Annotated in this window: 81 protein-coding genes, 18 tRNA genes and 1 other RNA gene; 45 read left to right on the forward strand and 55 right to left on the reverse strand. The window is 45.3% G+C overall.

Annotation, left to right across the window (positions count from 1 at the left end; all coding sequences use genetic code 11):
• Positions 1–68 precede the first annotated feature (68 nt).
• The 11 genes from KJB35_RS10010 to pncC all read right to left on the reverse strand — a co-directional run bounded on the left by KJB35_RS10010 (position 69) and on the right by pncC (position 7,754).
• A tRNA-Arg gene (locus KJB35_RS10010) sits at positions 69–145 on the reverse strand.
• A gap of 55 nt (positions 146–200) precedes the next feature.
• Positions 201–277, reverse strand: a tRNA-Arg gene (locus KJB35_RS10015).
• A gap of 85 nt (positions 278–362) precedes the next feature.
• Positions 363–454 (reverse strand) — tRNA-Ser (locus KJB35_RS10020).
• Positions 455–483: 29 nt separating this feature from the next.
• Positions 484–560: transfer RNA gene (locus KJB35_RS10025), tRNA-Arg, on the reverse strand.
• A gap of 31 nt (positions 561–591) precedes the next feature.
• Positions 592–683: transfer RNA gene (locus tag KJB35_RS10030), tRNA-Ser, on the reverse strand.
• Positions 684–1,017: 334 nt separating this feature from the next.
• Positions 1,018–1,215, reverse strand: coding sequence for a carbon storage regulator CsrA (csrA, locus tag KJB35_RS10035; RefSeq protein ID WP_004415691.1), 198 nt, complete (start codon positions 1,213–1,215; stop codon positions 1,018–1,020).
• 92 nt (positions 1,216–1,307) lie between these two features.
• Positions 1,308–2,495: an aspartate kinase gene (locus tag KJB35_RS10040; protein WP_005383803.1), complete on the reverse strand. Its 1,188-nt coding sequence runs from the start codon at positions 2,493–2,495 to the stop codon at positions 1,308–1,310.
• Positions 2,496–2,707: 212 nt separating this feature from the next.
• Entirely contained in the window at positions 2,708–5,290 is a 2,583-nt protein-coding gene (gene alaS, locus KJB35_RS10045; protein ID WP_005380872.1) for an alanine--tRNA ligase, read from the reverse strand.
• Between the two features lie 142 nt (positions 5,291–5,432).
• The gene (gene recX, locus KJB35_RS10050; protein WP_017633543.1) at positions 5,433–5,900 is read right to left on the reverse strand and encodes a recombination regulator RecX; all 468 of its coding nucleotides are present in this window, start codon (positions 5,898–5,900) and stop codon (positions 5,433–5,435) included.
• 127 nt (positions 5,901–6,027) lie between these two features.
• Positions 6,028–7,071: a recombinase RecA gene (gene recA / locus KJB35_RS10055; RefSeq protein ID WP_005380874.1), complete on the reverse strand. Its 1,044-nt coding sequence runs from the start codon at positions 7,069–7,071 to the stop codon at positions 6,028–6,030.
• Positions 7,072–7,271: 200 nt separating this feature from the next.
• Positions 7,272–7,754, reverse strand: coding sequence for a nicotinamide-nucleotide amidase (gene pncC, locus KJB35_RS10060; protein WP_065274846.1), 483 nt, complete (start codon positions 7,752–7,754; stop codon positions 7,272–7,274).
• A gap of 84 nt (positions 7,755–7,838) precedes the next feature.
• Here pncC and mutS point away from each other — a divergent pair, with 84 nt between their 5' ends.
• On the forward strand, positions 7,839–10,400 hold the full coding sequence (mutS, locus tag KJB35_RS10065; RefSeq protein ID WP_065274847.1) for a DNA mismatch repair protein MutS: 2,562 nt from the start codon (positions 7,839–7,841) through the stop codon (positions 10,398–10,400).
• Positions 10,401–10,482: 82 nt separating this feature from the next.
• Here mutS and rpoS read toward each other — a convergent pair whose 3' ends face one another.
• The 13 genes from rpoS to rlmD all read right to left on the reverse strand — a co-directional run bounded on the left by rpoS (position 10,483) and on the right by rlmD (position 25,049).
• Positions 10,483–11,469 carry an RNA polymerase sigma factor RpoS gene (gene rpoS, locus KJB35_RS10070; protein ID WP_005380887.1) on the reverse strand — a complete coding sequence of 329 codons (987 nt, stop codon included), beginning with the start codon at positions 11,467–11,469 and terminating at the stop codon, positions 10,483–10,485.
• A gap of 80 nt (positions 11,470–11,549) precedes the next feature.
• The gene (locus KJB35_RS10075) at positions 11,550–12,473 is read right to left on the reverse strand and encodes a peptidoglycan DD-metalloendopeptidase family protein (protein ID WP_017633546.1); all 924 of its coding nucleotides are present in this window, start codon (positions 12,471–12,473) and stop codon (positions 11,550–11,552) included.
• 13 nt (positions 12,474–12,486) lie between these two features.
• Positions 12,487–13,113 carry a protein-L-isoaspartate(D-aspartate) O-methyltransferase gene (locus KJB35_RS10080; RefSeq protein ID WP_005380892.1) on the reverse strand — a complete coding sequence of 209 codons (627 nt, stop codon included), beginning with the start codon at positions 13,111–13,113 and terminating at the stop codon, positions 12,487–12,489.
• Entirely contained in the window at positions 13,113–13,889 is a 777-nt protein-coding gene (surE, locus tag KJB35_RS10085; protein ID WP_005380894.1) for a 5'/3'-nucleotidase SurE, read from the reverse strand. Before surE ends, KJB35_RS10080 begins: the two co-directional genes overlap by 1 nt.
• Positions 13,889–14,932, reverse strand: a complete 1,044-nt coding sequence (gene truD / locus KJB35_RS10090) for a tRNA pseudouridine(13) synthase TruD (protein ID WP_213908002.1) — start codon at positions 14,930–14,932, stop codon at positions 13,889–13,891. The genes surE and truD overlap by 1 nt, the downstream gene beginning before the upstream one ends.
• A 45-nt stretch (positions 14,933–14,977) precedes the next feature.
• Positions 14,978–15,454, reverse strand: coding sequence for a 2-C-methyl-D-erythritol 2,4-cyclodiphosphate synthase (gene ispF / locus KJB35_RS10095; protein ID WP_005380896.1), 477 nt, complete (start codon positions 15,452–15,454; stop codon positions 14,978–14,980).
• A gap of 14 nt (positions 15,455–15,468) precedes the next feature.
• Positions 15,469–16,176 carry a 2-C-methyl-D-erythritol 4-phosphate cytidylyltransferase gene (gene ispD / locus KJB35_RS10100; protein ID WP_213908003.1) on the reverse strand — a complete coding sequence of 236 codons (708 nt, stop codon included), beginning with the start codon at positions 16,174–16,176 and terminating at the stop codon, positions 15,469–15,471.
• Position 16,177: 1 nt separating this feature from the next.
• Positions 16,178–16,459, reverse strand: coding sequence for a cell division protein FtsB (gene ftsB, locus KJB35_RS10105; RefSeq protein WP_005380907.1), 282 nt, complete (start codon positions 16,457–16,459; stop codon positions 16,178–16,180).
• A gap of 548 nt (positions 16,460–17,007) precedes the next feature.
• On the reverse strand, positions 17,008–18,309 hold the full coding sequence (eno, locus tag KJB35_RS10110) for a phosphopyruvate hydratase (RefSeq protein WP_005383785.1): 1,302 nt from the start codon (positions 18,307–18,309) through the stop codon (positions 17,008–17,010).
• A 78-nt stretch (positions 18,310–18,387) separates the two neighbouring features.
• A complete protein-coding gene (locus KJB35_RS10115) occupies positions 18,388–20,028 on the reverse strand; it encodes a CTP synthase (protein ID WP_021034029.1) in 1,641 nt (546 codons plus the stop codon).
• A gap of 205 nt (positions 20,029–20,233) precedes the next feature.
• Positions 20,234–21,037: a nucleoside triphosphate pyrophosphohydrolase gene (gene mazG, locus KJB35_RS10120; RefSeq protein ID WP_005383780.1), complete on the reverse strand. Its 804-nt coding sequence runs from the start codon at positions 21,035–21,037 to the stop codon at positions 20,234–20,236.
• Between the two features lie 349 nt (positions 21,038–21,386).
• Positions 21,387–23,606: a GTP diphosphokinase gene (gene relA, locus KJB35_RS10125; RefSeq protein WP_005380915.1), complete on the reverse strand. Its 2,220-nt coding sequence runs from the start codon at positions 23,604–23,606 to the stop codon at positions 21,387–21,389.
• A gap of 123 nt (positions 23,607–23,729) precedes the next feature.
• A complete protein-coding gene (rlmD, locus tag KJB35_RS10130) occupies positions 23,730–25,049 on the reverse strand; it encodes a 23S rRNA (uracil(1939)-C(5))-methyltransferase RlmD (RefSeq protein WP_053306774.1) in 1,320 nt (439 codons plus the stop codon).
• A 192-nt stretch (positions 25,050–25,241) separates the two neighbouring features.
• Here rlmD and barA point away from each other — a divergent pair, with 192 nt between their 5' ends.
• Positions 25,242–28,040 (forward strand): two-component sensor histidine kinase BarA, encoded by a 2,799-nt coding sequence (barA, locus tag KJB35_RS10135; RefSeq protein WP_033907441.1) that lies wholly within the window; start codon positions 25,242–25,244, stop codon positions 28,038–28,040.
• Between the two features lie 69 nt (positions 28,041–28,109).
• On the opposite strand, the gene acpS is transcribed toward barA, so the two are convergent.
• The 11 genes from acpS to rpoE form a co-directional block, all read right to left on the reverse strand.
• Positions 28,110–28,490, reverse strand: coding sequence for a holo-ACP synthase (gene acpS, locus KJB35_RS10140; protein WP_053306776.1), 381 nt, complete (start codon positions 28,488–28,490; stop codon positions 28,110–28,112).
• A 10-nt stretch (positions 28,491–28,500) separates the two neighbouring features.
• Positions 28,501–29,235 carry a pyridoxine 5'-phosphate synthase gene (pdxJ, locus tag KJB35_RS10145; protein ID WP_053306777.1) on the reverse strand — a complete coding sequence of 245 codons (735 nt, stop codon included), beginning with the start codon at positions 29,233–29,235 and terminating at the stop codon, positions 28,501–28,503.
• The gene (recO, locus tag KJB35_RS10150) at positions 29,232–29,963 is read right to left on the reverse strand and encodes a DNA repair protein RecO (RefSeq protein WP_005384578.1); all 732 of its coding nucleotides are present in this window, start codon (positions 29,961–29,963) and stop codon (positions 29,232–29,234) included. Before recO ends, pdxJ begins: the two co-directional genes overlap by 4 nt.
• A 115-nt stretch (positions 29,964–30,078) precedes the next feature.
• On the reverse strand, positions 30,079–31,041 hold the full coding sequence (gene era, locus KJB35_RS10155; protein ID WP_005380931.1) for a GTPase Era: 963 nt from the start codon (positions 31,039–31,041) through the stop codon (positions 30,079–30,081).
• A complete protein-coding gene (gene rnc / locus KJB35_RS10160) occupies positions 31,034–31,711 on the reverse strand; it encodes a ribonuclease III (protein WP_005380932.1) in 678 nt (225 codons plus the stop codon). Before rnc ends, era begins: the two co-directional genes overlap by 8 nt.
• A gap of 21 nt (positions 31,712–31,732) precedes the next feature.
• Positions 31,733–32,632, reverse strand: a complete 900-nt coding sequence (lepB, locus tag KJB35_RS10165) for a signal peptidase I (RefSeq protein ID WP_005380933.1) — start codon at positions 32,630–32,632, stop codon at positions 31,733–31,735.
• Between the two features lie 104 nt (positions 32,633–32,736).
• The gene (gene lepA, locus KJB35_RS10170; protein WP_005380934.1) at positions 32,737–34,530 is read right to left on the reverse strand and encodes a translation elongation factor 4; all 1,794 of its coding nucleotides are present in this window, start codon (positions 34,528–34,530) and stop codon (positions 32,737–32,739) included.
• Positions 34,531–34,688: 158 nt separating this feature from the next.
• Entirely contained in the window at positions 34,689–35,159 is a 471-nt protein-coding gene (locus KJB35_RS10175; protein WP_005384575.1) for a SoxR reducing system RseC family protein, read from the reverse strand.
• A gap of 2 nt (positions 35,160–35,161) precedes the next feature.
• The gene (rseB, locus tag KJB35_RS10180; protein ID WP_005380941.1) at positions 35,162–36,121 is read right to left on the reverse strand and encodes a sigma-E factor regulatory protein RseB; all 960 of its coding nucleotides are present in this window, start codon (positions 36,119–36,121) and stop codon (positions 35,162–35,164) included.
• Entirely contained in the window at positions 36,118–36,744 is a 627-nt protein-coding gene (locus KJB35_RS10185; RefSeq protein ID WP_285358615.1) for a sigma-E factor negative regulatory protein, read from the reverse strand. Before KJB35_RS10185 ends, rseB begins: the two co-directional genes overlap by 4 nt.
• A gap of 26 nt (positions 36,745–36,770) precedes the next feature.
• Complete coding sequence (gene rpoE / locus KJB35_RS10190; RefSeq protein ID WP_005380946.1) at positions 36,771–37,349, reverse strand: RNA polymerase sigma factor RpoE; 579 nt, start codon at positions 37,347–37,349, stop codon at positions 36,771–36,773.
• A gap of 554 nt (positions 37,350–37,903) precedes the next feature.
• On the opposite strand from rpoE, the gene nadB reads away from it, so the two are divergent.
• Positions 37,904–39,517: an L-aspartate oxidase gene (gene nadB, locus KJB35_RS10195; protein ID WP_130544997.1), complete on the forward strand. Its 1,614-nt coding sequence runs from the start codon at positions 37,904–37,906 to the stop codon at positions 39,515–39,517.
• Positions 39,518–39,539: 22 nt separating this feature from the next.
• On the opposite strand, the gene KJB35_RS10200 is transcribed toward nadB, so the two are convergent.
• Positions 39,540–40,001 carry a protein YgfX gene (locus KJB35_RS10200; protein ID WP_224721353.1) on the reverse strand — a complete coding sequence of 154 codons (462 nt, stop codon included), beginning with the start codon at positions 39,999–40,001 and terminating at the stop codon, positions 39,540–39,542.
• Complete coding sequence (locus KJB35_RS10205) at positions 39,970–40,230, reverse strand: succinate dehydrogenase assembly factor 2 (protein WP_005380951.1); 261 nt, start codon at positions 40,228–40,230, stop codon at positions 39,970–39,972. The genes KJB35_RS10200 and KJB35_RS10205 overlap by 32 nt, the downstream gene beginning before the upstream one ends.
• Before the next feature lie 189 nt (positions 40,231–40,419).
• Here KJB35_RS10205 and ygfZ point away from each other — a divergent pair, with 189 nt between their 5' ends.
• From ygfZ to KJB35_RS10220, 3 genes are all read left to right on the forward strand, one after another.
• Positions 40,420–41,388: a tRNA-modifying protein YgfZ gene (gene ygfZ, locus KJB35_RS10210; protein ID WP_065274852.1), complete on the forward strand. Its 969-nt coding sequence runs from the start codon at positions 40,420–40,422 to the stop codon at positions 41,386–41,388.
• Entirely contained in the window at positions 41,381–41,854 is a 474-nt protein-coding gene (locus tag KJB35_RS10215) for an aminoacyl-tRNA deacylase (RefSeq protein ID WP_005384562.1), read from the forward strand. Before ygfZ ends, KJB35_RS10215 begins: the two co-directional genes overlap by 8 nt.
• A 639-nt stretch (positions 41,855–42,493) precedes the next feature.
• Positions 42,494–42,700: a DUF1107 domain-containing protein gene (locus KJB35_RS10220; protein WP_005380970.1), complete on the forward strand. Its 207-nt coding sequence runs from the start codon at positions 42,494–42,496 to the stop codon at positions 42,698–42,700.
• A 65-nt stretch (positions 42,701–42,765) separates the two neighbouring features.
• Here KJB35_RS10220 and KJB35_RS10225 read toward each other — a convergent pair whose 3' ends face one another.
• From KJB35_RS10225 to KJB35_RS10235, 3 genes are read right to left on the reverse strand one after another with little or no spacing between them, the layout of a single operon-like run.
• Positions 42,766–43,974: an FAD-dependent 2-octaprenylphenol hydroxylase gene (locus KJB35_RS10225; protein ID WP_033907445.1), complete on the reverse strand. Its 1,209-nt coding sequence runs from the start codon at positions 43,972–43,974 to the stop codon at positions 42,766–42,768.
• 31 nt (positions 43,975–44,005) lie between these two features.
• Positions 44,006–45,184, reverse strand: a complete 1,179-nt coding sequence (gene ubiH, locus KJB35_RS10230; protein WP_172563493.1) for a 2-octaprenyl-6-methoxyphenyl hydroxylase — start codon at positions 45,182–45,184, stop codon at positions 44,006–44,008.
• A 23-nt stretch (positions 45,185–45,207) separates the two neighbouring features.
• A complete protein-coding gene (locus tag KJB35_RS10235) occupies positions 45,208–45,786 on the reverse strand; it encodes a YecA family protein (protein ID WP_005380976.1) in 579 nt (192 codons plus the stop codon).
• 249 nt (positions 45,787–46,035) lie between these two features.
• Between KJB35_RS10235 and KJB35_RS10240 the strand changes: the two genes are divergently transcribed.
• The 5 genes from KJB35_RS10240 (at position 46,036) to serA (ending at position 49,359) form a co-directional block, all read left to right on the forward strand.
• On the forward strand, positions 46,036–46,344 hold the full coding sequence (locus tag KJB35_RS10240; RefSeq protein ID WP_005384553.1) for a cell division protein ZapA: 309 nt from the start codon (positions 46,036–46,038) through the stop codon (positions 46,342–46,344).
• Positions 46,345–46,352: 8 nt separating this feature from the next.
• Positions 46,353–46,537: non-coding RNA, 6S RNA (gene ssrS, locus KJB35_RS10245), on the forward strand.
• 5 nt (positions 46,538–46,542) lie between these two features.
• On the forward strand, positions 46,543–47,142 hold the full coding sequence (locus tag KJB35_RS10250) for a 5-formyltetrahydrofolate cyclo-ligase (RefSeq protein WP_025768838.1): 600 nt from the start codon (positions 46,543–46,545) through the stop codon (positions 47,140–47,142).
• 53 nt (positions 47,143–47,195) lie between these two features.
• Positions 47,196–47,852 carry a ribose-5-phosphate isomerase RpiA gene (gene rpiA / locus KJB35_RS10255; protein WP_005380982.1) on the forward strand — a complete coding sequence of 219 codons (657 nt, stop codon included), beginning with the start codon at positions 47,196–47,198 and terminating at the stop codon, positions 47,850–47,852.
• 274 nt (positions 47,853–48,126) lie between these two features.
• The gene (gene serA / locus KJB35_RS10260) at positions 48,127–49,359 is read left to right on the forward strand and encodes a phosphoglycerate dehydrogenase (protein ID WP_213872880.1); all 1,233 of its coding nucleotides are present in this window, start codon (positions 48,127–48,129) and stop codon (positions 49,357–49,359) included.
• Between the two features lie 71 nt (positions 49,360–49,430).
• Here the strand turns inward: serA and KJB35_RS10265 are convergent, their stop codons facing one another.
• Positions 49,431–50,123 carry an oxidative stress defense protein gene (locus KJB35_RS10265; RefSeq protein ID WP_064368771.1) on the reverse strand — a complete coding sequence of 231 codons (693 nt, stop codon included), beginning with the start codon at positions 50,121–50,123 and terminating at the stop codon, positions 49,431–49,433.
• A gap of 208 nt (positions 50,124–50,331) precedes the next feature.
• A complete protein-coding gene (locus tag KJB35_RS10270) occupies positions 50,332–51,228 on the reverse strand; it encodes a LysR family transcriptional regulator ArgP (RefSeq protein ID WP_132936935.1) in 897 nt (298 codons plus the stop codon).
• Positions 51,229–51,375: 147 nt separating this feature from the next.
• On the opposite strand from KJB35_RS10270, the gene KJB35_RS10275 reads away from it, so the two are divergent.
• Complete coding sequence (locus tag KJB35_RS10275; RefSeq protein WP_213907433.1) at positions 51,376–52,005, forward strand: LysE/ArgO family amino acid transporter; 630 nt, start codon at positions 51,376–51,378, stop codon at positions 52,003–52,005.
• 26 nt (positions 52,006–52,031) lie between these two features.
• Positions 52,032–52,514 (forward strand): YbaK/EbsC family protein, encoded by a 483-nt coding sequence (locus KJB35_RS10280; RefSeq protein WP_005380994.1) that lies wholly within the window; start codon positions 52,032–52,034, stop codon positions 52,512–52,514.
• A 47-nt stretch (positions 52,515–52,561) separates the two neighbouring features.
• On the opposite strand, the gene mscS is transcribed toward KJB35_RS10280, so the two are convergent.
• From mscS to KJB35_RS10305, 5 genes are all read right to left on the reverse strand, one after another.
• Positions 52,562–53,428, reverse strand: a complete 867-nt coding sequence (mscS, locus tag KJB35_RS10285) for a small-conductance mechanosensitive channel MscS (RefSeq protein WP_005380995.1) — start codon at positions 53,426–53,428, stop codon at positions 52,562–52,564.
• A 424-nt stretch (positions 53,429–53,852) separates the two neighbouring features.
• Positions 53,853–54,929: a class II fructose-bisphosphate aldolase gene (fbaA, locus tag KJB35_RS10290; protein ID WP_005380996.1), complete on the reverse strand. Its 1,077-nt coding sequence runs from the start codon at positions 54,927–54,929 to the stop codon at positions 53,853–53,855.
• Between the two features lie 154 nt (positions 54,930–55,083).
• Positions 55,084–56,244, reverse strand: a complete 1,161-nt coding sequence (locus tag KJB35_RS10295; RefSeq protein WP_005384547.1) for a phosphoglycerate kinase — start codon at positions 56,242–56,244, stop codon at positions 55,084–55,086.
• 151 nt (positions 56,245–56,395) lie between these two features.
• The gene (epd, locus tag KJB35_RS10300) at positions 56,396–57,433 is read right to left on the reverse strand and encodes an erythrose-4-phosphate dehydrogenase (protein ID WP_005384545.1); all 1,038 of its coding nucleotides are present in this window, start codon (positions 57,431–57,433) and stop codon (positions 56,396–56,398) included.
• 135 nt (positions 57,434–57,568) lie between these two features.
• Entirely contained in the window at positions 57,569–59,527 is a 1,959-nt protein-coding gene (locus KJB35_RS10305; protein ID WP_054575406.1) for a ligand-gated channel protein, read from the reverse strand.
• A 140-nt stretch (positions 59,528–59,667) separates the two neighbouring features.
• Between KJB35_RS10305 and KJB35_RS10310 the strand changes: the two genes are divergently transcribed.
• A complete protein-coding gene (locus tag KJB35_RS10310) occupies positions 59,668–60,561 on the forward strand; it encodes a LysR family transcriptional regulator (RefSeq protein WP_053306784.1) in 894 nt (297 codons plus the stop codon).
• Positions 60,562–60,651: 90 nt separating this feature from the next.
• Here the strand turns inward: KJB35_RS10310 and tkt are convergent, their stop codons facing one another.
• Entirely contained in the window at positions 60,652–62,646 is a 1,995-nt protein-coding gene (gene tkt / locus KJB35_RS10315; protein WP_213880645.1) for a transketolase, read from the reverse strand.
• A 315-nt stretch (positions 62,647–62,961) separates the two neighbouring features.
• Between tkt and metK the strand changes: the two genes are divergently transcribed.
• The 8 genes from metK to ruvX all read left to right on the forward strand — a co-directional run bounded on the left by metK (position 62,962) and on the right by ruvX (position 69,689).
• Positions 62,962–64,116 carry a methionine adenosyltransferase gene (metK, locus tag KJB35_RS10320; protein ID WP_005381027.1) on the forward strand — a complete coding sequence of 385 codons (1,155 nt, stop codon included), beginning with the start codon at positions 62,962–62,964 and terminating at the stop codon, positions 64,114–64,116.
• 402 nt (positions 64,117–64,518) lie between these two features.
• Positions 64,519–65,316 carry a DUF2189 domain-containing protein gene (locus KJB35_RS10325; protein ID WP_005381026.1) on the forward strand — a complete coding sequence of 266 codons (798 nt, stop codon included), beginning with the start codon at positions 64,519–64,521 and terminating at the stop codon, positions 65,314–65,316.
• Between the two features lie 68 nt (positions 65,317–65,384).
• Positions 65,385–65,882, forward strand: a complete 498-nt coding sequence (locus KJB35_RS10330) for a SprT family zinc-dependent metalloprotease (RefSeq protein WP_005381025.1) — start codon at positions 65,385–65,387, stop codon at positions 65,880–65,882.
• 150 nt (positions 65,883–66,032) lie between these two features.
• The gene (gene endA / locus KJB35_RS10335; protein ID WP_053306786.1) at positions 66,033–66,728 is read left to right on the forward strand and encodes a deoxyribonuclease I; all 696 of its coding nucleotides are present in this window, start codon (positions 66,033–66,035) and stop codon (positions 66,726–66,728) included.
• A gap of 113 nt (positions 66,729–66,841) precedes the next feature.
• Positions 66,842–67,573 carry a 16S rRNA (uracil(1498)-N(3))-methyltransferase gene (gene rsmE, locus KJB35_RS10340; protein ID WP_025768830.1) on the forward strand — a complete coding sequence of 244 codons (732 nt, stop codon included), beginning with the start codon at positions 66,842–66,844 and terminating at the stop codon, positions 67,571–67,573.
• Between the two features lie 13 nt (positions 67,574–67,586).
• Positions 67,587–68,537, forward strand: coding sequence for a glutathione synthase (gshB, locus tag KJB35_RS10345; protein WP_005381021.1), 951 nt, complete (start codon positions 67,587–67,589; stop codon positions 68,535–68,537).
• A gap of 127 nt (positions 68,538–68,664) precedes the next feature.
• A complete protein-coding gene (locus KJB35_RS10350; RefSeq protein WP_005381020.1) occupies positions 68,665–69,228 on the forward strand; it encodes a YqgE/AlgH family protein in 564 nt (187 codons plus the stop codon).
• A gap of 35 nt (positions 69,229–69,263) precedes the next feature.
• On the forward strand, positions 69,264–69,689 hold the full coding sequence (ruvX, locus tag KJB35_RS10355; RefSeq protein ID WP_005381017.1) for a Holliday junction resolvase RuvX: 426 nt from the start codon (positions 69,264–69,266) through the stop codon (positions 69,687–69,689).
• A gap of 61 nt (positions 69,690–69,750) precedes the next feature.
• Here ruvX and KJB35_RS10360 read toward each other — a convergent pair whose 3' ends face one another.
• Together KJB35_RS10360 and KJB35_RS10365 are read right to left on the reverse strand one after the other, a co-directional pair.
• Positions 69,751–70,857 carry a PilT/PilU family type 4a pilus ATPase gene (locus tag KJB35_RS10360; RefSeq protein WP_005381016.1) on the reverse strand — a complete coding sequence of 369 codons (1,107 nt, stop codon included), beginning with the start codon at positions 70,855–70,857 and terminating at the stop codon, positions 69,751–69,753.
• Positions 70,858–70,887: 30 nt separating this feature from the next.
• Entirely contained in the window at positions 70,888–71,928 is a 1,041-nt protein-coding gene (locus KJB35_RS10365) for a type IV pilus twitching motility protein PilT (protein ID WP_005381015.1), read from the reverse strand.
• A 28-nt stretch (positions 71,929–71,956) separates the two neighbouring features.
• Here KJB35_RS10365 and KJB35_RS10370 point away from each other — a divergent pair, with 28 nt between their 5' ends.
• The 7 genes from KJB35_RS10370 (at position 71,957) to hemW (ending at position 77,014) form a co-directional block, all read left to right on the forward strand.
• Complete coding sequence (locus tag KJB35_RS10370) at positions 71,957–72,658, forward strand: YggS family pyridoxal phosphate-dependent enzyme (RefSeq protein ID WP_042521292.1); 702 nt, start codon at positions 71,957–71,959, stop codon at positions 72,656–72,658.
• Positions 72,659–72,817: 159 nt separating this feature from the next.
• The gene (gene proC / locus KJB35_RS10375; RefSeq protein ID WP_042521294.1) at positions 72,818–73,636 is read left to right on the forward strand and encodes a pyrroline-5-carboxylate reductase; all 819 of its coding nucleotides are present in this window, start codon (positions 72,818–72,820) and stop codon (positions 73,634–73,636) included.
• A gap of 52 nt (positions 73,637–73,688) precedes the next feature.
• Positions 73,689–74,246 (forward strand): YggT family protein, encoded by a 558-nt coding sequence (locus tag KJB35_RS10380; protein WP_005381012.1) that lies wholly within the window; start codon positions 73,689–73,691, stop codon positions 74,244–74,246.
• A complete protein-coding gene (yggU, locus tag KJB35_RS10385) occupies positions 74,246–74,536 on the forward strand; it encodes a DUF167 family protein YggU (RefSeq protein WP_005381011.1) in 291 nt (96 codons plus the stop codon). Before KJB35_RS10380 ends, yggU begins: the two co-directional genes overlap by 1 nt.
• A gap of 128 nt (positions 74,537–74,664) precedes the next feature.
• A complete protein-coding gene (locus tag KJB35_RS10390) occupies positions 74,665–75,096 on the forward strand; it encodes a DUF4426 domain-containing protein (RefSeq protein WP_285357943.1) in 432 nt (143 codons plus the stop codon).
• A gap of 118 nt (positions 75,097–75,214) precedes the next feature.
• Positions 75,215–75,817 (forward strand): XTP/dITP diphosphatase, encoded by a 603-nt coding sequence (locus tag KJB35_RS10395; RefSeq protein WP_042521298.1) that lies wholly within the window; start codon positions 75,215–75,217, stop codon positions 75,815–75,817.
• A gap of 18 nt (positions 75,818–75,835) precedes the next feature.
• A complete protein-coding gene (gene hemW / locus KJB35_RS10400) occupies positions 75,836–77,014 on the forward strand; it encodes a radical SAM family heme chaperone HemW (protein WP_132936937.1) in 1,179 nt (392 codons plus the stop codon).
• A 90-nt stretch (positions 77,015–77,104) separates the two neighbouring features.
• Here the strand turns inward: hemW and glsB are convergent, their stop codons facing one another.
• The 3 genes from glsB to trmB form a co-directional block, all read right to left on the reverse strand.
• Entirely contained in the window at positions 77,105–78,025 is a 921-nt protein-coding gene (glsB, locus tag KJB35_RS10405) for a glutaminase B (protein WP_005381007.1), read from the reverse strand.
• A 98-nt stretch (positions 78,026–78,123) separates the two neighbouring features.
• The gene (locus KJB35_RS10410; protein ID WP_065274864.1) at positions 78,124–79,152 is read right to left on the reverse strand and encodes a TRM11 family methyltransferase; all 1,029 of its coding nucleotides are present in this window, start codon (positions 79,150–79,152) and stop codon (positions 78,124–78,126) included.
• Between the two features lie 17 nt (positions 79,153–79,169).
• On the reverse strand, positions 79,170–79,889 hold the full coding sequence (gene trmB / locus KJB35_RS10415) for a tRNA (guanosine(46)-N7)-methyltransferase TrmB (protein ID WP_005384506.1): 720 nt from the start codon (positions 79,887–79,889) through the stop codon (positions 79,170–79,172).
• A gap of 203 nt (positions 79,890–80,092) precedes the next feature.
• Between trmB and mutY the strand changes: the two genes are divergently transcribed.
• The 16 genes from mutY to KJB35_RS10495 all read left to right on the forward strand — a co-directional run bounded on the left by mutY (position 80,093) and on the right by KJB35_RS10495 (position 86,193).
• Positions 80,093–81,169 (forward strand): A/G-specific adenine glycosylase, encoded by a 1,077-nt coding sequence (gene mutY, locus KJB35_RS10420; protein WP_017635575.1) that lies wholly within the window; start codon positions 80,093–80,095, stop codon positions 81,167–81,169.
• Between the two features lie 19 nt (positions 81,170–81,188).
• The gene (locus KJB35_RS10425) at positions 81,189–81,461 is read left to right on the forward strand and encodes an oxidative damage protection protein (RefSeq protein ID WP_005381002.1); all 273 of its coding nucleotides are present in this window, start codon (positions 81,189–81,191) and stop codon (positions 81,459–81,461) included.
• A gap of 77 nt (positions 81,462–81,538) precedes the next feature.
• Positions 81,539–82,678 carry a membrane-bound lytic murein transglycosylase MltC gene (mltC, locus tag KJB35_RS10430; RefSeq protein WP_005381001.1) on the forward strand — a complete coding sequence of 380 codons (1,140 nt, stop codon included), beginning with the start codon at positions 81,539–81,541 and terminating at the stop codon, positions 82,676–82,678.
• A gap of 100 nt (positions 82,679–82,778) precedes the next feature.
• A tRNA-Phe gene (locus KJB35_RS10435) sits at positions 82,779–82,854 on the forward strand.
• 66 nt (positions 82,855–82,920) lie between these two features.
• Positions 82,921–82,996, forward strand: a tRNA-Thr gene (locus KJB35_RS10440).
• Between the two features lie 7 nt (positions 82,997–83,003).
• Positions 83,004–83,079, forward strand: a tRNA-Phe gene (locus KJB35_RS10445).
• A 45-nt stretch (positions 83,080–83,124) separates the two neighbouring features.
• Positions 83,125–83,200: transfer RNA gene (locus KJB35_RS10450), tRNA-Asn, on the forward strand.
• A gap of 71 nt (positions 83,201–83,271) precedes the next feature.
• Positions 83,272–83,347, forward strand: a tRNA-Thr gene (locus KJB35_RS10455).
• Positions 83,348–83,354: 7 nt separating this feature from the next.
• Positions 83,355–83,430, forward strand: a tRNA-Phe gene (locus KJB35_RS10460).
• Between the two features lie 45 nt (positions 83,431–83,475).
• Positions 83,476–83,551, forward strand: a tRNA-Asn gene (locus tag KJB35_RS10465).
• A gap of 275 nt (positions 83,552–83,826) precedes the next feature.
• The gene (locus KJB35_RS10470) at positions 83,827–85,452 is read left to right on the forward strand and encodes a methyl-accepting chemotaxis protein (protein ID WP_213908006.1); all 1,626 of its coding nucleotides are present in this window, start codon (positions 83,827–83,829) and stop codon (positions 85,450–85,452) included.
• A gap of 233 nt (positions 85,453–85,685) precedes the next feature.
• A tRNA-Phe gene (locus KJB35_RS10475) sits at positions 85,686–85,761 on the forward strand.
• A 52-nt stretch (positions 85,762–85,813) separates the two neighbouring features.
• Positions 85,814–85,889 (forward strand) — tRNA-Thr (locus KJB35_RS10480).
• 22 nt (positions 85,890–85,911) lie between these two features.
• Positions 85,912–85,987 (forward strand) — tRNA-Asn (locus KJB35_RS10485).
• A 39-nt stretch (positions 85,988–86,026) separates the two neighbouring features.
• A tRNA-Thr gene (locus KJB35_RS10490) sits at positions 86,027–86,102 on the forward strand.
• 15 nt (positions 86,103–86,117) lie between these two features.
• Positions 86,118–86,193: transfer RNA gene (locus tag KJB35_RS10495), tRNA-Asn, on the forward strand.
• Between the two features lie 246 nt (positions 86,194–86,439).
• Here KJB35_RS10495 and KJB35_RS10500 read toward each other — a convergent pair.
• Positions 86,440–87,876, reverse strand: coding sequence for an NAD-dependent succinate-semialdehyde dehydrogenase (locus KJB35_RS10500; protein WP_081007970.1), 1,437 nt, complete (start codon positions 87,874–87,876; stop codon positions 86,440–86,442).
• 497 nt (positions 87,877–88,373) lie between these two features.
• A tRNA-Asp gene (locus tag KJB35_RS10505) sits at positions 88,374–88,450 on the reverse strand.
• Between the last annotated feature and the right edge of the window lie 92 nt (positions 88,451–88,542).

The following is an 88,542-nucleotide window of genomic DNA, read 5'->3' on the forward strand; positions in this document are numbered from 1 at the left end:
GCTGAGCTAAGGACGCGCAGTTTTCGATATCGAATTTCATCAACATCAGGGCATTACCCTTTAATAAGTGGCGCGTCCTGGAGGATTCGAACCTCCGACCGCCTGGTTCGTAGCCAGGTACTCTATCCAGCTGAGCTAAGGACGCGCAATAATCTTATTTTACTTTGTATAACCCGTTTATCAAACGAATTATTAAATAGTGGCGCGTCCTGGAGGATTCGAACCTCCGACCGCCTGGTTCGTAGCCAGGTACTCTATCCAGCTGAGCTAAGGACGCGCAGATCTTCTTGCTAAGAAGTTGTGAAGTAAATCACATTCATTTCTTACGAAACAAAAAAAAGGCCATCGGGCCAGTCAATGAATGGCGGTGAAGGAGGGATTCGAACCCTCGATACGGGATAAACCGTATACTCCCTTAGCAGGGGAGCGCCTTCAGCCTCTCGGCCACCTCACCGTTTTCATTGTTATATCTCAGAAGAGATATGGCGCGTCCTGGAGGATTCGAACCTCCGACCGCCTGGTTCGTAGCCAGGTACTCTATCCAGCTGAGCTAAGGACGCACTTTTTGTTGATAAATCAACGTTGCAAGAATGGCGGTGAAGGAGGGATTCGAACCCTCGATACGGGATAAACCGTATACTCCCTTAGCAGGGGAGCGCCTTCAGCCTCTCGGCCACCTCACCGTCTTGCGGAGGCACATATTACGTTTTACCGAAAATATGTCAAACACTTTCTTTGAAAAAATCTACGAAACTGGCTTAACCGTTGCTGATTTAATCAAAGTGACTATTAAACGAACTTTATCACTCTATTATGATGAAAAAAAGAGAGTCTTCTCTGAAAAAAAGACATTTATTTTCAAATAACTTTCTGAAGTTCGAATCAACATTATTGATGAATTCACAGCCATACTCAACACGATAGTTTCTGCAAATTTTCAAAAACAGTAAAAACTAAAAAGGCCAACCCTTCGGTTAGCCTTTTTCATTCAAACTAAGCTCTGTAAACAGGAGCGACTTAGTAGTTACCTGAAGCAACGTTGCCATTGCCTTTTTCAGCTTGAATGCGCATGTAGATTTCTTCACGGTGAACTGAAACCTCTTTCGGAGCGTTAACGCCGATACGCACTTGGTTACCTTTAACACCTAGTACAGTTACAGTCACTTCATCACCAATCATCAGTGTTTCGCCTACGCGGCGAGTCAAAATTAGCATTCTTTGCTCCTTGAGTAATCTCTAAATTTTCTTGCTACAAAGCTATTATCCAACAAAAGTTATATTTTCGTAAACTACCTTGTTAGCGAAAATCAGCCTAAAAAGGCATGTTTTTGTTGAATGTTTAATGCTTCACTAGACGTAATGTAAGCATCATGCAGAATGTTTGCTGCTGTATCCACACATTCGGGTGCTAAAACTAGCATCATAGTGAGTGCATTCGTTGCGCTGAAATTGATCTCAATATCTCGCTTTGCCAACAAATCGCATGCGTGCTCTACCATTCCATTGGCCTCAAGCCCCACTGCGGTCAACAGGCTTACCACTTCACTATTACGGATTTTGTCGCTGAACACCAGATCGAACTTGGCACATGCATCTTGTTTTATCATGATACCTGCCCGTTCTGTTTCCTCGATCACATTCCAAATGTCGATACCCAACATCTGACATTGTTTTGTAGCACTAGATAAATGTTCTTTATCGACTTCGATTATGGCAAGGTCACGTTGAATGGCTATACCAGAGACGGCTTGATTGCCTAACTCCCCCTTTACCAGACTGCCTTCATTAACATCAAATGTCGAAAGCACGCGCAGTGGCACATTATTCTTCCATGCAAATTGCACTGAAGGTAAATGTAATACTTTCGCGCCTCGGCTTGCCATCGCTTCCATGGAAGGAAAATCGATAACCGCCAATTTTCGCGCGTTTTTCACTACACGTGGGTCACAAGTATAAATACCATCAACGTCGGTAAAGATTTGACACTCATCAGCGCGCAATGCGCCTGCCAGTGCCACTGCGCTCGTATCTGAGCCACCTCGACCTAATGTGGTGATATCCCCGTTCTCATTCACACCTTGAAAGCCAGCAACAATCACGATTTGGTCTTGCTCAAGCAATCCCAGAATTGTCTTAGTATCAATGTGTTTAATCGTTGCGTCATTGTGTTGATTATCCGTCACAATATTCGCCTGTGCTCCGGTAAGCGAGCGTGCAGCATGACCCAATTTATTGAGTGTCATTGCTAACAGTGCCATTGACACTTGCTCACCAGCAGAGAGCAAAACATCAAGTTCTCGAGCTGTAGGCACGCTATCTATCTGTTTAGCGAGGTCCATCAGTCTGTTTGTTTCGCCTGACATTGCAGACACGACAACAACAACTTGATTGCCATCATTTTTCGCCTTAATGATGTGTTCAGCAACTTGGTGGATTCTTTCAATTGAACCCACGGAGGTTCCGCCAAACTTTTGCACGATAAGGGGCTTTTTCACCAGTCTTCACCTTCCCAAGACCGAAGTCTCTTTAGAACTGCTTACATCGTCAGTATTTCCTTTTAGAAAAATTATATAAGCAGTAGTTACAACAAAAACCAAATAGCCTAAATGACTCGGTTAACTTTTGGTCAATTAAACCACTTGGCTGCTAAAAAAAATTACGCTCAATCAAAGAAACTTGATTGAGCGTAATTTTAGTAGTTAAAAGCTTATAAGCGCTCTTCTAACCAAGGCTGAACTGTTTTAATTGCCTCTGGTAGTGCGGCTACATCAGTACCACCAGCTTGAGCCATGTCAGGACGACCACCGCCTTTACCACCGACTTGCTCAGCAATCATCTTAACTAGATCACCAGCTTTTACTTTACCAGTTAGATCTTTAGTCACACCAGCAATCAGGCCAACCTTGTCACCTGTTACGTTGGCAAGCAGTACGACACCAGACCCCATTTGGTTCTTGATGTCATCAACCATAGTACGTAGGTTCTTGCTGTCAGCGCCTTCAAGAGCTGCGACTAGAACTTTTGTACCATTGACTTCAACCGCTTTGCCCATGATGTTAGCGCTTTCTGCTGCCGCCATCTTATCTTTTAGCTTCTGCACTTCTTTCTCTAGCGCTTTTGCTTTCTGTGCAGATTCTGCCAGTTTCTCTTCGTACTTCGCGTTTTGAGCTTCAATAGCGTCTAATGCAGCCTCGCCTGTTACCGCCTCAATACGTCGAATACCTGCAGCAATGCCGCTTTCTGAAGTGATTTTGAATAGGCCAATATCACCTGTGCTTGATGCGTGAATACCACCGCAAAGCTCTGTCGAGAAGTCCCCCATAGACAGTACGCGTACTTCGTCGTCGTACTTCTCGCCGAATAGAGCCATTGCGCCTTTCTTCTTAGCTGACTCAATGTCCATCACGTTGGTTTCAATCGTGTGGTTGCGACGAATTTGCGCGTTAACTAGGCGCTCAACTTCTTTCAACTCTGCTGCGGTTACGGCTTCTAGATGCGAGAAGTCGAAACGTAGGTTGTCTGCCTTCACCAATGAGCCTTTCTGCGTTACGTGCTCACCTAAAACTTGGCGTAGTGCTGCGTGTAGCAAGTGCGTTGCTGAGTGGTTTAGAGAGATAGCTGCGCGACGCTCTGCGTCAACGATAGTTGCTACTTCATCACCTTTCGCTAGAACGCCTTCTGCCATTACACCGTGGTGCGCGATTGCGTTACCTAGTTTTTGAGTGTCCTCAACGCGGAATACACCAGACTCAGTACGGATTTCACCAGCGTCACCACACTGACCGCCTGACTCTGCGTAGAATGGTGTTTCACCAAGTACGATGATTGCTTTGTCGCCCGCAGATAGCGAATCTACTTCGTTGCCTTCAACGAACATCGCTGCTACAGAACTAGAGCCTTTAGTACCTGTGTAACCACAGAATTCTGTTTGCGTATCAACTTTGATTGCTGCGTTGTAGTCAGTACCAAAGTTACCCGCTTCACGCGCACGTTGACGCTGCTCTTCCATCGCTTTCTCAAAACCTTCTTCGTCGATTGCGAACTCACGCTCACGTGCAACGTCGTTAGTTAAGTCAGCTGGGAAGCCGTAAGTGTCGTAAAGTTTAAATACGGTTTCGCCGTCCAGTACTTTACCGTCTAGGTTATCTAATGCTTCGTTTAGAATCGCCATACCGCGCTCAAGTGTACGACCAAAGTTTTCTTCTTCGATACGCAGTACTTTTTCAACCACAGCTTGTTGACGCTTCAGCTCTTCACCAGCCGTACCCATGATGTCTGCCAGTACGCCAACCAACTTGTGGAAGAATGCACCTTGTGCGCCCAGCTTGTTACCGTGACGAACTGCGCGACGGATGATACGGCGTAATACGTAACCACGACCTTCGTTTGAAGGCATAACGCCATCCACGATCAGGAATGAACATGAACGGATGTGGTCAGCGATAACGCGTAGTGATTGGTTTGATAGGTCTTCGTAACCGATCACTTCTGCTGCTGCTTTGATAAGAGCTTGGAATACATCAATTTCGTAGTTTGAGTGAACGCCCTGCATGATTGCAGAGATACGCTCGATACCCATACCAGTATCTACCGATGGTTTTGGTAGCGGTTCCATAGTGCCGTCTGCGTGACGGTTGAACTGCATGAATACGTTGTTCCAGATCTCGATGAAACGGTCACCATCTTCTTCAGGCGTGCCAGGACGGCCACCCCAGATGTGCTCACCGTGATCGTAGAAGATTTCAGTACATGGACCACAAGGGCCAGTGTCGCCCATTTGCCAGAAGTTATCAGACTCGTACGGCTTGCCGCCTTCTTTGTCACCAATGCGAACAATACGATCAGCGGGCACGCCAACTTTCTTGTTCCAGATGTCAAACGCTTCGTCATCGGTTTCGTAAACAGTTACCAATAAACGATCCGCTGGCAGTTTAAGAACTTCAGTTAAGAATTCCCAAGCAAAGGAGATCGCATCTTCTTTGAAGTAATCGCCAAAGCTGAAGTTGCCTAACATTTCAAAGAATGTGTGGTGACGAGCAGTAAAGCCAACATTTTCTAGGTCGTTATGTTTACCACCAGCACGTACGCAACGCTGAGCCGTAGTCGCTCGAGTGTAGGCTCTTTTTTCTAAGCCTAAGAAACAATCTTTAAATTGGTTCATACCTGCGTTTGTGAACAGCAGGGTTGGGTCGTTATGTGGAACTAACGATGAACTTTCTACGATTTGGTGTCCTTTGCTCTCAAAGAACTTGAGGAACGCGTTACGAACCTCATCAGTGCTCATGTACATGCAGCTCTTCCTGAAAATAGTCGAGTTAGAATTTTGCCGTATTGTAGATCATGCAAACAGCTGAGACTAGTTTTCTTGAGGAAAAGAGGGAGTAGGAGAAAAAATTTGAAGCAAAACAAAAATCAGTGCGGACGACTGACCGTTAATCTTCGTCCTCAAAGCTCAGCGCGTAGCTGATTTGGTCAAAACTGTAGCCACGATATTGCAGAAAACGAACTTGTTTTGCGTACTCTTTTTGGTCTTTGGCTTTAATACCTTTGAATTTCTTTTCTGCCGCCTGTTTAGCCAGTTCAAACCAATCTTGCGGCTCTTCAGCCATAGCTTGCTCAATCACCGATTCCGCAACACGCTTCTGGTTTAACTCTTGACGAATTCGACGCTCTCCATGTCCTTTGTATACATGCTGTCTAATTTGACTCTTCGCGTAACGTAAATCATCTAAATAGTTATGGTCTAGGCAAAAATTAATTGCGATGTCGATGTCTGATTCTTCATAGCCCTTCATCGATAATTTTTGGTAAAGCTCATACTGACCATGATCGCGACGGCTAAGCAATTGGATAGCAGCCTCTTTGCTCGATAATGTTGGCGCCTGGCGTTTTTGGTACATGATGATCCTAAAAGTATTTTTGCTGTACAGGCTCTCAATGGCCTTTGTGATAATTCGATTTTTGATTTCAATAGATACAACAAAGCCCCGCATTGCAGGGCTTTGTCATTTATTAATCTATGAGAGATTAAAACTCTTCAGCTTGCTCTGGCGCTTCACCAGCTTCAGGCGCTTCCGCAAGTGCTGGCGCTAGCAACATTTCACGAAGTTTTGTATCGATAGTTTTAGCCACTTCAGGATGCTCACGCAGGTAGTTACACGCATTCGCTTTACCTTGACCAATCTTATCGCCATTGTAGCTATACCAAGCACCGGCTTTTTCAACTAACTTGTGCTTCACACCTAGATCGACAAGTTCACCTTCGCGGTTAAAGCCTTGGCCGTACATGATTTGTGTGTTTGCTTCTTTAAATGGTGCTGCAATCTTATTCTTAACAACTTTGATGCGCGTTTCGTTACCTACGACTTCGTCACCTTCTTTGATTGCGCCAGTACGACGGATATCTAGACGAACAGAAGCGTAGAACTTAAGTGCGTTACCACCAGTTGTTGTTTCTGGGTTACCAAACATCACACCAATCTTCATACGGATTTGGTTGATGAAGATACACATACAGTTAGACTGCTTTAGGTTACCCGTTAGCTTACGCATTGCTTGAGAAAGCATACGTGCTTGCAGACCCATGTGGCTATCGCCCATTTCGCCTTCGATTTCTGCTTTCGGTGTTAGTGCTGCAACAGAGTCGACAACCATAACATCGATAGCACCAGAACGTGCAAGTGCGTCACAGATCTCTAGAGCTTGCTCACCTGTGTCTGGCTGAGAAACTAGCAATGCATCGATATCAACGCCAAGTTTCTTCGCGTATACAGGATCTAGAGCGTGCTCTGCATCGATAAACGCACACGTTTTGCCTTCACGTTGCGCAGCAGCAATAAGCTCAAGCGTTAATGTTGTTTTACCTGAAGATTCTGGGCCGTAGATTTCTACGATACGACCCATTGGTAGACCACCAGCACCCAAAGCGATATCAAGAGAAAGAGAACCCGTTGAGATGGTTTCTACGTCCATTGCGCGGTTATCACCAAGGCGCATGATAGAGCCTTTACCGAATTGCTTTTCAATTTGACCTAGCGCAGCGGCGAGCGCTTTCTGTTTGTTCTCGTCCATTACTTTCTCCGATTTATTCATCTTCTTTGGGCGACGAATAGTAATTCATTTTTCTTAAGCAGAAGAACTGCTCAGCAATGAAAGTTATTATACTGTTGATTCATACAGTGTCCATACCTGTATGAAAAAAATTTGGCTGACCTAAAGTCATGATTTGCTCTAGCCCTTATCAATGCTGGGCTAAAACAAGTTAAGAAATTCTAGAGCAGATGTTGATACAATTGAGTCAGCGCGTGCTCGACCGCTTTTTTGCGAACTTCTGCACGGTCACCAGAGAAATGCATGGTTTCGACTTGCTGCCAACTTTGGTTATCAGCAAAAGCAAAGCAGACCATGCCGACTGGTTTCTCTTCACTGCCACCACCCGGCCCTGCAATACCACTGATGGACACACCGATGGTGGCATTGGAGTTTTTAATTGCACCCTGCACCATTTCAATCACAACTGGCTCACTCACTGCACCATGCGCTTCTAACGTTGAAGCTTGCACACCAAGCATCTCCATTTTCGCTTCATTACTGTAGGTGACGAACGCACGGTCAAGCCAAGCTGAACTACCAGCAATGTCAGTAATGGCGGTTGCAACACCACCACCTGTGCATGATTCTGCGGTTGTTAAAACATGCCCGTGTTTAGCCAATAATGTGCCTAAATCGGCACTCAATTTTGTTGTTTTTTCCATAGCCAAAATGCCCTTTGTCTCTTTTTACTTGATAGGGATTCACGTATCCTAAGCCGCTACGGAAATAAACAAAAGAACTTACCTGTGAAAGCTGAACAAAAACACACTCCGATGATGCAGCAATACCTCAAGCTAAAAGCTGAGAACCCAGAGATTTTGCTGTTCTACCGCATGGGCGATTTCTACGAACTCTTTTACGATGATGCCAAGCGAGCTTCTCAGCTTCTTGATATTTCATTGACCAAACGTGGTGCGTCTGCAGGTGAACCTATCCCAATGGCGGGTGTGCCATTTCACGCCGTAGAGGGCTACCTGGCAAAACTTGTTCAGCTTGGTGAGTCTGTGGCGATCTGTGAACAGATTGGCGATCCGGCCACCAGCAAGGGACCGGTAGAACGTAAAGTTGTGCGTATCGTGACACCAGGTACTGTGACGGATGAAGCGCTGCTTTCTGAGCGTGTCGATAACTTAATCGCAGCAATTTACCATCACAACGGTAAGTTCGGTTATGCGACGCTGGATGTCACCTCTGGTCGCTTCCAACTGACAGAACCAGAAACTGAAGAAGCGATGACAGCCGAGCTTCAACGCACTGCACCACGTGAGCTACTGTTCCCAGAAGATTTTGAACCTGTACATTTAATGGCGGGCCGCAATGGTAACCGTCGTCGCCCAGTCTGGGAGTTTGAGCTTGATACGGCTAAGCAACAACTCAATCAACAATTTGGCACAAAAGATCTGGTTGGTTTTGGTGTAGAACATGCGTCCTTAGGGTTATGTGCTGCTGGTTGTTTGATCCAGTACGTAAAAGATACTCAACGTACGGCTTTACCTCATATTCGCTCTTTAACGTTTGATCATCAGGATCAATCCGTCATCCTTGATGCTGCTACCCGACGTAATCTGGAAATTACTCAAAATCTAGCAGGCGGAACCGATAACACGCTCGCTGCAGTACTCGACCATTGTGCAACTCCGATGGGCAGCCGAATGCTGAAGCGTTGGTTGCATCAGCCTATGCGTTGCATTGAAACGTTAAACAATCGCCTTGATGCGATTGGTGAGATTAAAGAACAAGCTCTGTTTGCCGATCTTCAACCAACGTTAAAGCAAATTGGTGATATTGAACGTATCTTAGCGCGCCTTGCATTACGCTCTGCTCGCCCTCGCGATATGGCTAGACTTCGCAATGCCATGCAACAGCTACCAGAGCTAGAATCTGTCACCGCTTCTTTGACCCATCCGTACCTAACGAAATTGGCGAAGTATGCAGCTCCGATTGACGAAGTATGTGACCTGTTAGAGCGCGCGATTAAAGAAAATCCGCCGGTTGTTATTCGTGATGGTGGCGTCATCGCTGAAGGCTACAATGCGGAGCTCGATGAATGGCGAAAATTGGCAGACGGTGCAACAGAATATCTTGAGCAGCTTGAGCGAGATGAGCGTGAACGACACGGTATCGATACGCTTAAAGTAGGCTATAACAACGTTCATGGCTTCTTTATCCAAGTGAGCCGTGGCCAGAGCCATTTGGTTCCACCGCATTATGTACGTCGCCAAACACTCAAAAACGCTGAACGCTACATCATCCCAGAGCTTAAGGAACACGAAGACAAAGTACTTAACTCGAAATCTAAAGCGTTAGCACTTGAGAAACAGTTGTGGGAAGAACTGTTTGATCTATTGATGCCAAACCTTGAGAAGCTGCAAAACCTAGCTTCTGCTCTGTCTCAACTGGATGTATTACAAAACCTAGCAGAGCGTGCAGATTCGTTAGATTACTGCCGCCCAACGCTTGTGAAAGACGCAGGAATTCACATTCAAGCTGGTCGTCATCCAGTCGTAGAACAAGTAACAACAGAGCCGTTCATCGCGAACCCAATTGAGCTGAACCCAGCCCGTAAGATGTTGATCATTACCGGTCCAAACATGGGTGGTAAATCAACCTACATGCGTCAAACTGCGCTGATTGCATTGATGGCACATATCGGCTCTTATGTACCGGCAGAATCCGCACAGATTGGTTCTTTAGATCGTATATTTACTCGTATTGGTGCGTCAGATGATCTTGCATCTGGCCGCTCGACCTTCATGGTAGAAATGACCGAAACAGCCAATATTCTTCACAACGCAACTAAGAACAGTTTGGTGCTAATGGATGAAATCGGACGCGGTACTAGTACTTACGACGGTCTGTCTTTAGCTTGGGCAAGTGCGGAATGGCTCGCAACACAAATTGGTGCGATGACCCTATTTGCAACTCACTACTTCGAATTAACAGAGTTACCGAACCAACTGCCAAGCTTAGCGAACGTTCACTTGGATGCCGTAGAACATGGAGACAGCATTGCCTTTATGCACGCAGTTCAAGAAGGTGCGGCAAGTAAGTCTTACGGCTTGGCTGTTGCGGGCTTAGCTGGCGTACCAAAAACGGTCATCAAAAATGCGCGTAACAAGCTATCTCAGCTAGAGCAACTGGGGCAAAACAGTGACACACCGCGTCCAAGTGCAGTAGATGTGGCCAACCAGTTGAGCCTGATTCCAGAGCCTAGCGAGGTCGAACAAGCTCTGTCAGGTATTGATCCTGACGACTTAACGCCACGCCAAGCTCTTGAAGAGCTGTATCGCTTGAAGAAGATGCTGTAAACAGACTCACACCGACGAGCAAAAAAGAAAAAAGGCTATGGGGAACCATAGCCTTTTGTGTATCTAGTGAAATACGGATTACTTAATCGTCTTCTACGTTAAACAAGTTTTCCATATTCAAACCTTGTTTGATTAGGACTTCACGAAGACGACGTAAACCTTCCACTTGTATTTGACGTACTCGCTCACGTGTCAGACCAATCTCTCGACCAACTTCTTCCAGCGTCGAAGGCTCGTAGCCTAGTAGGCCGAAGCGACGTGCAAGCACTTCTTTCTGTTTCGGATTCAACTCTTCTAACCAATGAATCAACGATGATTTGATGTCGTCATCTTGAGTCGAAACTTCTGGATCAGAGTTGTTTGCATCAGGAATAATATCCAGCAGCGCTTTCTCACCGTCACCACCGATTGGCGTGTCGACAGAGCTAATACGCTCATTAAGGCGTAACATTTTGCTTACGTCTTCGACTGGAATATCTAATTGAGCAGCAATTTCTTCTGCGGTCGGTTCGTGATCGAGCTTTTGAGAAAGTTCACGCGCAGTACGCAGATAAATGTTCAGCTCTTTCACTACGTGGATAGGTAGACGGATCGTGCGAGTTTGGTTCATCAACGCTCGCTCTATCGTTTGTCGGATCCACCATGTTGCGTAAGTAGAGAAACGGAAACCACGTTCTGGGTCGAATTTTTCGACCGCTCGGATCAAGCCGAGGTTACCTTCTTCAATCAGATCGAGTAGTGCTAGACCACGGTTACTGTATCGACGAGAAATCTTAACAACCAAACGTAGGTTACTTTCGATCATACGTTTGCGTGCCGCTTCGTCGCCACGTAGGGCGCGTCTTGCGTAAAGCACTTCTTCTTCGGCAGTAAGTAAAGGTGAGAAGCCAATTTCGCCCAAATACAACTGAGTTGCATCTAAGCTTTTACTGCTCGCGTCAAATTCTTCACGCGCAGTCGCTTTGCTTTCTGTGGATGATGATCTTTCGAGTTCGTTATCAATGGTCTTCACTGACGCATTGTCAAATGCAAACTCTTCAACTTTGGTTACTGTGTTGCTGATACTCATAACGCCTCCCCCTGGCGAGTTAGCAAGACATGACAACTCAATATGTCGCTAAATGATGTCGCAAGTTGTTTTTCAAAGTTTTAAGGCAAATAGCGTTTTGGATTCACTGATTTACCTTGATAGCGAATTTCAAAGTGTAGTTTGACCGACTTTGCACCTGAACTACCCATGGTGGCGATTTTTTGTCCGCTTTTTACGCTTTGTCCTTCTGTGACCAGCAGTTTGTCATTATGTGCGTATGCGCTTAAATAATTGTCGTTATGCTTTACTATAATTAAGTTGCCATAACCTCGTAGCGCATTGCCTGAATAAACGACTGTGCCGGCTGCGGTTGAAACGATAGGTTGACCACGCTGTCCTGCGATGTCGATACCTTTATTTCCCTGTTCTCCCGCCGAAAAGTTCTTGATTACTCTCCCTTTTGTTGGCCACAACCACTTTGAGACTTTATCACTCTTTGCTGTGGTAGTTGGCGCTTTTTGCTTCACTTTTTGGTTATCTTTTGAACCAACATACTCCTTTGTTTTCGATTGTTCAACCTTCTTTGGAGGCTGTTTTTGTACGACTTTAGGCTTAGTCTCTGTAGGTTTTTGACTAGAGTTTTTACTCGAAGGTTTAGGTTTAGAGGCTGTTGATGTTTTCGTCACTGGAGCTGGGGGTGTCGTAACAACAGGAGCCACAACGGGTTCAACTTTTTGACCATATTTAGGGGCGACATATTTCGGAGCCCAAAGTTTTAGCCTCTGTCCTGGGTAGATAGTGTAAGGCTGAGTTAACTCATTGTAACGAACAAGATCATTTACATCTTTATCTGTGACATAAGCTATGAAGTAAAGTGTATCACCTTTTTTTACCTCATAATAACTCCCTCTGTAACTCCCTCTTTCAAGGCTTGAATAGTCTTTTTTTAGGCTAGAGACAGGTGCAGGGGAATGCGCTGCACAACCAACTAGTCCTGCAGCAAACACAAAGCTAATACCAATATGACGTAGTAACTTATTCACCTATCCCTAACCCTTAAGCTAAATCACCCGCAACCAGAGGTACGAACCGAACCATTTCTACAACGGTAGAGAGATATTCGTCTCCCTTACGCTCTATTTTTAATAACTGTTGTTCCGTATCTCCAACAGGAATGACCATTTTGCCGCCATCTCTTAATTGTGAGAGAAGAGCTTGGGGAATCACTTCAGCGGCAGCGGTAACAATAATAGCATCGAAAGGACCTCGCGCTTCCCAGCCCTGCCACCCATCAGCATGCTTAGTTGAAACATTGTAGATATCCAATTGCTTCAGGCGACGCTTTGCTTCCCATTGCAACGATTTAATTCGCTCAACGGAGTATACATGATCAACAATTTGCGCCAGTACCGCGGTTTGATAACCCGATCCCGTTCCGATTTCCAGAACACGACTCGCCGGTTCTAGCTCAAGCAACTCGGTCATACGAGCAACGATATAAGGCTGAGAAATAGTTTGTCCCTGACCAATTGGTAACGCATTGTTATCATAGGCTTGGTGCATCATCGCTTGAGAAACAAAGCTTTCTCGTGGCAAGCGTTGGATAGCATCCAGAACTCTTTGGTCTTTGATGCCACTGGAGATAAGAAACGCTATCAACCTGTCAGCATGTGGGTTACTCATTACTTCTCTTCCTTTAACCAACTATCCATAGCACGCAGCGACTCGTGAGCGGTGAGATCAACTTGCAGAGGCGTCATTGAAACTCGGCCATGCTCAATTGCATAAAAGTCCGTGCCCTCTCCTGCATCTTGCTCCTTTCCTGGTGGCCCTAACCAATAAATGTCATGGCCTCTCGGATCTTTCTGCTTGATCATATTCTCTGCGTGATGACGTGCACCTAAACGAGTAACTTCAATTTCACCTAAATTCTCTGATGGTAAGTCCGGCACGTTTACGTTCAGTAGACGATTTGTTGGAATCGGCGACGCTAAATGCTGTTGTACAATTTGACGTGCAATTTTAGCGGCGGATTCGAAATGTCGCTTACCCACTAGAGAAAAAGCCACCGACTGAACGCCAAGGAAATGACCTTCCATGGCTGCTGCTACTGTTCCAGAATAAAGAACATCATCACCCAAATTAGCGCCATGGTTGATTCCTGACAGAACAAGATCAGGCAAATCATCTTTCATTAGCTCATTCAGCGCGAAATGCACACAATCCGTGGGCGTGCCTTGCACTGAGTAGATATTTGGGGCAATTTCAGTCACGCGTAATGGTTGTTCTAATGTGAGTGAATTCGAAGCACCTGAACGATTTCGATCAGGTGCGACAATGGTCACTTCGGCGATATCTCTCAACTCATCAGCGAGGGCATGAATCCCTTGTGCATGAACACCATCATCATTGCTGATTAAGACTCTTAAGGGCTTCGGGTTTCGTGAATCCTGTTCCATTAGTATTCTCTTTCTACTTCAACCTCATTAACTAACTCACGAACAATAGAGGTCGCAAAAGATCCCGCATCCAGTGAGAAAGTCAGCGTAATGTTGTTACCTTCAACCGTCCAAGCTAAATCTTTTGGCTTCAGCGCAATATCGCGACGATCGTGGCGCATGCGATTACCACGAATCAGCGCCATGAGGTCAGGCTCTTCGTCTAAAAACGGTTGCTCTAATGCCAGAGCCTCGGCTTGAGTAGGCAGTGCATTATCGCCAGCAAGCGCAGCGGTAATTGCCGCTTCACCTTGTGCAAATTGCACTTGCAAATCAGTGATGTTGTTTGCATCAATCAACTGAGTGCCAGAATTCGTCTGTGCAATGTCACCATCAATGAACTTATCAAACACACCATTCTCTAGACGAGCTGAAACGATGCGGTTGAAAATCCACGAACGAGCCGCTGATAAATACATGCTGCGCTTGTTTTGATTGCGGGTACGAACGTTTTCGCGTCCCCATCGACGTGCTTCTTCAAGGTTGTTACCATCGTTACCAAAACGCTGACTACCAAAGTAGTTTGGCACGCCAACTTGTTTCACTTTTTCAAGACGTTGCTCTACATCCGCTATATCTGTCACTTCAGACAAAGTAACCACGAACTCGTTCCCTACTAGGTCACCAGGACGCAGTTTTTTATTGTGACGATCTGTTGCAAGGATTTCGATACTTGGGTATTGAGCCAAAAACGCTGAAAAATCTGGCGTTTCACCTTTCGGTAAATGGACACTTAACCACTGTTCCGTCACCGCATGACGGTCTTTAAGACCCGCCCAGCTAACGTCTTTCGACTTAACACCACAGGCTTTTGCTAACTCGTTAGCAACGAAGCTGGTGTTCTCGCCCGTTTTACGGATACGAACCATTAAGTGCTCGCCTTCGCCCGTAAAGGCAAAACCTAAATCTTCGCGAACCTGAAAATGCTCTGGCTGCGCTTTGATTTTTGCCGATGCAATTGGCTTACCTGTTAGGTAAGCCAATGAAGATAAAATGTCTGACATGATGTGTTTCCGCTGATATCACAGCTTAGAGGAGCAAATTGCTAGTTATTGCTTAAACAGAAGTACAACGGCTTCCGTTGCAATGCCTTCTTTGCGTCCAGTAAAACCGAGACGTTCTGTCGTCGTCGCTTTTACGTTAATGTTACTAATATCGGTTTCTAGGTCTTCGGCAATCGCCGCACACATTGCGTCAATGTGTGGTGCCATTTTAGGCGCTTGTGCCATGATGGTTACATCAGCATTGCCAAGACGGTAGCCTTGCTCTTTGACTCGACGGTAAACGTCTTTCAGTAGTTCACGACTGTTTGCGCCTTTCCATTTATCATCCGTATCTGGGAAATGACGACCAATATCGCCGGCAGCAATCGCGCCCAACAGAGCATCCGTTAACGCATGCAACGCTACATCGCCGTCTGAGTGTGCAATCAAACCTTGCTCATAAGGGATTGCTACACCACCAATAATGACAGGGCCTTCACCACCGAATTTATGTACATCGAAACCATGACCAATTCGAATCATTTTCTATCCTTTCTTTATTCGCCGCGCTCACGGCTTAGATAAAACTCGGCTAACGCAAGGTCTTCTGGCTGAGTGATTTTTATATTGTTCGCATTCCCTTGAACTAAGGCTGGCTTCTCGCCTAACCACTCCAAAGCCGAGGCTTCATCAGTAATAGTTACACCCTGTTCTAATGCGTCAGCCAGTGCTTGAGTAAGCTGCTGAGTTTTAAACATTTGTGGAGTAAGTGCATGCCACAATGCTTCTCTATCTACCGTATGTTCGATATCTTGTACTGCGTTTGCTCGCTTCATTGTATCTCTCACAGGAGATGCGAGAATGCCACCCGTTGAGCGGGCGCAGCAAACATCAATCAAACGGTCAATGTCGGATGTTAATACACATGGCCTTGCAGCATCGTGGACTAACACCCACTCGCTTTCCAGATGCTCATTGACATAGTTTAGCCCTGATAACACAGAGTCTGCTCTTTCTTTACCACCAGCTACACGAATCACATCTGGGTGCTTAGCAATGGACAATTCTGGGTAATATGGGTCGCCGTCAGTAATGGCAACGACCACCTTAGAAATATTTGGGTGAGAAAGCAGTTTCTCTACGGTATGTTCCAGTACCGCCTTACCTTCGATCAATAAATATTGCTTAGGGCGATCTGCCTTCATTCTGCTACCCACACCAGCAGCAGGCACAATTGCGATATGCGATGAGTTCATATCCAACATTTTAATGGTTTTCCTCACCTATAATGCGGTAAAAAGTCTCGCCATCTTTAACTAAACCGAGCTCATGACGCGCACGTTCTTCAATCGCATCAAGACCTTGCCTTAAATCATCAATCTCAGCGAACATTTCATTGTTGCGAGCTTGTAGCTTGCTGTTCACTTGTTGCTGAACTTCAATTTCATCTTTTACTGTGTAGTAGTCAGACACTCCGTTTTTACCAAACCATAGAGTGTATTGAAGCAAGCCAAACAGTAGCGTAAGGGCTATAACAAAGATTCGCATATCGCTGCTAACATTCTGTACCGGAAGGAATTAGATAAGGTGACATATATAGCATAAATGCGAGGTTGCCTCTAGGGGAGAAAGGGAGACTCACACGCTCCTTACAAGAAATAAGCAGCAAAATGAAACAAGCTCATGGGAAGCGAACCTTACCCATGACCAAAGTAAGACCCCAAAATACAAATCTATAAATACAAAAAAACGCCGTAGCGAGGGTTTCAAAAAGCTATTTAGCGAAACTTTACTCAATAAGAATTAAGCTTGACCTTTTACTTCTTTGAGACCACTTCCTTGAAACATGGAGGAGTGCGCTCACTTAGCGCTTCCGTTGTATAAAAAAACGCCCCGCAAGTGTGAGGCGTTTTCAAAAGCTTTAAGTTAAGCCGTTAACTCAGTTAAGAATTAAGCTTGATCTTTAACTTCTTTAAGACCGCTTCCTTGAAACATGGAGGAGCGCGCTCACTTAGCGCTTCCGTTATATAAAAAAACACCCCGCCAAAGCAGGGTGTTTTAAAAGCTTTAAGTTAAGCTGCTAATTCAGTGAAGAATTAAGCTTGACCTTTAACTTCTTTAAGACCGTTGAAAGGAGCGCGCTCACCTAGAGCTTCCTCGATACGGATTAGCTGGTTGTACTTAGCAACACGGTCAGAACGGCTCATAGAACCAGTTTTGATTTGACCTGCTGCTGTACCTACCGCTAGGTCAGCGATAGTTGCATCTTCAGTTTCGCCAGAACGGTGAGAGATTACTGCTGTGTAACCTGCGTCTTTAGCCATCTTGATTGCAGCTAGAGTCTCAGTTAGAGAACCGATTTGGTTGAACTTGATAAGGATAGAGTTAGCTACGCCTTTCTCGATACCTTCAGCAAGGATCTTAGTGTTAGTAACGAATAGATCGTCACCTACTAGTTGAAGCTTGTCACCTAGTAGTTCTGTTTGGTGCTTGAAGCCATCCCAGTCAGACTCGTCTAGACCGTCTTCGATAGAAACGATTGGGAATTGGTTAGCTAGCTCAGCTAGGTAGTGGTTGAACTCTTCAGAAGTGAAAGTTTTACCTTCGCCTTTCATGTTGTAGATGCCAGCTTCTTTGTCGAAGAACTCAGATGCAGCACAGTCCATAGCTAGAGTTACGTCTTTACCTAGTTCGTAACCAGCAGCTGCAACAGCTTCTGCGATAACTTCTAGAGCTTCAGCGTTAGATTTAAGGTTAGGAGCGAAACCACCTTCATCACCAACTGCAGTGCTGTAGCCTTTAGACTTAAGAACTTTAGCTAGGTTGTGGAATACTTCTGCACCGATACGTAGACCTTCTTTAAGAGTCTTAGCGCCAACTGGTTGGATCATGAACTCTTGGATGTCAACGTTGTTGTCTGCGTGCTCACCACCGTTGATGATGTTCATCATTGGTAGAGGCATAGAGAACTGACCTGCAGTGCCGTTTAGCTCAGCGATGTGCTCGTATAGAGGCATGCCTTTCGCAGCAGCAGCAGCTTTAGCGTTTGCTAGAGAAACAGCTAGGATAGCGTTAGCACCGAATTTAGATTTGTTTTCAGTGCCGTCTAGTTCGATCATTACTGCGTCGATTGCAGCTTGGTCTTTAGCGTCTTTGCCAACTAGAGCTTCAGCGATTGGGCCGTTTACAGCTTCAACTGCTTTAAGAACACCTTTACCTAGGAAACGTGCTTTGTCACCGTCACGTAGCTCAAGAGCTTCGCGAGAACCAGTAGATGCGCCAGATGGAGCTGCCGCCATACCTACGAAACCGCCTTCTAGGTGTACTTCAGCTTCTACAGTTGGGTTACCACGTGAGTCGATGATTTCACGACCTAGAACTTTAACGATCTTAGACATTAATGTTTCCTCTCGTTTCAAATATAAATGTCAATCTTAAAGGGCAGCAGCACAACCTTCGCCGCCGCCCGTATCCTTTTACTTCTCGAATTCGCCGCGTGCGTTTTGGCCCGCAGCCTTAACAAAACCTGCAAACAATGGATGTCCATCGCGAGGAGTCGAGGTGAATTCTGGGTGGAACTGAGCCGCTACAAACCATGGGTGAGCTGGGTTCTCAATCATTTCCACTAACTTCTTGTCCGCAGATAGACCTGATACTTTTAGGCCTGCTTTTTCGATTTGCGGACGAAGCACGTTATTCACTTCGTAACGGTGACGGTGACGTTCATGGATCGTCGCGCTACCGTACAGTTCACGAGCTTTAGTCCCTTTCTCTAGGTGACACAGCTGTGAACCAAGACGCATCGTACCGCCTAGGTCAGACTTTTCAGTACGCTCTTCTACGCTACCTGATTCGTCTACCCACTCTGTGATCAAACCTACCACAGGGTACTTAGTCTCTTTGTTAAATTCTGTTGAATGTGCACCTTCCATACCCGCAACGTTACGCGCGTATTCGATTAGTGCAACTTGCATACCCAAACAAATACCTAGGTAAGGCACGTTATTTTCACGTGCATATTGAGCCGCACGGATCTTGCCTTCAATACCACGATCGCCGAAGCCACCTGGTACTAGGATTGCGTCCAAACCTTCTAGAAGTTCAACGCCTTTTGTTTCGATATCTTGTGAGTCTACATACTTAATTGTGACGCTTAGACGGTTTTTCAAGCCAGCGTGTTTAAGCGCTTCGTTCACAGATTTGTATGCATCTGGTAATTCAATGTATTTACCAACCATACCGATGGTTACTTCACCAGTAGGATTTGCTTCTTCGTAGATAACCTGTTCCCATTCAGAAAGGTCTGCTTCAGGAGCAGTAATACCAAAGCGAGCACACACAAGGTCATCTAGCCCTTGAGATTTAATCAACTGAGGGATCTTGTAGATAGAGTCTACATCCTTCATTGAAATTACTGCTTTTTCTGGAACATTACAGAACAGTGCGATTTTTTTACGCTCATTCGCAGGAATAACGCGATCGCTACGGCAAACTAGGATGTCTGGCTGAATACCGATAGATAGAAGTTCTTTTACAGAGTGTTGCGTCGGCTTAGTTTTCACTTCGCCCGCTGCCGCTAGGTAAGGAACAAGTGTTAGGTGCATGAACATTGCGCGCTCACGGCCTAGCTCAACAGCTAGCTGACGAATCGCTTCCATAAATGGTAGTGATTCGATATCACCAACAGTACCGCCAACTTCAACAATAGCCACATCATGGCCTTCAGAACCTGCAATAACGCGATCTTTGATTGCGTTAGTGATATGAGGGATAACTTGAATAGTTGCGCCTAGGTAGTCACCACGACGTTCTTTACGAAGTACGTCGGCATAAACACGACCTGCAGTGAAGTTGTTACGCTTGGTCATCTTGGTACGGATGAAACGCTCGTAGTGACCAAGGTCAAGGTCAGTCTCTGCGCCATCTTCTGTAACGAACACTTCACCGTGCTGAGTAGGGCTCATTGTGCCCGGGTCAACGTTGATGTAAGGGTCAAGCTTCATCATAGTCACTTTAAGACCACGAGCTTCTAGAATAGCCGCAAGAGATGCTGCTGCAATACCTTTACCTAGAGAGGATACAACCCCGCCAGTAACAAAAATGTAATTTGTCGTCATGTTTAACCTGAAATTGGTTGAATGAGGGAAATGGAGTGCTTCTGGACGGGAGATAAATATACCAGAAGCTCCTTACCGCCACAACGTGAAATCTATCACACCGTAATTTTTTATTTTTTGCTTCAAATCAAAGTGAGCAAAGACAAACCAAAGTCCGTTTTCGTGTAACCAAACAAGCTGACCTTATATTATGTATTCTGCCAGTTTACCTCTGCCTCGATTCTTCTTGTTTTACTTCATCCCAAAAATGGTCAAGTTCTGATAAAGAACAATCTGTAAGTACTTTGCCTGACTGCTGAACCTTGCCTTCAACTTGTTTAAAACGTCGCGCAAACTTTACGTTTGCTTTTCCTAGCGCGACTTCTGGGTTTTTATCAAGGTGGCGAGCCAAATTGACAGTCGCAAATAGCAAATCACCGAGTTCCAACTCAACTTTCTCTTCATCGGGCTGAACTTGCAGTGCCTCTTCCATGACTTCGTCAATTTCTTCTCGTACTTTATCGACAACCGGGCCAAGTGAATCCCAATCAAACCCAAATTTTGCACATTTTTTCTGAATTTTTGTAGCACGAGAAAGTGCCGGTAAAGAGTTTGGTATTGAGTCTAGGATACTTTCTTCCGCTTTGCCTACTAGGGCTTTTTCTTTTGCTTTTTCCGCTTCCCAGTTCGCGTTAATTTCCTCGTCAGATTCAAACTCAACATCTGAAAAAACATGCGGGTGGCGACGAGTCAGTTTTTCGTTCACGGTTTCGACGACATCCGAAAAGTCGAACAGCTCTTGCTCTTTCGCTAGCTGACTGTAAAAAATCACCTGAAACAACAAATCCCCTAGCTCTTCTTTTAGATTGGGCCAATCTCGATTTTGAATCGCGTCCACCACCTCGTAGGTTTCTTCTATTGTATGCGGAACGATGGTGTCAAAGGTTTGTTTTAAGTCCCAAGGGCAACCGTTTTCGGGGTCACGCAGCTTCGCCATGATTTGTTCTAACTGTTCAATTGGATGACTCATTTTTTGTTCCTTTAAACCTTTCTATTAAAGAAAAAGGTGAGCAGCCAAAACCACTCACCTTCTACATTATATTTTCTCAGCAGCTTTCACTAAGTAATTGTTACTTTGACAAGGCAACAAGTTTTCGCGACTCCTGAGCATAGCCTACTATGTGATGCCCCTGAGCCGGCACGTCGGAATAAGTGCAGCTAACGCAGATAAAAAGCCAAATATGACGCAAGTGTAACTCTGTAAATAGTTGAAGTTGTAGCTAGGCGACAAACAAACGAGACTCCTGAGCATGGTTCACCATGTGATGGAGCGAGTGCGTGCAGTCAACAACGCTACAACGATAACTATGACGAGAGTTTTAGCCGAGGCGTTTCACCGTCATGACATCCTTGATCTGTTCCACACGTTTCGAAACCCGCGAAAGCACCTCAATATTGGTGACTTCTAGGTCAAAGTCCATGATGGCAAGTTGACGTCTGTAGTCGACTCGGTTCTTCATACTGGTCACTTTGATCTTTTCGTTGGCGAACAGTGTCGTAATGTCTTTGAGTAGACCACCTCGCTCCATCGCTTCAACACGCACGGTGAGGATGTATGACCCCACAAAGCCGCTGCCCCAGACTGTATCGATGATGCGCTCTGGCGCATGATGGCGCAGTTCTTCTAGCTGTTCACAGTCACTACGGTGTACTGAAATCCCACGACCTTGCGTTATGTAACCAGAGATATCGTCACCTGGAATTGGCTGACAGCAACGTGCTAGATGTGTCATTAGGTTATCGACGCCTTCTACTACAACTGCGTCTTTTTTCGGTCGGCTTTGCGCGGGTGATTTATGCTCAGCTTCTTGCAGTTTTTCCAGTGCTTGTTGATCTTCTTCCTCTGCCGTTGGCTTGTTAACTAACGCGTTGATATGGTTAATTATTTGGTTGATACGCAAATCACCGCTACCTACACCAACATACAATTCATCTGGTGTTTTGACGTTAAACCGCTTGAGGGCGTAATGCTCTGCATCTTTTAACGTTGCGCCAATTTTGGCTAACTCATGCTCAAGGATTTCACGACCTGCTTCAAGGTTCTTCTCACGGCTTTGTTTTCGGAACCAGGCGTTAATTTTGGCACGCGCACGACCAGAATGAACGAAGCCTAATGATGGGTTTAACCAGTCACGTGATGGGTTAGGTTCTTTCTGAGTGATAATCTCGACTTGGTCACCCATATGTAATTTATGCGTGAATGGCACAATACGACCTCCGACTTTGGCACCGATACAACGGTGTCCCACTTCGGAGTGAATGTGATAGGCAAAATCTAGCGGCGTTGCCCCCATTGGCAAATCGACAACATCACCACGTGGTGTAAAGGCATAAACACGGTCATCAAAGACTTGGCTACGCAGCTCATCGAGCATTTCGCCAGAGTCAGACATTTCTTCTTGCCAATCCAGTAGCTTACGCAGCCACGTGATCTTCTCATCATAACCGCTTCGGCTGCTTGCCCCTTCTTTATATTTCCAGTGCGCGGCAACACCCAGCTCCGACTCTTCATGCATTTGCTTGGTACGAATCTGGATCTCGATGGTTTTGCCTTCTGGCCCTAGAATTACGGTATGGATCGATTGATAACCGTTTGGTTTAGGGTTAGCAACGTAGTCATCAAACTCGCTCGGTAGGTGCTTGTATTTGGTGTGAACTACACCCAAAGCCGCGTAACAGTCTTGCAGTTTGTCTGCGATGATACGTACTGCTCGAACATCAAATAGCTCATCGAATGCCAAACTCTTCTTCTGCATTTTTCGCCAAATGCTGTAGATGTGCTTAGGTCGACCACTCACTTCGGCATTGATGCCCGACACTTCCATTTCGTGCGTGAGGTCTTCAACAAAGTCTTTGATGTACTGTTCACGAACGATGCGTCGCTCAGAAAGCTGCTTGGCAATTTGTTTGTAAGTTTCCGGCTGTTGGTAGCGGAAAGCGTAATCTTCAATTTCCCATTTCAGCTGACCGATGCCTAATCGGTTTGCTAGCGGCGCATAGATGTTGGCACACTCTTTTGCCGCCGCACGTCGAACTTCATCAGGCGCTTTTTTAACTTCAATAAGGTTACAAATTCGCTCCGCAAGCTTGATAACCACGCAGCGGAAGTCATCCACCATGGCAAGCAGCATGCGGCGTACGTTATCTACCTGAGATGACGCTGCACTGCCTTCCATGTTGACGTTGAGTTGGCCAATAGCAGCCATTTCTTCAACGCCGTCGATTAATTTTATGATTTCTTTGCTGTATTTCTCTTCCAGAATTTCTCTGTTAAAAGCACCACTTGAAACCAAAGGAAACAGTTGAGCAGCCACTAAAGTGGCTTGATCCATAGACAAGGTGATCAAAATTTCGATCATTTCTCGTCCACGCCACAACAACAGCTCCGCTTGCTCGTTATCAGCTAATACCGTCTGGCAATCTCGATATACTTCGATTAAGCGTGAGGCTGTGTTTTTCTCTTGTCCTAGGCTAGCCACCCAGTTTTCGAGTTCAAACTGTTCATCTTGGTTTAAATGCGCGCTTCTTACCGCAACCATCTCATCATCCTAATTATTATATTCGTGTGGTTTGACTAACACCGTCCAGGTTAGTTCTTTTTACCGCGCGTACACGCTGGCTTTATGACCACCCACCACAAATAAGGGGTCAAAGTCCTAAAGTTAGGACTTTTCAAACAATGCCATCGATTCTAGATGACTGGTATGAGGGAACATATCCAGCATACCTAATTTAGTTAATTTATAGCCTTGCTCTATCAAGCTTTGACTATCCCTAGCAAGGGTAGCAGGATTACAAGAAACATAAACTACACGCTGTGCGCCAAGCTCAGAAACTTGATCGATGATCCCACTCGCTCCCGCGCGTGCCGGGTCTAATAATACTTTATCAAACCGCTCTGCGGCCCAGGCTTGGCCTTCAAAATCTTGCTCAAGGTTAGCGTGATAAAATTGCGCGTTATTGATTTGGTTCAAAGATGCATTGTTTGTGGCTTTTTCTACCATCTCTGCAACACCCTCTACTCCAACCACGTACTTAGCTAATTTCGCAACTGGTAAACTAAAGTTGCCTAAACCACAGAACAAATCTAACACTCGGTCACTCTTTTGTGGGTCTAACCACTCAACCGCTTGTTTGACCATTTGTTGGTTTACACCTTGGTTTACTTGAATAAAGTTATTTGGTGCAAAAGGGATTTTCACTCCAACTTCTTGATAAAAAGGCATATCGCCTTCGATAAGGTCTAATTGTTCTGTCGATGGCATTAAGTACAACGATGCGCCATGACGTTTTGCCAACTCCGTTAGAGATTGAGTTTCACTCGTTGTCAGAGCGCTCAAGTGGCGCAGCGTAATACACGGCCCATTATCACCAAGTACCAGCTCTACATGACCCAATTGTTCAGGCTTTTTGAACGCTTTTAGGGCTGAGTAAATCTCTGGCAGCAAAACATTCAGTTCCGGTGCCAGCACTGGGCAATCGGTTACTTGCGCAATTTGCTTACTCTGCTTTTTACGGAAACCAAAATGTAGCTGACGGTTTTTTTTATCAACAAACAAGCTCACTCTCGCACGGCGACGGTAGGCCTGCGAATCTCCCAATAACGGGGCATCTAGTTCAATGTCACTGCCTGAAAATTTTCGCATTAGCTGACGCAACGTTTGCTGTTTGTACGTCAATTGTTGGTCATAATCTAAGTGCTGCAAATCACAACCACCGCACTCATGATAATGTGGGCAAAATGGCTCCACACGAGCTTCACTCGGCTTAAGGATTTTAATCAACTTACCGCGAGCGTATTTGCTCTTTTCTTCCACCAATTGAGTGACCACCTCCTCACCCGGCAGTGCTCCATCGATAAACAATGGCTTCTTTTTGAGGTAAGCAATGCCTGCGCCGTGGTGATCTAAACGCTCTACTTGCACTGCTTGGTGCCGAGTATTGAGTTGGGTTTTCTTTTTCGGTTGAAAGATGCGTGCCATGCTCTGTGCCTGATTTATGTGTAATTGCTCTTCGGCTTCACTATTCTTGATTGCAGCCGTTGTGTGATTCGAGTGACTTGATTATGCTTACCGTTTATTCGGTGACGTCACTTCTTTGCTCAAGGCTTTATCGTGCGCTTGAGAAATAATGCGTTATTTTCCCATATCCAGACTCCGATGTAATTAGATAACATGACCAGATATGGCTTACGAGCACGTGTAATTACACTAACTCTCGCTCCCACTCTCATTATTGGTTTATTACTGAGCGGCTTTTTCTCATTTAACCGCTACCAAGACCTTGAGAAACAAGTTATCACCACTGGTAACAGCATTATTGAGCCGCTGGCGATTGCCAGTGAAACTCATCTACTATCAGAAAGCCGAGAGGCGGTACGTCGCTTGATAAGCTACGCGCACCGCAAAAACTCCAAACTGGTTCGTAGTATCGCGGTATTTGATGAACATCATGAGCTCTTTGTAACCTCTAACTTTCATCCTAATTTTGAAGCCTTGATGTTTCCCAAAGATAAACCGATCCCGCAACTGGGTAATTCGGAAATCTACGAAAACTCACTGATATTGCGTGTCCCCATTTTGTCAGAAGGTCACTACTTAGCGGAGTTGTCGAACGAAAGCCAAGGCACAAAAGCGATTGGTTACATCGCCGTCGAGTTAGATCTCTCCTCCTTGAGGCTGCAACAGTATCAAGAAGTCTTCTCTGCGTTTTTAGTTCTGGTTCTCGGTCTTGGCTTAGCAAGTGTGTTTGCTTCACGTCTAATGCACGATGTGACCCAACCTATCACCCACATGAAGAATGTCGTTGACCGCATTCGCCGTGGTCATCTGGATGTGCGTATCGAAGGCAAAATGCACGGTGAGTTAGACCAGCTAAAAAATGGCATCAACGCCATGGCGGTATCGTTATCAGAATATCACGTAGAGATGCAGCACAGTATAGACCAAGCCACGTCCGACTTACGTGAAACGCTTGAGCAGCTAGAAATTCAGAACGTTGAGCTGGATATCGCGAAGAAACGCGCGCAAGAAGCGGCCAGGGTTAAGTCAGAGTTCTTGGCGAACATGTCGCACGAGCTGCGTACTCCGCTCAATGGGGTGATTGGCTTTACTCGTCAAATGCTTAAAACGCAGCTTTCTAACAGCCAAACGGATTACCTACAGACGATTGAGAAATCGGCGAACAACTTGCTGAATATCATCAATGACATTCTCGACTTCTCGAAACTTGAAGCGGGTAAGCTGGCGCTGGAAAACATTCCTTTTGATTTCCGAGAAAGTTTAGAAGAGGTAATTAACCTACAAGCCACAAGTGCACATGAGAAAGGGTTAGAAATCACCCTAAAAGTGGACCCTAAAATTCCACCAGGTTTAGTTGGGGATCCACTACGTATCCAGCAAATTTTGACGAACTTAGTAGGTAACTCAATCAAGTTTACCGAGCGAGGCAACATTGATGTTAGCGTAGAAATGCGCTCTCAATCAGGAGACTCCGTCGAACTGCAATTCATGGTGCGTGATACCGGCATTGGTATCTCTGAGCGTCAGCAAGCGCAGTTGTTCCAAGCCTTTAGCCAAGCAGATGCAAGTATTTCACGTCGTTACGGCGGTACTGGCCTTGGTCTGGTCATCACTCAGAAACTGGTGAGCCAGATGGGCGGCGAAATCAGTTTAACCAGCCGTCTACACCAAGGTTCAACCTTCTGGTTTACGGTGCGCTTGCACTCAACCGAGATGCCAATGAGCGAACTGATTGAAGTGGAACTTCTGACTGGGAAGCAGTTACTGCTGATTGAACCAAACATGCAAGCCGCATCCGTAACCCAACAGATTCTAAGTCAGGAGGGTATTTTAGTAACCTACCGCTCTTCGCTACCAAACAACGAAGAACAATATGATTATGTATTGTTGAATTTAGCGGCCAACCAGACTCACGATGCGGAAGTTATTACACCTTGGATAGAACAAGCGAAACGTATGGCTCCGAGTGTTCTCCTAGGGACACCGAGTACCGAATTGGCGCTTGCGGACCAAATAATGACAGAGCATCACGTCCAGTGCCTGACGAAGCCATTGTCTCGCCGTAAGTTGCTACAAAGCCTGATTAGCGAACATGTAGAATCGCCACCGGTATTAAGCGCTCCAATTACGCCAAGCGAAGGGGACCGTTTACCTCTCACTGTACTAGCAGTGGATGACAACCCTGCAAACTTGAAGCTGATCTCTGCACTGCTCCGCGAACGAGTAGAAACCGTCACCGCCTGTAGCAATGGCCAGCAAGCGGTGAACCTGGCGACAGAGAAAAAGTACGATTTAATCTTCATGGATATCCAAATGCCACAAATGGATGGGGTGACCGCTTGTAAGCACATTAAAGAGTTGGAGCTAAATAAAGACACGCCAGTGATTGCGGTAACGGCGCATGCCATGGCAGGGGAACGAGACCGCTTGCTCTCGGCAGGAATGGATGACTACTTGACCAAACCTATTGAAGAGCATGTGCTACAACAGGTTTTGGTTCACTGGAACCCCAATGCTTGTACAGAGAGCATTGGCAAAGTCGCCCCTTCATACGTTGATGAACCTGAAGGAAGCGCACCACAATCCGTTTCTTCACCTCAACAGGATGTGATTATTGATTGGCAAGCGGCCTTGAAACAGAGCGCGAATAAAGAGGATCTCGCCAAAGATATGCTGCGCATGTTGATTGAGTTCATCCCTGAAGTAGAAGCGGTTGTTGACCAAGCTCTAGAGCAAGAAGATATCTCTCGTGATGACCTAATTCATGTCATCCATAAGCTGCACGGCAGTAGTTCATATTGTGGCGTTCCAAGACTGAAGTCACTCTGTGCGACGCTTGAGCAAGCACTGCGCTCAGGGATCAGTCTTGAGGAAGTTGAGCCTGAAATGTTCGAGCTGCAAGATGAAATGATTAAAGTCACAACGACTGCAAAATTATACCTTGAACAGTAATCTGCTCGAGAGACAAGAAAGCCAGAGCATCTGCTCTGGCTTTTTAGTATTTTGTTTAAGACTTACAAGCTAGGATTCAAAAATGACCGTCGCCACAGCGTAATGACGCTCATCGGAAATGGACAGGTGAATGTGGTTAACACCCATCGCATCCGCTATTTGCTTGGCTGTGCCCGTCAATGCGAGTACTGGTTTTCCAAGCTCATCGTTCGAGATGGAAAAGTCGTGAAACGTGACCCCTTTTGCGATCCCTGTCCCCAATGCTTTTGAGGCAGCTTCTTTAACAGCAAAGCGCTTAGCAAGATAACGACCTTGCAGCTTAAGCTGTGAGAATTTGGTCATTTCTTCTTCTGAAAGAATCCGCTGAGCAAAAGGTTCACCACTACGAGCTAACGCTTTTTCAATACGCTCAATTTCTGCAATGTCGGTCCCTAACCCTATAATCGCCATCTAGATAGCCCTATGACTGGCGAGCCTCAATCATCAGTGCTTTCATGTCAGCAACCGCTTTATTTAAACCATCAAATACTGCGCGACCAATGATTGAGTGACCAATGTTGAGTTCGTAAATTTCTGGTAATGCAGCAATTGGTGCGACATTGTGATAAGTCAGGCCATGCCCGGCATTAACAATAATACCTAGATCATGTGCATAACTCGCACCAGCGGCAATCTTCTTCAGTTCAGCTTGTTGTTCGTCTTCTGTCGTCGCATCTGCATAATGGCCAGTATGTAGCTCAATAAACGGAGCACCACACTTTTTCGCAGCTTCAATCTGTTGACGGTCAGCATCAATAAAGAGCGAAACTTTAATGCCGGCATCTGTCAGCTTTTTCGTCGCAGCTTTAATTTTGTCAAGCTGCCCTACTACATCTAAGCCACCCTCCGTCGTCAGTTCTTCACGTTTTTCAGGCACTAAACACACAAACTCTGGTTTAGTTTGCAGCGCAATCTCAATCATTTCGTCAGTCACTGCCATCTCTAGATTCATACGCGTTTGAATGGTTTCACGCAGAATACGTACATCACGATCCAAAATATGGCGACGGTCTTCACGTAAGTGGATAGTGATACCGTCCGCGCCTGCACGCTCAGCAATTTCAGCAGCGTGAACAGGATCTGGGTATTTTGTACCACGTGCATTACGTAGAGTGGCAATATGGTCGATATTGACGCCTAAATAAATTGAGCTCATTTTCCGTTACTCCGTGCTCTGGGGGTCTGAATGAAAAATTCACGACTTTTTAAAGGTTTGCCGCCAAGATACGGCTTTAAGGCTATACGTGTAAAGCGTTTTGCCGCTTTTAGCTGCTCTTTAGTGACGAACCGCCGCTCACTGATAGCAATCAGTTCATTCCCTAAAAACGTGAGGTTATCGCGCCTAACCGAAGCAATAAACCCTTTCTGTTCCCGGTAACGATAGGTCATTTCTGGATCGACGGGCTCGCCGGTACCTGCACAATGCAAAAAATCCACGCCATACCCCATCGCAGACAGCAAGGCTAACTCAAAACGACGCAGTGCAGGCTCAGGGTTCTCGTTGTGCGCCAACTCGGTTAACGCATGCAAATAATCATGAAATAGTGCTGGCATCGGCACTTCAGCCATCAAAATACGGCCAATCAGTTCATTGACGTACATGGCTGAGTAGAGATTAATGCCCGTTAACGGCAAACCTAGACTTATCGGCTCGGCTTGACGCAAAGTTTTCATTGAGCCTTTCCCCGACCATTTAAGTAATAGCGGGGTAAAAGGTTGCAATGCGCCTTTTAAGTTCGAACGCTTACTGCGCGCGCCTTTGGCCATTAAAGTCATTCGGCCATATTCCTCACTAAATACATCAAGGATTAAGCTCGATTCACTGTAAGGGCGTCGGTGCAATACAAAACAGCGCTGTAAACCTTCGGAAGACAGATTACTCATCTAAGTCATTGTGCCTAAAAAGTGTGAAATAAAAAATAAGGAGCCGAGCGGCTCCTTATTTTAATCGATACTGATTTTTCATCGATGTTGGAGCGAAGCACCTTCGCAGCCAAGATTATAAATCGTCTATATAACCCAACGATCGCAACGCTCGTTCGTCGTCTGCCCAGCCAGATTTCACTTTTACCCAAGTTTCTAGGTAAACCTTACGACCGAACAATTCTTCCATATCTAAACGCGCTTCGCGACCAATGGTTTTAATCTTCTCGCCGCCTTTGCCAATCACCATTTTCTTCTGGCCATTACGCTCAACAAGAATCAATGCATTGATGTGGAAACCGTCGGTTTCTGGGTTGTAATCAAAACGTTCAATCTCAACCGTTACTGAGTATGGCAGCTCTTCACCAGTAAAGCGCATCAGCTTTTCACGCACAATCTCAGACGCCATAAAACGCTGAGAACGGTCAGTCACGTATTCTTCTGGGAAGTGATGCGTTGCTTTAGGTAAGTGATTACGCACGTGCTTACGCAGTACGTCAATGTTCTTACCTTGCTTGGCAGAGATTGGCACAACATCCACGAAGTCCATCTTCTTCGACATCTCCGCCATGTGTAGCATCACGTCGTTACGATCTTGTACGTTGTCGACTTTGTTTACACAAAGCACAACTGGGAAGTTCGATTTTTGAAGTTTGGTCAGCACCATCTCATCGTCTTTAGTCCAATGCGTACCATCGACTAAGAAGAACACAAGGTTTACATCACTCAATGACGAGTTAGCTGCACGGTTCATCAAACGGTTGATCGCACGCTTTTCTTCAATGTGAAGTCCAGGCGTGTCGACGTAAATCGCTTGGTAATCGCCGTCCGTATCCACACCCATAATACGGTGGCGTGTCGTTTGCGGCTTACGAGAGGTGATCGAAATCTTCTGACCCAAAATCTTGTTCAAAAGTGTCGACTTACCTACGTTTGGACGACCAACAATAGCAATAAAGCCACAGTGTTGGTTTTCTGGCGAGCTTGGCTCACCTTGTGATGCGAAAAACGCATCGATATCGAATTCGTTATCAGCCATTTGTTAATTGCTCAAGTGCTGTTTCAGCAGCCGCTTGTTCTGCCTTGCGGCGGCTGGTGCCTTTACCGATTACAGGCTTATCCACACCTGCTACTTCGCACTCAACCGTGAACTCTTGGTTGTGCGCTTCACCTTTAATATTAGTCACTGTGTAGACAGGCAGCGGTTTTCTTCTGCCTTGTAGGAACTCTTGTAGGCGAGTTTTCGGATCTTTCTGTGAAACGCCTGGTTTAATGGCTTCAAGGCGTGACTGATACCAACTCAGTACAATGCCTCGCACAACTTCAAGATCACTGTCTAGGTAAATTGCGCCAATAATGGCTTCAACCGCATCGGCTAAAATAGAGTCTCGGCGAAAACCGCCACTCTTCAATTCACCTGGACCTAATTTTAAATAATCTCCTAGATCGAATTCACGACCCAGTTCCGCCAATGTATGTCCGCGAACCAAAGTAGCACGCATGCGGCTCATGTCACCTTCGTTCACTTTTGGGAAACGATGGTACAGATCATCAGCGATGACAAAACTTAAAATTGAATCGCCCAGAAACTCAAGACGTTCATTGTGCTTACTGTTGGCGCTGCGGTGCGTCAGCGCCAAATTGATAAGCCCGGCATCTTGAAACTGGTAGCCGAGCTTTCTCTCTAGTTTATCAATTGGAGAATTCATACTCTCTCGATATTTGAATGGTTAGTGAATGCCACCGATGCGGTTAAAACGCACACCAGTTGGAATCCATGAAGGTAGAACACTATCTGCGCCACGATCAAACTCGAAGCTGATCCAGATCGCGACAGCTTTACCGACTAAGTTTGCTTCTGGAACAAAGCCCCAGTAACGGCTGTCAGCACTGTTGTCACGGTTATCACCCATCACAAAATACTGACCTTGTGGTACAACCCACTCTGTCGTGCCGCTGCGTGGGAAATATTGCTCCACGCGGTTACGCACAAGAGGGTTAACCAAAATATTGTGCTCAACGTTACCCAATTTTTCATCCAGTTGGATCATTGGAATACCGTTCGAGCTAAACTGACTTTCTTCAACATTGCTCAGTTTAACTGGCTTACATGCCGATTCGCCTTGGCTTTGCACGCAAAGCTGCTTATCACTTGAATAACGCACGATATCACCAGGTAAACCAACTACACGCTTAATGTAGTCCACACTTGGTTGTGGTGGGTATTTGAATACCACGATATCACCACGCTCAGGCTTACCAGTTTCCACTAGCTGAGTACGCCATACTGGGTCTTTTAGACCGTACGCGTACTTCTCAACTAAAATGAAATCGCCAACCAACAAGGTAGGCATCATTGAGCCTGATGGGATTTGAAATGGTTCGTAGATAAAAGAACGTAATACTAAAACGAATGCGATCACAGGAAAAATAGAGACGCTATTTTCAACCCACCAAGGCTGACGCTCAACTTTTTGCAAGGTCACTGCATCCAAACCATTAGACGTCTGAGCTTGAATCTCAGCCAGTTTTTCCTGACGCTTTTTCGCGAAAACCAGCTTTTCCAATAGCCAAACAACGCCAGTTACCAAAGTCGCAATAACCAACATCAGTGAGAATGTATTCGCCATTAAATTCCCTTATCTAAAAATACGAAAGTGAAAGAGCCGAAACCCTTTCACTTATTTTAATATCTAACGTCTTAAGACCGACAAGTGTGAGACAAAGTTCAACTTTAGTCTTTACCTACGTGAAGGATGGCTAGGAACGCTTCTTGAGGCAGCTCAACGTTACCGATCTGCTTCATGCGTTTCTTACCTTCTTTCTGTTTCTTCAGAAGTTTCTTCTTACGACTTACATCACCGCCGTAACATTTCGCAATAACGTTCTTACGCAACTGTTTTACAGTTGAACGAGCGATAATGTGGTTACCAATTGCCGCTTGGATTGCGATATCAAACATTTGGCGAGGGATGAATTCTTTCATCTTCTCTACCAACTGACGACCGCGAGTCTGAGACTGATCTTTGTGTGTGATCATCGCCAATGCATCAACAGTGTCACCGTTAAGAAGAACGTCTACACGTACCATGTTCGAAGCTTCAAAACGCTGGAAGTTGTAATCCAAAGATGCGTAACCGCGTGATGTTGATTTCAGACGATCGAAGAAATCCAGTACCACTTCAGCCATTGGAATATCGTAAGTCACAGCGACTTGGTTACCGTGGTAAACCATATCAACTTGACTGCCTCGCTTTTCAACACACAGGGTGATTACGTTACCGAGGTACTCTGAAGGCACAAGGATATTACAACGCGCAATCGGTTCACGAATTTCTTCAATATCATTGATCGCTGGTAGTTTTGCTGGGCTATCAACATACAGCAGATCGCCATCCGTCTTCTCAACTTCGTAAACTACCGTTGGTGCTGTGGTAATAAGATCCAAGTCGTATTCACGCTCTAGACGCTCTTGGATGATTTCCATGTGCAACATGCCAAGGAAGCCACAACGGAAACCAAAGCCAAGTGCCGCAGAGTTTTCTGGCTCGTAGAATAGCGATGCGTCGTTTAGGCTTAGTTTGCCTAGTGCGTCACGGAAGTTCTCGTAATCGTCAGAAGATACAGGGAACAGACCTGCGTAAACCTGAGGTTTAACTTTCTTAAAGCCAGGTAGCGGTTTATCACAACCATTCTTCGCTAGAGTCAGCGTATCACCAACAGGGGCACCAAGAATGTCTTTGATACCACAAACAACCCAACCTACTTCACCAGTACGAAGGGTATCGGTATCTACTTGTTTTGGCGTAAAGATACCAAGGCGGTCTACACCCCAAACTTGGCCCGTACTCATCACTTTGATCTTATCGTTCTTCTTCAGTTCGCCGTTTTTAATACGCACTAGAGAAACAACGCCAAGGTAGTTATCAAACCATGAGTCAATGATCAGCGCTTGTAGTGGCGCATCTGGATCACCTTCCGGAGCAGGGATCGCTGACACAATGTTCTCTAGAACGTCATCAACACCGATGCCTGTCTTCGCAGAACAGCGGGTTGCTTCCATTGCATCGATACCAACGATTTCTTCAATTTCTTCCGCTACACGCTCAGGATCGGCTGCTGGTAGGTCAATCTTGTTCAAGATTGGCACAACCTCTAGATCCATTTCGATCGCGGTGTAACAGTTAGCCAGTGTTTGAGCTTCAACACCTTGACCCGCATCCACAACCAATAGCGCACCTTCACAAGCCGCTAGAGAACGTGATACTTCATATGCAAAGTCAACGTGCCCCGGAGTATCGATGAAGTTCAGCTGATACGTCTCACCGTCTTTAGCGGTGTAGTTTAGCGTCACACTCTGAGATTTGATGGTGATGCCACGCTCACGTTCAAGATCCATAGAATCCAGAACCTGTGCGGCCATTTCACGATCGGTTAACCCGCCACAAACTTGGATTAGACGGTCTGATAGGGTCGACTTACCATGGTCGATGTGGGCGATAATCGAAAAGTTACGAATGTGCTTCATAGATTTAGGGTGACTAACTCTTTACAAATAGGGACAGTAAGAAACGCCATCTACTGACGGCATTTCAATCAAGTTGGCAGATTCTACCGAATTTCGTTAACGGGCGCACGTAATTTAAAGTACATACCCAAATAACCTTTAGTGGAGGGGGACAGCACTTACTGGATTGGCTCTCCAAGTACCCGAACGAGGGTAACTTGGCGCTTAGATTCATCTTCTAACGGACGAGAAACACGTTTTGCGATCCACATTCCACCAGCGGCAAACAATACCGATGCCAATATGATGATGCCTTCCCCGCCGGCTGTCAGCGGCGCTAATAGGAAGTGACCAAACATCGCACCGATAATCAAACCAAACAATGGCAGTAAATAAACCGCCATTGCTGATTTTATTAGGCTCGACTCAGGAAAACCAATCTCGACGACTTGACCTATTTTCACCGATTTATCCGTGCGCAGGTGCCAAGATAAACTCTTGTTACCAATGGCTTTAGTAACAACGCCCGTTCCACAGCTTTTCTGTGAAGAGCAACTACTGCAACTGGTCTGCTGTTCGCAACTTAAATCAATTTCGTATTGCTTGCCGCGACGATGCACGTCTGTCACGGTAGCCAACGCGGTCATCATTGTTATTTACTCTTTGTTACATTAAATGTGACAGATTGGGCGATACGCTGTGCTGTGGTCGGTGGAATGTCTCCTACAACAGAGATTTCATGTTGACCACTCACAAAACTGTGTAGCGTTCTTCTGCCTTGGCGAACCAACTGCCCTTTTAACGAATGCTCATCCTTGTTTGCTACGTAAACAGAGAAGCTAAACAGACCATCAGAATACAGCTGGCTCTCCACCATTTGGTTAGTAACGGCCATACGATAGCGGTTGAGCTCGTTCGGCTCGAAACCCTCAGGGATCCAACCAACCTGCCAATTACTGGTCCCAATATCGCCTTTTGGCATGGTGAGAACAGCAGGTAATTGAACATCTTGCAGGCCACTCATTAACTCTGCGATTTTTGGGTTTACCGTGTAAGAAATAGTGCGATATTGTTCAAGCATCTCACCATCGCGGTCCACAAGGTCGGCACGTAACGGCAATTTACTCTTCTCATCGATCCATAGTACGTATGAATAGCGCAGACCGTCTTTAGGAACAATACGCAGCACTTGTGTTGCCACACCAGCTTCACGAGCTCTACCCACTTTTACGTAGTCGTAATACAAGTTTAGCTCATCGATATTGGTGTTGAGCATAGGCATAGTCGGAGCGACCATTTTACCTGACTCGATGGTGAATGGTTCTAAACCCGTTTCGATATAACTTACTTCAGTTCCGCGACGAATCACTTCACGCACAGGGCCACTTAAGTAGACAAGATGAGCATATTGATCGTCACCATGCGTGGCATGACGATACAGCAACGGCTCAATGCTGTTCTTTTTGATAAGGATATAAGAGAGTTCGTAACTTAAATTCTTACTCGCCTCGCTCATTTGATGCAATAAAGCCTCCGCTGGCTTATCACCAGCAAAGGCTTGAGAAGACATCATACTGAACAGAGCGCAAGCGCTGATCAGAAATTTTTTCATTCAATATCCGGATTCAGATTTGCATCTTGTTGAGATGCATCACTGTTAATTCGTAACTGCAATTCGTAGTCTCGCAGCATAGCATGAACACGCTTGCGCTGCTCTTGCATATTTGCCTCGCCTACAGAACGTTCTACAGACTCACGAGTCAAACTCACTGGTTCTGCGCTGCCAGCAAACGGAACCGTCTGCAATACAGGTAATTGATCTGTTTGCGGCGACATTGAATCGCTACCACCGTACTGCTGTACACCTAAAATAACAACAAGCGATACACATGCAGCAACAGCAACTTGACCAAACTGCGTCAACCAACCTGGCAACTGACGTTTTGCTTTTTGCGGTTCTGGTTGCGACTCTTTTGGCGTATCCGCAATTGAGATAACATTTGCACTGTGCGAATCAAACGCACGGTGTGCAGGTTCATCTTCTAACGCTAACGCCACGCTTTCAGCAATATTCCACTTAGGTTTTGCTGGCGCTTCGCCTCGCATCACATCACCAATCAGGTGATAGTTCTGCCAAGCATCACGGCTCTCTTGGTCTTGCTCTAACTCTTGAATTAAAGCCTTATCGACCAATTCTCCATCCATGAGAGCTGAAAGTTTTTCTTTGTCAGCCATTATTTTCACCATAGTTATTACTTGTACTAGCGTTGCAAAAGAGGTCTGATTTTCTTTTCCACCGCCTCACGAGCACGGAAGATACGCGATCGTACCGTTCCTACCGGGCAATCCATCACTTCTGCAATTTCTTCATAACTCAAGCCATCGAGCTCTCGTAATGTCATTGCGGTTTTTAAATCTTCAGGTAAAGCTTCGATTGCACTGAACACCACCCGTTGCAATTCTTTGGACAACGTTAAGTTCTCAGGGTTCGATATTTCTTTAAGTGCACTACCTGTTTCGTAAAATTCAGCATCTTCAGCATCGACATCTGTCGCTGGAGGTCTACGCCCTTGAGCAACAATGTGATTTTTCGCAGTATTCACTGCAATGCGATACAGCCACGTATAAAACGCACTTTCCCCACGAAAGCTAGGGATAGCTCGGTAAGCTTTAATAAACGCTTCTTGTGCTACATCTGGTACATCGCCAGGATTACTAACGTATCTGGAAATAAGATTACATACCTTATTCTGGTACTTTGTTACCAACAGGTTGAATGCTTGCTTATCGCCATTCTGAACTCGCTCAATCAATACTTGATCGGTCAGCTGCTCGTTCATTCGAGCGGATACTCCTATTTGTTATGCCCCTACTCTTCTCAGATATGGGTACTAATTATGCAAAACGTAGTATTGACACCACTGCTTACTTGAGCACTATTGTGACCCTAACGTGAATGAGAAAGTTCCATGGTTTCTCAAGTTTTTTGTCATTGTTTTTTCACAGTGTGATGTCTGTACCCAAATGACCACCGCTGCCTGACTTTAGTCTAAGTTTGACAAGCGAGCATCTTGGAGGGAAATGGGTATAATGAATGATCTCTGTCCCAGATTGTGCTGGGTCGAGCATGGAAAAGCAATGGCATTGACAAACTATTACTTTTCATTTGCATGGCTAATGGCTATCTGAACACCGCGTTACAAATTATAACTTAGGAAGCATGCTCATGCTCTGCATGAAAAAGAAGAGTGGCTCAGTCACCGCCGTAACACGGACGTCGATAGGTCTCCCAACTTAGCCCTTAGCGACAGATGTCGCGATAATGGAATGCACATGGTGTGCAAATAATACACAAGGTAACTTTGTTACCTTAGCTTGGGATTATAAAAGTTATATGAACACAAATCGTGAACATGAGTGTGATGTATTAGTGGTAGGGAGTGGCGCGGCAGGTTTGTCGTTGGCTTTGCGCGTTGCTAACCACTGTAAGGTGATGGTGCTGAGTAAAGGACCACGCAGCGAAGGGGCGACCTACTATGCTCAAGGCGGTATCGCTGCCGTATTTGATGAGTCAGACACCATTGATTCACACGTTGAAGACACGCAAATCGCCGGGGATGGTATTTGCGATGAGGAGACCGTAAGGTTCATTGCTGAGCATTCAAAAGAGTGTGTACAGTGGTTGATTGACGGTGGTGTCCCATTTGATCGTGAAGAAGATGACTCTGACGATGAACCTCGCTACCACTTAACTCGTGAAGGTGGTCATAGCCGTCGTCGTATTCTTCACGCGGCAGATGCGACAGGTATGGCGATGCAAACCTCCCTGCAAGATAACGCTCATAATCATCCAAACATTCATGTTCTCGAACGTCATAATGCTCTGGACTTAATCACCGAAGACAAAATTGGCGGTGATAAAAACAAAGTTATCGGTGCTTATATTTGGAACCGCAACGAAGAGCATGTCGAAACCGTGCGAGCCAAATTTGTGGTTCTCGCTACAGGTGGTGCTTCAAAGGTTTATCAATACACCTCTAACCCAGATGTGTCGTCTGGTGATGGTATTGCGATTGCTTGGCGTGCAGGGTGTCGTGTGGCTAATATGGAATTTAACCAGTTCCATCCGACGTGTTTATATCACCCAGAAGCACGTAACTTCTTGCTAACTGAAGCGTTACGTGGCGAAGGTGCTTACCTGCGTCGTCCAGATGGTTCTCGCTTTATGCCAGATTTCGATGAACGTAAAGAGCTTGCTCCGCGTGACGTCGTGGCTCGTGCTATCGACTTCGAAATGAAGCGTTTAGGCGCCGACTGTATGTATCTCGACATCAGTCATAAGCCTGCTGACTTTATTACGAAACACTTCCCAACCATTTATTCACGTTTGATGGACTTGGGCATTGACATGACTAAAGAGCCAATCCCAATCGTACCTGCTGCACACTACACTTGTGGCGGTGTCATGGTGGATAGAAATGGCAGCACCGATCTGAAAAATTTGTATGCGATTGGTGAAGTTAGCTACACCGGGCTGCATGGTGCTAACCGCATGGCATCAAACTCACTTCTCGAATGCGTGGTTTATGCTTGGTCTGCGGCAAAAGATATTCTAAAACATCACACTAACGTTGAGCTACCCTCACAGGTGCCATGTTGGGATGAAAGCAAAGTAACCAATAGTGATGAAGAAGTGATCATTCAGCACAACTGGCACGAGCTTCGTCTGTTTATGTGGGACTACATGGGCATTGTGCGAACTGACAAGCGTTTAGAGCGCGCCTTACGCCGTATCCAACTGTTGCAACAAGAAACACACGAGTACTACAGCAATTTCCGAGTGTCGAACAACTTATTAGAACTGCGTAACCTTTTACAAGTCGCAGAGTTGATGGTTCGTTGTGCGATGCAGCGTAAAGAGAGTCGAGGTTTGCACTACACACTTGATTATCCGAACCAACTGGAAAACAGCGGACCAACGATTTTGGTTCCAGCTAAACAGCTTTAACTTTGCCAAGTAAACTATTACATCAGCAGGGAGCATTAGCTCCCTGTTTCATTTCCCATTGGCGTAATACCAAAGATAGTTGACGATACTGCTCATCGTCACAGCTATCACGCCAAATCGTAACACTACGGCCAGATTGCAATTGGAATGTTATCTTGAATGGTGATGCCGATGTATCGACTCGCTGTAAATGACCCTTTTCGGACTCAATATCTTCCGAGTATTCGCCATATTCAAGGGCATCAAACCTAACCGAGCCATCGCAGTGCACATACCAATGCCCATGACTTGTAGGTTGAACAAGGCCTTGGCTTGAGAGAGCCTTAACAATCAGTAATAACAAATAAGTCGATAATACGAGCGGAATGCTAGAGAGGATAACAGCCCAAGTCATCAATAAGAAAAGTACAACATTGAGGACTCGGGCAGTCAGAGAGGGAGAAGCAGTAAAATTAACGAACTTTGCTGAGGTTATGGGCGACAATTTTATCAACCATTGCTGCATGACCTAAATTTTCGCTACGGCCATGCCCCATTACCCAAGTAAACAGATCAGGATCATCGCATTCAAGTAAAGAAACAAAGTCACGCTGCTCTTGTTCACTCAGAGTATCAAAGCACTCTTCAAAAAACGGCATAATTACTACGTCAAGCTCAAGCATGCCTCGACGACAAGCCCATTTAATACGCGCTTTTTCTTCCGGAGTGTACATTCACTATTCCTTCATAGATGTCTTGTTGTTAGTGCGGAGTGTAACAAGGGATGTGCTACGTCACTAGTGTGCGGGTCACAATACGATAGTGAAAGCAGACAAATGTTGATTCGTAAATCGCTCCCCTAGTATCTCAAGGTTATTTGGGTATAACATAGCGGAAAAATATCTTCAAAAGGCATTGTAATTATGGAATGGCAAACTCGTTTTTCAGCATTACCTCTCTCAACTCAAGACGCACTTCCAGAGTTATCTATCTCACTGCTGGATAACTTCGGCATGATCACCATGATCGGTGACGATAAAAAATCATACTTACAAGGTCAGGTTACCTGCGATGTTGTTTCTTTAGAACAAGACCAATCAACACTGGGCGCACATTGTGATGCAAAAGGCAAAGTGTGGAGCGTGTTCCGCCTTTTCCATCATCATGATGGCTACGGCATGATCCAACCAAGATCGGCGATTGACGTAGAACTTAATGAAATAAAGAAATACGCCATTTTCTCTAAAGTAACGATTGAAGCTTCTGATGACGTTATCTTAGGCGTTGCTGGCGTTAAAGCCGACGAATTCATTTCAACAATGAGCAAGACAACTGGCAGCGTTCGCCCAGTTGACGGTGGCACAGCCGTGCAAGTTGCACAAGATCGCTGGTTACTGATATTAAGTGCGCCAGAAGCACAGCAAATCGTTGAAACTACCGACGCGGTCTTTACGACAAATGAGCTTTGGAATCGTTTCGATATTGAGGCAGGTTTACCATTTGTCTCTGCATCCGCGCAGAATGCTCACATTCCACAAGCACTCAACGTTCAAGCTTTAGGAGGCATAAGCTTCACAAAGGGCTGCTACACGGGACAAGAAACGGTAGCACGAGCGAAGTATCGCGGTACCAATAAACGTGCGATGTATATCGTAAAAGGTGCGACTTCTGCTCCATTCAGTGACGAACCAATTGAGCTCGAACGCAGCGTAGGTGAAAACTGGCGTTCAGTAGGTGCTTTATTAAATCACTACCAGTTCAGTGACAATCACGCGATTGGCCTGATCGTGCTGCCTAATAATCTCGATGAGGACACTCGTCTTCGTTTGGTTGCGCAACCAGAGTGTGAATGGACAATCGAATCACTGCCTTACAGTCTTGATGATGAGTAATACAATCAATACTCCTTTGATGCAATTTCTCACAGACCAACACATTCCGTTTCGTCTGTTACCGCATCAAAGACCAGCAACGACCATTGAGGATGCCGCGCACCAACGCGGCATTCGCCCCTCTCAAATGGTGAAAGCAATCTTGCTACGAGACATGGGTAATCAATATGCACTCGCCTGTGCGCCAGGTGATCGTAGCGTTGATCCCAAAAAAGTGCGCTCGTTACTGAAATGTCGCCGGATGACTTGTGTTGATCAAGCCGACGTTGAGTCCATCACTGGTTACAAAATTGGTACTGTCACTCCTCTGTTACTCAAACGTCATATGCCAATCGTGTTCGACCCCAGCTTACTAGAAGAACAGGAAGTCACGATCAGCAGTGGCGATCGCATGGCTGGACTGGCGCTTTCTATCCAAGATCTTATCCAATTGTGTCAGCCGACCGTGGCTGAGATCTGTCGTTAATCGTCTAAAAACAATGTAATGACACGTAGTGTTTCTATCACTGCGTGATCTCGCTCATATCTACAAAAATAGACATAAGAATTTTTAATCACATATAAAACATAAATAGTCACATGAATAAAACTCGTATATGCTGAATTTGTTGGTTAAGTTTCAAACAAGCACTTAACCGATATAAAGTGAGTCAGCTAGCTGAGTGACAGCATTCATGCAGTTAGTTATCCACTTTTGTGTAATGCATCTGTGACTATTCGCCCGCTGAAGCGGGCTTTTTTTTACGTGGAACTTTTTCTCTTTCATTTCCTCTAATCGTTAGAACGTAAAGTGTGTTACGCGAAGCACGGCCTTAATAGAAACAACTAGCAAACAACCGTTTTCGTTCTATTCTTAATTCTGTAACAAAACTATTGCTTAATGCGTCACGTAAAAAGGAGTGTATTGGCATAAGGGTTCCTTTAGAGAGGTTATTTTTGGGGTAATCCTCACGCTATTTAAGAGATGACACTGTCAAATTGTCTAAGACAACACAATTCTCTGACGCAACACCCTACATCTGTATTTAATACTATTGCTGTCACAATAATTTTCGCGTCCAGAACGTAGAATACCTAGGCTAGGTTAGATAAAAGGAAAGTAAATATGAGACTGTTTAAGCGCTATACACCAAGTATGATTGCTAAACATATAAGTCGTCTTTTTAAAGGAAGAATTTATATTTACGGGGTCGGTAGATTCGAGTTTGATAACGGTAAGTTAATACTGCCGGAGAAAGCAGAGCAACGCCATTTCCGAGCGGTCAAAGAGATCAATCAAGAAATAATGAAACTCCGATGCGCATATGCTTAGCAAAATGTTGATAAAACAAAGGCTGGATTAACCAGCCTTTTGTGTATTTGAAGTTCACTTTGCACTTACTGACGCGCCAGATCCGGCAAGTGCCCCTTTAAACCAAGCGCGCGCTTCATGATCTCATCTTTCGCTCCCGGCAGTTGCCCCGCTAAACTCAAGCCAATGCCACGAACGAGCTTCTTAGCTGGGTTCTCGCCAGAGAACAAATCTCGAAACCCTTGCATAGTAGCGATCATCTTTGCCGCTTCCGCTTTTCGCCAACGCTCGTAGCTTCTTAGGTTGCGTTTACTGCCGATATCTTGTCCCTGCTTCCAAAGTGCTAACACCTCTTGAGCAAGACTGGCCGCATCTAATAAACCTAAATTCACACCCTGCCCCGCTAATGGGTGAATGGTATGGGCCGCATCACCAACCAGCGCGACTCGCTCGACGACAAAATCTCGCGCATAGCGCATTTTCAAAGGAAACGCAGCACGCTCTCCCACTACTTCACATAGACCAAGTCGAGCATCAAACTCACTCGTTAACGCTTTATTGAAATCATGTTCACTCATTGCCACTAACTGCTCTGCTCGATTTGGCTCCGTGGACCAAACAATAGAGCACATATCTGGTTGCGACATTGGCAAAAATGCCAACGGTCCGTGAGGAGTAAATATCTGGCGCGCAATGCTGTTGTGTGGCATAGCAGTTTTGACATTCGCGACCAAAGCATGATGACCATAGTCCCAATGCGTTAATGGAATATCCATTTGATGGCGAAGCCACGAATTCGCCCCATCGGCTCCGACCACTAATTTAGCGGTCATGGCTTGGCCATTATCGAGCGTCAGCCAGCTTTCTTGCTCACCGACCGCGAGAGTCGCGCAACGTGCAGGCATAAACATAGTGACGTTATCGAGCTTTTGGACTTGTTCAAGCAGCGCAAGTTGAATCACACGATTCTCAACAATATGCCCTAAATCAGGTTGTGCCATACTTTGTGCATTAAATTCAATGCTGGCAAAGCTATCTTGTTCCCATACTTCCATGCCATGGTAAGGTGAAGCTCGGCGCTGTTCTATGCCCTGCCAAGCACCAAGTTTACGCAAAATCGTCTCACTAGAGCGGCTCAGCGCAGACACACGAACATCGGGTAATTCTTTCAACGAATCATCTGGCACTTTACCTTCAATAACGGCGACACGCAGATCACTGTCTTTGAACGCGGCAGCAAGTGCCAACCCAACCATCCCTCCGCCGATGATGGCGATATCTACACTTTGCATCATTGCTTTTTATTACCTAATTCAGTGCGGCCGTTCATCGTTTTACCAAGCCAAGTGTATGGCGTAGTAGCGGCTGCTTAAAAATAGAAAGGTTATCCATCGCTGCTAAGGCAGTATTTCGGCCAATTCGCATCGCGGGTAAATCATTTGAAAAAACATGCACTAAGGCACTGGTTAGCCAAATAGTTTCGCTTCGATCTGCTTCTCTACGTTGACTAAAGCGCATCAGGCCTTGATAAAGACCCACATCCTCACTTTGCTGCACAATTTCTTCTGCTAGTGAGACTACATCGCGAATACCGAGATTAAAGCCTTGTCCAGCTATCGGGTGCAGCGTTTGCGCCGCATTTCCAACAATCGCAAAGCGATGTGAAACATTTTGCTTTCGATGGCGAAGAAGCAATGGGTAACTTGCACGGCGCCCCACTTTTTTCATCGCGCCTAAACGCCAACCAAAATCGTTCTGTAAACGCTGGAGAAATGCTTGATCAGATAACTCAAGAACGGCTTGGGCTTCTTCAGGGTGCAAACACCAAACTAAGGACATTCGATTGTCACTCATTGGCAATAAAGCAACAGGGCCATTTTCAGTAAAACGTTCAAAGGCTCTACCTTGATGAGGTTCTTGAGTCACAATATTGGCAATGACAGCCACTTGTTCAAAATCTTGCTCAGAAAGTTCTAGACCAATTTTCTGACAACAGGTCGAAACAGCACCATCTGCAGCCACTAGCAGTTTTGCTTCAAGTTGCTCACCACTTTTCAACGTCACATGGGTACAGTTTTGCTCGCGCTCGATATCGGTAACCGAGTCAGGACAAAACAGCGTAATTGATTCGCTGCTGTCTAATAATTCTTGATATACACGCCCAACATCGGCTAATTCTACAACATACCCTAGAGCTCCCACCCCAACCTCTTGCTTGGTAATCTCCGTCATCCCAGCATGAGAACGGTCAGAAACGTGGATATGTTCAATGGGTGTGACAAACGGTTCTACTGACGTCCAGAGCTGTAGTTGACGCAACAGATTGACAGTACCGTAAGACAATGCGATTGAGCGAGAGTCAAAACCAGGGTGCATATCTGATTGCGCTTTAAAAGGCTCAACGACGGCAATGCGGAGCTTTCCCTGAGACAAATGGTCAATCGCCAATGCTAACGTTGCACCAGCCATGGCACCACCAGCAATGACTACATCATATTGCTTCATACTAACCTCTGGACGGTCTACGATTAGTGAATAGTAGGTTTTTTGTCGCTGCTTTCAGGACGAACACCAAATTCAGCATGAATCGTTAGTACGCAAGCTTTGATGTGCTCAATCACTTGCTCTAGCAATTGCGCTTGTTCACCAAGATCGTCATCTTCATCGATGCCTAATTTGGCAATCTCTTCTAAGTCAGCCAGTGCTTCTTTAGCGTCATCAGATGCTTTGTTAAGCGCAACGCCTGCTAGACCTAACCCAGAAATAAAGTGGTTTACAAAGTCAGACACACTGTCGGCTAATGCGAATAAGCCTTCTTCGCCCGGCTCATCTGGCAATAGTAAAGACAGCTCCATTGATGTGCCAGTAAGCTCATTAACAGTAACGTTGAATATGCTCTGAGCAAAAGTGAGTGCTGTCGAGGGCCACCCCATCCCATCATTGGTGTAGTCAAAAAGAATCGGCTGCCAAGTTTGATCATTGATCGCCAATCCACCACTTAACATGCCAACAAATAAGCCATGTAACTCCGCCGGTGTCACAGCCAGGCTTGCCGATTGCAGTTCAGCAGCAATAGATTGGTATTCAGGAAGGGTGATTTCACTCATAACTTGGCTCATTCTTGCGTAATAATGTATTGGTATATCCTACCATCAAGGTTAGTGGTCTGAAACGGCTATCAAATTCAATTTTGGACAGCATTTGTTCAATTTGCCCAATTCCTGTGTGATCTCGTCATCATTTCTCTTTCTGTGATGGGAAATGCTTGAATCTTAATAGCGGTTTTCCTATAGTTTGCTCCTCGGTAGTTGTATGAAGCAACACCTTAGATAGCGCGAATATAGAGTTTATTCATCATGAGCAATCAAGCGATCGACGTTGAAATATTAGGCAAACTTACACGAGTGAATTGTCCGACAGGACAAGAAGAGTCTCTTGTTGCAGCGGCAAAAGATCTGGATCGCCGATTGAAAGAAATGAGCGAACGTACTAAGGTAACCAATGAAATCCAACTGCTGACCTTTGCTGCATTGAATATTTGCTATGAGTTGCACACCAAGTCATACGAATCCAATGGTCAACAGCAAGAAATTACTGAGCGAATGGAAAAGCTCACCGCGTCTTTAGAGAACGCACTAAGCAAAGTTACGCAAGGACAGCAGTAAATACAAAATTTACCCTGGGGTGTGCGTCAGCAGGATTTAAGTCCCTGAGCCGATAAGCAATACCTAAGGGTTAGTATTTGGTAACTATTGAGCAAGCTCGGCATGCACCGAGAAGCCTACGGTTGTCATTGCTGATCCGCCTTGAACCAGCTGGTTCAAGGGCCACAATCCTCAACGGCACCCTGGGGTATTCTCTCTATGTCAGACCTCTCTCGACAAGACTTCCGCAAACTGATTCGTGAAAAGCGCAACGCTCTGTGCAGTGATACACAATACCAAGCGGGAATCGACCTTATTACTCAATTTTCCCAACTTCCTGAAATCGAGCAGGCGCAACATATTGCCATCTACCTTTCTGCAGACGGTGAGCTTGATACTAAACCGCTCATTGAATGGTTATGGCAACAGGGAAAATCGGTTTATCTGCCCGTCATCCATCCCTTTTCTAAAGGTCAGTTACTGTTTCTTCAGTATATAAGTGATGAACAGCTCGTCTACAACAAGTACGGCATCTTAGAGCCCAAGCTCGATATCAGACACCTCAAACCCGTTCGCCAGCTTGATTTAATCTGCACACCTTTAGTTGGGTTCGACAGCATCGGACACCGCTTAGGCATGGGCGGGGGGTACTACGATCGTACTCTGTCACGTTGGTTTATAACTGGAGAGGGAGCTAAACCTGTTGGTATCGCTCATGACTGCCAACATGTAGAACGCTTACCAATTGAAAGCTGGGACATTCCATTACCTAAGATCGTGACCCCAAGCCAAATATGGCAATGGGAAAGTGACAAGTAAGCCGCTATAATCACGCCCGCAAACGTTAACGAACATCTATTCAGGAGATTGGCATGACTCAAGATGAAATGAAAAAAGCGGCTGGTTGGGCAGCACTAAAATATGTTGAGAAAGGCAGCATTGTCGGTGTTGGTACTGGCTCTACCGTGAATCACTTCATCGATGCACTAGGCACTATCAAAGATGATATTAAAGGTGCAGTGTCTAGCTCTGTCGCTTCAACTGAGCGCCTTAAAGAGCTTGGTATTGAAGTATACGAGTGTAACGATGTAATGAAGCTGGATGTGTATGTTGATGGCGCAGATGAGATCAACCCAGCACGTGAAATGATCAAAGGCGGCGGCGCGGCTCTGACTCGTGAGAAAATTGTCGCAGCAATCTCTGATAAGTTCGTATGTATCGTTGACGGCACTAAAGCAGTTGACGTACTTGGCCAGTTCCCATTGCCTGTTGAAGTAATCCCAATGGCACGCTCTTACGTGGCTCGTGAATTGGTAAAACTAGGTGGTGATCCAGCTTACCGTGAAGGCGTTGTGACTGACAACGGCAACGTGATTCTGGATGTGCACAATATGCAAATTACCAACCCGAAAGAAATGGAAGACAAAATAAACGGCATCGCTGGTGTGGTGACTGTGGGTCTTTTCGCTCATCGTGGTGCAGACGTAGTGATCACTGGCACACCAGAAGGTGCAAAAATTGAAGAGTAAATAACAGCCCAAAATGAACCTATCTGGTTCACTTTTCTGTTATTTCATTACATACGGTGCTGCAAGGCACCGTTTTTTATTCCTTTCTATAAGAAAATTATCTCTTATTCCGTAATTTTCTTACCCAAAGCAATTTTTTTTTGTTACTTTATTGAACAGAAGACGCACAGGGAAACGTTTGTCTTCCTACAAAACTGTTAATTATCCCCTTTTTAATAGTTTTGCCCAATGTGCGCCACATTAGCCCACCTTTCCATTTTAAGGACGAGAAAAAATGGCCAAAGTTTCACTGGAAAAAGAAAAGATTAAGATCCTCTTGTTAGAGGGACTCCACCCTTCTTCAGTTGAAGTTCTTCAAGCAGCTGGTTATACCAACATTGAATACCATAAAGGTTCCCTTCCGGAAGAAGAACTAATTGAAGCGGTAAAAGACGTACACTTCATTGGTATCCGCTCCCGTACGAACCTATCCGAAGAGGTAATCAATGCGGCGAACAAGCTGGTTGCAATTGGCTGTTTTTGTATTGGTACTAACCAAGTAAACCTAGACGCAGCAGCAAAACGCGGTATTCCTGTCTTTAATGCACCATTCTCTAACACTCGAAGCGTGGCAGAGCTTGTACTTGGGCAAATCCTTTTACTAGTGCGTGGTATTCCTGAAAAGAATGCACTTGCACATCGCGGTATTTGGAAGAAAAGTGCAGACAACTCTTACGAAGCTCGTGGTAAGTGCCTTGGCATTATCGGATACGGTCACATTGGTACTCAGCTTGGTATTATTGCCGAAAACTTAGGTATGCGCGTTTACTACTACGATATTGAGAACAAACTGTCCCTTGGTAATGCGACGCAAGTACATACCATGAGTGAACTATTGAACAAATGTGATGTGATTTCTTTGCACGTTCCCGAAACACCGGAAACGAAAAACATGATGGGTGAAGCTGAATTTGCTCGAATGAAACCAGGTGCCATCTTTATCAACGCGGCACGTGGCACCGTTGTGGATATTCCTGCACTTTGCCATAGCTTAGAAGCTGGTCACCTTGCCGGCGCTGCAATTGATGTATTCCCAACTGAACCAAAAACGAATGCTGACCCGTTCGAGTCTCCTTTACAAAAATTCGATAACGTCATCCTCACTCCACACGTTGGTGGTTCAACACAAGAAGCACAAGAAAATATCGGCTTAGAAGTGGCGGGTAAACTGGCTAAGTACTCTGATAACGGATCGACACTTTCAAGCGTAAACTTCCCTGAAGTGTCATTACCAGAACACAGTGGTGAGTGCTCTCGTCTGCTTCATATCCACAAGAACCGTCCTGGTATCCTAACTCAGATCAACACCATCTTTGCTGAAGAAGGCATTAACATTGCCGCGCAGTACCTACAAACAGCCGCCGAAATAGGCTACGTAGTGATCGACGTTGAAACTGAACGCTCAGAAGAAGCTCTAACAAAGCTCAAAAACATTGAAGGCACAATCCGTGCTCGTATCCTGCATTAAACTGTGAAATAGAAATGACAAAGGCAGGGGTTGTAACTCCCTGCCTTTTGCTTTTTACTGTTTGCTAAGCCTTACTTTAGCTTATAAATGACATCGACTTGATCGCGAATGATCATAGTTGAATCTTGGTAGCTATTCGCTCCTTCTTTACTATCCATCGCCATTGAACGCATTAACACAGGCTGAACGTGCATCTGTCTGTAATTGATCTGCCATACATCGCCCAACTTTTTCTCAAAACCCGTCGCTAATGACCCTGCTTTTTCTCTTGCGTCCTTAATCGCAGCCATTCGTGCCTTTTGCTGATACTCGGCTTGGTTGCTTATCTTAAGTTGAATATTATCAACCTGATTAATTCCCGCCTCTAACGCCATATCTAGGTATTGGTTAAGGTTTTTCAGATCCGTCACCGTGACATCAATACTGCGAGATGCTCGATACCCAACAAGTTCTGCTTTCCCTGATTTAGGGTAATGGTACTGAGGAGCAAGGTATAAATTCGAGCTAGTAATATTGTCTTTTGACAAGCCGGCATCCGATAAGCTTTTTAGAAACTCTTCAACGGTTTTATCTACGGACAATTTCGCTTGTTCGGCCGTCATTGTCGTATCGACTACTTTTACAGAAAACGTAGCCATATCAGGTGTGGCCGTCACTTCGCCATACCCCGTTGTCGTAACATGAGCAAACTCTGGCGTATTCGCCAAAACTGAAGCACTGGTAAGGCTGAGTGCTGAAGCCAGCAAAAATGAATACAATTTCATTCAATAAATCCATCCATACAGAATTAAGTACTTAATCTCAGATTCCAACATCACTATCATGGCTGAGAAAGCGTGTGGTTTCATAATAGAAACTTCCGCCGATTATCCAAGCACCCATAGTGACTTCTAACACAACTTTGACTATGTAACATTGGCGTAATTTTTAAACAAAACACACTTAAGTTAACGATATGCAGCTCTGACAAACTTATTGAGGTAGATGCTCCTGCGCATACCCGACTATCGCGTGTGAGATTTCTTGTAATACCCCAGTTTCTAACTGCCAGTGGTGCCAATAAATCCGATGGGACATTAAAAAACCTGGAGTCACATCAACCAACACACCTCTGTCTAATTCGTCGGTAATTTGCAAGCGGGGGATCAAGCAATAAGCAACACCAGCTAACGCCACTTTTAGAAACGCTTCAGAACTACTGATGTTGTGATGAATAACGCTGTCAGGATTGACGTTAAAATGCTCGGTAAGAAATGTTTTATGTAGATCATCATATTGGTCATATGAAACGGCCGGTGCTTTTGCCAATGTCTGATTATTTACGCCTTTAGAAAAATAACGCTGATAGAACTCTGGGCTCGCGACACAAACATAATCGATGCGACCTAAATAGTCTGCTCTGCATCCGGGGATTGGCTGGGACTCCAAGCTGATCGCTCCTGTCACTTCGCCACTTTTGAGTTTTTCAATAGAGCGGTATTCACCATAGATAGTCAGTTTTAGTTCAACTTGACGCTGCTTCATAACATTTTTCAGCGCTGGCAGTAGCCATGTTGCAAGGCTATCTGCATTAGTCGCTAAAGAGAGTTGCACAGGTCGCGTACTGGTATCATTTTTTAGTTCGGGGAGAATTTCATGCTCTAGCAAGCGTACTCGCCGATAAAGACCCAACAATTTTTTACCAATTGGCGTTGGCTTAGGTGGCTGGCTTCGAATTAAAACAGGCTGCGCGAGAAACTTCTCTAACTGCTTGATACGTTGAGAAATGGCGGATTGAGAAACAAATAAATGCTCGGCAGCACGCTCAAAGCTACCCTGATAAACTATAGCGTCTAATGCCTCAATCCATTTGTAATCTAACCCTCGCATACCTTTCCTCTCACTCTTGATCAAACGCCTCCCGTTAAATTAGTCTATCTAATGTAAGATTAAAATCATTAATTATACTTATTTAGATAAACGCTTTATCTTTCCCTTTTCTGTAAATGTATTTGTTATTTTGAAGTGAGGTGAAGTGTGAGCTTGTGGGTTCTATTGCAAGGTTTTGGTTTAGGAGCATCAATGATCATTCCGATCGGCGCGCAAAATGCGTATGTTTTGAATCAAGGCATAAAGCGTAACCACCACCTAACAACCGCCACTATTTGTAGCGTGCTAGATATGATTTTCATCTCTCTAGGTATTTTTGGTGGTGGTGCAATTCTGTCTAAAAATGAAATCTTACTGACGTCGGTGACACTTGGTGGTATTGCTTTCTTGAGCTTCTATGGACTGCTCTCACTAAAAAGTGCTTTTAAGCCAGAGAGTGAATCGGAATCAAAAGGGGAGATCGTAGCTCGAGGTCGTCGAACGGTTATTCTAGGTGCGTTAGCCGTTACTGTGCTTAATCCGCACTTATATTTAGATACAGTCGTTATTCTAGGTTCGATCGGTGGACAATTTGAAGGCCATGATCGCATTGCTTTTGCACTAGGTACGATTATGGCTTCCTTTGTTTGGTTCTACACTTTATCGATAGGAGCCGCCAAACTAGGTCCAACACTCTCTAAACCAAAAGTGAAAAAAACCATCGACATTGCAATCGCAATGATGATGTTCACAATAGCGTATATCTTAGCGAGTGAGCTTATTGATAAGTATTGGTAATCATAAGGTAGTAAGGCAGCAAAGACATGGAGTCACTAAAACGTATTTATAACAACAATAGAGAGCGATTCAACGCGCTCTCTATTCCTTTTCGGGAATGGCAGCACGAAGCCATCTTAGACTTTGAGACAGATATACGTATTGCGAGAGAGCTTGGTTGGACGGGTACGCATACCAAAAGCCTCTTTTTAACACTCAAAGGACAAGGTTACGCGGTTTATCTGACAGATAAGGACTCGCGCCTCGATGCCAAGCAGATTAAAGCGATTACAGGTAAACGTCCCTCTATTTGTAATGACGATGAAATGGTCGAAGTGTTAGGTTGCGTACCCGGCGCGGTTTGCCCAATAGGCTTACCGGAATACATCACTATCATTGTTGATACCAATCTCTATCAACATCAAGAGTTGCTCTATACGCCTGGCTTACCTGAGTTCACATTTGGATTTGCAGGTAAACATCTAAAACGCCTCTTACTTGCTGGTCATCACACCCTTTACGAAATATAAAAAAGCGAGGCCTATTGGCCTCGCTTTTGAATATCGACTGCTTTTGATTAAGCGTCGACTTTGTTCAGGTGAACATCCATTTGTGGGAATGGAATCTCGATACCATTTTCATCCAATGCTTCTTTAATACCTTGCATTGCATCAAAGTATACGCCCCAGTAATCTGCAGTTTTCACCCATGGACGAACCACAAAGTTAACTGAAGAGTCTGCTAACGTAAGTACACCAATTGTGATATCTGGGTCTTTCAAGATACGTGGATCTTTCTCTAGCGTCTCACGAATCACTTTCTTGGTTAGTTTAAGGTCTGCTTTGTATGAAACACCAATCACTAGGTCGACACGTCGTGTCGCATGGCGAGAGTAGTTAGTAATGGCACCGCCGATAACTGAAGAGTTAGGCACAACAACCATTTTGTTGTCTGGTGTTTTTAGAACTGTTTGGAAGATTTGAATTGCTTCAACACTACCCGCTACACCACCGATTTCTACGTAGTCGCCTGATTTGAATGGACGGAACGCAACAATAAGTACGCCTGCTGCAAAGTTTGATAGTGAACCTTGTAGTGCAAGACCAACAGCAAGACCTGCCGCACCAATCACAGCAACAACAGAAGCGGTTTGAACTCCTAATCGACCAAGAGCCGCGATTAGCACGATTACAAATAGCAAGTAACGAACAAGACCGTGAATAAATTCAACGACGGCCTTATCCATGTTTTTCTTTTCTAGTACTTTAGAAACACTACCAGCGACTGCCTTAACGATAAGATTACCGATAAACAGAATAAGCAGCGCAGAGATAATGTTCACACCGTACTGAACCAGTAGATCTGAATTGTTTGTCAGCCAAGTTTCAGCCTGAGTTAGACCATCCGTTAAAGTGGTATCGATACCCACCGATTCACCTGCCATAATTCTTATCCTCAAAAATAAAGAGATATAAATCCAATTGCCGTTAATTTATGAACCTTGTTTTTTAAAGGCTCTTTTCTAAAACAACATCCCTATTGCTCCACTGAACAGTGTCAGATTTTTGGCACAATATCCCAACTCTGACTTTTTTCAAAGTCAGAGTTTCGCAAAGATATGCAAAACAAGACTTTATCAGAGCTTTCTGACACTGACTTGTTACAGGTTACGCAATGCACTCTGATTTCGCCACTCTTAAGACTGATATTCCCATGTTTTCTTTAAAAAAACGTTAAAGGTGAGATATCTCACTAGCAAATACAACCTAACGCATAAAAATATCGGGAGAAAGCAGCGGGGAAGAAAGTGATAGACATAAAAAAACCCGCTCAGAGAGCGGGTTTTTAAGTAACTTAATCAGTAACGATTATAGTACGTCAACTGCGTTAAGGTCAGCAAATGCTTGCTCTAGACGAGTAACCATTGAAGCTTGGCCTGCACGTAGCCATACGCGTGGATCGTAGTACTTCTTGTTTGGTGCATCTTCACCCGTTGGGTTACCGATCTGACCTTGTAGGTAATCGTGGTTTTCAGCTTCGAACTTACGGATACCATCCCAAGTAGCCCACTGTGTATCAGTATCGATGTTCATTTTGATTACACCGTAGCCGATAGATTCACGGATTTCTTCTAGAGAAGAACCTGAACCGCCGTGGAATACGAAGTTTAGAGAGTTCGCTGGAAGACCGAATTTCTCAGAAACGTGCGCTTGAGAATCACGTAGGATAGTTGGAGTTAGTACAACGTTACCTGGCTTGTATACGCCGTGTACGTTACCGAAAGATGCTGCGATAGTGAAACGGTGGCTGATTGCGCTTAGTTTCTCGTATGCGTATGCAACGTCTTCTGGAGAAGTGTATAGCTCAGACGCATCCATATCAGAGTTGTCAACGCCGTCTTCTTCACCACCAGTACAACCTAGTTCGATTTCTAGAGTCATGTTCATTTTAGCCATGCGCTCTAGGTACTTAGCAGAAATTTCGATGTTCTCTTCTAGAGACTCTTCAGAAAGGTCGATCATGTGAGAAGAGAATAGTGGCTTACCAGTTTGCGCGAAGTACTCTTCACCAGCGTCTAGTAGACCGTCGATCCAAGGAAGTAGTTTCTTAGCTGCGTGGTCAGTGTGTAGGATTACTGGAACACCGTAAGCTTCAGCTACAGCGTGAACGTATTTCGCACCAGCAACAGCACCTAGGATTTGAGCTTCTTGACCTTCAAGTTTTAGACCTTTACCAGCAAAGAAAGCAGCGCCACCGTTAGAGAACTGAACGATAACTGGAGCTTTAACTTTTGCAGCTGCTTCAAGTACTGCGTTTACAGAGTCAGTACCCACACAGTTTACTGCTGGAAGTGCAAAGCTGTTTTCTTTTGCAACTTCAAATACTTTCTGAACGTCATCGCCAGAGATAACACCTGGTTTTACGAAGTCGAAGATCTTAGACATGGATGTAATCCTATTTATCTGTCGTTTTTAAACAAAACTTGTTAAGTTGAAAATCTTGCAAACGTTTGCTCACAACTGAGGCTATTCTAGCAGAGTTCCTCACACGTTGCAGCAAACAAGAAAGCGGGAGAATCACTCCCCCGCTTTGCTTTAATTACTTAGCGCGTGCTTCTAGCATTTCTACTGCTGGAAGAACTTTACCTTCTACGAACTCAAGGAAAGCGCCGCCGCCAGTAGAGATGTAAGATACATCCGCTTTGATACCGAACTTGTCGATAGCCGCTAGCGTGTCACCACCACCAGCAACAGAGAAGCCTTCAGAAGCTGCGATAGCTTCAGAGATACCTTTAGTACCTGCTTCGAAGTTCTTGAATTCGAATACGCCTACTGGACCATTCCATAGGATAGTCTTAGCGTTTTTAAGGATTTCAGCTAGTTCAGCAGTTGAATCTGGACCAAGGTCGAAGATCATGTCGTCGTCTTGTACTTCAGAAACGTGCTTGATTTCAGCTTCTGCGTTCTCGTCAAATGCTTTCGCACATGCAACGTCAGTTGCTACTGGAATTGCACACTCGTCCATTAGCTTCTTAGCTGTTTCAACTAGGTCTGCTTCGTATAGAGACTTACCAACGTTGTGGCCAGCAGCTGCGATGAATGTGTTAGCAATACCACCACCAACAACGAGTTGGTCAGCGATTTTAGATAGAGACTCAAGAACCGTTAGCTTAGTAGATACTTTTGAACCACCAACGATAGCAACCATTGGGCGAGCTGGCTTGTCCATTGCTTTGCCTAGCGCTTCTAGTTCGTTCGCTAGTAGAGGACCAGCACATGCTACGTCTGCGTGCATACCAACGCCGTGAGTAGATGCTTGAGCACGGTGAGCCGTACCGAATGCGTCCATTACGAATACGTCACATAGTGCTGCGTATTTCTTAGATAGCTCTTCGTCGTTTTTCTTTTCGCCTTTGTTGAAGCGAACGTTTTCAAGAACAACAAGTTCACCCGCATTTAGCTCTAGGCCATCTAGGTAGTCTTTTGCTAGCTTCACTTCGCAATCTAGTGCGTCGTTTAGGTAATTAACAACTGGTTGTAGAGAGAACTCTTCAGCGTATTCACCTTCAGTTGGGCGACCTAGGTGAGACGTAACCATTACTTTAGCGCCTGCTTCTAGGCAGTGCTTAATAGTTGGAAGAGATGCGATGATACGTGCATCCGAAGTTACTTTACCGTCTTTTACTGGCACGTTTAGGTCAGCACGGATAAATACACGTTTACCTGCAAGATCCAGGTCAGTCATCTTGATTACAGACATGATGTGTCCTCTCAAATATTTAATAATTAAAGTTTTTGAAAACTCGGCAACCCTGCCAAGCCTGTTAATTCTTCAAACTGGTTATAGATATGGAGATATTATGGATTTATTTCAAGGCTAGAAATAAAAATTCTCCATCACTTCTTCGTCATTACTGTTCCACTTGCGAAGAAGCTTGCATTGCTAAGGCAGTATCCAGCATCCGGTTAGCAAAGCCCCATTCGTTGTCGCACCAAACGAGCATTTTTACGAGTTGCCCGTTACTCACTCTAGTCTGGCTTCCATCCACAATCGCACTATGGGGGTCGTGGTTAAAGTCGATGGAAACGAGTGGCGATTCAGTATAGTCAACAATGTTACGTAATGTACACTGAGATGCGTTAACAATGGTTTGATTTACGTCATTAACTTTCACATTTGTACTAATTGTGACACTTAAATCCATTGCAGTGACGTTAACCGTTGGAACACGAACAGAAATTGCTTCGAATTTGTTGGAAAATTTCGGGAAGATTCTTTCAATCCCCTTATGCAACTTAGTGTCCACCGGAATAATAGATTGGCTTGCAGCGCGGGTACGGCGTAAGTCGTTATGATACGCATCAATTACTTGTTGATCGTTCATGGACGAATGAATTGTGGTAATGGTGCCAGACTCTATGCCGAAGGCTTCGTCTAATACTTTAATGATGGGAACGATACAGTTGGTGGTGCAAGAGCCATTGGAGACAACACGGTGCTCGTCTTTCAGAGTTTCGTGGTTCACGCCATAGATAATCGTATTATCTAGGTCGTTTGCGCCCGGGTGCGAAAACAGTACTTTCTTCGCGCCAGCTTCTATATGCGCTTGCCCATCCGCTTGCGAACCAAATACGCCAGTGCAATCCAAGACGATATCAACTTCTAAATCACGCCAAGGAAGTAATTCGATTTCGGAGAGGTGGAGAATGCGAATGGAATCATATTCACCGCTGTCATGATGAACATGCAAATGTTCTTGGTCATGGGAAATTTTTTTACCAAAGCGACCATGACTGGTGTCATATTGCAGTAGGTGTGCCATCGCCTCTGGCTGTGCTAGTTCGTTAACCGCCACAACCTTGATCTGCTGGTGTTTTCCGCTTTCATACACCGCTCGCAGAACATTACGACCTATACGTCCAAATCCATTGATCGCAACCTTTAGCATTTATCCTTCGCCCTACCAAAAATTTCGTGTTACAGATACTACCTGATCAGGCTGACAAACGCACCTGTTGAATCACAGTAAAGCAGGATTAAAAAAGGTCGAGACTATGCTCGACCTTATTACAACGATAGATAATTAAAATGCGACGTCTAAACCTAACCAGTAGCGACGACCATCTTCAATATATCCGTATTCTTCGTAACTGATTTCCTCGTCCAGCAAGTTATAGATAGCGCCTTTAATACGAGTATTGTCGGTTAACTGGTATGTCACACCGGCGTCCACAAAGGTATAAGCTGGCTCTACGATACTGTTTCTTGATGGGCCAGTAACCGGATCCATTTCTTTACCTCGGTACGTGACTTTCGCCCAGCTCTCTAGATCTGTTGTCGTTTGCCAAGTCACATCCACATTAAACAGATGCTTTGGTAACTGCTGCAGCGGCATGCCTTTGTATTCACCTGTTTTTTGCTCTGAGTCGGTAAATGTGTAGCTCGAGCTAAGGTAAATGGTTTCCGTTAACGGCGATGCTAAGGTCGCTTCAATACCTTGTGTGACGGCTTCATCCACGTTAATACGGTACGTTGGATCTGCGCCCCATTGGTTTGGACCATCAGTACAGATAGTGTCTGGACAAACAACACGTGTGATCTTGTCTTTGAATTCGTTATGGAACGCTGTCAAAGAAACATCTAAGCCAGAATCACCTTGATACAAGACGCTGATTTCTTTGTTTAGCGACGTTTCAGGGTCAAGATCTGGGTTACCGTAGATATTACCGCCACCACTGACTTGCGCCCAGCCAGGAGTAATTTCACGTAATTGTGGAGAACGGAAACCTGTTGCCACACCGCCTTTCACCGTCCAAGACGGATCAACTCGCCATACACCGTAAACACGCGGACTAAAGTGCGCGCCATAGTTTTCGTCATGATCTAGACGACCACCAAGCGTAACGCTAAACGGATCAGCGATTCTCCATTCATCTTCAATGAAAACAGCCCACTGCGTATTCGATGTTTCAGTCTTCGATGACGCTTTGTTGGAGGTGAAATCCTCAAGCTCTGCATGAGTGGCGTCCACACCCGTCGTCAACGTATGGTTTCCGATACCAGTCACCAAGCTCGATTTGAACGTGGTGTTGGTGATCGTCATCTCACGAGATTTGTTCTCGCTCTCTTCTCGCTGTAAGTAAGTATCTGAAATGCCAATCGAATCCCAATCACCGTTGTGGCTTACCGTTACGTAATTACGACGATATTCATTCAGTGAGTCTTCACACCCACCACGACACCCAGTGGTCGGCACTGAAAGGCCTACATTACCACGACGACTTTGTGCCGACGTGCCGCCTTCTAATTGCACCGAGTGGCGATCATTAATCTGGTAAGTCAGTTTTGAAGAGATACTCTGCATATCTTTATCTTCATAACCGTATTCGATGTCATCTTCTTCTCTGGTTGTGTACTGACCATATACTTGGAGAGATAAATTTTCAGCCAACGGACCATTAACGAAAAAGTTCGCGCTCTGCTCTCCCCCTGAGCGACTATTCTCTTGTAGTACCGTGCCCAGTTGAACATTACCCGTCCACTCTAGCGCATCTTTTCGTGTGATGACGTTAATCACACCACCAATCGCATCAGAACCGTAAAGCGTCGACATTGGGCCACGAATAACTTCGATTCGCTCAATCGCTTGAAGAGGAGGTAACCAACCTTGTTCGATACCAGGGCCGTCACTATTTGGACGAGTTTCACGCGTACTTTGACGTTTACCATCGACCAGTATCAAAGTGTATTTAGAACCCATACCACGGATACTAATGTCGGTGGTATCACCACCACCTGTCACGACAACACCTGGCACACTTTTTAGTGCATCAGTCACATCGCGGTAATAACGGGAGTCCAACTCCTCACGTGAAATCACACTAATACTTGCAGGCGCGTCCGCTTGAGATTGCTCATAACTTGATGCAGTTACAACCACTGTTTCCATTTTAGAAACTGCATCATTGGCAAAAACATGAGGGACACTGACGAAGGCTAAAATACCAGTTGCGGTAATAACTGGCAGTCTAAGAGTAGACATCTACATCTCCATAATTGATAATGATTATTATTTTCGAAAGTGAATTATTCACAAATAGAATGAGATGCATAGTGAGAGTTATGGAACGGTTCTTTCCATTTATGGAACTCGTACATAACGCAGTAAGGAGTAAAAGAAATATGCACGACTTAGCATCAATTAGAGCCTTTGATGCGCTCAATCAGCATAAAAGTTTGACAGCCGCTGCTAAAGCCCTTAATCAGCCAAAATCAACGCTAAGTCGTCGCTTGGCACAATTAGAAGAAGACTTCGGTCAGGCTCTAACCGCCAGACAAGGTAATCGATTAGTTCTGACAAGAGCTGGAGAAATCTTTGCCCACTACAGCCGCCAGATTCTTGAGTTAAGCGAAGAGAGTTATGATGCACTGCAAGGTTTAACGAACCAAGTTTCAGGGCCACTGCATATTGTTTGTCATACTGCCTTAGTTAGAAGCTGGCTCGGCGGCGTACTCAATCGTTTTCTTGCTGATAATCCCGATGTTAGAGTTCAACTTACCAGTGACTTTTCTGAGGCGCATCATGACCCAGATTTGTTCATCTGGCTCGGTGAACGTAAAGAGCTAGACTGGCGAAAAGAAGTGCTGGGGGTATTTCGCTATACGCCTTTTGCCTCTCCAAATTATCTAAAACAACATGGGCCTATACCGCACCCCAAAGAACTTGAAGCACATCCATGGATCGATTTTGGTTCAGTGCAAGAAAATGGATTGATGCTAGCACACCCTCAACACGGTGAGTTCTTTTTAGAACCCTTTGTTAGTCGCTTATACAGCGACAACATAGCAATGCAAATAGACAGTATCGCGAATGGTCATGGTATTGGACTGCTGCCGACTTGGACAGCATACGGCTATGAGAAACATCACCCAGGGCGAATCACGCCTTGCTTAGAAGGTTGGCTTTCTGAGCCTATTTCCATTAACTGCTATACACCAGCAGGACGACCACCACTGCGCTTATCCGTACTTTTAGACTGCATTCACCAAAGCATTCCACAAGGTTGGAAAACCTGACAAAAATAAAAGGCCATCATAATGATGGCCTTTCTAACTTTAGCGTTTAACAATCGTCGTTTACGTTCGACTGTTTAGACGGTCCTACAATTACGCTAGCAATTCTTTTGCTGTGTTCACTACGTTTTCAGTCGTGAAGCCAAACATCTCGAATAGCTGACCAGCAGGTGCAGATTCACCGAATGTTGTCATACCGATGATGCGACCGTCGAAGCCAACGTACTTGTACCAGAAATCAGCAATGCCCGCTTCAATAGCGATACGTGCCGTTACGTCTGATGGCAGTACAGCTTCACGGTAAGCGGCGTCTTGTTTGTCGAATGCATCTGTTGATGGCATTGAAACAACGCGTACTTTCTTGCCTTCTGAAGTTAGTTGCTCAGCGGCTTTCACTGCAAGCTCAACCTCAGAACCTGTTGCGATAAGGATTAGCTCAGGCTTACCTTCGCTATCTTTCAGGATGTAAGCACCTTTCGCGATGTCTGCGACTTGTTCAGCAGTACGCTCTTGTTGCGCTAGGTTTTGACGAGAGAAGATAAGTGCAGTTGGTGCATCTTTACGTTCAATCGCTAGTTTCCATGCAACTGCAGACTCAACTTGGTCACATGGGCGCCATGTGCTCATGTTTGGAGTTACACGTAGAGACGCCATTTGCTCAACAGGTTGGTGAGTTGGGCCATCTTCGCCAAGACCGATCGAATCATGCGTGTAAACTTGGATGTTCTGAATTTTCATCAGCGCAGCCATACGCATTGCGTTACGAGCGTATTCCATGAACATTAGGAATGTTGCGCCGTAAGGAACGAAACCACCGTGCAATGCGATACCGTTGATGATAGCAGTCATACCGAATTCGCGTACACCGTAGTGGATGTAGTTGCCAGAGAAGTCCTCCGTTTCTAGAGGCTTAGAACCAGACCACATGGTCAGGTTAGAAGGCGCTAGGTCAGCAGAACCACCCATAAACTCAGGAAGCATTTGACCAAACGCTTCTAGTGCATTTTGCGATGCTTTACGTGATGCAATGTTCGCTGGGTTTGCTTGAAGATCAGCAATGATTTGGTTCGCTTTTTCTTCCCACTGTGCAGGAAGTTCGCCGTTTAGACGACGTTTAAGCTCTGCCGCTTCAGCAGGGTAAGCTGCAGCGTATGCTTCGAATTTTTCATTCCAAGCTGCTTCTTTCGCGGCGCCCGCTTCTTTTGCATCCCACTCAGCGTAAACATCTGCCGGGATCTCAAATGGGCCGTACTCCCAACCTAGGTATTCGCGAGCCGCTTGGATTTCATCGTGACCTAGTGGTGCACCGTGACAGTCGTGCGAACCAGACTTGTTAGGAGAACCGAAACCGATAATTGTTTTGGTACAGATAAGCGTAGGACGTGGGTCCGCTTTTGCTGCTTCAATTGCTGCGTTGATCGCGTCTGAGTCGTGACCATCGACTGCTGGGATTACATGCCAGCCGTACGCTTCAAAACGCTTAGGTGTATCGTCAGAGAACCAGCCTTCAACGTGACCGTCGATAGAAATGCCGTTGTCATCCCAGAACGCGATCAGTTTGCCTAGACCTAACGTCCCAGCAAGAGAGCATGCTTCATGCGAGATGCCTTCCATTAGACAGCCGTCACCCATGAACACATACGTAAAGTGGTCAACGATATCGTGACCTTCTTTGTTGAACTGTGCCGCTAGTGCTTTCTCTGCGATCGCCATACCAACAGCGTTAGTGATGCCTTGACCTAGAGGACCCGTTGTTGTCTCGATACCAGGCGCGTAGCCGTACTCTGGGTGACCTGGGGTTTTTGAGTGCAATTGACGGAAGTTTTTCAGATCGTCAATGGATAGCTCGTAACCGCTTAAGTGCAGTAGAGAGTAAATAAGCATTGACCCATGACCGTTTGACAGCACAAAGCGATCGCGGTCGGCCCACTCTGGGTTTGAAGGGTTATGGTTTAGGTGAGAGCGCCAAAGAACTTCAGCGATATCAGCCATACCCATTGGTGCGCCTGGGTGGCCTGAGTTAGCTTGTTGAACACCATCCATGCTTAGAGCACGAATTGCATTGGCAAGATGTTTACGAGACGACATGTCTGCTCCTGAGTACATTAAGCGAAACGAAAAGTAGGTCATAATTCTCTCAAAGCCCTGTTGGGTGTGCAAACGTTTTCCAGTCCAAAACCTCACAAATATTGCACCTTTCGCGCCAAATCGTTCGAAGTTCTTAAAATTATCAATAAATCAGGCAAACGTTTGGTTATAACAAAAACCAAAAAAGAGCTTGTAATTCGAGCAATCAAATTTAGAATAGACGTCTAGATGTAGATACACCTACAAAAATTAGTATTAATTTGCGCTGGAGAGTTTATCATTCCCCAGTTTTAAACCAGATATAGTGGAGCTAACATGGCTAAGCACCTGTTTACTTCTGAGTCAGTATCAGAAGGTCATCCAGATAAAATTGCAGACCAGATTTCTGATGCGGTTCTTGACGCGATTCTAGAGCAAGATCCAAAGGCTCGTGTTGCATGTGAGACTTACGTTAAAACCGGTATGGTAATGGTGGGTGGTGAAATCACGACTTCAGCATGGGTAGACATCGAAGAGTTAACTCGTGAAACCGTTCGTGAAATCGGCTACGTACATTCAGATATGGGCTTTGACGCAGATTCTTGTGCGGTACTAAACACAATCGGTAAACAGTCGCCAGATATCAACCAAGGTGTTGATAAAGCTGACCCTAAAGAACAAGGTGCAGGCGACCAAGGCATCATGTTTGGTTACGCTTGTAACGAAACTGAAGTACTAATGCCAGCGCCAATTACTTACTCTCACCGTCTTGTTCAAAAGCAAGCAGAAGTTCGTAAAAACGGCACACTACCTTGGTTGCGTCCTGATGCAAAATCTCAGGTAACATTCCAATACGATCAAGGTAACATCGTTGGTATCGACGCGGTTGTTCTTTCAACTCAACACTGTGACTCAATCTCAACTTCAGACCTGCGTGAAGCGGTAATGGAAGAGATCATTAAGCCAGTGCTACCTTCTGAGTGGATCAACAAAGAAACAAACTTCTTCATTAACCCAACCGGTCGCTTCGTAATCGGTGGTCCTATGGGTGACTGTGGTCTAACTGGTCGTAAGATCATCGTAGATACCTACGGCGGCGCAGCTCGTCACGGTGGCGGTGCGTTTTCTGGTAAAGATCCATCAAAAGTTGACCGTAGTGCAGCATACGCAGCACGCTACGTAGCGAAAAACATCGTAGCGGCAGGCATGGCTGACCGTTGTGAGATCCAACTTTCTTACGCAATCGGTGTTGCTGATCCAACGTCTATCATGGTGGAAACGTTCGGTACTGAGAAAGTATCTCACGACATCATCATTGAAGCGGTTCGTCAATTCTTCGACCTACGTCCATACGGTCTACAAGAAATGCTTAACCTTCTTCAACCTATCTACAAGAAGACAGCGGCTTACGGTCACTTCGGTCGTGAAGAATTCCCGTGGGAAGCGACAGACAAAGCTGCACTTCTACGCGATTTCGCTGGCATCAAATAATCAAGCCAAGCAAGAATCAATCAAGCCCTCGCCTATGGTGGGGGCTTTTTATTTTCAGCAACTTTTATCTAGCCATTTCGGCTCATACCGCCCTGCCCCACAAAGCAGTCCTGTTTCTCCCTCATTTTTATACCGAATAAATTTTAAGCAATTATTTGTAAATTATCCCATCTCCGCCAATAGTTAAAATATTGTTAACTCCAATTTAAATAGAGACGTCGGATGCTGGCGACTGTGGAAGCAACACTTAAGTAAAGACATGAGTCAGGCATCTTTATGGCCGATACCAAACTAAGCCAATGCTCAGATGTAAACTTGAAAAAGTCGCTTCAAGTTTGACTGAACAAAAACCGCTGTCAGTTGGTATAAGCGGATAATGTGGGAATAAATCAAGGAGGAGTTATGCCTCGAACTGTTAATCCATCGGACTTCCACAACAAGCGAAAGGAAGTGCCAGACAACGAATACGCCAGAACCATACCGTGCAATACGGTCAATCTTTCTGCACCTTTTCATTGGCTCGCATTAGGTCTGCATGATTTCGTGCGAATGCCGCTTATTAGTGCTTTCTATGGCATCTGTTTTATGGCAGCAGCCATAGGCATTGTTTTGCTCGTACAGTGGCAAGGCACACACTTGGTCGTCATGCCCAGTTTGATTGTTTACATGTTAATCGGTCCGTTTCTCGCGCTCGGCTTGTATGATGCCAGTTGGGAGAGAGAGCGCGGACACAAAGCAAGCTTGTTCCATTCAATGAAAGCGATCGGTCGTAACTCAACATCTCAATGGGCGTTCGCCGTGTTACTCGCAGTGTGTATGATATTTTGGATGCGCATTGCCGCTCTACTTCATGCGCTCTACCCTTCTGTTCAAGGGGCACCTTTAAGTGAGTTTCTACCCTTCCTTGTCATCGGCTCTTTAGTTGGCTTTGTTTTGGCTTGTGTGGTGTTTAGTATTTCAGCCTTTTCTATTCCGCTCATGATGGAGCGTCGCGTAGACATGATGACCGCTGTATTTACCAGCTTTAATGCAGTGAAATCCAACATTCCAGCAATGATTGTTTGGGCAGCGATCATCTGTGGCGGTATTCTTATCGGCTTTGCGACCTACGGGATCGGAATGTTGTTTACCATGCCAATTCTAGGCTACGGTACATGGCACGCTTACCATGCCACCATCAAGAAAAAACACACACCATAATTAACTGATGCTATGATCTGGCCCTCGCAAATGCGGGGGCTTTTTTATTTGATTTATCGAGGTGAATTGTGGATATAGAACTCAGCTATAAAGCCAAGCAAGTGATGGCGGGCTGTATCGCGATGGCGGAACAAGCTTTCAAACGTTCTTTCCCGATTCCAACAATCACCTTCGACGTCCGTGGGAAAGCGGCAGGAAAAGCCTACCTTCAATTAAATCAAGTACGCCTAAACCCTGTTTTATTTCGCGAAAACACCCAAGCATTCTTAGATGAAGTCATTCCTCATGAAGTAGCACACCTGATTACTTATCAGGTTTACGGGCGAGTTAGGCCTCACGGTAAAGAATGGAAAGGCGTCATGGAAGCCGTATTTAACGTACCAGCCAAAACCACTCACAGCTTTGAAGTAAAATCCGTTCAAGGTAAAACCTTTGAGTATCGTTGTGGTTGTATGACCTACCCTCTATCGATTCGCCGTCATAATAAAGTGCTGCGCAAAGAGGCGACGTACTCTTGTCAAAAATGCCGCCAACCACTTAACTTCACCGGCATTCAATTATCGTAGCCCTTACCTCATAGTGTTACTTGCGTTCCCAAAATAAAGATCGAGTTGATCAAAACCTTCCCTTCGCCACTTATTGTTAACTTACTCATCACTAAAGCTATTTTATGCGTGTTATCATGAATAAAGTCATACTTTATAAAGACTTTTATCATGAAATACTTACTCTCTCTGTTGCTTATCGCGCTTTCTAGCACTGCGATTGCCGCGCCACCGAGCTCATTCTCAGCTGCCAAACGTGAGGCGGTCAAAATTTATCAAGACCATCCAACAAGCTTCTACTGTGGCTGTAACATTCAATGGCAAGGCAAGAAAGGCTTACCCGATTTAGCCTCTTGCGGCTACCAAGTCCGTAAACAAGAAAAACGGGCTGCACGAATCGAATGGGAGCACGTTGTTCCTGCGTGGCAATTTGGCCACCAGCGTCAATGCTGGCAAGATGGCGGACGTAAAAACTGTAAGAAAAAAGACAAAACTTTTCGTTTAATGGAAGCAGACTTACACAACCTAACTCCTGCTATTGGTGAAGTAAACGGTGACCGTTCGAACTACAACTTCAGCCAATGGAACGGTATGGATGGCGTGAGTTATGGTCGCTGTGAGATGCAAGTGAACTTTAAGCAGCGTAAAGTCATGCCACCAGACCGTGCGCGTGGCTCAATTGCTCGTACCTATCTATACATGAGCAAAGAGTACGGTTTCAAACTGTCGAAGCAGCAAACGCAATTAATGAGTGCTTGGAACAAAACCTATCCTGTCGATAAATGGGAATGTGAGCGTGACGAGCGCATTGCAAAAGTACAGGGCAATCACAACCCATTTGTTCAAGAAGCCTGCCGCGCACTGTAACCTCCGACCTCGAAGCGTTTCAATTACTGATATTGAAACGCTTCTTGCCCCTTGTTTTTTCGGTGCAAAGCATCCATGTTAGGGTTTAAGTTTATTCTCTTGCTGGAAATCTCATGCGTACCCCTCGAATTTATCATCCAGAAACCATTCATCAACTTGGCTCACTTGCTTTAAGTGACGACGCAGCAGGCCATATCGGTCGTGTTTTGCGCATGAAAGAAGGCCAAGACGTTCTCCTTTTTGACGGCAGTGGCGCAGAGTTCCCAGCGGTTATCAGTGAAGTCAGCAAGAAATCAGTTTTGGTTAACATCACCGAGCGCGTAGAAAACAGTATTGAATCCCCTTTAGATCTGCACCTTGGTCAAGTCATTTCACGTGGCGATAAGATGGAGTTCACCATCCAAAAGTCTGTTGAACTTGGCGTCAATACCATCACTCCTCTGATTTCTGAACGTTGTGGCGTCAAGCTTGACCAAAAGCGTTTTGAGAAAAAACTCGCGCAATGGCAGAAAATCGCCATCAGTGCCTGTGAGCAATGTGGGCGTAATGTCGTGCCCGAAATTCGTCCAATTATGAGCTTGGAAGAGTGGTGTAAAGAAGAGTACGATGGTTTAAAGCTTAACCTTCACCCTCGTGCTAAATACTCAATCAACACTTTGCCAACCCCGGTTGAAAAAGTGCGCCTACTGATCGGTCCTGAAGGCGGTTTATCGTCTGAAGAAATCGAGATGACTCGAGAATACCAATTTGAAGAAACGCTACTCGGCCCTCGCGTTCTGCGTACCGAAACAGCGGCTCTGACAGCAATTACAGCCTTACAAGTTCGTTTCGGCGATCTTGGTTAAACGGAGAAAAATAATGATCAAACTCGGTATCGTAATGGACCCAATCTCGTCCATTAACATCAAAAAAGACTCTAGCTTTGCCATGATGCTTGAAGCGCAACGACGCGGCTATGAAATCCACTACATGGAAATGAATGATCTGCATCTCGATCAAGGCGTTGCCATTGCAGATACTAAAGTGGTAGAACTAAAAGAAGATCCAAACGGTTGGTACGAGTTCAAATCAGAGCAAACTATCGAACTGTCTGAGCTAGACGCGGTGCTAATGCGTAAAGATCCTCCGTTTGATACTGAATACATCTACGCGACTTACATCCTTGAGCGTGCAGAAGAACAGGGTGCACTGATCGTTAACAAGCCTCAAAGCTTACGTGATTGTAACGAAAAGCTGTTTACAGCATGGTTCCCAGAGCTGACACCTACAACGATCGTGACGCGAAAAGCAGAAAAAATTAAAGAATTTCGTGAAAAACATGGTGATGTCATCCTGAAACCGCTTGATGGTATGGGTGGCGCGTCCATCTTCCGTGTAAAAGAAAACGATCCAAACGTCTCTGTAATCATCGAGACATTGACTAACCACGGTCAAAACTACGCAATGGCACAAACCTTCGTGCCAGACATCAGCAACGGTGACAAACGTATCCTAGTGGTAGATGGCGAACCTATGCCTTACTGTCTAGCACGCATTCCTGCTAAAGGCGAAACGCGCGGCAACCTAGCCGCTGGTGGTACTGGTGAAGCTCGTCCGCTAAGCGAAACCGACCTCAAAATTGCGCAAACCGTTGCTCCGACACTGAAAGAAAAAGGCCTTATCTTTGTTGGCCTTGACGTAATTGGCGACAAGCTAACAGAAATCAACGTCACCAGCCCAACCTGTATTCGCGAAATTGAAGCAGCTTTTGATATCTCAATCACAGGCAAGCTGATGGATGCGATTGAGCGTCGAGTAAAAGGCGAATAACTCAAACTGTATTACAGTTAATAGAGAGCGTAGTACATTAACTTAAGCAAACTCATGCACATACCTAGATGTAAATTGTATGATGTTTGCTTAAGGGCATTTACGAGAGTTAAGGGTCAGTATGAGTATGAATCTCACAAATCACTTTTTGGTTGCCATGCCTGGGATGAAAGATCCGTACTTTCAAAACAGCGTGATCTACGTTTGTGAGCACAACGAAGACGGCGCTATGGGGCTGATGATCAATGCTCCTGTTGATATCACCGTCGGCAACATGCTCAAGCAGGTGGAAGTTCAGCCAGTACACCCGCGCCTATTTGAAGCCAGTCTAGATAGACCAGTCTACAATGGCGGCCCAATCTCGGAAGATCGTGGTTTTATTTTGCATAAACCCAAAGATTACTACGAGTCCAGCGTCCAAATGACCGATGACCTCGCGGTAACCACTTCGCGTGATATTCTTTCGGTGTTAGGAACAGAAGCAGAACCAAGTGATTACCTAGTGGCACTGGGCTACTCCGGTTGGAGTGCAGGCCAATTAGAAAGTGAGCTGGTCGAAAACTCTTGGCTCACCATTGAAGCGACGCCTGAAATTATCTTTAATACACCAATCAACGAGCGTTGGAAGAAAGCGGTCGAAAAGCTGGGTATCGACCCAAGTCACCTTTCAGCAGACTCTGGACATGCTTAGTCCAAATATACAGTTACATTAGATAGAGACACCTTATGTCACGCACAATTATGGCTTTTGACTTTGGAACCAAAAGCATTGGTAGCGCTATTGGCCAAGAAATTACTGGTACAGCTTCCCCATTAAAAGCCTTTAAAGCCAATGACGGTATTCCAAACTGGGACGATATCGAAAAGCAAATCAAAGAGTGGCAACCAGATTTGCTAGTGGTCGGTTTACCGACCGATCTGCATGGTAAAGACCTTGAGACCATAACCCCTCGTGCACGAAAATTTGCTAAGCGTCTGCAAGGCCGATACGGATTGCCAGTTGAACTGCATGATGAGCGTTTATCTACTGCAGAAGCTCGTGCGGAGTTGTTCAGCATGGGCGGCTACAAAGCCCTATCGAAAGGTAATGTTGACTGCCAGTCAGCAGTGGTGATTCTAGAAAGCTGGTTTGAAGCCCTTTGGGGTGAGTAAACACTTCAAGCACAATGAAAAAAGGTTGGCTCCTGCCAACCTTTTTTGTTTCTGGATTGGATTAATCCATATCGATCTTAACGTTTGCCAAACTGCCCGTAGAGAATGCTTCACCACGCTGCGTTTTCAACATCAAGCGCAGATCATTCGCCGAGTCGGCACTATGTAGTGCATCCTCTTCGCTGATCTTACCTTGCATCACTAACTTATAAAGAGATTGATCGAACGTCAGCATACCAAACTCATTTGAGCGAGCCATGGTTGACTTCAACTCATGTAAATCTCCGCGACGAATCAAATCCGACACACGTGGGCTATTTAGCAAGATCTCAAATACACCATGACGTCCCTGCCCATTTTTATCTCGGATCAGCTGCTGACCAACCACGCCTTTTAGGTTCATCGACAAATCGAACAAGAATTGTTCTTTTTGATCTTTCGGTACCAAGTGAAGAATGCGCTCTAAAGCTTGGTTTGCATTGTTGGCGTGCAACGTTGCCATACACAGGTGACCCGTTTCGGCGAAGGTCATCGCGTATTCCATTGTTTCACGGCTACGGATCTCACCAATCAAAATCATATCTGGTGCTTGGCGCAGCGAGTTTTTAAGCGCAACTTCATAGCTTTCCGTATCTAACCCAACTTCGCGTTGAGTCACGATACAGCGCTTGTGTTCATGCACGAATTCGATCGGATCTTCGACCGTCAAAATGTGCCCGGTTTTATTGCTGTTTCGATAGCCTGTCATCGCCGCCATGGTGGTCGATTTACCCGATCCAGTAGCACCGACCACCAGCACCAAACCACGCTTAGCTATCGCCAAATCTTGCAACACTAACGGTAACTTTAACTGCTCAAAAGTAGGAATATTGGTTTCAATACGACGAATCACTGCGCCTGGTAACTCGCGTTGAAAAAAGGCACTCACACGGAAGCGACCACAATCTCTCACAATGGCAAAATTCGACTCGCGACTTTTACGAAATTCCTGACGCCGATCTGGTTCCATAGCGCTATCGAGTAATGCAGCCACATCACTCTCGGTGAGTTTTTCCCCTTGCGGACGCAATTCGCCATCCACACGAAATAGAATTGGCGCTCCAACCGTGATGTAAAGATCCGACGCTTTCAGCGCCAGCATGCCTTCGAGAAATTTATCTAGATCCATCTTCCGTATTCACCATTATCTGTATGAACGTTACGAGAATTGCTGCACTTCTAATCCGATCTTACTATCGACCTCTTCACGAGCAACCATGCCTTGCGCCATTAACTGACGAGCATTTTGCTCCATGGTTTGCATGCCGTGAGCCGCACCTGTTTGAATGATCGAATACATCTGCGCGACTTTGTCTTCGCGGATCAAGTTGCGAATCGCAGGCGTTGCCATCATAATTTCATGGCATGCAATACGGCCACCACCATTACGCTTCAGAAGCTTTTGCGCGATAACCGAACGAAGGGACTCAGATAGCATCGAGCGAACCATATCTTTATCACTACCAGGAAACACATCGATAATACGGTCAATGGTTTTTGCCGCCGAGCTGGTGTGCAAGGTCCCGAAAACTAAGTGACCCGTTTCTGCCGCCGTTAAGGCAAGGCTGATGGTTTCTTTGTCACGCATCTCACCAACCAGAATAACGTCTGGGTCTTCGCGCAATGCGCTGCGCAGTGCGTTTTGGAAACTATGGGTGTCACGGTGAACTTCACGCTGGTTAATCAAACATTTATTGTTGTTGTGAACAAATTCAATCGGATCTTCAATTGTGAGTACGTGCTTGTTGTGATTACGGTTAATGTAGTCAACAATGGCTGCTAAGGTCGTCGATTTACCTGAACCTGTTGGGCCAGTGACCAGAACTAAGCCTTTTTCAGCGTTCGCAATTTTTTTGAAGATCTCTGGCGCTTCTAGCTCTTCCAGAGTTGGAATGCTACTTGGAATGGTACGGAATACTGCCGCACAACCGCGAGATTGGTTGAAAGCGTTGACACGGAAACGGCCAACGTTATGCAACTCAAAAGAGAAATCGACTTCGAGTTTTTCTTCGAACTCACTGCGCTGGGCATCGTTCATGATTTCGAAAACCAAACGATGCACTTCTTGGTGTGTAAACGCTGGAATGCCTAGTTTTCTTACATCCCCATCAATACGAACCATTGGTGGGACACCTGCAGAAAGATGTAGATCCGAGGCATTATGTTTTACACTAAAATCCAGTAACTCAGTGATATCCATTTAAAATCCTTAAGTCTAAAGTACAGCTATGAGTAGTATTCAACAAAATATTGAACATATCACCTCTCAAATTCGATATGACGAGCAAAAATGTGGTCGAACTCCAGAGTCAGTGCAACTTCTAGCGGTAAGCAAAACTAAACCTGTCGAGGCAATTCTCGAAGCCTACCAAGCGGGACAAACCGCCTTTGGTGAAAACTACGTTCAAGAGGGCGTCAGTAAAGTTCAGCACTTTGCCGAGCATTATCCAGATAATCGAATCGAATGGCACTTCATTGGCCCGATTCAATCGAATAAATCGCGACTTGTTGCTGAACATTTCGATTGGGTTCACACCATCGATCGAACCAAGATTGCTCAACGCCTGAATGATCAGCGGCCAAGCGAACTTAAACCGCTACAAGTTCTGATTCAGGTTAACACCAGTGGTGAGGTATCTAAATCTGGCGTCACTGAAGCGGAAGTATTCGAGCTGGCGGAGTTGATTTCTCGCCTACCCAACCTCACTTTAAGAGGGTTGATGTCGATTCCTGCCAACGTGTCTGACTACGAATCACAACTCCGTGAATTTCAGAAGTTGGCTACGTTGAAGCAAACACTCGAAGCACAGTTCCCAGAAATCGATACATTATCAATGGGAATGAGTGGTGATATGACCGCTGCAATCGAAGCTGGTAGTACAATGGTTCGTATTGGAACCGCTATTTTCGGCGCACGAGACTACAGCTAAATCAACAAAACGCTCACTCGCGACATAAGTTATGTCGTCAATCGTTAGAGCGTAAATGCGCAATCATCTTACTCGCCAATAGGAGCAGTAAGTAACAGCGGCGCCATTATACACCTGGGCGCACAACAAATTCTAAATATCATGATGGAAATCAGACAAATGGAACATAAAAAAATCGCCTTCATTGGTGCTGGCAACATGGTGAGAGCCATTGTTTCAGGCTTGGTTGCTAACGGATACCCAGCGCAAAACATTACCGCGACAGCTCCTTCAGAGGCTCGCCGCCTTCTGCTAGAACAAGATTTTGGCATCCGTACCACCAGCGATAACATCCAAGCTGCGACCGAGGCGGATGTGGTGGTATTGTCTGTAAAACCGCAAATGATGGCTGATGTCTGTAAACCACTGCAATCGATCGATTTCACTAATAAACTGGTGATTTCTATTGCCGCAGGCATCAACTGTTCACGATTGGATGATATGCTAGCCACCAAATTGAACTTGGTTCGTGTTATGCCAAATACGCCATCACAACTTGGGTTGGGTATGAGTGGTTTATTCGCACCAACTCATGTAACCGAGCACGACAAAGCTTTTGCCGCAGAGTTAATGGAATCGGTCGGTAAAGTATGCTGGGTTGAGCAAGAGTCTGGCATCAATAATGTGATTGCCGCAGCGGGCAGTGCTCCAGCATACTTCTTCCTGTTTATGGAAGCGATGCAAGCAGAAGCGATTGAGCAAGGCTTTGATAAAGAGACCGCTCGACTATTGGTTCAGCAAGCGGCACTGGGCGCGGCCAGTATGGTGGTTAGCAACCCAGAAACTGAGCTATCAACCCTGCGTGAGAACGTAACATCGAAAGGTGGGACAACGGCAGAAGCACTGCGTACATTCAACGAACATCAACTTTCAGATATTGTCGCTAAAGCCATGCAAGCTGCTGTGGCTCGCGCGGAAGAAATGGAAAAACTGTTTTAATTATTTGGATGAACTCCGTTTAGTATCATCCATCACTTGTTAAGGGTACCTTATGAATTCAATGAGTTTTCTCATCTCAACCCTATTTGACCTGTACATCATGGTCGTAATTTTGCGAATTTGGTTGCAAGCTGCGCGCGCAGACTTCTACAACCCATTCTCGCAATTCATAGTAAAAGCGACTCAGCCGGTCATTGGTCCATTGCGCCGCGTTATCCCTTCCGTGGGGAATATTGACCTAGCAACCGTGTTGTTTGCCTACGTGTTGTGTGTGCTTAAATTTGTCGTGCTTATCCTAATAGCTTCGAACGGTTCCGTCTCTTTCAGCGCTGACTTCTTATTCTTGGGCTTATTATCATTAATCAAAGCCGCAGGTGGCCTATTGTTCTGGGTACTATTGATCCGTGCAATTTTGAGCTGGGTAAGCCAAGGCCGCAGCCCTATCGAGTACGTATTCCATCAACTGACCGAGCCAATGTGCGCTCCAATCCGTCGTATTCTTCCGGCTATTGGTGGTCTTGATTTAAGCGTACTGGTGTTATTTATCGGCTTGCAGTTCGCGAACTTCTTAATGGGCGATATCATTGGTCCAATTTGGTTCCAGCTATAATGTCAGCTGCAGTTTGGCAAGATGGTGAGGACATCATCCTGAAGCTCTATATTCAACCTAAAGCTAGCCGCGATAAAATCGTTGGCTTGCATGGTGAAGAGCTAAAAATCGCCATTACTGCTCCACCTGTCGATGGCAAAGCTAATGCACACCTAACTAAGTTCTTAGCCAAGCAGTTTAAAATCGCTAAGGGCTTGGTTCACATAGAAAAAGGTGAATTAGGACGGCACAAACAAATTCGGATAGAATCGCCTACCCAGATACCGACAGAAATTAAAGCCATCATATGATGGCTTTTTATTTACGATTTTGTACCACACTTACTAATACCAACGACTGAGTACGCATTTTTTACCCCCTGACCAAGGTAAAATTGCAGCTATGGTTGTTTTATAACAAGTGCTTTGAGGAAGTAACAATGAGCAAATGGATTACCGCATTACTGATTAGCCTGTTGCCGTTACCAAGCTTCGCCGATCAGTTTAAAAATATGAAAGATATCGAAGTACACTATGTAGCGTTTAACTCAACATTCCTAACACCCAAAGTCGCACGTAGCTACGATATCAAACGTAATGGATACCTCGCTGTGGTTAATATTAGCGTGTTAGATAGAGCTTCATTGGGTAAGCCAGCATTAGAAGCAAAAATTGCTGGACGCGCGAAGAACCTTATCGGCCAAACTCAGACCTTGACCTTTCGTGAAGTCAAAGAAGGCAATGCGATATACTATTTAGCCGAACTGCCAATTACCCACGAAGAAACTTTTTCTTTCGATATTGACGTAAAAGCTGGAAACAAAGGCTCAGGTAAGCTTAAATTCACCCAGAAGTTTTATGTTGAAGAGTAATTGGGTTGTGATGTTCCAAAAGCTTTTGGATCTAAGCAGGCTAAAAACCACTTATTAGTTAAAGAATATCTAGAGGAGAACGATTTGTTCTCCTCTATCACTATTAAAAGAGATTCCCATGAAAAAAATTGTGCTAGCAACTGGTAACCAAGGCAAAGTTCGTGAAATGGCAGATTTATTGTCTGACTTCGGCTTTGAAGTATTAGCGCAAAGTGAATTCAATGTATCGGAAGTAGCTGAAACGGGTACAACTTTCATTGAAAACGCAATCATTAAAGCTCGCCATGCCGCACAAGAAACAGGGCTTCCTGCCATTGCAGACGACTCTGGATTAGAAGTCGATTTCTTAAAAGGCGCTCCGGGCATTTACTCTGCACGTTACGCAGGCGAGAGCGCATCTGATCAAGAGAATCTAGAAAAATTGCTAGCGGCAATGGAAGGCGTACCAGAAGCAGAGCGTACAGCACGTTTCCACTGCGTATTAGTCCTCATGCGTCACGAGAACGACCCAACGCCTATCGTCTGTCACGGTAAATGGGAAGGCCGAATTCTAACTGAAGCACACGGTGAAAATGGCTTTGGCTACGACCCAGTCTTCTTCGTTCCTGAAGACAACTGTGCGTCAGCCGAACTTGAACCTGCACGTAAGAAACAACTGTCTCACCGCGGTAAAGCGCTCAAGTCGTTGTTTGCTCAACTGTCTGAGCAAGTGTCTCAGTAATCACGAGCGAATTAGACCATGTTAACGCCCCCAGCACTCAGCTTGTATGTACACATCCCTTGGTGTGTGCAAAAGTGCCCGTATTGCGACTTTAACTCTCACGCGCTCAAAACCGAGATTCCAGAAGAAGAGTACATCAGTGCCCTTTTAGAAGATTTGGATACCGACATTGAGAAATACCGACTTAACGAAGCGCCACGTCCACTGCATTCAATCTTCATTGGTGGTGGTACGCCGAGTTTGATTTCGGCAGAAGGCATCGAGCGTCTACTTAAGGGCATTGAAGCGCGTATTCCGTTCAAGCCTGAAATCGAAATAACCATGGAAGCGAACCCAGGCACCATCGAAGCAGAGCGTTTTGTTGGCTACCGTAAAGCCGGGGTAACGCGTATCTCTATCGGCGTGCAAAGCTTTGAGCAACAAAAGCTTGAGTGTTTGGGGCGTATTCACGGCCAAGACGAAGCCGTCAACGCTGCTCAGCTGGCGCACCAAATCGGTTTGAACAGCTTTAACCTCGATCTCATGCACGGCTTACCTGATCAAAGCATCGAACAAGCCTTGGCAGATTTGGACAAAGCGATTGAGTTGGCACCGCCGCACTTGTCTTGGTATCAGCTGACCATCGAACCAAACACCATGTTCTACTACAAGCCACCAACGCTACCTGACGATGATGACTTGTGGGATATTTTCGAGCTCGGACACCAAAAACTTGCAGCCGCGGGTTATGTGCAATATGAAATCTCCGGTTACAGCAAGCCGGGCTATCAGTGTCAGCACAACCTCAACTACTGGCGCTTTGGTGATTACCTTGGTATCGGTTGTGGCTCTCATGGCAAACTCAGTTTTACCGACGGACGTATTATTCGAACGACAAAGGTAAAACACCCGCGAGGCTATTTAGCGGCTTATCAAAATATGGTCAAACCTTATCTGCATACGGAACATGTCGTCGCGGATGAAGATCGTCCATTCGAGTTCTTTATGAACCGATTCCGCTTAATCGAAGCCTGTCCGAAGCAAGATTACGTGGACACCACGGGCTTACCGCTTAGTACGATTCAAGAAACCATCAGCTGGGCGATAGAAATGGGCTACCTGAGTGAAACGCCTACCCACTGGCAAATTACTGAAAAAGGGAAGCTCTTCCTTAATGATTTGCTCGAAGCCTTTATGGCCGAAGAAAGCGAAGAGTAACGCAACCCCAAAACAAAAAAAGCCTCTCAATTGAGAGGCTTTTTATTTAGAAACTGTGCCGTCCTAAATAAAGTTGACACATTTCTAACATTAGAAAATTGAACGGCCAATTCGCTCTGAGAGCAGCTCAAGCGCCTTAGTACCCGCAAGCGAGTTACCTGAAGGATCAAGCTCTGGAGACCATACTGAAATGGTCATTTCACCAGGTACTACCGCGATAATGCCACCACCAACACCAGACTTACCAGGCATACCAACGCGATAAGCAAACTCGCCCGCGCCATCATACAAGCCACACGTTGCTAACAGTGCATTAAGTTGTTTGGTTTGCACAGGAGAAACTACAGGCTTACCCGTTTGTACCGATGTGCCCTTGTTTGCTAAATAGCTAAACGTTTTAGCCAAATCGACGCAACTCATCTTCAGCGCACAAGCGTGGAAGTAATTTTGTAGTACTGGAATCACTTCATTTTCGAAGTTGCCAAACGAACGCATGAGATATGCAATCGCCGCATTACGGTCACCATGCATCATTTCGGATGCCGCAACGACTTTGTCATACACAATATGGGTATCACCAGAAAGCTGACGCACAAATTCCAACAGGCGCTGACGAGGTGCAGATAAGCGAGTTTGTAACAAATCTGCCACTACTATCGCTCCAGCATTTATAAATGGATTACGAGGAATACCTTGCTCCATTTCTAGCTGGATTAGCGAATTAAATGCCTGCCCCGAAGGCTCTTTTCCCACTCGAGACCAAATTTCTTCTTGCTTGTACAAGCACATCGCTAACGTCAAGCTCAATGCTTTTGAAATAGATTGGATAGAGAAAGGTTCATCGGCATCACCCGCCTTAATAACCTCACCTTCGTTGGTGTATACCGCAATACCTAACTTGTTGCTGGGTACTTTTGCCAGAGCAGGAATGTAATCAGCCACTTTACCTTGGCCGATTAAAGGGCGTACTTCCGCCAAAATATCTGTCAAAATTTCCACTGTCGGTTTCATTCTCTACCTTCTATTTACAAGAGAACTCGTTGAGCTCAGAGGTAAAAAAAGCCAACGTGTCGTTGGCTTTTCCATAGGGTTCGTTCGACTCAAGTCGATTATGGTTTTACTGCCACAATAATATTGCGGTTGATAGATTGATCAACACGGTGAAGATAACCGATGTAAGGCTCTTCTGAAAGTACCTTCCAACCTTGCTCTTCAAATAATGCCGCGACATCTTTCCATTTCAATGTAAATTCATTGAAAGACAACACCACTGAACCTTGTTTTTTCAATACCACTTTCCATGCAGGCAGAGCCTCTTTTAAAAGCTCTAGTGGACTGCGGTTCAGTTTGCTGTCCTTGGCATTTTTGCTGCCGTGCTGCACGCCATAAGGCAAGTCAGACACCATCACATCAACTGAGTTCTTTTTCACGACTTGATCAGCGATACGAGTATCAGCCGAATACAGCTTCATAAACTGAAGATGGCCTTGGTTGTAATCTTCTTTATTTGCTGCAGCTTCAACCACGAAACCATCCGCCACTTTCTTGCCACCCGCAGTGCGCTTTTCTTTGCTCACTTTGTGCTTAAAGCGGCCATTCTTCATGAACTTAACAATAAAGGTCTGGATCTCTTGCACCCACTTGGCGTTGATCTCAACCCCTACCACGTTCAAACCGTGGATCAAGCCTTCAAATAAGGTTGTACCTTTACCACACATTGGATCCATTAAGGTCAGTTGTTCACTTCCCGTATTGGACGCACTAATGCCGATATTCACCATCAAACGGGTAAACTGCTCGTTTGTTTTCCCGGTGTAGCGCAAAATCTGGCTCATACTTTCCGGGAAAGTGTTAAATACGGGCGCTTGAACTGGTCGAAGTAAACCATCTTCGCGCACTTCAAATAGCGCATAGTAAATCGAAGAGGCTGCGATTCTTCGCGCCTGCTCATCGGTTAGCGCTTCCTGACAAGAAAACACCAACGCAGCAGGTAAGCCAACGTCTTTACTACCAATTTCTGTCACATCCACGCCTTGTGAAGCTAAAATTGCTTTTAGCTCAGAACAGGCAATGGTCATTGCGCTATCAAAGTAAATTCGGTTATGACCCGGATTCGCTAATATCGCGTAATGGTACATCCCATGAACTCCTCTGGTTACGCAATACGCTTATATTTGATATCCCAAACACCGTGACCAAGACGGTGACCACGAGCTTCAAACTTCGTTAGCGGGCGATCGTCTGGACGAGGAACGAAATCACCATCTTTAGCAATGTTTTCGAAACCTGGCGCTTGGTTCATCACTTCAATCATGTGCTCTGCGTAGTTTTCCCAGTCGGTCGCCATGTGGAAAATACCTTCATTAGGGATAAGCTTCTCACGCACCATTTCCGCAAAACCTAATTGAACAATACGACGCTTGTGGTGACGCTTCTTATGCCAAGGGTCTGGGAAGAACAATTGCAGTGTCGATAAGCTGCCATTTGGGATCATGTGTTCGAATACTTCTACCGCATCGTGACACATTACACGCAGGTTAGTAATTCCCGCTTCGCGAGCATCGGCAAGACAAGCACCAACGCCTGGGCTATGAACTTCGATACCGATGAAGTTTTTCTCTGGCGCGTTCTTTGCCATTTCAACCAATGAAGCACCCATACCAAAACCGATCTCAAGCACTACTGGGTTATCGTTGCCAAACACCTCTTTCCAATCGAGAAGTTCAGCTTTGAAGTCAATACCCATCGTAGGCCAGCATTCATTCATCGCGCTCTCTTGACCTTTAGTCAAACGCCCTTCACGGCGTACAAAGCTGCGGATTTTGCGGATCAGCTTTCCGTCTTCGTTGTATTCGTTAGTGGTTACTTCACTCATTGATTTTGCCTGCACATTGATTAATCAAAGCGGGGATTATCCAAAGAATTTACTTAGGTGCAAGTATTTGTTGAGCTCTTGGTCTATGGCAACCCAAAAGCAACGACACACCTCTTTATATCCCTACTGTTTATCCGTTGTACTTCTTGCCCATTATGTGGTGCAATTTTGCACCTAACCAATACTAGAATACAGAGCAAGTCGTGACACCTTTCGCCAGTGCCATCCTAGAATGGTATGACGCATATGGAAGAAAAGATCTTCCGTGGCAACAAAATAAGACCGCATACAGTGTCTGGTTGTCTGAAATTATGCTTCAGCAAACTCAGGTCACTACGGTTATTCCGTATTACCAACGTTTCTTGGAGCGCTTTCCAACCGTGATCGATCTTGCCAATGCTGAGCAAGATGAAGTCCTACACCTTTGGACTGGCTTAGGGTACTACGCCCGAGCCCGTAACCTTCACAAAGCAGCACAAGAGGTCGCCTCTACATACAATGGTGAGTTTCCTCTTGATATAGAGAAAATGAACGCCCTACCGGGGATTGGTCGCTCTACCGCTGCCGCCATTTTATCGTCTGTGTATAAACAACCACACGCGATTCTTGATGGTAACGTGAAGCGCACCCTATCCCGCTGTTTCGCAGTTGCAGGATGGCCAGGACAAAAAAAGGTTGAAAACCAGCTGTGGGAAATTGCCGAAACGCACACCCCACAAACGGATGTAGATAAGTATAACCAGGCAATGATGGACATGGGCGCAATGGTCTGCACACGCAGCAAACCCAAATGTAGCCTCTGCCCTGTTGCTGATCTGTGTGTGGCAAAGCAACAAGGTAATGTGCTCGACTACCCGGGCAAAAAACCGAAGAAAGATAAGCCAATCAAGCAAACTCGTTTCGTGATGCTTCACCACAACACCGAAAATGGTCATGAGGTGTGGTTGGAGCAAAGACCACAAACAGGCATTTGGGGTGGCTTATTCTGCTTCCCACAAACCGAACATGTGGATGCAGAAAGCGACATTGAATTGCTACTGGATCAACGCGGCATTCAAGCCAGCAATATCAAACAGAAGCAAACACTGATTACCTTTCGTCATACATTCAGCCATTACCACCTAGATATCACGCCAATTTTGATTGATTTATCAAAGCAACCGGACGTGATAATGGAAGGCAACAAAGGTCTTTGGTATAACTTATCTAAACCTGAAGAAGTCGGTTTAGCCGCGCCAGTAAAACTATTGCTGGAAACGCTACCCCACGAACTTCGTTAATTGAATACAAGGAGTCATTATGAGCCGCACTGTATTTTGTGCTCGACTAAAGAAAGAAGGCGAAGGTCTAGACTTTCAACTTTACCCTGGTGAACTAGGTAAACGCATTTTCGACAACATCTCGAAAGAAGCGTGGGCTCAGTGGCAACACAAACAAACCATGTTGATCAACGAGAAGAAACTCAACATGATGGATCCAGAACACCGCAAACTGATCGAAACAGAAATGGTAAATTTCCTCTTTGAAGGAAAAGACGTTCATATCGAAGGTTACACACCTCCGAGCGAATAAAGTCGCTTGAGTTAAACAATGACATCACAACCATTTGTGGTGTCATTTTTCTATTACCTTCAATAACTCTGATACTTATGAAAAAAATTGTCTTTATTGCTGCCGCACTTTTAATGGCAGGCTGTAGCCGTGAATTCGTCGAAAAGATTTATGACGTCAACTACGAGCCAACAAACCGTTTTGCCAATAACTTAGCTGAGCTACCAGGACAATTTGAAAAAGATACTGCGGCGCTAGATGCCTTAATCAATAGCTTTTCAGGCAATATTCAAAAGCGCTGGGGTAAAAAAGAAATCAAGTACGCTGGCAAGAGTAATTACGTTAAGTACATCGATAACTACCTTAGCCGCGCCGAGGTCGACTTTCGCAAAGGCGTGATCACGATAGAGACCGTATCACCGACCGAGCCCCAAAAACACCTAAAAGACGCGATTGTCACCACCTTATTAACACCAGACGATCCCGCGCACGTCGACTTATTCTCCTCTAAAGGTATCACGTTAGAGGGGCAACCATTCCTGTATAAACAAGTTGTCGACCAAGACAATAAGCCAATTCAATGGTCTTGGCGGGCAAACCGATTTGCGGAATACCTCATCGCAAATAAAATAAAAACCAAAAATGTAGATTTCAAGAAAGCGTATTACGTCGAAATTCCCATGGTTGAAGACCACTTTTCAACACGCAGCTACCAATACGCCGATATCGTGCGTCGAGCTTCCAAGAAATACGACATTCCAGAAGACTTGATATACGCCATTATTAAAACCGAGAGCAGTTTCAACCCATACGCGGTAAGTTGGGCAAATGCATATGGCCTAATGCAAGTTGTACCTAAAACCGCGGGACGAGATGTGTTCAAACTCGTGAAAAAGCGCTCGGGCCAACCAAGCCCTGAATATTTGTTTAATCCAGAAAACAACATAGATACTGGTACTGCGTATTTCTATATCTTAAAAAATCGTTATTTAAGAGAAGTCCGCCACCCTACCTCTCTCGAGTACAGCATGATTTCAGCTTACAATGGCGGTACTGGAGGAGTTTTAAACACATTTCATCGCAGTGATCGCAAACGCGCAATGCAAGATCTTAATTCATTGCAACCCAACCAAGTTTATTGGGCGTTAACCAAGAAACACCCGAACGCAGAAGCGCGTCGCTACCTAGAAAAAGTTACAAATTTCAAAAAGGAATTTAACTCGAAGCAAACTTTGTAGTGACAGTTGAATAAAAAGCGTTCGAACAACCACTTTTTTGAAATTATTTAAAAAAAGTGGTTGACGCAACGCGGGAAAATCCGTTTAATAGCGCTCCGTTGCCCGGATAGCTCAGTCGGTAGAGCAGAGGATTGAAAATCCTCGTGTCGGTGGTTCGATTCCGCCTCCGGGCACCACAATTTGATTTGTTGGTGTCTTAACGAAATGTTATAACACGGACAAAAGCACAAAGAATAAAGTGTGCCGACTTAGCTCAGTAGGTAGAGCAACTGACTTGTAATCAGTAGGTCACCAGTTCGATTCCGGTAGTCGGCACCATTCTTTTGCCTCGATAGCTCAGTCGGTAGAGCAGAGGATTGAAAATCCTCGTGTCGGTGGTTCGATTCCGCCTCGAGGCACCATATTTGGTGCACTTGCTTCATAAGCAAGACACAAAAAAGAATAGTTCCTCCTTAGCTCAGTTGGTAGAGCGACGGACTGTTAATCCGCAGGTCGCTGGTTCGAGCCCAGCAGGAGGAGCCAATTTCTAGAATCTTACTTAAGTGAGATTTTAAAAACTGAAGAGATAATCTCTTCTAGAAAGAATACAGAGTGCCGACTTAGCTCAGTAGGTAGAGCAACTGACTTGTAATCAGTAGGTCACCAGTTCGATTCCGGTAGTCGGCACCATTCTTTTGCCTCGATAGCTCAGTCGGTAGAGCAGAGGATTGAAAATCCTCGTGTCGGTGGTTCGATTCCGCCTCGAGGCACCATATCTGGTGCACTTGCTTCATAAGCAAGACACAAAAAAGAATAATTCCTCCTTAGCTCAGTTGGTAGAGCGACGGACTGTTAATCCGCAGGTCGCTGGTTCGAGCCCAGCAGGAGGAGCCACTTTTAAAGCCGCATCACTTGATGCGGCTTTTTTGTATCTGCTTTATACGTCATTTCTCACTTTCCCATTTATCTGCACTTCATTTCTAAACATCAGCGAACATTAAATCCTTTCTTCAAAAATACTTATTTCACGCTAAAAATTTAATCCTCATCGTAATTTCAATACGCATTAGTATCCGAGCATATTTATCTTCACTAAGATGCCCAAGTTATTACATTTCTTCTTTTAGCTATGCCTTGCATAGTGATAACACTTTATTTGTGAGCTAAATATGAAACTAAAAACTCAAGCCTATTTATTATCTGCGATCATATTGCTAGCTCTCCTAGCTCTGACCGCAACGGGCTTATGGACACTTCGCGTCGCAAGTAACCTTGATAACAAAGCTCGAGTTACTGAGCTATTTAAAAGTGCGTACAGCATACTTACCGAAGTAGAAAAGATGGCTATCGAAGGCAAAATGCCGGAAGACGAAGCGAAAGCATTAGCCACTCGCCTACTTCGTAACAATATCTACAAAGACAACGAATACGTTTATGTCGCAGATGAAAATATGATGTTCATCGCCGCACCACTAGACCCTCAACTGCACGGAACCAGCTTCCATGACTTTAGAGATGGCAGTGGTAATAGCGTAGGCCAACTCATTCTAGATGTATTGGGGCACAAAACAGGTCAGATCGTTGAATATACCTGGAGCCAAAAACAAGCTGATGGCAGCATTGAAGAAAAACACTCGATAGCAGAAAAAACACCACACTGGGGCTGGGTTGTCGGTACAGGTATTGGCTTTAATGAAGTTAACGCACGTTTTTGGTCGACAGCACAATGGCAGCTTGTGCTGTGTCTGATTATCGCGGGAAGTATTCTAAGTGGCCTGATCATTTCGATTCGCAAAATGCTTCATCTACTTGGTGGAGAGCCTAACGACGTGCGTAAAGCAGTTCAAGCTGTCGCTCAAGGAGACATTCAGACCAGTTTTGATACTGTGGCACCGAGAGGAAGTATCTATCGTGCCGTGCAAGATATGAGTCAATCACTAGCTACTATGGTGACAAACCTAGAGAAGTCTATGCATGCACTGCGCGCAGAGTTGTTTGCCGTAGAGGCTCGATCAAATACGATTGCCGATCTTACCGTATCTCAGCAGCAATCAACGGCGATGATTGCCACTGCGATGACTGAAATGGCATCTTCAGCCAACCATGTTGCCAATTCAGCAAGCGACACCGCAAACAATACGGACGAGGCTGACAAACAAAGCCAACATACTCAGAAACTCATTCATAACACGGTTGAAAACATTCAAGGTTTAACTTCTCAATTAAATACTGCGAGTAAAGCGGTCGCCGATCTAGATCAGGATGTAAATAATATTGTAAAAGTGCTCGATGTGATTGGTGATATTGCAGAGCAAACAAACCTATTGGCACTCAATGCAGCCATTGAAGCAGCACGTGCTGGAGAACAAGGCCGAGGCTTCGCAGTCGTTGCTGATGAGGTACGCAACCTAGCAGGACGCACACAAGACAGCACAAAAGAGATTCAGTATATGATCTCCAATCTGCAAGAAGGCTCTCGCAATGCCATTCACACAATGGAAATATGTGCAGAAACCAGTGAAAGCACTGTTACAGAGTCTAAGAATGCCTCTGAAGCTCTACAGCAAATTGTAACGGCGTTAGAATCTATCACCACAATGAGCCAGCAGATCGCTACTGCTGCCGCTGAGCAGACGCAGGTTAGCGATGATATTGCGCTACGCATAAACCTTATCGAGGAAAGCGGAGGCCAACTCAACTCTGTCGTAACCGAGAGCCAATCAAATACTCAAAGTTTAGCTTCACTAGCGAATGAGCTAGAAGGTTGGGTAAACAAGTTCTCAGTAAAGCACTAGTTTAAAGTCAATTGTTCAATAAAAAGCACGTTTTCAGACGTGCTTTTTTGTTTTTATCGCCTTTATTTTGCAAGTGAACACACTATCAATGTTAAAACATCGCTTAAAGCATGGCGCATTGCTGCTAAAAACGCATAAAAACAGCCCACTCCGAGCACAAATTCATCAAACGATATTTTATTTTAATTTTATTGTTGACCTGAAAGCCGAAAAGCCTTTTAATACACCTCGTCGCCCGGATAGCTCAGTCGGTAGAGCAGAGGATTGAAAATCCTCGTGTCGGTGGTTCGATTCCGCCTCCGGGCACCACAATTTATTAATTGTTGGTGCTTAGCACGAACAATGTTAAAGAATAAAATGTGCCGACTTAGCTCAGTAGGTAGAGCAACTGACTTGTAATCAGTAGGTCACCAGTTCGATTCCGGTAGTCGGCACCATTTATTCTCTTAAAAAGACAATTCCTCCTTAGCTCAGTTGGTAGAGCGACGGACTGTTAATCCGCAGGTCGCTGGTTCGAGCCCAGCAGGAGGAGCCAATTTTCATTATTAAGTTAATAACTTATTAATGACATTGTGCCGACTTAGCTCAGTAGGTAGAGCAACTGACTTGTAATCAGTAGGTCACCAGTTCGATTCCGGTAGTCGGCACCACTTATTAAAATTTGTTCCTCCTTAGCTCAGTTGGTAGAGCGACGGACTGTTAATCCGCAGGTCGCTGGTTCGAGCCCAGCAGGAGGAGCCATATTAGAAGAAGCCGCATCACTTGATGCGGCTTTTTTGTATTAGTTTAAAGCTAAGCTCTCTCCTACTACCCACGAAATAACATAAGCGCTTTGATTATTAAAAACCGCTTACCGCAAGCTAACTATCGACTCACTAAGTAACCAGAAAATATTAACCACAAACGCGCGTGGCAAATGGTGTATCTTTCAACTAAAAAAAGCCAGGTAAAAACCTAGCTTTTTAATTCAATCGGCCATCTCTGAAATCAGCTTAAACCACCAAGACAAATATACTTTGTCTCCAGATATTCATCGAGTCCTTGCTTAGCACCTTCCCGTCCAACACCCGACTCTTTAACTCCACCAAATGGAGCCACTTCAGTAGAGATGATCCCTTCATTAACTCCAACCATGCCGTACTCTAAACCTTCACTAAAAGCCATAATACGCTTCAAGCTATTCGTATAGAAATAGCAAGCCAAACCATATTCTGTATCGTTCGCCATTTCGAGAACTTGATAATCATTTTCAAAGGTAACAATAGGCAACACAGGCCCGAATAGCTCTTGCTGAACAATCGACATATTCTGCGTCACACTATCCAAAAGAACGGGCTCCATAAAGCGACCAGGCCGTCTCTGTGGAGAGTTAGCAATAGAGGCTCCTTCTTGTACAGCTTGATCGATCACCGCCTCTAGTCGATGCTTAGAGGCCATCGTAATAACAGGACCTAATGTGACACCTTTCTCTAAACCATTTCCAAGCTTTAATTTGCTTAACTTCGACAATACTTTATCAATAAAAGCTTGTTTTACATTTTTATGAACATATAGCCGATTGGTACAAACACATGTTTGCCCTGCATTACGGAACTTCGACGCGACAAGCCCTTCCGCAGCCTCATCTAAGTCTGCATCTTCAAACACGATGAAAGGCGCATTACCACCCAACTCCATCGACACCGCCTTGACTGAATCACTGGCTTGCTTCATCAAAATTTTCCCAACGCGCGTAGACCCCGTAAAAGAGATCTTCTGAATCCTAGGATCAGTACTTAGTACTTGACCAAACTCAGCAGCCTGCTCCGACACCACGACAGAAAGCAGTTCTTTAGGGATACCAGCCTGATAAGCTAATTCAACAACAGCAATTGCAGTGAGAGGGGTAAGCTCTGATGGCTTGATCAACATGCCACAACCTGCCGCTAGGGCTGGTGCTGCTTTTCTTGTAATCATCGCAATAGGGAAGTTCCAAGGTGTAATTGCAGCGCATACTCCCACAGGCTGGCGAATTGCAGATAGACGTCTATCTGTCGTGGGGGCAGGAATAACTTCGCCATAAGCACGTTTTGCTTCTTCTGAGAACCACTCGACAAAAGAGGCACCATACATCACTTCCCCTTTGCTCTCAGCTAAAGGTTTACCCTGCTCTAAGGTAATAATCGTGGCTATGTCTTCTGCATTATCAAGAAGTAGTTGATACCACCCCCTCAAACGACGAGAGCGCTCTTTGGCACTTAATTTAGCCCAACGGACTTGCTCCGTTTTGCACTGACCAATGAGATCATCTAACTCATCAAGAGTACTAGGCTTTAACCGAATTAACTCTTGCTCAGTTGCAGGGTTGATGACCACAATTCCCTCTTCGGAAGACCATTGCTTAAATACAGATTTCAGCGTTTCATTTTTTATTTGTTGCATCATCAAACATACTCCTCAAGAACTCCTCTTAGGTTAATCGCTACTAGCAAGTTCAGCAAAGAAAACAAAGTTTTCTAAAAGGCATTAATTTTCGGAAGACTTAGATCTCTTCCTCACTATATTTCGGGAAATTGCGTAATCCACGCAACGACGGTCCCGCTCTAAACATGGAAGCAATGAATGTTTGAGAAATAAGATGTAGAAAATTATTGTTTAAGAGAGACGCTAACAAAACGCGCAGTGAGGAAGACTATTCATTCTACTACGGTTGAGGGCGAGTGTTATAAAGACTCATTGTTCAAATGACCAATCTTTCAACGAGGACATAATACAAACTCGGAGTAATTGGAAGTGCAGGCAGCAGGCCCATCTTCCTGAGAAACTCATGTGCCAAAAGGGTAAAGAAAGTCGTATTGTCTCGCCTTCAATGTGTAAATGCATTTTTAGGGGACACGACCAAACGAAAAAGCCCCAGTCTTTCGACTGGGGCTTAATATAAGTGGCGGAGTGGACGGGACTCGAACCCGCGACCCCCGGCGTGACAGGCCGGTATTCTAACCAACTGAACTACCACTCCGCAGTGGTATCACTCGCTTTAATAAGCAAGTGTCCGCTTTTGTCTTCACTTTTCGAAAAAGTGAAAATAAAACTAAAGCCTGGCGATGTCCT

The organism is Vibrio sp. D431a (genome assembly GCF_030248655.1).
Classification (GTDB): domain Bacteria; phylum Pseudomonadota; class Gammaproteobacteria; order Enterobacterales; family Vibrionaceae; genus Vibrio; species Vibrio alginolyticus.

Excerpts from the sequence above, each read along its gene's own strand:
- csrA (WP_004415691.1), bottom strand. The coding sequence starts at position 1,215 with ATGCTAATTTTGACTCGCCGCGTAGGCGAAACACTGATGATTGGTGAT.
- alaS (WP_005380872.1), bottom strand. The coding sequence starts at position 5,290 with ATGTACATGAGCACTGATGAGGTTCGTAACGCGTTCCTCAAGTTCTTT.
- recX (WP_017633543.1), bottom strand. The coding sequence starts at position 5,900 with ATGTACCAAAAACGCCAGGCGCCAACATTATCGAGCAAAGAGGCTGCT.
- recA (WP_005380874.1), bottom strand. The coding sequence starts at position 7,071 with ATGGACGAGAACAAACAGAAAGCGCTCGCCGCTGCGCTAGGTCAAATT.
- pncC (WP_065274846.1), bottom strand. The coding sequence starts at position 7,754 with ATGGAAAAAACAACAAAATTGAGTGCCGATTTAGGCACATTATTGGCT.
- rpoS (WP_005380887.1), bottom strand. The coding sequence starts at position 11,469 with ATGAGTATCAGCAACACAGTAACCAAAGTTGAAGAGTTTGCATTTGAC.
- KJB35_RS10080 (WP_005380892.1), bottom strand. The coding sequence starts at position 13,113 with ATGAGTAACCCACATGCTGACAGGTTGATAGCGTTTCTTATCTCCAGT.
- surE (WP_005380894.1), bottom strand. The coding sequence starts at position 13,889 with ATGGAACAGGATTCACGAAACCCGAAGCCCTTAAGAGTCTTAATCAGC.
- truD (WP_213908002.1), bottom strand. The coding sequence starts at position 14,932 with ATGTCAGACATTTTATCTTCATTGGCTTACCTAACAGGTAAGCCAATT.
- ispF (WP_005380896.1), bottom strand. The coding sequence starts at position 15,454 with ATGATTCGAATTGGTCATGGTTTCGATGTACATAAATTCGGTGGTGAA.
- ispD (WP_213908003.1), bottom strand. The coding sequence starts at position 16,176 with ATGTTGGATATGAACTCATCGCATATCGCAATTGTGCCTGCTGCTGGT.
- ftsB (WP_005380907.1), bottom strand. The coding sequence starts at position 16,459 with ATGCGAATCTTTGTTATAGCCCTTACGCTACTGTTTGGCTTGCTTCAA.
- eno (WP_005383785.1), bottom strand. The coding sequence starts at position 18,309 with ATGTCTAAGATCGTTAAAGTTCTAGGTCGTGAAATCATCGACTCACGT.
- KJB35_RS10115 (WP_021034029.1), bottom strand. The coding sequence starts at position 20,028 with ATGACGACAAATTACATTTTTGTTACTGGCGGGGTTGTATCCTCTCTA.
- mazG (WP_005383780.1), bottom strand. The coding sequence starts at position 21,037 with ATGAGTCATCCAATTGAACAGTTAGAACAAATCATGGCGAAGCTGCGT.
- relA (WP_005380915.1), bottom strand. The coding sequence starts at position 23,606 with ATGGTTGCGGTAAGAAGCGCGCATTTAAACCAAGATGAACAGTTTGAA.
- rlmD (WP_053306774.1), bottom strand. The coding sequence starts at position 25,049 with ATGGCACGCATCTTTCAACCGAAAAAGAAAACCCAACTCAATACTCGG.
- barA (WP_033907441.1), top strand. The coding sequence starts at position 25,242 with ATGACCAGATATGGCTTACGAGCACGTGTAATTACACTAACTCTCGCT.
- acpS (WP_053306776.1), bottom strand. The coding sequence starts at position 28,490 with ATGGCGATTATAGGGTTAGGGACCGACATTGCAGAAATTGAGCGTATT.
- pdxJ (WP_053306777.1), bottom strand. The coding sequence starts at position 29,235 with ATGAGCTCAATTTATTTAGGCGTCAATATCGACCATATTGCCACTCTA.
- recO (WP_005384578.1), bottom strand. The coding sequence starts at position 29,963 with ATGAGTAATCTGTCTTCCGAAGGTTTACAGCGCTGTTTTGTATTGCAC.
- era (WP_005380931.1), bottom strand. The coding sequence starts at position 31,041 with ATGGCTGATAACGAATTCGATATCGATGCGTTTTTCGCATCACAAGGT.
- rnc (WP_005380932.1), bottom strand. The coding sequence starts at position 31,711 with ATGAATTCTCCAATTGATAAACTAGAGAGAAAGCTCGGCTACCAGTTT.
- lepB (WP_005380933.1), bottom strand. The coding sequence starts at position 32,632 with ATGGCGAATACATTCTCACTGATGTTGGTTATTGCGACTTTGGTAACT.
- lepA (WP_005380934.1), bottom strand. The coding sequence starts at position 34,530 with ATGAAGCACATTCGTAACTTTTCGATTATCGCCCACATCGACCATGGT.
- KJB35_RS10175 (WP_005384575.1), bottom strand. The coding sequence starts at position 35,159 with ATGATGACCGCGTTGGCTACCGTGACAGACGTGCATCGTCGCGGCAAG.
- rseB (WP_005380941.1), bottom strand. The coding sequence starts at position 36,121 with ATGAAAAAATTTCTGATCAGCGCTTGCGCTCTGTTCAGTATGATGTCT.
- KJB35_RS10185 (WP_285358615.1), bottom strand. The coding sequence starts at position 36,744 with ATGGCTGACAAAGAAAAACTTTCAGCTCTCATGGATGGAGAATTGGTC.
- rpoE (WP_005380946.1), bottom strand. The coding sequence starts at position 37,349 with ATGAACGAGCAGCTGACCGATCAAGTATTGATTGAGCGAGTTCAGAAT.
- nadB (WP_130544997.1), top strand. The coding sequence starts at position 37,904 with ATGAACACAAATCGTGAACATGAGTGTGATGTATTAGTGGTAGGGAGT.
- KJB35_RS10205 (WP_005380951.1), bottom strand. The coding sequence starts at position 40,230 with ATGTACACTCCGGAAGAAAAAGCGCGTATTAAATGGGCTTGTCGTCGA.
- ygfZ (WP_065274852.1), top strand. The coding sequence starts at position 40,420 with ATGGAATGGCAAACTCGTTTTTCAGCATTACCTCTCTCAACTCAAGAC.
- KJB35_RS10215 (WP_005384562.1), top strand. The coding sequence starts at position 41,381 with ATGAGTAATACAATCAATACTCCTTTGATGCAATTTCTCACAGACCAA.
- KJB35_RS10220 (WP_005380970.1), top strand. The coding sequence starts at position 42,494 with ATGAGACTGTTTAAGCGCTATACACCAAGTATGATTGCTAAACATATA.
- KJB35_RS10225 (WP_033907445.1), bottom strand. The coding sequence starts at position 43,974 with ATGATGCAAAGTGTAGATATCGCCATCATCGGCGGAGGGATGGTTGGG.
- ubiH (WP_172563493.1), bottom strand. The coding sequence starts at position 45,184 with ATGAAGCAATATGATGTAGTCATTGCTGGTGGTGCCATGGCTGGTGCA.
- KJB35_RS10235 (WP_005380976.1), bottom strand. The coding sequence starts at position 45,786 with ATGAGTGAAATCACCCTTCCTGAATACCAATCTATTGCTGCTGAACTG.
- KJB35_RS10240 (WP_005384553.1), top strand. The coding sequence starts at position 46,036 with ATGAGCAATCAAGCGATCGACGTTGAAATATTAGGCAAACTTACACGA.
- KJB35_RS10250 (WP_025768838.1), top strand. The coding sequence starts at position 46,543 with ATGTCAGACCTCTCTCGACAAGACTTCCGCAAACTGATTCGTGAAAAG.
- rpiA (WP_005380982.1), top strand. The coding sequence starts at position 47,196 with ATGACTCAAGATGAAATGAAAAAAGCGGCTGGTTGGGCAGCACTAAAA.
- serA (WP_213872880.1), top strand. The coding sequence starts at position 48,127 with ATGGCCAAAGTTTCACTGGAAAAAGAAAAGATTAAGATCCTCTTGTTA.
- KJB35_RS10265 (WP_064368771.1), bottom strand. The coding sequence starts at position 50,123 with ATGAAATTGTATTCATTTTTGCTGGCTTCAGCACTCAGCCTTACCAGT.
- KJB35_RS10270 (WP_132936935.1), bottom strand. The coding sequence starts at position 51,228 with ATGCGAGGGTTAGATTACAAATGGATTGAGGCATTAGACGCTATAGTT.
- KJB35_RS10280 (WP_005380994.1), top strand. The coding sequence starts at position 52,032 with ATGGAGTCACTAAAACGTATTTATAACAACAATAGAGAGCGATTCAAC.
- mscS (WP_005380995.1), bottom strand. The coding sequence starts at position 53,428 with ATGGCAGGTGAATCGGTGGGTATCGATACCACTTTAACGGATGGTCTA.
- fbaA (WP_005380996.1), bottom strand. The coding sequence starts at position 54,929 with ATGTCTAAGATCTTCGACTTCGTAAAACCAGGTGTTATCTCTGGCGAT.
- KJB35_RS10295 (WP_005384547.1), bottom strand. The coding sequence starts at position 56,244 with ATGTCTGTAATCAAGATGACTGACCTGGATCTTGCAGGTAAACGTGTA.
- epd (WP_005384545.1), bottom strand. The coding sequence starts at position 57,433 with ATGCTAAAGGTTGCGATCAATGGATTTGGACGTATAGGTCGTAATGTT.
- KJB35_RS10305 (WP_054575406.1), bottom strand. The coding sequence starts at position 59,527 with ATGTCTACTCTTAGACTGCCAGTTATTACCGCAACTGGTATTTTAGCC.
- KJB35_RS10310 (WP_053306784.1), top strand. The coding sequence starts at position 59,668 with ATGCACGACTTAGCATCAATTAGAGCCTTTGATGCGCTCAATCAGCAT.
- tkt (WP_213880645.1), bottom strand. The coding sequence starts at position 62,646 with ATGTCGTCTCGTAAACATCTTGCCAATGCAATTCGTGCTCTAAGCATG.
- metK (WP_005381027.1), top strand. The coding sequence starts at position 62,962 with ATGGCTAAGCACCTGTTTACTTCTGAGTCAGTATCAGAAGGTCATCCA.
- KJB35_RS10325 (WP_005381026.1), top strand. The coding sequence starts at position 64,519 with ATGCCTCGAACTGTTAATCCATCGGACTTCCACAACAAGCGAAAGGAA.
- endA (WP_053306786.1), top strand. The coding sequence starts at position 66,033 with ATGAAATACTTACTCTCTCTGTTGCTTATCGCGCTTTCTAGCACTGCG.
- rsmE (WP_025768830.1), top strand. The coding sequence starts at position 66,842 with ATGCGTACCCCTCGAATTTATCATCCAGAAACCATTCATCAACTTGGC.
- gshB (WP_005381021.1), top strand. The coding sequence starts at position 67,587 with ATGATCAAACTCGGTATCGTAATGGACCCAATCTCGTCCATTAACATC.
- KJB35_RS10350 (WP_005381020.1), top strand. The coding sequence starts at position 68,665 with ATGAATCTCACAAATCACTTTTTGGTTGCCATGCCTGGGATGAAAGAT.
- ruvX (WP_005381017.1), top strand. The coding sequence starts at position 69,264 with ATGTCACGCACAATTATGGCTTTTGACTTTGGAACCAAAAGCATTGGT.
- KJB35_RS10360 (WP_005381016.1), bottom strand. The coding sequence starts at position 70,857 with ATGGATCTAGATAAATTTCTCGAAGGCATGCTGGCGCTGAAAGCGTCG.
- KJB35_RS10365 (WP_005381015.1), bottom strand. The coding sequence starts at position 71,928 with ATGGATATCACTGAGTTACTGGATTTTAGTGTAAAACATAATGCCTCG.
- KJB35_RS10370 (WP_042521292.1), top strand. The coding sequence starts at position 71,957 with ATGAGTAGTATTCAACAAAATATTGAACATATCACCTCTCAAATTCGA.
- proC (WP_042521294.1), top strand. The coding sequence starts at position 72,818 with ATGGAACATAAAAAAATCGCCTTCATTGGTGCTGGCAACATGGTGAGA.
- KJB35_RS10380 (WP_005381012.1), top strand. The coding sequence starts at position 73,689 with ATGAATTCAATGAGTTTTCTCATCTCAACCCTATTTGACCTGTACATC.
- yggU (WP_005381011.1), top strand. The coding sequence starts at position 74,246 with ATGTCAGCTGCAGTTTGGCAAGATGGTGAGGACATCATCCTGAAGCTC.
- KJB35_RS10390 (WP_285357943.1), top strand. The coding sequence starts at position 74,665 with ATGAGCAAATGGATTACCGCATTACTGATTAGCCTGTTGCCGTTACCA.
- KJB35_RS10395 (WP_042521298.1), top strand. The coding sequence starts at position 75,215 with ATGAAAAAAATTGTGCTAGCAACTGGTAACCAAGGCAAAGTTCGTGAA.
- hemW (WP_132936937.1), top strand. The coding sequence starts at position 75,836 with ATGTTAACGCCCCCAGCACTCAGCTTGTATGTACACATCCCTTGGTGT.
- glsB (WP_005381007.1), bottom strand. The coding sequence starts at position 78,025 with ATGAAACCGACAGTGGAAATTTTGACAGATATTTTGGCGGAAGTACGC.
- KJB35_RS10410 (WP_065274864.1), bottom strand. The coding sequence starts at position 79,152 with ATGTACCATTACGCGATATTAGCGAATCCGGGTCATAACCGAATTTAC.
- trmB (WP_005384506.1), bottom strand. The coding sequence starts at position 79,889 with ATGAGTGAAGTAACCACTAACGAATACAACGAAGACGGAAAGCTGATC.
- KJB35_RS10425 (WP_005381002.1), top strand. The coding sequence starts at position 81,189 with ATGAGCCGCACTGTATTTTGTGCTCGACTAAAGAAAGAAGGCGAAGGT.
- mltC (WP_005381001.1), top strand. The coding sequence starts at position 81,539 with ATGAAAAAAATTGTCTTTATTGCTGCCGCACTTTTAATGGCAGGCTGT.
- KJB35_RS10470 (WP_213908006.1), top strand. The coding sequence starts at position 83,827 with ATGAAACTAAAAACTCAAGCCTATTTATTATCTGCGATCATATTGCTA.
- KJB35_RS10500 (WP_081007970.1), bottom strand. The coding sequence starts at position 87,876 with ATGATGCAACAAATAAAAAATGAAACGCTGAAATCTGTATTTAAGCAA.